This is a genomic window from Stenotrophomonas sp. YJH_SMC_43 (assembly GCF_059372535.1).
Genome location: NZ_JCAFVQ010000002.1, coordinates 1 through 113,382, shown reverse-complemented (window position 1 = coordinate 113,382; position 113,382 = coordinate 1). Strand labels below are relative to the sequence as shown.

Genomic DNA, 113,382 nt, shown 5'->3' with positions numbered 1-113,382 from the left:
CTGGCGGCTGTACAAGGTCTGGCCCAGCAGCGGCACCTCACGCGTGGTGCGCGTACGGTAGTCGCCGCGCGATACGCTGCCCCCCACCGCGAAGCCGTTGTTCCACTGGCCCTGTGCATACAGGCCGAACGTGTTGCCACGCAGGCGGGCTCGCGAACTGCGATCGTACAGGCGCGTATCCAGCCGCTCGTTGCCTGCGGCCGCACCCAGCACCACGTGCTCGCCCAGCTGCCAGTCCACGCCCGCCATCAGCGCATTGCGGTTGGAGCGGATGTCATCGCCATTGCCGTCACCGTCCTGGCGGAACACCTTGCCACTGCCGGCCAGCCACGCCGAAGCACGCTCACCACGCACGGTCGGCAGCTCACTGCCCAGGCGCTGGCGGATACCCTCTTCCAGGTAATTGTCGTACAGCAGCACCGCGCGGCTGGCCGCATGCACTTCACCGGACAGCTGGTCGAAGGCAGCGCGCGCGGTACCCGCGTCATACATCAGCAGCGTGTTGTACAGGCCCAGTGCCGAACCACTCTGCGGCAGGCTGTCCAGCGCTGCGGCGGTGTTGTACTGGTTGCGCGTCTTCGCCGCCGTGGTGAATGCCGCGGTCTGCGCCACGTCGATCTGCAGGTTGGCCGTGTTCGCGGTGTAGACCGGGGTGATGGTCAGGAAGGCCGACGGCGTGGTGGCCGAGGCGAACTGCCCGCTCACCCCACCGCCCGCGTTGACCACGGTGTACTGCTGGCCCTGCTGGTAGCTGGTGCTCGGCGAGATGGTGTTCACCTGCACGGTGCTCCCAGCCACGTTGGCACTGCCGCCCACCTGCACCGTGTCGCTGCCGGTGGCACCCAGATCGATGCCCAGCGTGCTGCCCGGCGACAGGGTCAGGTTGCCCCCCACCGTGATCGTGCCGGTGCCATTGCCCGCACCGCTGCCGTTGCCCGGACCATTGCCCGGCGACAGCACGCCGCCGCTGGACACCGTCACACCACCGCCGGCGCCACCGATAGTGCCGGTGCCGGACAGCGTGGTGCCGCTGCCGATGGTCCACTGGCCGCCGATGTTGCCGGTGACATTCAGGCCACCGCCGGTGACCTGGCCGGTACCGCTGAAGCCACCGCTGTTGCCACCCAGGTTCAGGCCCCCCGGGCCGGCCTGCACGATGCTGCCACCACCACTGATGGTGCCGCCCAGCGAGGTGGTGCCACCGGTGTTGATGATCAGGCCACCGTTGTTGGTGATGTTGCCGGTGACCGAACCGCTGGCCCCGCCGTTGCCGACCTGCACGGTGCCGCCGGCATTGATGGTGGTACCGCCGGTGTAGGTGTTGTTGCCGGTCAGGACCACGGTGCCGGTGCCGGCCTGGTTCAGGCCACCGTTGCCGCTGATGGTGCCGCCCACCGTGGTGTTGCCGCCGACGTTGAACACCAGGCTGCCGTTGTTGGCAACGTTACCGGTGATCGCACCGCTCGCGCCACCGTTGCCGACCTGCAGCGTGCCGCCGGTGTTGATGGTGGTGCCGCCGGTATAGGTGTTGTTACCGGTCAGGACCACGGTGCCGGTGCCGGCCTGGGTCAGGCCGCCGCTGCCGCTGATGGCACCGCCAACGGTGGTGTTGCCACCCACGTTGAACACCAGGCTGCCGTTGTTGACGACGCTGCCGCCGATGGCACCGGTCGCACCGCCATTGCCGACCTGCAGGGTGCCACCGGCATTGATGGTGGTCGGGCCGGTATAGGTGTTGTTGCCGCTCAGGGTCAGCGTGCCGCTGCCGGCCTGGGTCAGGCCGCCACTGCCGCTGATGGTGCCATTCAGCGTGGTATTGCCCGCCACATTGGAGAGCAGCGTGCCATTGTTGGTGACGTCGCCGACGATCGAGCCCGTCGCACCGCCGTTGCCCAGCTGCAGCGTACCGCCGGCGTTGATGGTGGTACCGCCGGTATAAGTGTTGGTACCGGTCAGCAGCAACGTCCCGCTGCCGGCCTGGGTCAGGCCGCCGCTGCCGCTGATGGTGCCGCCCAGCGCGGTGTTGCCGCCCACGTTCGAGATCAACGCTCCATCGTTGGTGATGTCGCCAGCGATGGAGCCGGTTGCCCCGCCGTTGCCGACCTGCAGCGTGCCACCGGCATTGATGGTGGTGCCGCCGGTGTAGGTGTTGTTGCCAACCAGGGTCAACACGCCAGCGCCGGCCTGGATCAGCGTGCCACTGCCACTGATCGCGCCATCGACTGTGGTGTTGCCGGCCACGTCGAACACCAGGCTGCCGTTGTTGGCAACGTTGCCGGTGATCGCGCCGGTCGCACCGCCATTGCCCACCTGCAGCGTGCCACCGGCATTGATGGTGGTGCCGCCGGTATAGGTGTTGTTGCCGGTCAGGGTCAGCGTGCCGCTGCCGGCCTGGGTCAGGCCACCGGCGCCGCTGATGGTGCCGCCCAGCGTGGTGTTGCCGGCCACGTTGGATACCAGCGCACCGTTGTTGGTGATGTCACCCACGATCGCGCCGGTTGCACCGCCGTTGCCCACCTGCAATGTGCCACCGGCATTGATGGTGGTACCGCCTGTGTAGGTGTTGTTGCCGGTCAGCACCAGCGTACCGCTGCCGGCCTGGGTCAGGCTGCCACTGCCGCTGACCACACCGCCCACGGTTGCCGTGGTGCCGAGGTTGTAGACCAGGCTGCCGTCGTTGGTGATGTCGCCCAGCACCGAGCCGGTGCTGCCGCCGTTGCCGATCTGCAGCGTGCTACCACCGTTGATGGTGGTGCCACCGGTATAGACGTTGTCGCCGCTCAGGGTCAGCGTGCCGGTACCGCTCTGCACCAGACCGCCGGTGCCACTGAGCACACCGCCGAAGGTGGTGCTGCCGTTGTTGCCGCCGGTGGTCAGGGTCGCACCGCCCAGCACCACGCCGGATCCGGCTACGCCGGCCAGGCCTCCGATGCTCTGACTGCCACCGGCACTGATGTCCAGCGTGCTGGTACCGGCCAGGTTCACCGTGCTGGCGCCAGACAGGGTGCCGCCCGCGCCCACCGCCAGCGTGCCGCTGTTGATGGTGGTGGTGCCGGTGTAGCTGCTGGCGCCGGTCAGGGTCAGCGTGGCCGGGCCATCCTTGATCAAACCGCCCGCGCCGGAAATCGCGCCGGCCAGGGTCAGGTCATTGCTGCCCAGCACGTCGAGATTCGCACCCGCGCCAAGAGCGACGTTGTTGGCCAGCGTCACCGCCGCATTGGCATCCAGCGAGCCGTTGCCCGCCACAGTGAGTGCACCGCTGCCCAGCGCTGCGTTGTTGCCGACCACCAGCCCGCCGGCGTTGAGGGTGACACCGCCAGTGAAGGTGTTCGCACCGCCCAGCGTCTGCACGCCCGCCCCGTCCTTGATCAACGCGCCGGTGCCACCGATGACACCGTTGAACGCGGTGTTGCCGACGCCGCCGAGGGTCAGCGTGTTGCCGCCCAGCGACACGTTCGAGCCCGTCACGCCCGCCAGCGAGCCGATGCTCTGGTTACCGCCTGCGGAGATATCAAACGCGGTGCCGGCATTGGCCAGGGTGACCGCACCGGTCGCCGCCAGGCTGCCGCCGGCGCCGATCGCCAGCGTGCCGGCATTGATGGTGGTACCGCCAGTGAAGGTGTTGGTGCCGGTCAGGGTCTGGGTACCGGTGCCTTCCTTGATCAGCCCGCCGGTGCCGCCCACGGAGCCGCCGAAGGTGCCGTTGGTGGCATCACCTATGGTCAGCGTGTTGGCGCCCAGATTCACCGTGCCATTGCCGATCAGCGTGCCGAACTGCTGCGTACCGGCACCGGCCGACAGATCGAAGGTCGCGCCGCTGGCCAGGTTGACGATGCCGCTGGCATGCAGGCTGGCCCCGGCCCCCAGCGCCAACGTGCCGGCATTGATGAAGGTGCCACCGGTGTAGGTGTTGGTGCCGTTCAGGGTCAGCGTCGCCAGGCCTTCCTTGGTAAGCGAGCCGGTGCCGCTGAGGTTGCCGTTGAGGGTCAGGTCATTGCTGCCCAGTACGGTCAGGCCAGCATTGAGAACGAAGTTGTTGCCCAGGGTGATCGCGCTGTTGGAATCAAGCGTGGCAGCGCCGCCCACGGTCACCGTGCCGGTACCCAACGCGGCGTTGTTGCCCACCACCAGGCCACCGGCATTAAGGCTGACGCCTCCACCGAAAGTATTGGCACCGGTCAGTGTCTGCACGCCGGCACCGTTCTTGATCAGTCCACCGCTACCGCTGATCACGCCGTTGTACGTGCTGTCGGCCACGCCGCCCAGTGTCAGCGTATTGCCACCCAGCGCCACGTTGCTGCCGGCCACACCGGCCAGCGCACCGATGCTCTGGTTGCCACCGCCGGAGATATCCAGCGTGCCGGCACCGGCAAGATTCACCGCGCCGGTGGGCGCCAGGCTGCCGCCGGCACCGATGGCCAGCGTGCCGCTGTTGATGGTGGTACCGCCGGTGTAGGTGTTGGCGCCGGTCAGGGTCACCGTAGCCGCACCATTCTTGATCAGGCCACCGTCACCACTGATGACGCCACCCAGCGTGAGCGCGTTGCTGCCGAGCAGGTTGAGGTTGGCACCGGCGGTGAGGCTGATGGCATTGCCAAGCGTCACCGCCAGGCTGCTGTCCAGCGTCGCATCGGCACCGACGTTCAACGCGCCGCTACCCAGTGCAGCGTTGTTGCCGACCACCAGCCCGCCACCGTTCAAGGCCACGCCGCCGCTGAACAGGTTGGCGCCGCCGAGCGTGAGAATGCCCGCGCCGTTCTTGACCAAACCGCCGGTACCGGCAATCGCGCCATCGAAGGCGCTGCTGCTGACGCCCCCCAGAATCAGTGAGTTGGCGCCCAGACTGACCGTCGAGCCGGCCACGCCGGACAGCGAACCGATGGTCTGGTTGGCACCGGAGGCCGAGATGTCGAAGCCCGCACCTGGCGCAGCGATGTTCACCGCACCGGTCGCCGCCAGGCTGCCGCCCGGGCCAATCGCCAGCGTGCCAGCATTGATGAAGGTGCCGCCGGTGTAGGTGTTGGCGCCGGTCAGCGTTTCGATGCCCGTACCGACCTTGTTCAGGCCACCGGTACCTGCGATCGAGCCGCTGAAGGTGCCATTGACGGCGCCTCCGACTTCGATGTTGTTGGCCCCCAGGTTGACCGTGCCGTTGCCGACCAGCGTACCGAACACCTGCGTGCCGTTGCCGGCCGACAGGTCCAGCGTGGCGCCGGTGGCGAGATTGACGGTACCGCTTGCGGCCAGGCTGGCACCGGCGCCGAGTGCCAGCGTACCGGCGTTGACGTTGGTACCCCCCGTGTAGGTGTTGATGCCGTTCAAGGTGAGCGTTGCGCCACCGTTCTTGGTCAGGCTGCCGGTGCCGGAGAGCACACCGTTGAGGGTGAGCGCGTTGGTGCCCAGCACGGTCAGCCCGGCGTTGAGCACAACGTTGTTGGCCAGCGTCGCCAGCCCGGTGGTATCCAGCGTGGCCGCGCCACCCACGGTGAGTGCGCCGGTACCCAGCGCCGCGTCATTGCCCAGCACCAGTCCACCGGCATTGAGTGAGACGCCACCACCGAAGGTGTTGGCGCCGGACAGGGTCTGCACGCCTGCACCCACCTTGACCAGACCGCCACCGCCACTGACCACGCCATCGAAGGCGGCATTGCCGGCCGTGCCGAAGGTCAACGAATTGCCGCCCAGCATCAGCGTGCTTCCGCCCGCACCGTTGAGCGCGCCGATGGTCTGGCTACCGCCGGCACCGGAGATATCGAAGCCAGCGCCTGCGCCCAGCGTGATATCACCCGCTGCGGCAAGACTGCCGCCCGTGCCCAGCGCCAGCGTACCGGCGTTGATGGTGGTACCGCCGGAGTAGGTATTGGCACCGGACAGCGTCAGCGTGGTAGCACCATTCTTGATCAGGCTGCCATTGCCGCCGATCACACCCGACAGCGTCAGCGCGTTGCTGCCAGGCAACGTCAGTGCAACGCCCGAGCCCAACGTGACTGCATTGCCCAGTGTCACCGCAGCGCCTGCATCCAGCGTGGTACTGGCATTCACCCCCAGCGTGCCGGAACCGAGTGCGCCGTTCGCGCCGACCACCAGGCCACCGCCGTTCAAGGTCAAGCCACCACCGAAGGTATTGGTGTTGTTGAGCGTCAGCAGGCCTGCACCGTTCTTGATCAGGCTGCCGTTGCCGGCCACCACGCCACCAAGGGTGAGATCGTTGCTACCGCCCAGCGTGAGCTGTGTACCGGTACCAAAGTTCACCGCGTTGGCCAGGTTCAGTGCCACGGTGCTGTCCAGCGTGGTGGTGCCGCCGATACCCAGCGCACCGGTACCGAGGGCACCTGCATCGCCCAGCACCAACCCGCCCGCGTTGAGCGCAAGACCACCACTGAACGTGTTCGCACCGGACAGCGTCTGCACGCCCGCGCCGGTCTTGACCAGGCCACCGGTACCACCGATCACACCGGCAAAGCTGCCGTCGCTGGCACCGCCGAAGGTGAGCGACTGCGCGCCCAGGGCAAGCTGGCTGCCCGCCACGCCGTTCAACGCACCGATGGTCTGTGCCGCACCGGCTGCGGAGATGTCCAGTATCGCGCCCGCGCCGGCAAGATTCACCGCACCGGCCGCGGCGAGACTGCCACCTGCCCCCAACGCCAGCACACCGGCATTGACGGTGGTGCCGCCGGCATAGAGGTTGGCACCGCTCAGGGTCAGACGTGCCGCGCCGTCCTTGATCAGCCCACCGGCACCGAATACCGGACCAGTGAGCGTCAGGTCATTGCTGCCCAGCACGGAGAGGTTGGCACCGGCAGCGAGGCCGATGTTGTTGCTTACGGTCAGCGCCGTTGTGGCGTCCAGCGAAGCGTTGCCGCCCACGTCCAGCTGACCGGTACCCAATGCCAGTGCATTGCCCAGCTGCAGCACACCCGCGTTGAGGCCAACACCCCCACTGAAGGTATTGGGCCCGTTCAACGCCAGTGTCGCCGCACCGTTCTTGACCAGACCGCCGGTGCCGCTGATGACACCGCCCAGCGCCACGTTCTGGCTGCCCAGCAGGTCAAGCACTGCCCCGGTTCCAAGATTGACGCCGTTGGCCAGATTCAGTGCCACCGAACTGTCCAGCGTGGTATTGGCGCCCACCGACAGCGCACCGGTGCCCAACGCACCGGCATTGCCCAGCAGCAGGCCGCCACCGTTGACGGTCAACCCACCGCCGAAGGTGTTGGCGCCATTGAGGGTCAAAGTAGTGGCACCGTTCTTCACCAGCCTGCCCGCACCGGACACCACCCCACCCAGCGTGATCGCCTGCGAGCCCGGCAGCGACAGCGCGGCACCCGCGCCCAGCGACACATTGTTGGCCAGACTCAGCGGGGCGCTGCCATCGAGAGAGACGTTGCCACCAATGCCCAGTCCGCCCGTGCCGAGTGCACCGCTGTTGCCCAGCAGCAGGGTGCCGGCGTTTGCGCTCAGTCCTCCACTGAAGGTGTTGGCGCCGTTCAAGGTCAGTGTGGACGCGCCATTCTTGACCAAGCTGCCGGTGCCGGTGATGTTGCCGCCCAGCGTCAGGTTCTGGCTGCCCGGCAGGGTCAGCGCCGCGCCGAGGTTGATCGCATTGCCCAGGTTGAGCGCAGCAGTGGTGTCCAGCGAACCGTTGCCACTGACCGTCAGCGCACCGCTTCCCAGCGCGCCGGCGTTGCCCAGCACCAGGCCGCCGGCCGCAAGATTCACCCCACCGCTGAAGGTATTGGCGCCGGTCAGCGTCTGCACGCCACTGCCCTGCTTGATCAGGCCACCGGTGCCGCCGATCACGCCGGCGAAGGTCTGGTTGGTGGCATCACCGAAGGTGAGCGTGCTGCTGCCCAGCGTCACCGTGCTGCCGGCGATGCCAGTCAGTGCACCGATGGTCTGGTTGCCGCCGAGTGAGATATCCAGTTCGGCGCCGGCCCCCGCCAGGCTCACCGCCCCGGTGGCCGCCAGACTGCCGCCACTGGCCAGCGCCACCTTGCCTGCGTTCACGTTCAGGCCGCCGGTGAACGCGTTGGCCCCACCCAGCGTCAGCGTGGAGGCGCCGTTCTTGACCAGGCTGCCGGAGCCACTAATGACACCGCCCAACGTCAGTGTGTTGCCTCCCAGAATGTCGAGCGAGCCACCTGCCCCGAGATTGATGTTGTTGCCCACACTCAACGCCGAGCTGCCATCGAGGGTCACGGCTCCGCCGACGTTCAAGGCACCGGTTCCCAGCGCACTGCCATTGCCCAGCAGCAGGCTGCCGGCATTGAACGCCAGCCCACCACCGAACGTATTGGCGCCATTGAGCGTCAGGGTTGACGCGCCATTCTTGATCAGGCCGCCAGCGCCGCTGATCACCCCGTTGAACGTGAGCGCCTGCCCGCCAAGCAGATTCAGGTTGGCGCCCGATCCGAGGCTGACAGCATTGGTCAACGCCAGCGCCGTGGTGCCGTCGAAGGTGGTGTTGCCGCCGACAGAGAACGTACCACTTCCCAGCGCGGCCGCATTGCCCAGCAACAAGCCACCTGCGTTGAGCGCAACACCGCCAGTGAGGCTGTTGACGCCGGACAGGGTCTGCACGCCGGTACCGAGCTTGATCAGGCCACCGGTGCCTGCGGCGAACGTGCCGCTGAAGCTGGTATTGCCCAGCCCACCCAGGGTCAGCGTGTGGCTGCCGAGATTGACCGAACCGCCGAGGCCGGCCAGCGAGCCGATGGTCTGGTTGGTCGCCGCTGAAAGATCCAAGCTGGTGCCAACGCCCAGCGTGATCGCACCGGTGGGCGACAGGCTGCCGCCCGCGCCCAGCGCCAACGCGCCCCCGGCCAAGGTGAAGTTGCCGGTCAGCGAATTGGCACCATTCAAGGTCAGCGTGCCCGCGCCGTTCTTGGTCACGTTGCCGGCACCGGAAATCGAGCCACTCAATGTCAGCGCATTGCTGCCCAGCAGGTTCAGCGAGCCCCCGCCGTTGATCACCAGATTGTTGCCCAGGTTGAAGCCAGCCGTCGTATCCAGCGAGGCGCTGCCACCGACGGTCAGGTTGCCGCTGCCGAGTGCACCGGCATTGCCCAGCAGCAGGCCGCCCGCATTGAGGTTGACGCCGCCGGAGAACACGTTTGCGCCGCCGAGAGTAACGATGCCGGTGTTGTTGACCGTCAGTCCACCAGCGCCTGAAAGCACGCCACTCAGGCCGAATGCATTGGTCCCTGCCAGGGACAGATTGCCACCGAGGCTGAAAGCGTTGGTCAGGTTCAGACCGGCCGTGGAGGAGGCGATGGCACCGCCGTTGGCGGTGAACAGCCCTGTGCCGAACGAACCGGCATTGTTGAAATTGATCAGGCCATCATTGAGCGTCGTCGGCCCCGCACCCGCCCACGCACCCTGCAGGTTCCAAGTGCCGCTGTTGACCGTCAGCTTCTGGAAGTTGACGTACTGGTTCCAGCCCACCGTGGTCGGCGCACCACCGGTGCCGGAGCCGGGGCCAGAGGGACTGTTCTGCAGCACCAGGCTGTTGTTGCTCGCCGAGCCGCCATCAACCTGGCCCGCGGCCGCCAGATTGACACCCACGCTACCCACGGTACCGGCGATACCCACGCCGGCGTTGTTCACGCTGGAACCAGACACCGCTGTGAACGTATTGCCTGCCGTAGAGTTGCCCAGGTGCACGCTGCCGTTGATCGTTCCGGCGTTGAGGAAGGTGTTGCCGTTGGTCGCCGAGGCGGACCCGGCAAAGCCGACACGACCGGTGATGCTGCCGGTATTGGTGAACTGGGTCTGCGCGCCGCCATAACTGAGAATGGCCGGGGCATCGGCGGCGGTGAACAGACCCGCACCGAAGATCGACATGCTCACCGAGCCATTGTTGACGACGGTGCTGGTGCCGCCCGCAGCGTTCTGCACCACCAACGCCTGTCCACCGAAACCGAGGAGCGAGGCGATATTGACCAGGCCGTTTATCGAACCACCGGCCAGATTGTTCACGTTGATGGCATTGCCACCGACCGTCGCGTTGCCCAGCACCATGCCCGACGCCGCCAGGCTCAGGCCACCGCTGATGGTGGGATCGACCGTGCCCTGGTTGTTCACGGTAATGCCGTTGCCGTTCAAGGTCACCGCACTACCACCCACGATCGGCGGCACGCTGAGCTGGGCGCCGGTCTGGATATCCAGGGTTACGCCATTGATGCTGTTGGCCAGCGAGTTGGTGCTTGAGCCTGTCGGGCAAGTGACTGTGTTGCCGACGGTGTTGCACGCTGCGAACGCCGAACCGCTGGCCAAGGTGGCTGCCAGTGCGACCGCCAGCTGATGCGCCCGCAATCGCGGTGGCCGCTTCGCGGTAATCGCACTTCCGCCGGGATTCTGGGCGACCTCCGAGGCAACCTGCATTACGCCGAGGGCACGATTGAAAACCAGACGGTAAATGCGGTTCATCGGTAAATCTCCATGAAAAGACCGGATGGCACTGCGGGCAGGTTTTTTGAAGACGATGCGGTCCATCCCGGCTCCCGATACGGGAACAAGGCCTGGCGGCATTAACTCCTGAAAATCTTCACATCTTCACGCGACGCCCCCTGGAAAAGGTGCGCCGGCGTGTCCGTCAAGGCGAAAACTCCCCGGTTTCGCATGACGAATGGCGGCACTGTGCGTCCGATGGCGCCAGCGGCATGTGAATCACGCTCGTTATTTTCATGACGTGCGTCAAATAAAACGAGCGGACAAAATGGCTTTGCCGAAAATGCATATACCTGCAGGACGCGGGGAATCCATTCCCCGCTCAACTAAATGCATTCAGCTGCTGGAGAGTTTCATCAGCACCAGCCCGGACACGATCAAGACCGCTGCACCGATCCGCATCGGGCTGACCTGCTCACCGAGGAACACGATGCCGACCACGAACGCGCCTACCGCACCGATGCCGGTCCAGATCGTATAGGCGGTACCCAATGGCAGGCTGCGCATGGCCACCGCCAGCAGCCAGAAGCTGGCGATCATGCCGATGATCGTGACCACGGTGGGGGTGAGCTTGGTGAAGCCTTCGGACTGCTTCATGGACACGGCCCAGACGATTTCCAGCAGGCCGGCGAACAACAGATAGATCCAGGCCATGACAGCCCTCCTCTTGGTAGGGCCAGGCCGTCCTGGTCATTGATTCCCGATGTGGGGGAGGTCGTTCCTCCTGGCCGGCATTCTAGCAACGCCGGTCGCGCCGGGGCGTTGCCAGCAGACGCGGGTTACAGCCGATTCAGTGCACGAAGCTGGCGTCGATGTACCTGCCTGCGCTATAGTTGCGTTCTGCCATCGGCCAGCCGATGTGCAGTCCGGCTGTGGTCTCCGGCGCATCGCGCGCTGCTTCCCCTGATCGGTGAACCGGCCGCCCACTGGGCGGCCAACGTCTCTATGGTGGCCCCGTCGGCCCCTCGCGACGCTAGGTCGAAAATCCCGCCAGGGCCGGAAGGCAGCAACGGTATCGATCGACGCGGGCGCCGAGGTCAGCCGGCGGGGCCATCGCCTTTTCCGGCGACGCCCGCCTCTGGTAGATGCCAACCTTGGTTGGCGCCCTTTGCCGGGCATGGCCCCGCGCTACTGCGCTTCCGGCGTACCCTGGTGGAACACCATGCGCCATCCGTCCCCATGCCGGCGCCACAGCGAACTGCGCAGTACCCAGCCTTGCGGCTGGCCATCCAGGTAGTAGCGGCTGCGATAACGCACCTGGGCCAGGTCTTGCGTCAGCAGCGAGACCGCGTACTGCTCCGATTCGATCCGCACCTGCGCCCGTTCCAGCGGGATCTCCGCCAGCGCAGCTGCACGGTCGTAACAGCGGCCGGAACTGCCGATCTCGCTGAAATCCTCGTCCAGCAGGGCCGCAAGGGACTCGCGATCCCCCCGCACCTGCGGCGCATGCAGCGCGCGTTCCAGCGCCTCCAGTTCGGCCGCCAGCGCCGCGTCGGCGGGCTGGCCAACACCGCTCACGGCGGATCCTGCGCCAGCACGTGCGGCGCCGTCGGGCTCGCCAACCGCACGCACTGCCCCGGCTGGGCGACGCGGTGACCGCGCGCGGCCAGCGCCGCACCGTCAGCCACGCTGGCGTAGTGGTAGAGCATCATCCGGGACTGCAGCTCGGCGCTGTACTCGCGCTCCAGGTCGTCCACACCGGTATGCGACGGGTTGCCGTGCAGGCCGCAGTCGTGCGCGATCAGTTCGTTGTCGTTGGCGAAACGGGCCAGCATCTCCGGAATCGGCCGGGTATCGCCGCTCCAGGTCAGCGCGCCCTGCAGACGCAAGCCATAGGCCGTCTCCGGCCAATGGTGGCGCACCGGGAACACCTCCAGGCGCACGCCTTCATGCCAGAACGCCTCACCCACCACGATCAGCTGGAACGCATCCCAGAAGTTGGCGCCGCCCTCGGCCAGCACGTTCGGGTAGTCCCCGATGCGCTTGTGCAGCAGCGGCACCACCGTGGCAGGCACATACAGGCGCACCTTGCCGCGCCGGTGCGCATTGAAGAAGGTATCGACGAACAGGCGCTCGAAGCCCGCCACGTGGTCCAGGTGCACATGGGTGACGAACAACGCCTGCGGCATGTGGCCGTAGTGCGCCTTGAACGCGGTCAGGCCTTCACCGCCGCAGTCGATGGTCAGCCACGGACGCCCGTCCCGCTCGATCACCGACATCGGCGACCCCAGCTCGACCGCCGACGCATTGCCGACGCCGAGGAAACGCAACGACCAGTCCATCAGGTGCCCCGGTTCCAGGCCATGTCATAGGCGCGGCGCAGCCGCGCGAAGTCCTTCTGCACGTCTTCCATGCTGCGCTCGCCGCGCAGCTTGATCAGCGAGCGCAGCAGGCGCTTGAGATTGCGTTCGCGCCAGGCGGTCGCCGGGATGCGGATCACCCCGCGGTCGAAGTCGATCAGCCAGCCATGGCCATTGCCGTCGAACAGGATGTTGTGCGCATTGAGGTCGGCATGGTCCAGGCCGGCACGGTGGAAGCGCGCGATCAGCCGCCCGGTTTCCTCCCACGGTGCGCCCCGGCCAGCGACCAGCGCACGGTCGGCCAGCGAACGGACACCCTCGATCCGCTCCATCAGGATCGCGGCCCGGTAGCGCAGGCCCTCGCGCATGTAGAACGCGGCGATCGGCCGTGGCACCGGCAGCTTCTTCTCGCGCAGCGCGCGCATCAGCCGGAATTCGGCGAAACTGCGGGTGCGGTCCGCGCCGCGCCAGAAGTACTGGTCATGGCTGATCTTCGCCGCCAGGCCACCGCGCAGGTAGTGGCGCAGCACGCTGGGGCCGAACGGCGCATCGACCAACCAAGCGCTGCCACGGCCGCCCTCACCCACCGGCCGGGCCCTGCTTCCCCAGTGCTGGGGCGAGAACAGGCCGATCTCGGCTTGCCGCAGCCGCTCGCGGTCGAACAGAATGGCCCCGATGCCGCGACCCTCGCGGCATGGCGTCAGCGCTTCATTGGCGTCGAATGCGACCATTTCATTGAGTCTAACAACACATGGCATCAGCGTCCTCCTCCTTGTGCCTCCTGCGCCTGTCCGCACTCGGCGATGTCACCCACGTGGTGCCCCTGGTGCGCACCCTGCAGGCTGCGCGTCCGGACACGCCGATCCACTGGATCATCGACAAGGCCGGCCACAAGCTGCTCGACGGCCTGCCTGGCGTCACCTTCCATGCCTACGACAAGAAGAGCGGCATGGCCGGGGTCAAGGAACTGCGCAGGCAGCTGCCACCGGGGCGCTTTGAAGCGCTGCTGCAGATGCAGGTGGCGTTCCGCGCCAACCTGCTGTCGGCCTTCATTCCAGCAGAGCGTCGCATCGGCTACGACCGCAGCCGATCGAAGGATCTGCACAGTCTCTTCATCAACGAGCGCATCCCCGACCGCCCCGGCATCCATGTGCTGGACGCCATCGGCAGCTTCTGTGAACCCCTTGGCCTGCGCCAGGCCGAGGTCAGCTGGGACCTGGCGGTGCCGCAGTCCGCGTATGAGTGGGCCGCCGCGCAATGGCAGGACGATGGCCGACCGGTGCTGATGATCTCGCCCTGTTCCAGCCACGTGCGCCGTAACTGGTATGCAGACCGCTATGCAGCCGTGGCCAACCATGCCGCACAGCGCGGTTGGCGGGTGGTGCTGTGTGGTGGCCGCAGCGAGCTGGAGCGCAGCATGGCCGATGCCATCCAGGCCCAGCTGCACACGCCGGCACTGGACCTGGTCGGCAAGGACACCTTGAAGCAGCTGCCGGCACTGCTGGCCCGCGCCAATCTGGTGATGACCCCGGACTCGGGCCCGATGCACATCGCCAACGCGATGGGCGCCAAGGTACTGGGCCTGCATGCGGCCAGCAATCCGAACCGCAGCGGTCCCTATTCCGACCGCCGCTACTGCGTGGACCGCTACGATGATGCGGCGCGCAAGTACCTGGCCAAGCAGGCCGCGGATCTGAAGTGGGGCACCAAGATCGAGTTCGACGATGTGATGGAACTGATCACTGTCGAAGACGGTATCGCTGCGTTCGAACGCTACGTCGCCGACCACCTGGGGTGAGCGGCAGGCTGCCGGGGATTACGCGCGCTGCGCGTAATCCTGGTAGGACTTCTCTTCCACGTACGCCGAACCCAGCGCCAGGTTGATCGCCTTCTTGATGCGCGCGCGTTCGTCGTTGCGCAGGTAGACACTGCGCGCCAGGTCGATGAAGCCCTGATCGAACGCCTGCGCCTTCTCCTTCAGGCGGATGTCGTCCTCGATGTCCCACAGCTGCTCGTTGACCGTCTTCAGCTCGGCACGCAGCTTGGCGATGTCCTTCACCGCCGCCGGGTGTGCCATCCAGGTCTGCTCCAGCGCCGACAGCTCCTTGCGCACATTGGCCAGCTTGCCCTCGTCGCTGATGCGCTCGGACTTGATCTGCAGGATCGAGATCTTGTCCAGCAGCTCGCCGAAAGAAACGGGGACGAGGATTTCAGCGGTCATGGGGAAAAGCTCCAGCAGGTGATGCGTGCAGTTTAACCCGCAGCTCGCGATGGGACAGGTAGATCCATCTGGAGGAACAAGCCCCTCTGTTGAGGGGCTGCCCCGACAGGGCGGGGAGAGGCCGGCAAAGGGAGGGCCCACGCGTTGCACAGCAACGCGTGGGGCGACGCGCAACGCGCGTCGCGTCCCGCGCCAGATAAAGAAAAAGGGCCGCCTTTCGGCAGCCCTTTTTCTTTATCTGGCGGAGAGGGGGGGATTCGAACCCCCGAGGCGCTATAAACGCCTGCCTGATTTCGAGTCAGGTACATTCAACCACTCTGCCACCTCTCCGGGTGGTCCCCGGCGGACCGGGGACGCGCATCATACGAGGAAGTGAGGCCGACGACAAGTCATTCCGGCCAACGAAGTGAAAATTTCCTGAGCGCATGCCTTGCCGGATGCGTGCCGTCACCCGATGATGCCTGTCTCCCCAGCAACACCCCGCCCCAGCCCCCCATGATCGAATTCGGACACCTCACCCACCCCGGCATGCGCCGCGAGCTCAACGAGGACACCTACTACGGTGACAGCGAGCTGGCCTTGTGGCTGGTGGCCGACGGCATGGGCGGACCCGCCTGCGGCGAAGTGGCAAGCGCGCTGGCACGCGAGACCATCGTGCGCGAGATCCGCCGCGGCGCGCCGCTGGCGCAGGCCATCCGCACCGCCGACGAAGAGATCATCCGCGCCTCGCGCCGACGCAACGACACGCTGCCGATGGGCACCACCGTGGTTGCCGCGCGCGTGCAGGGCAATCGCTATGAAGTGGCATGGGTCGGCGACAGCCGCGCCTACCTGTGGCGCGACGGCCAACTTGCGCAGCTCAGCCAGGACCACAGCGTGGTGCAGGAACTGGTCGCGCAGGGCAACCTGACCGCCGAACAGGCGCGCGCACATCCGCATCGCAACGTGGTCACCCAGGCGCTGGGCGTGACCGATCCGGCGCATCTGAACGTGGCCACCACCAGCGGTGAACTGCGCCCGGGCATGCAGCTGCTGCTGTGCAGTGACGGACTGACCGAGGAAGTGGACGACCGCGGCATCGCCCGCACCCTCGCCCTCGACGATGCCAGCGCGCAGGAGTGCGTGGATACGCTGGTCGCGGCCGCGCTCGACGGCGGTGGCCGCGACAACATCAGCGTCATCCTGGTGCGCTGCCACTGAACCTGGTGCATGAGCCGAGCATGGGCTCGGCTCTACAGTAGATCCACGCCACGCGTGGATGTTTATGCGCTGGCGGGCTCTTCCACCTTCGGGCCATCCCACAGCGCGTGGCCAGCCTTCTTGCGCAGCCGCTCCAGCCGCGCGGCATGCGCTTCCAGTTCCGACGGCGTGGCCACCACGCGCGGGCGCGGCAGCAGCTTGCTGGTGTCGAAGGCCTGCAGCGCCGCACCGGCACCACCGCCATCGTCATCGCCCAGGCCGAAGCCGATTTCCTCCTGGCCCGAGGTCAGCGCGATGTAGACGTCGCCCAGGATCTGCGCATCGAGCAGGCCGCCGTGCAGTGCACGGTGCGAGTTGTCCACGCCCAGCCGCTTGCACAGCGCATCCAGCGAATTGCGCTGGCCCGGGAAGCGCTCGCGCGCCATCACCAGGGTATCGATCACGGTGCAGCGGTCGGTGATCTTCCCGTACTGCGGCCCCAGCAGCGACAGCTCGTTGTCGAGGAAGCCGAGGTCGAACGCCGCGTTATGGATGATCAGTTCGGCGCCATCGATGAAGGCCAGGAACTCGTCGGCGATCTGCGCGAAGTCCGGCTTGTCATCGAGGAACTCCAGGGTCAGGCCGGTGACTTCCTGCGCGCCCTGTTCGAACTCACAGTCCGGCTTGATGTACTGGTGGTAGTTGTTGCCGGTCGGGCGGCGCTTGAACAGCTCCACGCAGCCGATTTCGACAATGCGGTTGCCCTTCTTCCACTCCAGGCCGGTAGTTTCGGTATCGAGGATGATCTGACGCATGGGCTCAGTTTACCGGGCTGGCGTCGCGGATCTGGATCGCCGCGTTGCGGGCCAGGGTATCCACCCGCTCATTGTCGGGGTCGCCGGAGTGCCCCTTCACCCACCGCCAGTCGATCTGATGCCGCAGCGTGGCCGCCTGCAGGCGCTCCCACAGCTCGCGGTTTTTCACCGGATCGCCACCGGCGGTCTTCCAGTTCTTGCGGATCCAGCCCGGCATCCACTGGGTCAGGCCCTGCCTCACGTACTGCGAATCGGTATAGAGCACGATGCTGCACGGCTCGGTCAGCGACTCCAGCCCGGAAATGGCCGCCATCAGCTCCATCCGGTTGTTGGTGGTGTGCGCCTCGCCACCGCTCAGCTCACGCTCGTGGCCCTTGTAGCGCAGCAGCGCAGCCCAGCCGCCGGGGCCGGGATTGCCAAGGCAGGAACCGTCGGTGTGGATTTCGATGGTTTTCAATACAACTCCAGAATCAGGTAGCTACGGTGCCGTGCCAGCGCACCGGCAGCGGTTTCGGCCCGGGCAGGGCCAGCGTGCGTTTTTCCGCATGGAACAGGCAGGCCGCACGCAGCGGTGCCCAACCTCCGGGACGACGGCTGCCCGCACCGCGCCAGAGCGGGCCCAGGTAACGCATATCGTCGCACTCCAGCCCATGACGGCCGAGCAGCAGGCGGATCCGCTGCGGCGTGCGCACCACCAGCCCATGCTGGCGCCAGCGCGTGCGGTACGGGCTGAACGGATTGAGGCTGCTCAGCCACAGGTGGCCGCCCGGCATCAGCACGCGCTCGCACTCGTCGAGCAGCCGATCAGCGTCGGCCGCGGTGACATGCTGCAGCACGATCGCATTGACGCTTTCATTGGCCAGCGGCAACGGCAGCGCGCAGCGGGTGTCGCCGGCATAGCCCGGCCCCTGTCGATACAAGCGCAGGCCGCGCCCACCCAGCTGCGCATCCTCCAGCCAGGCCGCACTCGGCGCGATCCACAGCCAGGGCTGCGCCGGCAGCACCGACAGCTGCGGCAGCAGCAACTGTCGCTCCAGCACGCGCAAGGCCTCCGCCGGTTCACTGTCGAACCACGGGGTCTGGCTCGCTTGACGGGTACTCTGCAGCGCGGGCATGGTCCAATTCTATGCGACTGACTGCCCTGCCCGCATTTGCGGATAACTACATCTGGACGCTGATCGACGACGAGGGTGCTGCCGTGGTCGTCGACCCCGGTGATGCCGCGCCCGTGCTCGCGCTGGCCGATCAGGGCCTGCGCGTGGACACGATCCTGCTCACCCATCACCACGACGATCACATCGGTGGCGTGCCGCCATTGCAGGCGCGATTCCCCGGCGTGCGGGTCGTCGCGTCGGCCGAGGAGCGCATTCCCACGGCGACCGAGCGGGTCGGTGAAGGTGAACGCGTTCAGGCATTGGGCCAGACGTTCCACGTACTATCCGTGCCCGGGCATACCCGCAGCCACATCGCGTTTCACACTGCTGAACATCTTTTCAGCGGAGATTCGTTGTTCAGCCTGGGCTGTGGACGCCTGTTCGAAGGTACGCCGTCCCAGCTGCTGGCGTCGATGCGCAAGCTGGGTGCCCTGCCCGCGCAACTGCTGCTTTGTTGCGCTCATGAGTACACCGTGTCAAATGCCGTCTTCGCGCGGCATGTCGACCCCGCCAACGCTGCCTTGTGGCAGCGCCAAGAGGAGGCTTTGGCCATGCGCCGCGATGACCGTTCCACCCTGCCGGTAACCCTGGCCAACGAATTCGACTGCAATCCCTTCCTGCGTGTGCACGCTGCACCGATCCGTGCGTCGGTATCGGCACACCTGGGCCGTGACGTCGTGGACGACGTCGACGTGATGGCCGGTCTCCGGCACTGGAAAGACGGCTTCCGCGCATGATGCGCCGAAGTCTGCCGCTGGCCCTGGGCCTTGCCCTGGGGCTGGCCGGAACCGCGGGCGCACAGTCGCTGGGTGCCGGCATCAGCCAGAACCTGACCGCTGCTGCGGCCCTGCCGCTGGACGCTTCAGCGCTGCCCGCCGCTTCGGTGCGCAACGGCCAGGAGATCTTCACCAGCTTCCGCGACGGCCTGGCCGAGCCCAGCTGCGATGCCGAGGCCACCAGCCCGCGCTGGCAGAAGCAGTTCGCCCACGCCCCCTCGCGCCTGGCCAACCAGGATGACGATGCGCTGGTGCTGTTCGGCTATGTGGTCGAAGAGCTGCGCAAGGCCAACCTGCCCACCGAATTCGCGCTGATTCCGTTCGTGGAAAGCGGCTATCGGCCCAATGCCCGCAACGGCAGCGGCCCGACCGGCCTGTGGCAGTTCATCGCCACCACCGCGCGCAACCACCGTGTGCCGATGGCCAACGGCTATGACGGCCGCCTGTCGGCGGTTGATTCCACCCAGGCCGCGGTGCGCTACCTGAAGACCCTGCATGGCATGTTCGGCGGCGACTGGCGCCTGGCCACCATGGCCTACAACGCCGGCGAGTACCGGGTACTGCAGTCCATGCGCAAGGCTGGCATGAACGCGCAGAACGCCAAGCCGGCAGCCCTGCCGGGCCTGTCGCCGGTCACCCATGCCTATGTCGAGAAGCTGCATGCCCTGGCCTGCGTGCTGGAAGACGTGGAAGACCAGCCGGGCGTGATGGCCTCGCTGGACCGCACCGTGCCGGTGCTGAAGGACCACACCCTGCCGGCCGGCACCAGCGTCCAGCAGTGGGCCGCACAGCGCGCGCTGGACCCTGCCAGGATCGCCCGCCTCAACCCGGCCCTGGCCGCCGGCAACCGCGCCTCTGGAACCACCCGGGTGCTGGCCCCGGTCTCGGCTGCCAATGCGACTGTGACGGAAACCGCGACCACACTGGTGGCCAGCACCGCACCGGTTGCCACGACCACGCCGACGCCGCAGGTGGCCAAGACCGTCGCCGCGATCGCCGACCGCCCGCGCAGCCGCCGCCACACCGTGCGTGATGGCGAGTCGGCATGGACCATCGCCCGTCGCTACGGTATGCCGGTGAAGGCGCTGCTGTCACTGAACGGCCTGAGCGGCAGCAGCGTGCTGAAGCCGGGCGCGGTACTGCGCGTCGAGGATTGAAGCAGGCGCGGTTCCGGCCGCGCCCTGCCCTGCTTCCTGTAGAGCCGAGCCCATGCTCGGCTTTTTCATGTTCGCGCCCTGCCGGGGTTCATGACAGGCCGAGCATGGGCTCGGCTCTACAGTTCAATTTCCAGCATCGCTCCCAATAAAAAAGGCCCGGCATTGCCGGGCCTTTCTCGTCCTGCCCGCCGCGAGGCTTACAGGTTCTCTTCGGTGGTCTGGATCACGAACTTCTTGCGCATCGCCTCGACGTAGGCCTTGGCTGCGGCCATGCCATCGATCTGGCTGAGCTGGTCCTTGAGCTGCTTCTGCTGCTCGGCAGTCACTTCCTTGATGTCGCCCGGGTTGACCTTGTTCACCGCGAACAGCAGCGCGTGGCCGTTGACATCCACCTTGCCGTAGCTCGGCTTGCCCTCGGCCGGCACCGGCGCGCTGAAGATCGCGCGGTTGATTTCCGGAGTCGGCACCGGCTGGCTACGCGGCAGGCCTGGCATCGGGCTCAGCTGCAGCTTCTCGCTGGCAGCCAGCGACTGCAGGGTGGCACCGGCCTTCAGCTTGGCCAGCACGGCGTCGGCGGCCTTGTCGCTGGCCTGGCGCTGGCGGTCGGCGCGGATCGCGGCGATCACCTGTTCGCGCGCCTTGTCCAGCGGCATGGCCTGTTCCGGAGTGTGCGCGGCCACGCGGATGACCACACTGTGGTTGGTCGCGCCGCCCAGGGCGATCGGGTCGCTGGCGGTCCCGTCCTGCACCAGCACGTCGGAGAACGCGGCACGCAGCACGGCCGGGTCAGCGGCGATGCCACTGGCAGTGGCACGGGTGATCGGGCCCAGGGTCTGCAGCGGCAGGTTCACTTCCTTGGCCGCAGCAGCCAGATCGCTCGGGCTCTTGTTGATGGCGTCGACCAGCTTGCCGGCCAGTTCGTTGAAGCCGCGCTCGCCGTCGGCCTTCAGCTGCTCGGCAGCCAGCGTGTCACGCACTTCCTCGAAGGACTTGCCTTCGCCACCGCGCACCGCGGCGACCTTGATGATGTGGTAGCCGAACTCGGTCTTGACCGGGCCAATCACGTCACCGGCCTTGGCGGCGAACAGCGCATCTTCGAACGGCTTGACCATCGCGCCGCGTTCGACCCAACCCAGGTCACCGCCCTGCCCCTTCGAGCCCGGGTCTTCCGAGTTGGCCTTGGCCAGTGCAGCGAAGTCGGCACCGGCCGCCTTGGCTTCGGCAGCGATCTTGTTCGCCTTGGCTTCGGCGCCGTCACCGGTGATCAGGATATGGGCAGCCTGGCGCTGTTCCGGCGAGGTGAACTTCGCCTTCTCGTCTTCATAGCGCTTGCGCAGGGTCGCTTCGTCGGCCGCGGTCGGTGCCGGCAGGTTCGCGCCGTTGATCTCGACATACTCCAGCGAGACGCTCTCGGCCTGGCGGAAATCCTTGCCGTGGCTGTCGTACCACTGCTTGATCTGGGCGTCGGTGACCGGCGCGGTATCGGCCGGCACTTCCGGCAGCGCGGCCAACTCGACGTCGCGGGTTTCACCCAGCAGCTTCAGCAGGCGCTCGGTCTCGGCCTGGGTGACGAAGCCCGAGTTCTGCAGGCCCGACGGAATCACCGACTGCTGCAGGCTCTCGCGCACCAGCTCCTGGAACTGCGTGGGCGTACGCGGCGGATTGCCACCGGCCAGGGCCAGGCGATAGTTGTTCTCGTTGAACTTGCCGTTCGAATCGAGGAAGGCCGGGATGGTGGCGATGTACTCGCGCACCGCACCGTCGCCCACCACGACACCGGCCTGCTCGCCCACCAGGCGCACGACCTGCTCGTCGATCAGCTGATCGAGCACGGCCATCTTGTTTTCAGTGCTTTCGAACGCGCGCGGGTCGAAGTTCTCACCCTGCTGCTGGCGCTCGCGCATGCGCTCCTGCTCGAAGCGGGTGCGGAAATCCTGCGCACTGATCTCGTGGTGCTGCCACAGCATGCGTACCGGCCACCACGACGGCGCCGAACGCCACCAGGTCGGCGGCGCGGAAACCTTGGCCACGTTCTGTGCGCCAACGCCACCGAGGTAGCTGTTGTCGATCACGAACAGGAACGGAATCATCAGCAGCCCCAGGATCACGGTGACGATCCAGCCTGAGGTCTTGTCGCGGAGTTTCTGCAGCATGGTGAGAATCACAAGGCCTGATTGGCGAGCCCGGCAGTGTAACCCGCTTCGCCGCAGGGACCAAAAGCAGCGCCGGCGCGGCCTGCGCCGATCTTCGTGGACCTGCACCATCAGCACATCGGCAGGCCTGCGGCACGGCCCAAAGAAAAAGCCCCCGGCTTGCGCCGAGGGCTTTTAAAGTTGGCGGAGCGGACGGGACTCGAACCCGCGACCTCCGGCGTGACAGGCCAGCATTCTAACCAGCTGAACTACCGCTCCGCGCTGAAACTTTGCAGGCGCCCAGTATATCCGAAGACTCCCTGGAAACCCAGCCCGATGAACACTTTTTTCAAAGTTTTTTCACAGGGACTTAAGAATTCTGCAATGGCGGAGCGGACGGGACTCGAACCCGCGACCTCCGGCGTGACAGGCCAGCATTCTAACCAGCTGAACTACCGCTCCGTTCTTGCAAAAACCTTTTCGCCTTCTTCCCGAACCTGTCGGTGAGAAGACAAGGCCCCCGGCTTCGGGCCGGGGGCCTTGATGTAGTGGCGGAGCGGACGGGACTCGAACCCGCGACCTCCGGCGTGACAGGCCAGCATTCTAACCAGCTGAACTACCGCTCCGCATTGTTGCTTTTTTGTTTTCCCACTGGCCTGGACCGGGGAGAAAACAAAGCCTCCAGCTTTTGGCCGGAGGCCTCGTTGAATGGCGGAGCGGACGGGACTCGAACCCGCGACCTCCGGCGTGACAGGCCAGCATTCTAACCAGCTGAACTACCGCTCCACACTCAAACTTTTACCGCGGTGCTGTGGTGGGTGCTGAGGGTTTCGAACCCCCGACCCTCTCCGTGTAAAGGAGACGCTCTACCGCTGAGCTAAGCACCCCAGCGAGCCGCTTAGTTTACAGCATCCTTCAGGGCCTTACCAGCCTTGAACGACGGATTCTTCGAAGCAGCGATCTTGATGGTGTCGCCGGTCTTCGGGTTGCGGCCGGTGCGGGCAGCACGGTCGCGGACCTGGAAGGTACCGAAGCCAACCAGGGTGACCGCATCGCCGTCCTTCAGCGCCTTGGTGACGGCAGCAACGACGGCATCGACAGCGCGGCTGGACTCGGCCTTGGTCAGGTCGGCAGCTTCAGCAACGGCATCGATCAATTCGGTCTTGTTCATTCTCTACAACTCCTTTGGCGGTGGGTTCCGCTTATTCGACAGGGAAGCAACCGCACGCCTTCTGCATGCGGCCGCCATGTGGAAACGGTTCGCCGATTCAGTCATCGCTGACAGCGATCACTCATTCGCGAGTGCTGCTTTTATACCAGTGGCCCTACCCCCACGCAAGCTGGAAAGCCAGCAACGACGCGGGTTTCGGGCCATCGGACAGCGCGCGTCAATGCTTGACGCGCGCGCTTCCACTCGGTTTGGCCTTGCTGCGCACCGTGACACGCTGCGCACTCTTGCGCGCCTTCTTCGGTGCCAGCGGACGCTCCAGCGCCAGGTCCAGGACTTCTTCGATGTACTTCACCGGCACGATCTCCAGATCGCGGGTGACGTTGGCCGGAATGTCTGCAAGGTCCTTGCGGTTCTCTTCCGGGATGATGACCGTGCGGATGCCGCCCCGCAGTGCGGCCAGCAGCTTCTCCTTCAAGCCACCGATGGCGGTGACACGACCACGCAGGGTGATCTCGCCGGTCATCGCCACGTCGGCACGCACCGGCACCTTGGTCAGCATCGACACCAGCGAGGTGACCATTGCCGCACCGGCACTCGGGCCGTCCTTCGGCGTGGCGCCATCGGGCACGTGCAGATGCACGTCGTGCTTCTGCAGGAAGTCGCTGTCGATGCCAAAGCCCACGGCGCGCGAACGCACCACCGACAGTGCCGCCGACGCTGATTCCTTCATCACGTTGCCGAGCTGGCCGGTCAGGATCAACTGGCCCTTGCCCGGCACCAGCGTCGATTCGATCTGCAGCAGATCGCCACCGACTTCGGTCCACGCCAGGCCGGTGACCAGGCCGATCTCGTTTTCTTCCTCGGCACGGCCGAAGTCGAAGCGACGCACGCCCAGGTACTTGTCCAGGTTCTTGCTGGACACGCTCACCAGCGCCTTGGACTTCTTCGCACCCTTCTTCGCCTTCGCCGCCGGCTGCGGGCCGGCCAGTGCTATCTCCTTCACTACCTTGCGGCAGATCTTGGCGATCTCGCGTTCCAGGTTGCGCACGCCCGATTCGCGCGTGTAGTAGCGCACGATGTCCTGGATGGCATCACTGCCGATCTCCAGCTCTTCCGGCTGCAGGCCGTTGGCCTTGATCTGCTTGGGCACCAGGTAGCGGGTGGCGATGTTGAGCTTCTCATCCTCGGTGTAGCCGGGGATGCGGATCACTTCCATGCGGTCCAGCAACGGGCCCGGAATATTGAGCGAGTTCGAGGTGGCCACGAACATCACTTCGGACAGGTCCAGGTCCACTTCCAGATAGTGGTCGTTGAACGCGTTGTTCTGCTCCGGGTCGAGCACTTCCAGCAGCGCCGAAGACGGATCGCCACGGAAGTCCATCGACATCTTGTCGATCTCGTCGAGCACGAACAGCGGGTTCTTGCTGCCGACCTTGTTGAGGTTCTGCACGATGCGGCCCGGCATCGAACCGACGTAGGTACGACGGTGGCCACGGATCTCGGCCTCGTCACGCACGCCGCCCAGCGACATGCGCACGAACTTGCGGTTGGTGGCCTTGGCGATGGACTGGCCCAGCGAGGTCTTGCCCACGCCCGGCGGCCCGACCAGGCACAGGATCGGGCCCTTCATCTGCTTCACGCGCGACTGCACCGCCAGGTACTCAAGGATGCGCTCCTTGACCTTCTCCAGGCCGTAGTGATCGGCATCGAGGGTGTCCTGCGCCACCTTCAGGTCCTTGCGCACCTTGCTGCGCTTCTTCCACGGCACGCCCAGCAGCCACTCCAGGTAGTTGCGCACGACCGCGGCTTCGGCCGACATCGGCGACATCTGCTTGAGCTTGTTCAGTTCGTTGCGTGCCTTGGCTTCAACGGCCTTCGGCATGCCGGCTTCGGCGATCTTGCGGGCCAGCTCTTCCAGCTCGCCCGGCGCGTCGTCCAGGTCACCCAGTTCCTTCTGGATGGCCTTCATCTGTTCGTTGAGGTAGTACTCGCGCTGGCTCTTCTCCATCTGCGACTTCACGCGGCCGCGGATGCGCTTTTCCATCTGCTGCACGTCGATCTCGCCATCGACCAGGCCGACCAGCATCTCCAGGCGATCGCCGACGGCCAGCGTTTCCAGCAGGCGCTGCTTGTCGGCCAGGCGCACGCTGATGTGCGCGGCGATGGTGTCGGCCAGGCGCGCCGGCTCATCGATGCCCGACAGCGTCTGCAGCAGTTCCGGCGGCAGCTTGCGGTTGGTCTTGACGTACTGCTCGAACAGCGACATCAGCGAGCGGGCGATCGCCTCGACCTCGCGCGCTTCGCGCTCGTCGGTGGCGTCAATTTCCACCGCCTGCCCATGCAGCGAGCCGTTGCGCTCGTCGACGTGGGTGACCTGCACGCGCGACAGGCCTTCGACCAGCACCTTGATGGTGCCGTCGGGCAGCTTCAGCAGTTGCAGCACCTGCGCCAGCGTACCGACCTGGTAGAGGTCGGCCGCATGCGGGTCATCGGTCTCGGCCGACTTCTGCGCCAGCAGCAGGATGCGCTTGTCCGCCTCCATTGCCTGTTCGAGCGCGTGCATGGACTTGTCACGGCCGACGAACAGCGGGATGACCATGTGCGGGAACACCACTACGTCGCGCAGCGGCAGGACCGGCAGGTCGAGGGTTTCACTTGGGGAACGGGCCATGGGGGCTCCAGGGAAGGGGAAAACCGCCTCCGGGAGGGCATCTTCCGGAGACAAAAAAAGCCGATGGCCCCGTTATGGGGCCATCGGCTTTCAGATGCAAGGCATTCCTTGAAAATCCTTTCCAATCAACAACCTGGAAGGATCACTCAGCGCCTGCGGCCTTCTGTTCAGGGGCCGCCGGGGTCTGGTAGATCAGGTACGGCTCGGACTTGTGCTCGATCACCGATTCGTCCACCACCACCTTGCTGACGTTTTCCTGCGACGGCAGGTCGTACATGGTGTCCAGCAGGACCGATTCGACGATGGTGCGCAGGCCACGGGCGCCGGTCTTGCGCTTGAGCGCCTTGCGGGCGATGGCCGACAACGCGTCCGGACGGAACTCCAGTTCGACGCTCTCCATCTCGAACAGCTTCTTGAACTGCTTGGTGATGGCGTTCTTCGGCTCGGTCAGGATCCTGATCAGGGCCGGCTCGTCCAGCTCCTCCAGGGTCGCCACCACCGGCAGGCGGCCGACGAACTCGGGGATCAGGCCGAACTTGATCAGGTCTTCCGGCTCGACTTCGGCCAGCACCTTGCCCACTTCCTGCTTGCGCTCGCTGCTCTTCACCTTGGCGCCGAAGCCGATGCTGCCGACGTCGGTGGAACGGGCCTGGATCACCTTGTCCAGCCCGGCGAACGCGCCGCCGCAGATGAACAGGATGTTCTTGGTGTCCACCTGCAGGAATTCCTGCTGCGGATGCTTGCGGCCGCCCTGCGGCGGAACGCTGGCCACGGTACCTTCGATCAGCTTCAGCAGGGCCTGCTGCACGCCTTCGCCGGACACATCGCGGGTGATCGACGGGTTCTCGCTCTTGCGCGAGATCTTGTCGATTTCATCGATGTAGACGATGCCCTGCTGCGCCTTCTCGACGTCGTAGTCGCACTTCTGCAGCAGCTTCTGGATGATGTTCTCCACGTCCTCGCCCACGTAACCGGCTTCGGTCAGCGTGGTGGCGTCGGCCATGGTGAACGGCACGTTGAGCAGGCGGGCCAGGGTCTCGGCCAGCAGCGTCTTGCCCGAACCGGTCGGGCCGACCAGCAGGATGTTCGACTTCGCCAGTTCGACGTCGTCGTTCTTCTGCCGGCTCTCGATGCGCTTGTAGTGGTTGTACACGGCCACGGCCAGGGTGCGCTTGGCGCGGTTCTGGCCGATCACGTACTGGTCGAGCACCTCGAGGATCTCGCGCGGCTTCGGCAGCGAACTGCGCGCCGACTGCGCCTTTTCCTCAAGTTCCTCGCGGATGATGTCGTTGCACAGCTCCACGCATTCATCACAGATGAACACGCTCGGACCCGCAATCAGCTTGCGCACTTCATGCTGGCTCTTGCCGCAGAAAGAGCAGTAGAGGATCTTGCCGGTGTCCGTGGAACGACCTTGGCGGTCTTCGCTCATGCTTCGCTTACCCAGTTACCCCACCCGCTGAACGGGGGTTCGATTCGAGAATAGCACAGGGCCGAGGGGACACCAGTCCCGCTCGACCCTGCAGGAACGGGGCCTCCATGGCCCCGTGAAGGCCGGTCAGCCGGCCTGGATCGACTCATCCGGACGACGCTCCAGGACCTGGTCGACCAGACCGTAGGCCTGCGCCTCGAAGGCGCTCTTGAAGTTGTCGCGCTCGGTGTCACGCGCGATCGTCTCCAGCGACTGGCCGGTGTGCTTGGCCAGCACCTCGTTCAGGCGCGAACGCAGGGTCAGGATCTCACGTGCGTGGATGTCGATGTCGGTGGCCTGGCCCTGGTAGCCGCCCAACGGCTGGTGGATCATCACACGCGAGTTCGGCAGCGCATAGCGCTTGCCGGCTTCGCCTGCGGCCAGCAGCAGGGCGCCCATCGAGGCCGCCTGGCCGATGCAGGTGGTGCTCACATTCGGCTTGATGTACTGCATGGTGTCGTAGATCGCCATGCCGGCGGTGACCACGCCACCCGGCGAGTTGATGTAGATGTTGATGTCCTTTTCCGGGTTCTCCGATTCCAGGAACAGCAACTGCGCCACCACCACGTTGGCCATGTGATCGTCGATCGGGCCCACGAGGAAGATCAGGCGCTCCTTCAACAGGCGCGAATAGATGTCGTAGGCACGCTCGCCGCGGCTGGTCTGCTCGACCACCATCGGAACCAGGTTCAGGGCTTTGGTTCGGTTGTCCATTACGTGAGGTACCTATCTTGGGGGGCAACAACCCCGCGCCGGCAAAGGCGCGGGGCATCCGGTGATCCGCCCGGGCTTACTGGCGGATCGCGTCCTGGAACGACAGCTTCTCTTCGGTGTGCTGGGCACGCTCGGCGATCCAGTCGATCACCTGCTCTTCCATCACACGGTTCTGCAGGCCAGACATCAGCTGGGGGTCATTGCGGTACATCTCAATGACCTGCTCCGGCTCTTCGTAGGTCGAAGCGATCAGACGCATCGTTTCGTTCAGGCGCTTGGCTTCCAGGCGCAGGTCGTTGATGCGGGCCACTTCACCGACCAGCAGGCCGACCAGCACGCGCTTGGCGGCCGCTTCCTTGAAGCCTTCGTGGGCATCGGCCGGGATCTCGCCAACGTTCTGGCCGTTGCGGCGGATCTGCTCGACCTGCTGGGCCAGCATGGCGCGGGCTTCGTTCTCGACCAGGCGCGGCGGCATTTCCACCGAGGAATAGGCGGCGATCAGCTGCTCGCCGACCTCGCGGCGCAGGCGGTTCATCAGGGCACCCTTCAGCTCGCGCTCCAGGTTGGCGCGGATGTCGCTGCGGAACTGCTCCACGTCGCCGCCCTTCACGCCGAAGCTCTTGATGAAGGCTTCGTCGACCGCCGGCACGACCGGCTCGGAGACTTCGGCAACCTTGACGGTGACCTGCACGGTCTTGCCGGCCAGCACCGGCACGCGCCAGTCAGCCGGGAACTCGACGTCCAGGGTCTTCTCTTCACCCTTGGCCAGGCCGACCAGGCCCTTTTCGATGGTCTCGAACATCATGCCCTGGCCGAGCACGATCGAACCCTTCTCGGTGCCTTCGGCCGGCAGGCGCTCTTCGCCGGCCTGCGACCAGGTTTCCACCGCGACCAGGTCACCGTCCTGCGCGCCACGGCTGACCGGGGCCCAGGTGCGACGCTGGTTCTGCAGGTTCTCGATCATCTGGTCGATGTCGGCGTCGGTGATCTCGGCGGTATGGCGCACGACGGTCAGCTTGCTGACGTCGATGTCGCCGAAGTCCGGCACCACTTCCACGGTGGCCACGAAGGAGAACTCACCCTCGTCGCCCTTGTCGATGCGCGGGCTGCCGACGATGCGCAGGTCGTGCTCGCGCACGGCCGCGTCGAAGGTTTCGCGCAGCAGGCCGTCCAGCGCCTCACCACGGACCTGCGCGCCGAAGCGCTGCTCGATCACCTTGGCCGGCACCTTGCCCGGACGGAAACCCTTGATGCGGGTGGTACGGGCGATTTCGCCCAGGCGGCCGACGATGTGGCTCTGCAGACGCTCTTCCGGCAGCGAGAAGCTCAGGCGGCGTTCCAGGTTGCCGGTGGATTCGATCGAAGCTTGCATGTTGACTCCTGCCACCGGTGGCCCACGCCCCCGGCTCGATGATTGGGATGAAACGGTTGTAAGGACACGACGTCTGGGACGCGCCTGCTTGCCGCAGCCCTTTAGTTTCGCCCAATTCGGCCTGCACTGCCAGCGCGTGCCGGTCAAGTGGGCGTCGATGGCCCGATCAGGGCGGGGACAGGCCGGCACTGGTGCGAAAGGGGGGACTCGAACCCCCACGCCTTGCGGCACTGGAACCTAAATCCAGGGCGTCTACCAATTCCGCCACTTTCGCGTGGCCGGCTCAGGCATTCATTGTCGCAGGCGACGGCGGGAATCGGAAGGCCTGCACAAAACTGAACATGACAGCCCTGTGCTCATTGCCCGCGCCAAAGGCCGCCCCGAAGGTCGTGCGACCGTTCGGGACGGCGGCGACTCAGTGCTTCGCCTCGGCAGGGGACGCAGGTGCGTCAGCGCCCTGCCCGGCCGCCACATCCACCTTGCGGATGTCCACGCCACCCTTGTCGGTGCGACGCAGCCCCATCGCCTCCGGCGCAGCCTCACCCTCCACCGGCTGCGCCGGCTGCATCTGCATGGTGTCACCGACCGGGCGCGCCGGAACCGCCCCTGTACCTGCATCGCGCTCCACGGTCTGCGCCGGATCACGTTCCGGCGCGCAGGCCACCAACACCAGCAACGCAAATGAAACCCACAGACCCCGGTGCAGTCGTTTCATATCGGCCATCTGGATCTTCCTTCATACATGCATGCGCCCTCGGCGCGGAAGATCCATTGGGTGCGATGAAGGGCGCAGCGTGGTGAGAAGCAGCGCACAGCATTGAAAACACTGATGACGCGTATGCCCCTGATTTCAGCATCGCTTCAGTAGATCCACGCCATGCGCGGATGAAACGCCACCCGGCGAACAGGCAAGAAAAAAGCCACTTGGCGAACCAAGGGGAAGCTGCTGCGCATTCGCGCCGCAGCCCCACGCTTTGCATGGCAAAGTGCGGGCCCCACTTCACCAGCCCCCACATCCCCGCGGCTTCGCCGCGCCCCCTTGACTCAAGGGGGCTCCACTCCAGCCAGCACCGCTGGTATCTGCAGACGCCACCCGGCGAACAGGCAAGAAAAAAGCCACTTGGCGAACCAAGTGGCTTTCGTCTGGTGGGCTGTCAAGGATTCGAACCTTGGACCTATTGATTAAGAGTCAACTGCTCTACCAACTGAGCTAACAGCCCGAAATCGGGGCGCGAATTATGACCCGATCCGCTCGGTGGGTGCAAGCACTTTTTTCAACGTGGTTGAAACCAGCACTGCGGTCCCGCTGCTGCTGCAGATCCGCGCCGAGCGGGTTCTGCAACGCGTGACCCATCGAAACGATGGGAGTCACACCTATAAGAAAAAAGCCACCTGGGGTACCAGGTGGCTTCTGTCTTGGTGGGCCGTCAAGGATTCGAACCTTGGACCTATTGATTAAGAGTCAACTGCTCTACCAACTGAGCTAACGGCCCGTGAAACTCAGACGCACATTGTAGCGTGCTTTCTGTTTATTGCAATACCGTTTCGGCTGCGCCGATGCGGTTGAATCAGTGGGGTGGCTGAGGGGATTCGAACCCCCGACCACCGGAATCACAATCCGGTACTCTAACCAACTGAGCTACAGCCACCACTGAAACTTTCGCTCCACCGCCGATGAGGCTGACGTTGGAACTTGATGCTTTGCTACAGGGCCGAACCAGAAGTCCGTCCCCCGAAGCGAGTCCGGCATTTTCCGGGAGTCGCGAAGGAATTGCAAGCACTTCTTCACATTGATGTGCAGGGGCCGGAACAGGAGATCAGAGCTGCTCGGCCGAGATCACACGCACGGCGTCCCCGTGCTCGTCCAGGAATGACAGCGTGGCCTCCCCCTTCGGCGTGACCTGCAACTGCTGGCGCGGCTGGCCCGCTCCGTCGAGCAGCTGAAACATCGCATTGTGCGACTGCGTCCTGCCAGGAAACACACGACGGGTAATGGCTTGCACACCTGCGCGTGCAAGCGCTCATCTTCGGCCGAGAACATCGGCCGCCGCTGTCCATCGGCAACATCGTTTCGATCACGTCGATCGACGCACTGCGTTGGTCCGTCGCCCCGTCAGAAGGCCAGTCAACGCCAGCGAGGTGACACCGCCGCAGTACAGGGCAAGCCGCCGTTGGCAACTGCGCAGACGATGCACTTCGGCCAGCACCTGCTCTACCTCTCCCGCGCCTTTCCAAACTGCATCTCATGCCGAGCGCCAGAAGGTGCGTGCCGCCTGCGCCGAAGGTCAGGCGCAGGCAAACAGCTCGCCATGGTCGGACGCACTCCCGACGGCGTGAACGATTGGTGAACGAATCGTGAATGAATCTCAAACGGGAATGGGGGAGATCCATTCATACAACGTTAGCTGCAGGACATGGAACGCGAGGCGCGCGTTTGCAACCATGCCGGTTCCTGCAATGAAGGTGAGATCAATAGATGAGCAAGCGGCTAATCGGATTCGTCACGCTGGCAGCGGTGCTGGCAGTGGCAGCCGTTGCAATGTACGGCTACCGGCAGCAGCCAGCTGCCGATGCCACGGCAGAGGAATCCGGGAACAGTGGCAGCCTTGATGAAAGGCCCGACCAGGGAAGGCAGCTTCCGGCGTCAGGTGCGGCGGCCGCGCAGAGGCTGGAGCGGGACAACAAGATCCCGCCGGGCTCGTACAAGGCGGTGGGCCCCAAAGCCTACGAGATCGTAAGAGGCAATGAGTTCCGGCCTCCCGGTGACGCGCTCGCCCACGTCAAGCAACTGATGCTGCGCTCCGAATCCGGAGATGCCACGGCAACCTACGAAATCTATCGAACCATCGAGCAGTGCCAGACCTTCATCTCGGATCGCGCTGACAAGCTGGCGGATTCAGCCACCACGGTCGGGTCCGGCAACTGGTTCCTGGAGCGATCGGAACGAATCCTCAAAGAGTGCGAGTCGCTGGCTCTGGATCAGGACATCTATCACGCCGATTGGCTTTCGAAGGCCGCCGCCATGGGCTCGCAGGAAGCGATGCGCGCTTACTCGCGATCGCCGGAGAAAGTCATCGGTTCGCTTGATGACGCAATCCGTGATCCCGCGGCGCTCGAGGCGTGGAAGGACACCGCCACCGGATATCTGCGCGAACTGGAATCACAAGGGAACGTCAATGTCATCAGCGACATGGCGATGGCCTACACGTATGGCGGCATCGTTCCTGCGGATCCCGTTGCCGCCCTGGCGTACACCCGCGTCCTCAACCGGCTGGACCCACGTTTTGCCACCACCACTGACATTGCCAACCATGAGAAAAACCTGAGCAGCCAAGAGAAAGAGAAAGCCCGCATTTCATCGAACGAAATCTTCAAGAACTGTTGCATCCCACGATAAGGACCTATTGTGAAAGCTAGACTGATTGGGATTATCCCTTCGCTTGGTAGAAACTCCATTCCCGCCATTGCAGGCGTGCTGCTGTTCATGGCAGCCGGGAGTCTTCAAGCGAAAAAGCTTCCTGGCGTCATCAACTGCACCGCCGGATGCACGCTGACAACCCCGTATCCCGATCCGGTGACCAACCAGCAGCTTTCCCAAGAGGTCCAGAAGCTCAATGACGGCCGGACCACCGTCTGGACAGCCCAGACGCGAGTCCAGACCGGCGATGTCCTGACCGTCTGCAACGGTATTTCCTGCGTCAACTACACGTGGCGAGGTGCAGGTTTCGACTCCGGCGAAGTGATTTCGACCGTCCTCCCGCCCAACTCCCGGGGCGGTGGTGGTGGCGGCGGTGGTGGTGGTGGTGGTGGTGGCAGCGGCCCGATCAGCGGCGGCTGCCACGGCAACTGCGGTGGCGGCAAGGTCCGGGTGGGCGAACTGGAACAGATGTGATCCATCCAGGGCGCACTCGACCAGAGTGCGTCCATCGCGACTTGGGAAAGGCCAGCGCATAGCGCTGGCTTTTTTTCGTTGCCGGGCACATTGCCCCAACCCAGGCGGCGCTGCTCAAGCACCTGCGGAGTGAGCCGATCATCGCCAGACGCAGGTTCACCGCAACCCGCCTGGCATCACGCCGTGCGACTGCCCCCCCAGGCAAAGGGCATCTTTCATCGGAAAAGAGGAAGGTGGAATGCTCGCCACCCAGGATTGCCCAGCCATCGAATGGGAACCGATGTTCGCGGGCGTGAGTTCATAAACCATTGATTCCAATGGCGCGCCCGACAGGAATCGAACCTGTAACCGCCGGCTTAGAAGGCCGGTGCTCTATCCAGTTGAGCTACGGGCGCCCGAACCGGAACGGTGTCCAATCCGACGTGATGTGGGATTGGTCGGGGTAGAGGGATTCGAACCCCCGACATCCTGCTCCCAAAGCAGGCGCGCTACCAGACTGCGCTATACCCCGGTCTTGCAATCCCCTCGGGCCATGCCCGGGGAGTTGGTCATTGTCGCCAAGCGCATTGGGAACTGTCAACGCAGGATGTGCAGATCCGGCGCCTGCCACAACGCCGAAAGCAGTCATCGGCTATGCTCACGCCCATCGGCCGGATGGCCGTCCAGACCCTCATTCGCACGGAGAACGCGCATGCGCAGCGGCAACCCGGCTCTTTCCGAGTCCACCTTCCTCGACCTCGCCAGCGGCTCGGTGGTGACCAGCCCCGACCAGGCAATGACCCTCAACGGCACCGTCAACAAGACCGGTTTCCTGCTGCTGTTGACCGTGCTGACGGCCGCTTTCGCCTGGAACCAGACCATCGACGACTACGGTCAGGTTTTGCCCGGTGCCAGGCTGTATGCCATGGGCGGCGCCATCGGCGGCCTGGTGCTGGCGCTGATCACCGTTTTCAAGAAGGAATGGTCGCCGGTCACCGCGCCGATGTACGCGCTGGTGGAAGGCCTGTTCCTCGGCGCCATCTCGGCCGTGTTCAACGCCAAATTCCCGGGCATCGTGTTCCAGGCCGTGCTGCTGACCTTCGGCACTCTGTTCGCGCTGCTGTTCGCGTACCGCAGCGGCCTGATCAAGGCCACCGAGAACTTCAAGATGGGCGTGGTCGCGGCCACTGGCGGCATCGCCCTGCTCTACCTGGCATCGTTCGTGCTCGGCTTCTTCAACATCAACGTGCCGGTGATCCATGACTCCAGCTGGCTGGGCATCGCCTTCAGCCTGTTCGTGGTGGTCGTGGCCGCGCTGAATCTGGTGCTGGACTTCGACTTCATCGAGACCGGTGTCGCCCAGCGTGCGCCGAAGTACATGGAGTGGTATGGCGCATTCGGCCTGATGGTGACCCTGGTCTGGCTGTACGTTGAATTCCTGCGCCTGCTGTCGAAAATCCAGCAGCGCTGAGCCGCAACATGCAATAGACGACAAAGGGCGCCCTTCGTGGCGCCCTTTGTCGTTCCTCCCTCAGCGCGCCAGCAGCACCGGAAGCGACGATGCCAGCAACGCGATGCCTGACGCGGTCAGCAGGCCCAGCACGAGCTGCCGGAAGCGCGCCTCGCTGATGCCGATGTAGACCCGCGCGCCCAGCAGGGTCGGCACGAGCATGGCCGGTGCCACAATGGCGAAATACGGCAGCATCTGCCGGCTGACCAGGCCGCTGCCGACATAGGTGGCCATGGTCACCGCCAGCATCGCCAGGTTGAAGTTCTGGATGACCGCGCGCTGTTCGTCCTTGCCGAAGCCTCGCAGGGTGCTCCACAACGTCGGCACCGGCCCGGCAAAGCCGCCAATGCCACTGAGCACGCCACCGGCCATGCCAGCGATCGCATCACCGATACGGCCGCCGACGCGGACCGGAGGCAACGAGCGCGCCATCAGCATGACCGGGCACCACAGCGCCAGGAAGCCGCCCAGCAGCGCCTTGAACCAGTCCATGTCCAGCTGTGGCAGCACCATCACGCCCAGCGGAATGCCGGCCAGCCCGCCCAGCACGAAGGGCAGCAACAGGCGCAGGTTGAATCCACGGCGCACGGTGAACACAGCCACCAGCTGACCGACCAGCGCACCAAACACCGACAGCGTCGCCGCCAGCCGCGGCTCCAGCCCCCATGCCCAGAACGACATCGCCACCATGCCAAAGGCGAAGCCGGACAGGCCCTGCACGAATCCGGCGACGATCGCGCCCAGCGCGACCAGCAGATACACCGACTCCATCACCACCTCGGTTGCAGCCGCGCGACTATCCTGCCGCGCCCACCTGTGCAGCGTAGTGCGCCGCGAGGTGCTCGACCAGCGCACGCACTTTCGGCGCCAGCGCACGTGCATGCGGATACAGCGCGAAGTAGCGGCGCTGCCCGGCATGCCAGGCCGGCAACACGCGGATCAGACGACCGGCGCGCAGGTCCTCCTGTACGGTCAGTGCGGTGAACAGGCTGATGCCCATTCCGGCCAACGCCGCGGCATACAGCGCGGGCGTGGCATCCACGCGCAGGCGCTGGCCGGCCTCGATGCTCACGCTGGCACCGCGCGGCCCCTGCAGCTGCCAGGGCGGCATTGACGGCGTGGGACTGAATCCCAGCAGCGTATGTTGTTCGAGATCTGCAGCCTGTCGCGGCAGACCACGACGTGCCAGATAGGCCGGCGCAGCAACCAGGATGCGCGGGCAGCTGGCCAGTTCGCGCGCGACCAGCTGGCTGTCCGGCAACGAGGGCGCGATGCGAAGAGCCAGGTCGAAACCGCCCCCCACCACGTCGACCAGTTGATCATCGGCCGACAGGTCCAGCGAGACCTGCGGGTAGCGCTGCAGGAACGACGGCAGCCACTGGGGCAGCTCCTGGCTGGCGACCACCTGCGGCACGCTGATGCGTACGGCGCCACTGGGCTGCGCCTGCCCGGCGCGCGCGCGGTCGTCCGCTTCCTGCAGGCGATCGAGCAGCACGCCGGCCTCCCGGTGATAGTCGCGCCCGGCTTCGGTCAACGACAGCCGCCGACTGTTGCGATCGAGCAGTCGCACCTGCAGATGCTCTTCCAGCTGCCGCAGTTGCCGTGACATCGCCGAGTGGGTGGTCCCCAGGCGCTCGGCAGCAGCAGTGAAGCTGCCTGCGTCGACGATGGCGCGCAGCGCACGCAGGGCGGCGAAGTGATCCATCGGCGAGCGACTCCAGGTGACGGGGCCCACGGCATGCGGGCCCCACCAGCTTATCAAGCGCCGTCGCCGGCCTTGCGCACCGGCAGCGCCAGGATCGCGTCGGTGTTCATGACATCACCGAAGGCGTCTTCGATCTGCGCCAGCGAGGCGTCATGCAGCGCGCGATGATCGATGCGCTGGCCACTGGCCAGGTCCAGGTCGCGGCTGGCGCTGGCATCGGACGATACGATCACCCGGTAGCCGCGCGGTGCCGCCGCCGCGTCGCGCGCAGCACCGGCCACACAGGCATGGGTCTGCAGGCCGGTGACGATCAGGGTGTCGATGCCGGCATCCTTCAGCACCGTGTCGAGCATCGCGGCCGAGTTGCCAGCGAACACGCTGACATTGTCCTTCTGCACCACGGTCTCACCCTTGCGCGGCTGCAGGTCGCGATGGAAGGCGGCATTGACGCTGCCCTGCGCGAACAGCGGTGCACCGGCCGGCAACACATGCTGCACGTGGATCACGCGGATGCCGTGAGTATCGGCGAACTCGACCACCCGCCTGGCCTGGCGCAGTGCGGCCACGCCATCGGGAATGACCATGCGGCCACCAGCAAAGCCGGGCGCGGCGCTGGCATCGAAGTATTCGTTCTGGAAGTCGATCACCAGCACGGCGGTCTTCGCTGCATCCAGCGAGGCCGCGACCGGCGCGCCGGCCATGTGGCGGATGGTGGGATGGGACGGTTCGGCGGCAGCGACCGGGGCGGTGGCGGCCATGCCGATCAGGCTGGCCAGGCCGAAGGCGGTGAGGTTCATGGGAGGGTTCCTGTGCGGTGGGTGTGGGGCACAGGATGCGGAGCGATTGGCGCACGAACCAGCCGTGCGGGGGCACATGACCTGTGCGAAAACCGCACAACCGATCATTCCGTCATCCACGCATGGCGTGGATCTACCGGAAAACGCAACGGGGCGCCCGAAGGCGCCCCGCTGGGATCCAACCGAGGCCGACCGGCCGCTTACAGGCGGCTGGCAATGGCCTTGGCGAAGCTCATGGTGGTGCCGGTGCCGCCCAGGTCGCCGGTCAGCGAGTCCTTGGCTTCCATGGTCGCCACGATGGCCTTGCGCAGGCGCTCGGCGTTTTCCGGCTGGCCGACGTGGTCCAGCATCTGCGCGGCTGCCAGCAGCAGCGCACACGGATTGGCCTTGCCCTGGCCGGCGATGTCCGGCGCGGTGCCGTGCACGGCTTCGAAGATCGCCGCATCCTTGCCGATGTTGGCACCCGGGGCCAGGCCCAGGCCGCCGACGAGGCCGGCGCACAGGTCGGAGATGATGTCGCCGAACAGGTTGGTGGTGACGATCACGTCGAACTGTTCCGGACGCATCACCAGCTGCATGCAGCAGTTGTCGACGATCATTTCCTGGAATTCGATGTCCGGGTACTGCGCGGCCACTTCACGGGCGACATTCAGGAACAGGCCCGAGGTCGACTTGATGATGTTGGCCTTGTGCACGGCGGTGACCTTCTTGCGGCCGGTGCTCTTGGCCAGCTCGAAGGCGTAGCGCACGATGCGCTCGGAGCCCTTGCGGGTGATGCGGGTGCCGGAGAAGGCGGTCTCGCCGTCGGCCGACACTTCCTGGCCTTCGGCCAGGTACGCACCTTCGGTGTTCTCACGAACGGTGATCAGGTCGACGTTGTCGAAACGCGACTTGGTGTTCGGGAAGGTGTGGGCCGGACGCACGTTGGCGTACAGGTCGAAGTGACGGCGCAGGCTGACGTTGATCGAGGTGAAGCCACCACCGACCGGGGTGGTCAGCGGGCTCTTCAGCGCGACCTTGTTGCGCGCGATCGATTCCAGGGTCACCGCCGGCATCAGGTCGCCGTGCTTTTCCAGGGCCACCAAGCCGGCGTCGGCGTCTTCGTACTCCAGGCCAGTCTTGAGCTGGTCGAGCACGAACAGGGTGGCGTCCATGATTTCCGGGCCAATGCCGTCGCCGCGGATGACCGTAATTTTCTGCGTCATTGATCGATGTTCCGAACAGGGGGAAAAACGCCGTCCGGACGTGCCCGGAAACGCCGGCGCAAAGGAAGTTTCACCGGCAATTATGCCTTACCCGGCTCGGAGACCCCAAATAGGCAATTAGTCCGAGCCGGGTAAGGCAGAATTGCCCGCGCATTTCTCCTCTACCCCCGCCTGTCGGCGCGCCCCTTCAACAAGAAGGGGCTCTTGGGCGGTTGGATCGCGGGAAATGCCCCGGCGCGCGGCCGTGATCCGGTAGCGCCGGGCCATGCCCGGCGGCTTTTCGTTCAGGTCTCCGCCGGGCATGGCCCGGCGCTACCTCAGTGCTCGTGCGCTGCCGGGGCGGCGGCGCCGCCTTCCAGCTGGTCGAGGAAGTCGACCGCGCGGCGCAGGTGCGGGATCACGATCGAGCCGCCCACCACCAGGCCGACCGAGAAGGTCTCGAAGAATTCTTCACGGGTCACCCCGGCGTCCTTGCACTGGGCCACGTGGTAGCTGATGCAGTCGTCGCAGCGCAGCACCATCGAGGCCACCAGGCCCAGCAGTTCCTTGGTCTTCACGTCCAGCGCACCGGCCTGGTAGGTCTGCGTGTCCAGCGCGAAGAAGCGCCGCACCACCTGGTTCGGCTCGCCCAGGATGCGCTCGTTCATGCGCTTGCGGAACTCGGTGAACTCGGCGATGCGGTCCTTGCTGCCGTCGTCGGCCGCGCTCATGCCTGGCCCTGCCCGGCCAGCAGCGGCTCGAGCTTGCCTTCACGGTGCAGGGCCATCATGTCGTCGTAGCCGCCCACATGGACGTCGCCGACGAAGATCTGCGGCACGCTGGTACGGCGGGTCTTGGCCATCATCTTCTCGCGCTCGACCGGGTCCAGGTCGATGCGGACCTCGGTCCATTGCTGGCCCTTGCTCTTCAGGAAGTTCTTGGCGGCCACGCAGTACGGGCAGACGGCGGTGGAATAGATGGTGATGGCGGGGGCACCGCCGGCGGTCTGGGCTGTCACGGGAAACTCCACGATGGATCGACGGTCTACATATGGTACCGGTGCGCTGGAAATTCCACGCCACGGCCGCAACACTGTGGATTAACGAATGGTTGCCCCCTGCCCTGCCACGCTTGGCGCGCCCCGCCCGAGGACCTCCTGCTTGCGAGCCCTGCTGCTGACTACCGCCGTCACCCTGGCCCTGGCCACGCCGCTGGCCCAGGCCCAGGAGAAACTGCCCGACATCGGCTCGTCGGCCGGCGAGCTGCTGACCCCGGCCCGTCAGGCCGAGTACGGCGCGATGATGCTGCGCGAGCTGCGCAACTACGGCTACCTGCTGGACGACCCGCTGGTCAACGACTGGCTGCAGACCATGGGCACCCGCCTCGGCTCCAACAGCGACCAGCCGCGCCAGCCGTACACGTTCTTCGTGATGAAGGACCGCCAGATCAACGCCTTCGCCACGCTGGGCGGCTACATCGGGGTCAATGCCGGCCTGGTGCTGACCGCCGAGCGCGAGGACGAGGTGGCCGCGGTGCTGTCGCACGAAATCGCCCACGTCACCCAGCAGCACGTGCTGCGCGGAGTCGAGCGCGCCCAGCGCGACCAGATCCCGATCCTGCTCGGCATGCTGGCGGCGGTGGTGGCCGCGCAGGCCAGCAACAGCACCTCCTCCGGCAACGCGACGATGGCCGCGATCAGTTCCGGCATGGGCCTGATGCAGCAGCGGCAGATCAACTACACCCGCTCCAACGAGTCCGAGGCCGACCGCCTCGGCATCCGCACCCTGTCGCGCAGTGGCTACGACGTGGATGCCATGGCCGGCTTCTTCGAGCGGATGGCATCGGCGATGCGCGGCAACGAGGGCGGCTACAGCGTGCCCGAGTTCCTGCGCACCCACCCGGTCAACATCACCCGCATCAGCGAGGCCAAGGCCCGCGCCGAGCAGATGAAGAAGGACACGGTGCTGCTGACCACCACCACCCCCAGTGGCGAGCGCAGGGAGCGCGTGGACCCGACCGATCCCAGCCTGGCCGAACCCCTGTTGCGCGGAAACAACCCGCTGCTGCCCAGCAGCGTGCTGCGCATCCCGATGGGCCAGCTCAGCCGCGGCGCCAGTGGCGACTTCGACTGGGCGCGCGAGCGCCTGCGCGTGCTCAGCGCGGACTCCCCCCCCGAGCTGGAACGCGAGTACGCCGATCTGGCCAAGCGCCAGAAGGACGGCCTCAACGATGCCCAGCGCTATGGCCAGGCGCTGGCGGTGATGCGCAGCGGTCGCGCCGGCGCCGCCCAGGCCCGGCAGACCCTGGCAGGCCTGCTGCAGACCCGCCCGGACAATCTGTGGCTGGCACTGGGGCTGGGCGAGGCCGAATCGCGTGCGGGCCAGACCGCCCAGGCCAACAGCCGCTTCGAGCAGCTGCTGCGCCAGCACCCCAACAGCCGTCCGGTGGCGCTGACCTATGCCGAGATCCTGAACGAACAGGGCAGCCGCGAGGCCGGCCAGCGCGCGCAGGCCATGCTGCGGCCCCTGCTGTCGCAAAGCGGTAACGATCCGGTCTTCCAGCAGCGGTACGCCCGCGCCAGCGAACTGGCCGGCGACAGCGTGCGTGCCAGCGAGGCCTACGCCGAGGCGGCCTTCCTCAGCGGCCGGCCGGAACAGTCGCTGATGCAGCTACAGGCGCTCAAGCGCAATCCGGCGCTGGACTATGTCGGCCGGGCACGGGTGGATGCGCGCATCGAGGCGATCACCCCCACCGTGCTGGAGCTGCGCCGCCAGGGCGTGCAGGACCCGGATCTGGACCGCCGCTGAGCGCTGCATGACCGGCCGATGGCAATCCAGGCCGGTTCCGGCCAGGCAGTCACAAACATGTCATCAAACCGTAGTCTACTGGCACCACTCCAGTAACCGAGCCCTACGGTGTCCTCGTGCAGAAACGCATCCTGATCGTCGATGACGAGCCCGCGATCCGTGAAATGGTCGCCTTCGCCCTGCGCAAGGGCGATTACGAACCGGTCCACGCCGGCGACGCCCGTGAGGCCCAGACCGCCATCGCCGACCGCGTCCCCGACCTGATCCTGCTGGACTGGATGCTGCCCGGCACCAGCGGCCTGGACCTGGCCCGCCGCTGGCGCAAGGAAACCCTGACCCGCGAAGTGCCGATCATCATGCTGACCGCCCGCGGCGAAGAGAACGATCGCGTCGGTGGCCTTGAAGCTGGCGTCGACGACTATGTGGTCAAGCCGTTCTCGGCGCGCGAACTGCTGGCCCGCATCCGTGCGGTGATGCGCCGCGCCCGCGAAGATGACGAGGACGGCAGCGTGGCCGTCGGCCCGATCCGCATCGACGGCGCCGCCCATCGCGTGTTCGCCAACGACCAGCCGGTGCCGATCGGCCCCACCGAATACCGCCTGCTGCACTTCTTCATGACCCACCCCGAGCGCGTCTACACCCGCGCCCAGCTGCTGGACCATGTCTGGGGCGGCAGCGTGTACGTGGAGGAGCGCACCATCGACGTGCACATCCGCCGCCTGCGCAAGACGCTGGAACCGTTCAACGCCGAAAACATGGTGCAGACCGTGCGCGGCGCCGGCTACCGCTTCTCCACTGCTACCTGAGTCTCGTCGTGCCGGCGCCACGCACCTGCGGGTGCCGGCGCCGGCAACTCTGCTATAACCCTCGGTTCACCCCAGTGAACCGCCGCACCTCAACGACGAGATCGCAATGCCCCGCCACATCCGCTCTGCCTGGTTGAAGACCCTGGCCACCGTTGCCGCGGTACTGCTGTTCGCCGGATTGGTGGGGTGGTTCACGGGCCATCTGTGGTTGTGCATCGCACTGGGCGCACTGGCCACGCTGGCATGGCATTACTGGCGCCTGCGCAGCGTGCTGCGCCGGCTGACCGCGCGCCAGCGCTGGGACACCGCCGAAGAAGGCACCGGCGTCTGGAACGAGCTGGACCGCCTGCTGTACCGCAACCAGGTGGAAATGCGCGTGCGCAAGCGCCGCCTGCTGGACATGCTGCGCAGCTACCGCGCCGCCGCCGCCGCGCTGCCCGATGCCGTGGTGGTGCTGGACCGCAACAGCCAGCGTGTGCAGTGGTTCAACGAAGCGGCCACCGCCCTGCTGGGCCTGCATCATCCGGGTGACCTCGGCGAGGCCCTGGTCGAACGCCTGCAACCGATGCCGCTGGCGCACTGGCTGGCTGGTGGCCGCAATGCCGAGCCGATCCTCGACGTGCCCTCGCCGGTCGACCCGGCGATCCGCCTGAACCTGCGCCTGATTCCCTATTCCTCCGATTACTGGCTGCTGATCGCCCGCGATGTCAGCAAGCTGCTGCGCCTGGAGCAGGTGCGCCGCGACTTCGTCGCCAACGTTTCACACGAGCTGCGCACGCCGCTCACCGTGGTCCACGGCTATCTGGACATGATGGACCCGGAGGATTTCCCGGGAACCGGTCCGATGCTGGAAGAAATGCGCAAGCAGAGCCAGCGCATGGCCCAGCTGGTGGAAGACCTGCTGACGCTGTCGCGCCTCGAGTCGCAGGAACACAGCGAGGAAGAGACCGTGGCCATGCAGCCGATGCTGGCCACCCTGCGCCGCGAAGCCGAAGCGCACAGCCAGGGCCGCCACCAGATCAGCATCGACGATCTTGCCGGCGTTGACCTGCAGGGCTCGACCAAGGAACTGCACAGCGCCTTCTCCAACCTGGTCACCAACGCGGTGCGCTATACGCCGGCCGGTGGCCGCATCGCCGTGGAATTCCGCCGCGAAGGCGACGGCGCCGTGCTGGCAGTGCGCGATTCCGGCTACGGCATCCCGGCCACCCACCTGCCGCGCCTGACCGAACGTTTCTACCGTGTCTCCAGCAGCCGCTCCCGCGAAAGCGGCGGTACCGGCCTGGGCCTGTCCATCGTCAAGCACATCCTCGGCCTGCACCATGCGCGGCTGGAGATTGAAAGCGAGGTTGGCAAGGGCTCGGTGTTTTCCTGCCATTTCGATGCCGACCACGTGCGCCCGCGCGAGTCCGCCCCCCTGACTTCCATCGAAGAATGACGCCATGAGCAGCCTCGGATCCCTCCCCCTCCCCGTGAGCCCGGACAACGATCCGCTGCGTGACCCGGCGCTCTACATCAACCGCGAACTGTCGCAGCTGGATTTCAATTTCCGCGTGCTGGCCCAGGCGATGGACCCGCAGGTGCCGCTGCTGGAGCGGCTGCGCTTCATGTGCATCTCCTGCACCAACCTGGACGAGTTCTTCGAGATCCGCGCCGCCGCCGTGCGCCACGCGCAGGAATTCGGCCTGCCGCCGGCGCCGGACGGGATGAGCCCGCAGGCCATCCTCAATGCCATCCACGACCGCGCCGCGGAACTGGTGGACCAGCAGTACCGCTGCTGGAACGAGACGCTGCGCCCGGCGCTGATGGAGGCCGGCATCGGCGTGCTCGGCCGCCATTCCTGGACCGACCGCCAGAAGCGCTGGCTGCGCGCCTACTTCCGCAACGAGATCATGCCGGTGCTGTCGCCGCTGGGCCTGGACCCGGTGCATCCGTTCCCGAAGATCCTCAACAAGTCGCTGAACATCGTGGTGGTGCTGAAGGGCACCGACGCGTTCGGCCGCGCCGGCCATCTGGCCATCGTGCGTGCGCCGCGCTCGCTGCCGCGCATCATCCAGCTGCCGGAGAAGCTCGGCGGATCGCAGAACTTCGTGTTCCTGTCGTCGGTGCTGTCCACCTTCGTCGATGAGCTGTTCCCCGGCATGGAAGTGCAGGGGGCCTACCAGTTCCGCGTTACCCGCAACTCCGAGCTGGTGGTGGACGAGGAGGAAGTGGAGAACCTGGCGCTGGCACTGCGCGACGAACTGGTCGACCGCGGCTACCGGCCGGCGGTGCGCCTGGAAATCGCGCAGGACATGCCACGCGACATCGTGCGCACCCTGCTGCAGAATTTCGGCCTGACCGAGAACGCGGTGTACCGCATCGACGGCCCGGTCAACCTCAACCGCATCATCCAGCTGTACGACCTGATCGCGCAGCCGGACCTGAAGTACCCGCCGATGACCCCGCGCACGCTGCGCGACAGCGACGGCATCTTCGAGACGGCGGCGCGCCAGGACCTGCTGCTGCACCACCCGTTCGATGCCTTCACCGCAGTGCTGGACCTGATCCGGCAGGCGGCGATCGACCCCAACGTACTGGCGATCAAGCAGACCCTGTACCGCACCGGCAAGGATTCGCTGATCGTCGACGCGCTGATCCAGGCCGCGCGCAACGGCAAGGACGTGACCGTGGTGGTTGAACTGCGCGCACGTTTCGACGAAGAGGCCAACCTGGGCCTGGCCGATCGCCTGCAGGAAGCCGGCGTGCAGGTGGTGTACGGCGTGGTCGGCTACAAGACCCACGCAAAGATGCTGCTGATCGTGCGCCGCGAGGGCCGCAAACTGCGCCGCTACGTGCACCTGGGCACCGGCAACTACCACAGCGGCACCGCCCGCGCGTACACCGACATCAGCCTGATCACTGCCGATGCGGACATCGGCAACGACGTGCACCTGCTGTTCCAGCAGCTGTCCGGGCTGGCCTCGAAGATGAAGCTCAAGCGCCTGCTGCAGTCGCCCTTCACCCTGCACTCCGGCATCCTCGGCCGCATCGAGCGCGAAACGCGCATCGCCGCCGCCGGCCGCCCGGCGCGGATCATCGCCAAGATGAACGCACTGAACGAACCGCAGGTGGTGCGCGCGCTGTACGCCGCCTCGCAGGCAGGCGTGCAGATCGACCTGATCATCCGCGGCGCCTGCACCCTGCGCCCGGGCGTACCGGGCATCTCGGACAACATCCGCGTGCGCTCGATCGTCGGCCGCTTCCTGGAGCACAGCCGCGTCTACTGGTTCGGCAACGACGGCGCACCGGAGATGTACTGCGCCAGCGCCGACTGGCTGGAACGCAACCTGCTGCGCCGTGTCGAGACGTGCTTCCCGATCCTCGACCCGGAGCTGGCCAAGCGCGTGTACCGCGAAGTCCTGCAGAACTACCTGGACGACAACCTCAACGCCTGGGAACTGGATGCCGACGGCATCTACCACAAGCGTGCCCCGGCACACGACGAAGCCCCGCATTCTGCGCAGATGGCATTGATGCAGGGGCTGTGAGCCGGTGTGTCGACCAAGGTCGACACCTACCAGGAGCGGCAGGCACCGATTCTGGTCGGGATTGGATCAGTGTCGACCAAGGTCGACACCTACCAACAGCAGCGGAATTCTGTCGAAGGCGGGGTGGGTCCGGTGGCAGGGGTGTGAGCCGCATGGATGCGGCGACCAAGCCCCCATGGACGGGTTAACGGCGTCCCCTGCCATCGGACCCACCCCGCCATCCTACGGATAGCCCGCTTTTGCTTTTGCTTTAGCCGTTGCCGTTGATTCGGCGGGTGCAGGGCGCAGCCCTGCCGCACTCCCCTCTTCCAAAATGTGAAGGCCGCGCGGTGACGAGCACACCGCCCCTTCGGCTAACATTCGTCCATGCCGCATACCACCACGACTCCGCCCGCATTGCAGGATGGCGACCTGCTGGCCGCCATCGACCTTGGCTCCAATAGTTTCCACATGGTCATCGCGCGCTACACGCTCGGCCAGCTGCGGGTGATCGACCGCCTGCGCGAGACCGTGCGCATGGCCGATGGCCTGGATGGCAAAGGTGGGCTCTCCTCCGCTGCGCGGCAGCGCGCGCTGGAATGCCTGGCCCGCTTCGGCCAGCGCATCCGCAACGTGCCGCCGCACCGGGTACGTGCACTGGCCACCAACACCGTGCGCCAGCTGCGCTCGCCGCAGTCGTTCCTGGTTCCCGCCGAAACCGCGCTCGGGCATGCCATCGAAGTGGTCAGCGGCCGCGAAGAAGCGCGCCTGATCTACCTGGGCGTGGCCCACGCGCAACCGCCCAAGCCCGGCCAGCGCCGGCTGGTGATCGACATCGGCGGCGGCTCCACCGAATTCATCATCGGCATGGGCATGCAGACCCTGGAGCGCGAAAGCCTGCAGGCCGGCTGCATCGCCAGCACCCGGCGCTTCTTCCCCGGCGGCAAGCTGAGCAAGAAGCGCTGGAAGGACGCACTGGCCGAGATCGGCCGCGAGTTCCAGCCCTTCGCCAGCAAGTACCGCGCGCTGGGCTGGCAGGAAGCACTGGGTTCTTCGGGCACGCACAAGGCGATCAGCGAGATCTGCGCCACGATGAAGCTGAGCAAGGGCGCGATCACCGCCGAGGCCCTGCCCCAGCTGCGCGACGAACTGCTGAAGGCCAAGAAGATCGACGACATCCAGTTGCCGGGCCTGTCCAGCGACCGCCGCCCGATCATCGCCGGCGGCATCCTGGTGCTGGAGGCCGCCTTCCAGGCACTGGGCCTGCAGAAGCTGCTGGTCAGCAAGGCGGCGATGCGCGAAGGCATCCTGTACGACATCGTCGGCCGCGCCGGCGAAAACGACCTGCGCGATGAATCGGTGTCCGCACTCAGCCAGCGCTACGGCATCGATACCGTGCAGGCCGATCGCGTGCAGGACACCGCGCTGTCACTGCTGGAACAGGTGCAGGAACGCTGGCGGCTCGATGCCGACGACGCGCGGATGCTCGGCTGGGCCGCACGCCTGCACGAGCTGGGCCTGATGATCGCGCACAGCGGCTATCACGTGCATGGCAGTTACGTACTGGAACACTCGGATATCGCCGGCTTCTCGCGGCAGGAACAGCAGATGCTGGCCGCGCTGGTGCGCAGCCATCGCCGCAGCGTAACCAAGACCGCCTTCGACGCCCTGCCCGAGCGCCTGTTGCTGACCGCTCGCCGGCTGGCCGCCCTGCTGCGCCTGGCGGTGCTGCTCAATCGTGCCCATGAGGACGATCCACTGCCCGCGCTGGAACTGACCGCCGACGACAACCGCCTGTCGCTGATCGTGCCGCAGGCCTTCATCGATGCCCGGCCGCTGCTGCGCGCCGATCTGATCGGCGAGACCGACGGCATCGCCGGGCTGGGCATCCAGTTCCGGCCGTTCGTGGCCTGAGGCTCACGCTTTCCCACGAGGGGAAGAAGGTCACACACCGTTACGATTCGCGCATGCGTCCCCCGTTGACCTGCTGCGATGCAGCAGATCATGTCGGGGGAGCGCATTCAGGGCTACAGCTAAGCGACTGCTTTTGTTGAGCTTTCGTGAAATCTGACGATGAAGCCTGGTACAAATCGACACGCCCTCTTTACATGGCATTAACCAACGAGACTACTATCGGGTCATCGGTCCGCTTATCGGCGGCCGATTCCTTCGACGCCCCTTTTGGCGTCCCTGCACGACCTGAGAGAGAGAGAGCTCGTCATGACTTCACGCACCACCCCCCTGGGGCAGGCCATCCGCTACGCCCTGGCAACCACTGCGACGCTGGCCGCGCTGCCTGCGTTCGCCCAGAGTGGCAGCACTGCCGCGCCGACCACCCTGGATCGCATCGAGATCACTGGCTCGCGCATCCGCCAGGTGGACGTGGAGACCGCACAGCCGGTCCTGGCACTGAGCCGGCTGGACATCGAGCGCCAGGGCTTCAGCTCGGTGGCCGACATCCTGCAGAACGTCACCGCGATGGGCAGCCCGGCGATCAGCCGCGCCAACGCACTGAGTTCGGGCGAAAACACCGGCGGCACCTACATCGACATGCGCAACCTGGGCGCGCAGCGCACCCTGGTGCTGGTCAACGGCAAGCGCCTGGGCATCAGCACCTCGGGCCTGCAGGACGTGTCCTCGCTGCCGGTGTCGGCGGTGGAACGCATTGAAGTACTGAAGGATGGCGCTTCGGCCATCTACGGTTCCGATGCGATGGCCGGCGTGATCAACATCATCACCCGTTCCAACGTCAACGGCGTGACCGCCAACGTCTACCACGGCCAGTACAGCGAAGGCGACGGCGCCCGTGACCGCTTCGACGTGGTCGGCGGCTGGAGCAATGACCGCGTGTCGCTGACCCTGGCACTGGAGCACTCCGAAGAAAAGAGCGTCTGGGCCAAGGACCGCTGGTTCAGCAAGTACGGCGTGAGCGACCGCCACCCGAACGATGCCTCCAACTGGACCACGCTGAGCCAGTGGGGCCAGGTCACCGGCCTGAAGGGTGGCCCGGGCTGCACCAACACCAGCCAGGGTTGCGGCTACTCGCTCAACCGCGGCGCTGATCCGACCAACCCGGCCAACTACCACCTGACCGACGCGACCCCGTTCACCGGCGATGTCAGCAACGCCAACGAGCAGATGCACGTCATGTATCCGCTCAAGCGTGACTCGGTGTACTTCGACGGTCGCTTCAAGATCACCGACCAGGTCAACCTGCGCACCGAATTCGGCTACAACAAGCGTTCGGCCGAGCGCCAGATTGCAGGCTACCCCCTGCAGTCCAGCTCGGTGTCCATCTCGGGCGACCCGACCGCTACCGGCCTGATGTCCAAGGACAGCTACTTCAATCCGTTCGGCAACCAGCACGGCTATGCCAAGCCAACCGACGTGGCCTGGAACCGCCGCACCTGGGAAATCCCGCGTGTGAGCACCAGCGAACTGAAGACCTACCGTGCGGTAGTGTCGCTGGATGGCAGCTTCGAGATCGGCCAGCGCTACTTCGACTGGGACGTGGGCTACCAGTACAACCGCAACGAGCTGACCGCTACCGCCACCGGCAACCTGCACAAGAAGCGCGTGCGTGACGCCGTGGGTCCGTCGTTCCTGGATCCGGCCACCGGCAAGGTGATGTGTGGCCGTCCGGGCGCGGTGATCAGCGGCTGCACGCCGTGGAACCCGCTGGTGCCCTACGGCAAGAACGATCCGAACGGACTGACCGGCAATGAAGAACTGATGGCCTGGCTGTTCCCGGCGGAGCACACCACCGGCCGGACCACCACCAAGAACGCGTTCGCCAACCTGTCCGGCAGCATCATGACCCTGCCGGCCGGCGACCTCGGCTTCGCTTTCGGCGTGGAAAGCCGCAAGGAAGATGGCCGCTACACCCCCGATGCCCTGGCCCAGACCGGCGCTACCACCAACCTGGCCGCAGGCCCGACCGGTGGCAGCTACAACGTGAAGGAAGCCTACCTGGAGCTCAGCGTGCCGGTGCTGGCCGACCTGCCCGGTGCGCGTGAGCTGAGCTTCAGTGCCGCCACCCGCTACTCCAAGTACAACACCTTCGGCAACACGCTCAACAGCAAGTTCGGCTTCAAGTGGAAGCCGATCGACCAGCTGCTGGTCCGTGGTACCTGGGCCGAGGGCTTCCGCGCACCGACCATCAACGATCTGTACGGTGGCGGTTCGGAAACCTTCGCGCAGTTCAGCGACCCGTGCGACACCGTGTTCGGCTCGGCCAAGGGCAGTGCTGAAGTCCGCGCGCGCTGCGCACGTGACATCGCCGATGCCGCCAACTTCCGCCAGCTGAAGCAGGGCAACACGCCGGTAACCACGGCACAGGATGCGACCCCGACGCCGTTCGTGTCCGGTTCCAACCCACTGCTGGTTCCGGAAACCTCGACCAGCAAGACGCTGGGCCTGGTGTGGAGCCCGACCTTCGTCAGCAACCTCAACGTGGCGCTGGACTGGTGGAAGATCCGCATCGACAACACCATCGTCGGTGACAGCCCGAACCAGATCCTGAAGGACTGCTATGAGCAGGGCATCGAATCGCGCTGCAGCCGCTTCACCCGCGACCCGTCCAACGGCATCGTCACCGGCCTGAAGTTCGGCAACCGCAACGCCGGCTTCGCCGAGACCGAAGGTTACGACCTGGATGTCAGCTACCGCGTCGACACCGGCTACGGCAAGCTGAGCGCAGGCTGGACCAGCACCTATGTGAGCAAGAACGTCTACCGCTCCACCAATGATGTCCGTGATGCGATCACGCCGATCAACGGCGTGGCCAACACCATCGGCACCGCCACCAGCCTTGCCTTCCGCGTGCGCTCGAACCTGGTGCTGGGCTGGGATGTGGGTGACTTCGGCGTCAGCTGGACGGCACGCTACTACTCCGGTGTGAAGGAGCGCTGCCTCAACGCCTCGCGGTATCCGGACGAATGCTCCGATCCGACCTTCCTGGCTCCGTGGCTGAAGTCGCCGACCGCTTACAACGAGCGCGGCGCGGTGACCTTCCACGACGTGCAGTTCCGCTACAACCTGCCGTGGGATGCCACCGTTTCGGTGGGCGCGAACAATGTGTTCGGCAAGGAAGCTCCGGTGATGTACAGCAAGCCGAACTCGTCGTTCTCCTACTACGGTGGCTACGACATCGGTCGTTTCATGTACATGAAGTACCAGCAGCGCTTCTGATCCATCCACGCTGTTGAAGCTCGACGACCACGGCCCTTCGGGGCCGTGGTTTTTTTCTGCCCCGCGCAGACTGTCGCTTTCCACATTGACCCTGATGCGTTCAATCAGGGGCACGGTCCTCTGCGCTGCGTCCGCCGCAATGCCACAGGTTGGAGCAATCGGTTGATTTGCTTCTGCTTTGTGCAGAAGCGTCACGGCCGTCTGCGGTGCTTTCGTCGCTTGCCCATACGTCTCCGCGCCCGCTTTCACTAGGTTCGAACATCCACCGCCGCGGTGGAATTGACGCAGCCCCGCTTGGCTGTGTTCCGAAGACTTCGAAGACTGAGAGAGAGACCCATGACCATCCGTATTCCCGAACTCGGGTTGGCGATCCGTCGTGCACTGGCGTTGGCGGCCACCACCACACTGGCCGCCCCCGCATTCGCCCAGCACGCACCGGAAGCCACCACGCTGGACCGTATCGAGATCACCGGTTCGCGCATCCGCCAGGTCGACCTGGAAACCGCACAGCCGGTGCTGACCATCAGCCGCGCCGACATCGAGCGGCAGGGCTTCAATTCCGTCGCGGACATCCTGCAGAACCTGACCGCGACCGGCAGCCCCGCGCTCAGCCGCGCCAGCCCACTCAGCAGCGGCGAAGCCTCCGGCGGCAGCTACGTGGACATGCGCGGGCTGGGGGCGCAGCGCACGCTGGTGCTGGTCAACGGCAAGCGCCTGGGCATGACCACTTCGGGTTACCAGGACATTTCCAGCATTCCCGCCGCTGCCGTGGAGCGCATGGAAGTACTGAAGGACGGCGCTTCGGCCATCTACGGTTCCGACGCGATGGCCGGCGTGGTCAACATCATCACCCGGCGCAACGTCCAGGGTGTGACTGCCAACGTCTACCATGGGCAGTTCAGCGAAGGCGACGGTGCCCGCACCCAGTACGATGTGGTTGCCGGCTGGTCGAATGACCGCGCCTCGATCAGCGTCGCCGCCGAGCATGTCGAAGAGAAGGGCGTGTGGGCGAAGGACCGCGGCTTCAGCGCCTACACCTATACCGATCGTCATCCGGACGATGGCTGGACCACGGTCGGCCAGTGGGGGCGCATCGTCGGCTTCAAGGGCCCGGGCTGCAGCAGCGCCCGTGGCTGCAGCTATTCACTCGATCGCGGCAGCCAGCCGGGCGGGCCGGACAGTTTCCACCCCAGTGACAACACACCGTTCACCGGTGACGTCAGCAACAGCAACGAACAGATGCACGTGCAGACGCCGATCAAGCGCGATTCGCTCTTCGTCGACGCACGCATGGACCTGAACGACCAGATCCGCTTCAACACCCAGTTGGCCTACAACCGACGCACCACCACGCGCCAGGTTGCCGGCTATCCGTTCCAGTCCGGTGCAGCCGGCATCACGCCGATGTCCGCCGACAGCTGGTTCAACCCGTTCGGCAGCCACCACGGCTATGAACGCCCAAGCGATGTGCACTGGAACCGCCGCAGCTGGGAGATTCCGCGCGTCAGCATCAGCGAACTGACCACCTGGCAGGGTGTCGCAGCGTTTGAAGGCAGCTTCCAGTTCGTCGGTCGCGAGTTCGATTGGGAAGCCGGCTACCAGTACAACCGCAGCGAGCTGGAGCAGCGAGCCACCGGCAACCTGCACAAGCAGCGCGTCGCCGATTCCACCGGTCCTTCGTTCTACAACCCGGCCACCGGCAAGGTGGAATGCGGCACACCGGACGCGCCGATTGCCGGCTGCAAGCCCTGGAATCCGCTGGTGCCGTATGGCCAGGATGACCCGTACGGCCTGACCGGCAACGGCGAACTGCAGGACTGGCTGTTCCCCGAGGAACTCACCCGTGGCCGAAACACCACCCGCAACCTGTTCGCCAGCCTCAGTGGCGGCCTTGCCACGCTGCCCGCCGGGGAACTGGGCTTCGCCCTGGGCGTGGAGAGCCGCCGCGAGGAGGGTCGCTTCATTCCCGACGCGCTGGCCCAGACCGGTGCCACTACCAACCTGGCGGCGGGCCCCACCGGCGGTGGCTACCGTGTCGACGAGGCCTATCTGGAGCTGAGCGTGCCGTTGCTGCACGACCTGCCCGGTGCACGCCAGCTGACCCTCGACACGGCGACGCGCTACTCCGACTACACCACCTTCGGCGGAACCCTCAACAGCAAGTTCGGCGTCTCCTGGAAGCCGATCGACCAGTTGCTGGTCCGTGGCACCTGGGCCCAGGGCTTCCGTGCGCCGACCATCTCGAATCTGTACGGTGGCGGCTCGCAGACCTTCACCACCGGCTTCCGTGATCCCTGCGATACCGTCCATGGCGCGGCCGCCAGCAGCCCGGAGGTACGTGCACGCTGCGCCGCCGACATCGCCAACGCAGACAGCTACCGCCAGCTAGGCCAGGGCAACGAGCCGATCACCGGCAGCAGCGGGCAGACGCCCCTGCCCTTCACCAACGGCTCCAATCCCGACCTGAAGCCGGAAACCTCGACCAGCCGCACGCTGGGCCTGGTCTGGAGCCCGACGTTTGCTGAAGGACTGAACATCGCGCTGGACTGGTGGAAGGTCCGCATCGACAACACCATCGTTGCCGACCATCCCAATGACATCCTCCGCGACTGCTACGAACTGGGCATCGCCGAGCGCTGCGGCAGCTTCACCCGCGACCCGGAACTGGGCATCGTCAACACGCTCAGCTATGGCAGCCGCAACAGCGGTTTCCGCCAGGCCGAAGGCTATGACCTGGAGATCGGTCACAAGTTCGAAACGTCCTGGGGCACGCTGAGCGCCGACTGGAAGACGACCTATGTGGTGGCTGCGGAAGAACGGACCACCAACGAGGCGGATGCCCCCCCCATTCCCAGCAATGGCATTGCCACCAACGGCGGCATCGGCTTCCGTGTGCGCTCCAACGCATCATTGGGCTGGGAACGTGGCAACCTCGGCCTGGGTTGGGGCCTGCGCTATTTCTCCGCGGTCAAGGAACGTTGCCTGGATGCGGCCACGTACCCGGGTGAGTGTTCGCACCCGGGGCAGCGCGCACCGTGGTTCAGTGGCAGCCGTGACTACAACCGTCGCGGATCGGTCACCTTCCACGACGTGCAGGCACGCTACAACCTGCCATGGGATGCGACCGTCTCGATCGGTGCCAACAATGTATTCGGCCGCCAGGGGCCGATCATGTACAGCCAGCCGAGCGCCAACTTCTCCTACTACGGTGGCTTCGACATCGGTCGTTTCATCTACATGAAATACCAGCAGCGCTTCTGATCCACCGCGCTCCCTGTACCACCGCCACGGCCCTTCGGGGCCGTGGCTCCATGGGAACCGGACCGCCGTCATCCCGTGGTCGCAAAGCGGTCATATCCGCTACATCGCCAGGCCCGAGCATGCCGGAAACCCGGAGGCCCGCCATGCGCTATGCCATCGTCACCGAGACCTACCCGCCGGAAGTGAACGGCGTTGCCCTGACCGTGCAGGGCCTGGAGCAGGGACTGCGCACTTCCGGCCATGACATCGACCTGATCCGGCCACGCCAGACCAGCGAAGCGCTGGACTCGGCGCCAGGCACGCTGCTGGTTCCGGGTGCCGCATTGCCACGCTACCCCGGCCTGCGCTTCGGCCTGCCTGCACCGATCCGGCTCAACCGCCACTGGCAGCAGCAGCGCCCCGATGCGGTCTACATCGCCACCGAAGGCCCGCTGGGCTGGTCGGCGCTGCGCACCGCGCGCCGCCTTGGCATTCCAGTCGCCAGTGGTTTCCACACCCGCTTCGACGAGTACCTGCCCGACTACGGCGTCGCCTGGCTGCAGGCCGCTGCGATGCGCTGGATGCGCCGGTTCCACAACCAGGCCGACGCAACGCTGGTACCCACCCGCGAACTGCAGCAGTTCCTCGGCGAACAGGGTTTCGAACGTGTACGCCTGCTGGCACGTGCGGTCGACAGTCAGCAGTTCGATCCGGGCCGGCGCGACCCGGGGCTGCGCGAGGAATGGGGCGTGGACGGCAATGGCCTGGTCGCGATCCATGTCGGCCGCATCGCTGCGGAAAAGAACCTTGGCCTGGCGGTGAAAGCCTTCCGGCGCCTGCAGCAGATCCGGCCCAAGGCCCGCTTCGTCTGGGTGGGTGATGGCCCGGCTCGCGAAAAACTGGCACATGAAAACCCGGATTTCATCTTCTGCGGCATCCAGCGCGGCGAGGCCCTGGCGCGGCATTTCGCCAGCGGTGACCTGTTCCTGTTTCCCAGCCGCAGCGAGACCTTCGGCAACGTGACCCTGGAAAGCATGGCCAGCGGCCTGGCCACCGTCGCTTTCGACTACGGTGCGGCCCGCGAATACGTGCGTGATGGCGAGAACGGCGCGGCCGTGGAAAACGATGAGCAGTTCATCGAGGCAGCCGTGCAGTTGGCCGCCGATGATGCACGGCGCCGCGAATTCGGCAGCAGCGCCGCGCGTGCGATGAAGCGCCTGCATCCACAGCAGGTGGTTGCCGAGTTCGATGCGCTGCTGTCCGAGCTGGCCCAGTCGCGGAGGAGCGGCCATGCGCACCACGCCGCTTGAGCTGTTGGCCGGCCGCGAGGCGCGGCTCTGCCGCCGGGCCAACCACTACTGCCGGCGTCGCCGCGTGCGTCGCCTGTTCTCGGTCATCAGCCGTCTCGGCGATGGCGTGTTCTGGTACGTGCTGATGGGCGCGCTGGTGCTGCTCGACGGCTTCGACGGACTGCGCGCCTCCGTGCACATGGCCGCCACCGGTCTGGCCGCGCTGCTGCTCTACAAAGGCCTCAAGCGCTGGACCCGGCGTCCCCGCCCGTATGCGGCCGATCTGCGCATCCGTGCCTGGGTGGCACCGCTGGATGAGTTCAGCTTCCCCTCCGGGCACACCCTGCACGCGGTGTCGTTCACCATCGTCGCGTTGGCCTACTACCCGTGGCTGGCACCGCTGCTGGTCCCGTTCACCTTCGGCGTCGCGCTGTCGCGGGTGGTGCTGGGCCTGCACTACCCGTCCGATGTACTGGCCGCCACCGGCATTGCCATCCTGCTGGCATCGGCCAGCCTGGCCTGGTTGCCGCTGCCGGTGTGATGGCCGCCGCGCCGGCCACGCATGGCCCGGCGCTACCGTCATCGTTGATGGCCTAGAATGCAGGCATGACCACGCTGTTCATTTCCGACCTGCACCTGGACCCCAGCCGTCCAGAGATCACCGACCTGTTCCTGCGCTTCCTGCGCGAACAGGCGCCCGGCGCCGATGCGCTGTACATCCTCGGCGACCTGTTCGAAGCCTGGATCGGCGACGACACGCCCTCGCCTGCCGCCGATGCAGTGGCCGACGCGCTGAAGGTGCTCTCCGACAGCGGCGTGCCGGTGTACTTCATCCGCGGCAACCGCGACTTCCTGCTCGGCGAAGACTATGCGCGCCGTGCCGGCCTGCGCATCCTGCCCGACCCGTGCGTGATCGAGCTGTACGGTCGCCCGGTGCTGCTGCAGCACGGTGACCTGCTGTGCACGGACGACATCCCCTACCAGCAGTTCCGTGCACAGACGCGCGACCCGGCATTCCAGGCGCAGTTCCTGTCACAGCCGCTGGCCGCACGCGTCGCCTTCGCGCAGAAGGCACGCGACGCCAGCCAGGCCCGCCAGTCGGAAATGAAGCAGGGCGATCGTGCGCAGTTCGAGACCGTGACCGATGTGGCTCCGGCCGAAGTCGATGCCACCTTCGTGCGCCATGGCGTGGACACCATGATCCACGGCCACACCCATCGCCCGGCGGTGCACACGCTGCAGGCCGGTGGGCGCACCTGCAACCGCATCGTGCTGGGTGACTGGTACGAACAGGGATCGGTACTGCGCGTGGATGCCGGCGGCTGGTCGCTGGATACGCTCGCGCGCGAATGATGGATCGCAGGGTGCCAACCAAGGTTGGCATCTACCAGGGCAGGTGCACCCACCCGGGTAGACGCCGACCCCGGTCGGCGACTGGCTTCAGCGGAAGGCCGCGATGGTGGCCTTGGTATTGACCAGCACGCGCTGGTTGTCGGCGGTACTGGCATTGCCCATCGGGATGCCGTTGTAGCTGATGTTCGGGTTGGACCAGTAGTTCAGGCGCGGGCAACCGGCCGAGCAGTCATAGGCCATGATCGTGCGCCAGCGCGAACCGGAGGACGGCTCGTAGCGATAGCCGTGCCCATAGGCATAGGGCGACGTGCTGGGATCACTGGCGATATCGTGCCGCGCACTCTGCAGATGGCCGATCTCATGCGCGAAGGAGTAGTAGCCGGTCGCGCAATCCCAGTACACCGCCGCGAAGGCCGTCGATGCCGTCGAGCCGATGCCCGAGGCCAACCCGCAGTAGCTCGTGTTGTTGATCAGCAGGACGCCGACATCGGCCGCGGTGTTGTTGCGGCTGGTGTGAATGCTGTCCATGTAGCCGTCGCTGGTGTTGCGGAAGCGGGTCAGGTCGGTGGTGAAGTTGCCGGACTCGGTGTAGTTGGTGGTTTCATAGCCGGCCAGCTGCAGGGTGATGCCAACGTTGCTGTTGACGTAACCCTGGTTGGATTCGGCCACCGCCAGCTGCACCAGCGACTGCATGTTGCCGCCATAGGCCGTTACCGCTGCATTGGTCGCCACCACCAGCACGCGGATGGTGGCCGGGGTGCCGGACGAGGCCTGCGCGATGCCGATGCGGTCATTGTTGCCCATCGGGATTTTCGGCAGCTGGTTGTAGTCGGCCGGATGATCGGCCGGCATCCGCGATTCATCCACTTCCACCAGTACATGGCGGTTGCCCAGCGGACGCAGCCGGTAAAGCTTGCCGTCCTTGCGGATCGAGCCGGTGAGGGTGTTGCCCGAACGCACCAGGATCACTGAATTGCCAGGATCATCCTGACCGTTCGAAGTGGCGGCAGTCAGCCGATCGGACGGCGAACGCAACTGGCCGTACCAGATGCTGCCGCCATCGGGCAGGGCTTCCACCTTGCTGCGCACCGCCTGCACGCGCTGGCCAAGCAGTTCGAACTCCAGTTGCGGCTGCGCGGTGGCAGCAGCGTCGACACGCACTTCCTGTACCGTCGCGGTGGACGGGGTGGCCAGCAGCTTGCCCAGCGCGGGCTCACTGTTTGCCGATGCCCGGCTGATGACCGTCACCGGCTCGAACAACGGTGCCGCATGCGCGGCCGCTGCCACCGACAAACCCAACACCAGGCCACCTGCCGCTTTGCCAATCGATCTGGACAACATTGCGTCGCTCCTTGAATGATGTGAACAGCGTTGATGCAGCACGCCCGGGTTTGCCGGGTCTGGCCATATGGCCTGCGCGGGTCGTGTGAATTCAATAGAAGATGGGAATGAAAATCAGGAACTGTGATCGACCGCATCTGCGTTAAGTAAGGTCAAAAGCGTCACTACACTTCGCCAATACACCGCTTTCGCGCTACCGTGACGCAGTCACGACGGGACATGCACATGGCACCATCGCAGGACACGGATGAAGATGTCGGCATGCTGCGGATTGGCCTGTTCTTCGATGGCACCCGCAACAACGCGCACAACCTGGCACGCGGTCGCCCACAGGTTCCGCAGCCACGTCCGGCGCAGCTGCGCGCGGATGATGATTCGACCTACCAGAGCCGGCTGACCAGCAGCTACGACAACGGCCTGACCAACATCGCGCGCCTGCAGCAGCTGTATCCGGACAGCCGCCGCAATGCGATGGGCGCACCTTCGTTGTCGATCTATGTGGAGGGCGTGGGCACCCGCGATGATGCCGATGATGATCTGATCGGACTGGCCTTCGGCATCGGTGCCAGTGGCGTTCGTGCAAAAGTGCAGCGCACGCTGCAGGTGCTGCTGCCGGCGGCACTGGCCGAGCTGTCCGCGCGCTGGCAGCGACCGTTGCGTGGCGTGCAGCTGGATCTGTTCGGCTATTCGCGCGGCGCTGCCGCGGCACGTGACATCGCCAACCAGCTGCAGGGCTGGGACAGCGCGCGCTGGCGCCAGCTGCTGCAGGGCGCCGGCCTGTCCTGCACTGCGAACTTCGCCCCCGCCACACCGGTGCTGCGCTTCATCGGACTGTTCGACACCGTGGTCGCAGTCAATGGCGGCCGCGCCGATGAGCAGCCGCAGCTGGCCCTGCACAGCGGCATCGCCGGTCGCGTCGTGCAGCTCACTGCACGCGATGAACACCGCCAGCACTATCCGCTGACCAGCGTGGCGCCGCCGTTCACCGAGATCGCCCTGCCCGGTGTGCATGCCAACATCGGTGGTGGCTACAACCAGCTGGAGGAAGGCCCCAAGCTGCTCAGCCGACCGCGCCGGCAACAGTTGCGCCGCCCAGCGGTTGCCGACTACCAGGTCCCACCATTGGCGTTGCTGCAGGCCACCACGGCCTACGCTGAAACACAGGCCGATGCCGAACGCTGGCGGCAGCAGCTGGGCGTTGGGGAAAAAGAGATCTGGGTGGATGTCTGGCACCAGTGGCAGCAGCAGCGTCGCGCCGGCAGCCGCAGCGTGCTGCTGTCACCGGTGCTGTATGTGACTGCTGCGGTGGTGCTGCGTCGGCGCATCGACTGGCGTTATCAACTGATCGCACTGCAGGTGATGCAGCAGCAGGCCATCGATGCCGGCGTGCAATGGACCGCCAATGCGGCCGGAGTTCCCGGCTGGGAGCTGCCGTCGGCCCTGCAGCCGATCGCACGCCGCCTGGTGGCCGGACAGCCGCTGACGCAGACACAGGAGGCGCTGCTGCGGCGGCGTTACCTGATGCAGTCGGCACACTGGAATTTCGACGCCCTGGGCGACACCGCACTGACCTACGCCGCCGATGCCGGCGTCAGCGAACTACCGTACCGGCCGGGCCCAGGCCTGTTCTACATCAACCGGCCGACCGTGGACGGCAAGCGCGTGGTGTTGCCGAATGCATAAGAAAAAGGGGACGGAGGGGATCAAGTCGTTTGTGGCATTCACGACTTGATCCCCTCCGTCCCCTTTTTCTCAACCCGCCTGCTCGACCAGGTTGGCGAGCTCATCCGCATCAAAACCAGCCAGCAGGCGCGCTTCGATGTTGAACGGCCCGTGCAGGTAGCCGCCGGCGTACTCCACCAGCAGTTCCTTGAAGCGTGCGCGCGGCTCGACACCGGCGCGGTCGCAGTACCAGCGGTACCAGCGCGAACCGGCGGCAACATGCGCCACTTCCTCGCGCAGGATCACTTCCAGCACGTCGGCGGTTTCGCCATCACCGACGTTGCGCAGCTTCTCGATCATGCCCGGGGTGACGTCCAGGCCGCGCGCTTCCAGCACGCGCGGCACCAGCGCCATGCGTGCCAAGCCGTCATGCGCGGTCTTTTCGCACATTTCCCACAGGCCGTTGTGCGCGGGGAAATCGGCATAGTCGTGGCCATGCACCTGCAGGCGTTCGCGCAGCAACATGAAGTGCCGCGATTCGTCGTCGGCACAGCTGACCCAGTCGGCATGGAACGCCGGCGGCAGGCCGCGGAAGCGGTACACCGCATCCCAGGCCAGGTCGATCGCGTTGAGTTCGATATGGGCGATGGCGTGGATGAAGGCGGCCCGCCCTTCCACGCCGCCCAGTCCGCGCCGCGGTACCTCGCGCGGATGCACCAGCACCAGTTGCGCGGGCCGGCCAGGCATGCGGATCGGTTCCGGCGGCGGCGCATCGGCGGCCACTCTCAGGCGACCGGCACGGAACGCGGCGGCGTACGCCTGAGTCAGCGCGACCTTGCGCAGCGGGTCGGCTTCGGCCAGGCACTGCTGCGCCGCACGCAGCAGGTCACCACCAACGTCGGGCACGTCAACCACGCCTGGACCTCAGGCGCGGCGCTTGTGCTTGGCATCGTCCGAACGCAGCTGCTGGATGCGCTCGAAGTAGCCCGGCTCGATACCGGTCGGGTAGTGGCCGTTGAAGCAGGACGAATCGAAGTTGCGCAGCGCCGGATTACCCTCGCTTACCGCCGCTTCCATGTCTTCCAGATCCTGGTAGATCAGCCAGTCGCAGCCCAGGTGCGCTTCGATCTCTTCCACGCTGCGGTTGTGCGCGACCAGCTCTTCGGCGGCCGGCATGTCGATGCCGTAGATGTTCGGGTAGCGCACCGGCGGCGCAGCACTGGCCAGGTAGACCTTGCGTGCGCCTGCATCACGGGCCATCTGCACGATCTGCTGGCTGGTGGTGCCACGCACGATCGAGTCGTCCACCAGCAGCACTACGCGGTTGCGGAATTCCAGGTGGATCGGATTGAGCTTGCGGCGCACCGACTTCACGCGCTCGCCCTGCCCCGGCATGATGAAGGTGCGGCCGATGTAGCGGTTCTTGATGAAGCCTTCGCGGTACTTCACCCCGAGTACGTTGGAGATCTCCAGCGCGGCGTCGCGCGAGGTGTCCGGGATCGGGATGATGGTGTCGATGTCGTGGTCCGGGCGCAGGCGCAGGATCTTCTCGCCCAGCTTGATGCCCATGCGCATGCGCGCCTTGTGCACCGACACGTTGTCGATCATCGAATCCGGGCGTGCGAAGTACACGTACTCGAAGATGCACGGGGTGTGCTCGGCCGGCTCGGCGCAGATCTCCGAGAACAGCTCGCCACGCGCGGTGATCACCAGCGCTTCACCCGGCTGCACGTCACGCACGCGCTGGAAGCCCAGCACGTCCAGCGCGGCCGATTCGGACGCCACGATGTACTCATCACCCTCGGCGTGGCTGCGCTTGCCCAGCACCAGCGGGCGGATACCATGCGGGTCACGGAAGGCGACCAGGCCCAGGCCCAGCACCACGCTGACCACCGCATAGCCCCCTTTGCAGCGGCGGTGCACGCCAGCCACGGCACGGATGGCCGCTTCCGGGCTGAGCTGGCGCTGCTGCTCCAGTTCGTAGGCGAACACGTTCAACAGCACTTCGCTGTCCGAATCGGTGTTGACGTTGCGCCGGTCCTGTTCGAACACCTGCTGGCGCAGCGCCTCGGTGTTGATCAGGTTGCCGTTGTGGGCCAGCGCGATGCCGTACGGCGAGTTGACGTAGAACGGCTGTGCCTCGTCCATGCCTTCCGAACCGGCGGTCGGGTAGCGCACATGAGCGATGCCGACGCTGCCTTCCAGGGTGGACATGGTGCGGGCATCGAACACATCGCGAACCAGGCCGGTGGCCTTCTGCACCCGCAGGCGGCTGCCATTGACGGTGGCGATGCCTGCTGCGTCCTGGCCGCGATGCTGGAGGACGGTCAAGCCGTCATACAACTGCCCGGCGACGTTCTGGTTGCCGACGATTCCGACGATGCCACACATGGTGCGAGGTCTCCGCTGGGCTTTGCCCAATTACAAGGAAGGTGGCCGTACCTGGCCGCGGTGGTCGCCGCGCGCGCGGTCGACATTGGCCGGATCGCCCGGCTCGATACTGTCCGGCAGTGCTGGGGCGTCCGGACGCACTTCGGCCGGATCGTAGGAATCGCCCTGTTCCGCTTTCGCAGGCCGCAGCCATCCGCTGCCTGCCACTACCTGGTTGAGGATGCCATTATCGCCTGCCGCGCCCGGCTTTCCCAACCCGGCGCCTGCGTTCTTCCCCAACTCCATCAATGCAGATGGGGACAGGGCGTCGGTGGGCAAGCCCTTGGGCAGCAGATCGGCGCCGGGAACCTCCCAGTGCGGCAGCTTGCTGTTCATCCAGGCAACGGTGGGGTTCAGCAGTGGGCGCACCGCCGAACGCTGCCAGGAAGGCTCGGCGGTCAGCGGGGTGAAACTGCCCAGCAGCAGCAGGATCGCGGCGATCAGGCCGCCCCGCACCGCGCCCAGCACCCCACCCAGCAGGCGGTCCAGGCTGGTCAGCATGCTGCGGTGGACCAGGGCCTTGATGACCATGCCGATCACCGCGACCACGATCATCACGCCGATGCCGACCCCCAGGTAGCCACCGACGAAGTGTTCGCCACCGGGGGCCGCCGGGGCGGCCCACCAATGGGCGGCATCATTGCCGAAGGCGAAGGCCGCCCACGCGGCCAGCAACCACGACAGGGTGCCGATGACGATTCCCACAAAGCCGCGCAGCATCCCCAGCAGGGTGGAGGCGGCGATCACGATCAGCAGCACCACGTCGATCATGGCGCCCCGCTCCTTCGGCGGCGCTGGCAACGGGGCTGCGCGTGGGTCATGGGTGCGGTCGCACCATGCCGGCCACGCCGACCTTGGCGGCGACCTGCGCCTTCAGCTGCTCGGCATCGGCGCGGTTGGCCACCGGCCCGACGCGGACGCGATGCAGGGTGCCCTTGTCCGTGCGCACCTGTTCAACGAACGCGCTGAAACCGGCGGCGCGGACCTTGTCGCGCAGGGCATTGGCATCGTTGGCCTGACCGAACGCGCCCAGCTGCACGGCAAAGCCGACGCCGCTGGCAGCCGGTGCCGCCGGCGTGGTCGGCGCCGTCGCCGGCTTGCTGGCGGTGGCCTCCGGCTTCGGCTCGGGCTTCGGCGCCGGCTTCGGCGGTTCCGGCCTGGCGGCCGGGGTGGTCGCTGCGGTCGGCGTACTCGGCGGCAGGCTTTCGCTGCGGACCGGGTTGCTGCTGGCCGACGGCGCAGTGGCTGCGGACGGAGTGCTGGCGCTCGGCGTAGCCGATGCCGGAGTGGCCGCGACCGGGGCACTGCTGCCGGCCGCCGCGTCCAGAGTGATCACTTCGGCCTTCACATCCGCGCGGATCTTCACCGCCTGCAGGCGGGCCGCCTCGGCCTGGGCGCGGTCGGCATACGGCCCGACCCGCACACGCCATGCCTGACGGCCGCCGATGGTGGCGGTTTCAGTGAAGCCCGGCAGCTGCGAGCGCTTCAGGTAGGCGATCACGGCATCGGCATCGGCCTTGCTGCCGTAGGCACCGAAGGTGACCGCATAGTTGCCGGCGGCAACCGTCGGCGACGTGTCCACGGTCGGCGGCGTGGCCGGCGTGGCGGCATCCTGCAGCGGCTTGGCCTGTCCGGTCTGCAGGCCGGTGGCGCCACCGGCCGGGGCGACCAGGGGCAGCTCACGGGTTTCGAACTGGCCATCGGCCGGTGCATCCGGCGCGGCGATCGGCACATTGGCCACACCGCTGTCCGGTGCCGGTCCCTTGACCAGCATCGGCAGGAAAATCACGGCCAGCGCCACCAGCACGATGGCACCAATCAGACGCTGTTTCAGAGGCGTATCCACGTGAGGCAGGCAACTGTCCGGAGGTTGCCGTCGATTATACGGGTGCCGGACCGGACGGCGTCGGCGTTGGCTGAACGCGGATCAGGCATCGCCCTGCAGCATCTGCAGGGCAGCCGCGGCGGTATGGAAGGAGCCGAACACCAGCACGCGGTCGCCGCGCTCGGCCTGGGCCAGCACCTGCGCCAGTGCCTGTTCGACGCTGTCGGCCAGCGGCGCCTTGGCCGCAGCCGTGCCAGCCAGGCGCGCCTGCAGCTGGGTGGCGCTCTGCCCACGCGGGCCATCCAGCCCGGCCAGAGTCCACTCGCCCACCACATCCTGCAGCGCCTGCACCACGCCCACCGCGTCCTTGTCCTGCAGCGCGGCGTACACCGCCAGGGTGCGCCCGGCCGAGACCTCGGCCTTCAGCGCACGCGCCAGCTGGCCCGCTGCCTGTGGGTTGTGGCCCACGTCCACACGGATCTGCACGCCATCCCGCTCGAATGCCTGCATGCGGCCGGAAATACGCGCCGCCGCGATACCGGCGGCCCACGCCGCACGCGGCACCGGCTTGTCCAGCGCGCGCAGGGCGGCGATGGCGGCACCCGCATTGGCCAGCTGGATCGGGCCGGCCAGCGCCGGGGTCGGCAGCTCCATGCGCAGGCCGACATCACGCCAGCGCCAGCGCTGTGCATCGATCGGTTCGTAGAAATAATCGCTGCCGCCGCGGATCGCGTTGGCACCCACCAGATAGGCACGTGCGAGCACGCTGGACGGCGGATCGGTCTCGCCCAGAATCACCGGCTTCCAGCCACGGATGATGCCGGCCTTCTCTGTGCCGATCGCTTCGCGGTCCTCGCCCAGCCACTCGGCATGGTCGATGTCCACGGTGGTGATCACCGCCACGTCGGCATCGACGATGTTGACCGCATCAAGGCGGCCACCCAGACCCACTTCCAGTACCGCCAGATCCAGCCCGGCGTCGGTGAACAACTGCAGCGCGGCCAGCGTGCCGTACTCGAAATAGGTCAGCGTGGTCTCGCCCCGCGCAGCCTCGATGGCGTTGAACGCAGCGACCAGCGCTGCATCGTCCACATCCTGCCCGTCGATGCGCACACGCTCGTTGTAGCGCAGCAGATGCGGTGACGTGTAGGCGCCGACCTTCCAACCAGCAGCACGGCCGATGGCCTCGATGAAGGCCACGGTGGAGCCCTTGCCGTTGGTGCCACCGACCACGATGGTGCGCCCGGCCGGCGCGCCAAGACCCATCGCCGTGGCCACGGTGCGCACGCGCTCCAGGCCCATGTCGATGGTCGCCGGGTGCTGGCGTTCAATGTAATCCAGCCAATCGGCCAGGGTGGTCGGGGTGTTCGTCACGGCAGTGCTTCCAGCAGGTACAGGTGATTCGGTGTGGCGGGTCAGAGTGCGCGGTGCTTGGCTTCGCCGAAGAACGGCGTGTGGTGGGCGCAGTCGTTCAGGCGCACCACTTCCAGGCTGTCCAGGTCGGCGCCCTCGAGCAGGTTGAGCGTGGTCGGTGCCTGGCGGAAGGTCCACAGGCGGGAGATCGGCAGGCCCAGCACCTTGCACAGAATCACGCGGTTGACCGCGTCATGCGCGACCACCAGCAGGGTGTCGTGCTCGCCGAGGCCTTCGGTGGCACGGGCCAGGCCACGCCAGCTGCGTTCCAGCACCAGGCGCAGCGATTCGCCGCCGGGCATCAGCACGGTATCCGGTTCCTCGCGCCAGGCCTGCAGGCGCGACGGATCCTTTTCGTTGATTTCGCTGGCCAGCAGGCCTTCCCATTCGCCGTGGGCGATTTCCTGCAGCTCCGGCTCGGTCAGCAGCATGTCGGCGCGGGCGGCGCCAAGCGCCAGCTGCGCGGTGCGCTGCGCGCGCGACAGCGGCGAGGCAACGGCACGGGTGATGTCCACCGAGGCCAAGCGGGCGCCAAGCGCCTGGGCCTGGGCTTCGCCGATCGGCGAAAGCGGAATATCGATCTGGCCCTGGTAGCGGCCTTCGGCGTTCCACGGCGTTTCGCCGTGGCGGGCAAGCAGGATGCGCATGCGTGCAAGGGGTCCTGGGGGGAGGAGGTTTCCGCGTTTCGTTCACATCCTGTGAAGTGCGCGGAACAGGGATGATACCTGTTCGGCGCACCGGGCCGGGCCGGGCATGAAAAAACCCCGCGACGTGGGTCGCGGGGTTTTGGAACTCCGGCTATCTGGTCGAGGTTGCCGGCCAGCGGCCGGCACTACCGCAACCGGTTTATTTCGCCAGGTTCAGTTCCTTCAGCAGCTGCGGCGCCGGCGCCACTTCCTGCATGATCCACTGCATGTAGCGGCTGTCGACGGCGATCATGCGGGTCATCACCGGATCGAACACCCAGTTGGAGCTGACCGATTCCCAGTTGCCATCGAATGCCAGACCGACCAGCTTGCCGTTGGCGTCCAGCACCGGCGAGCCCGAGTTGCCGCCGGTGATGTCCAGGTTGGACAGGAAGTTCACCGGCACCGAACCAATGCGCTTGTCTTCCAGGCCGCCGTAACGCTTGGCCTTGACCGCATCGAGCAGCGCCTTCGGCGAATCGAACGGATCTTCGCCGGTTTCCTTCGCCGCCACGCCTTCCAGGGTGGTGAACGGGGTGTACTTCACGCCGTCCTTGCCATAGCCCATGACGTTGCCGAAGGTGATGCGCAGCGACAGGTTGGCGTCCGGGTAGACGAACTCGCCCTGGCTCTTCTTGTAGTCGGCCACGGCCTGCAGGTACAGCGGACGCGCGGTCAGCGATTCGCCTTCGCGGATCTTCTTCTGCTCTTCCTGCTTCAGCAGTGCCGGCATGACGGCCACGGCGTACTGGATGGCCGGATCGCTGCTGGCTTCAAACGCGGCACGGTCGGCCTTGAACCACTTCAGGCGGGTGTCCAGGCTGCCCAGCTCGGTGCCGCCCAGCTTGGCCACCAGCGACTTCACCGCAGCCGCATCGCTGCCGGCCAGCCACTTGTTCAGCACTTCATTGTCGCGCTGCGCAGCGGGCAGGGCCACGTACTGCTCCAGCCAGTAGGCCTGCAGCTGCTGGTCCATCTTCGCCACGTAGCGGCGGTCCATCTGCTTGAGGCCACCTTCGATGGTGGTCAGGTCGCGTTCCTGGTAACCGGCTTCGCGCTCGGCATCCGGCTTGCTGCGCTCGATCGACAGGCGGTACAGGGTGATCGCTGCGCCAACGGCCGAGGTGTTGTTGAACTGGCCGACGAACAGGTCGCGTTCGCGGGTCGACTTGCTGGTATCCAGATGCTTGAGCAGCTGCGCGTGTGCGGCCAGCGCCGGCTTGCCGGCAGCGCCCTGCTTCTTCAGCCACGCCAGCACGGCGGCTTCTTCAGCCTGCTTCTGACCAGCGGCGTCGATGCGCTTGAAGCCTTCCAGCTGGCCCAGGTAGTTCTTGGCCACGTTGTTCATGCTGGCGGCGGTGGCGGCGTACTTCACCTTGACGTCGGCGTCGGCCTTGCCGGCGTCGGCGATCATCTTCAGCACCGCGTTGTAGTGCTTGGCGATGGTCGGGTAGGTGAAGCTGGCGGTTTCGTTGAACTCACCGGCCAGTGCGTAGCGGTTGGTGCGGCCCGGGTAGCCGGCCACCATCACGAAGTCGTCGGCGCCCAGCGGCTGGTCGGCGAACTTCAGGAAGTGCTTGGGCTGGTACGGCACGTTGTCGGCGGCGAAGGCGGCCGGCTTGCCGTCCTTGCCCACGTAGGCGCGGTAGAACGAGAAATCGCCGGTGTGGCGCGGCCACATCCAGTTGTCGACGTCGCCGCCGAACTTGCCGACGCTGCCCGGGGGCGCGTAGACCAGGCGCACGTCCTTGATTTCCATGTTGCGGAACAGGCGGTAGGTGTTGCCGCCGGAGAAGCTGTACAGGCGGCAGCGGAAGCCGGCATCGGCTTCACAGGCGGCGACCTGGGCCTTGTCGAAGGCGTCCAGCGCGCGGCTGCGGGCCAGCGGGTCGTTGCCGGCGGCAGCGATGGCGGCCTTGGCCTGGGTGGTGACGTCGGTGATCTGGTCGAGCACGAACACGCGGGCGTTCGGGCCGGCGCTCAGTTCGTCCTTCAGGGTCGGCGCGTTGAAGCCGTCCTTGATCAGGTTCTTCTGCGCGGTCGAATTCAGCTGGATGGCGCCATAAGCGCAGTGGTGGTTGGTGACCACCAAGCCCTGCGGCGAGACAAAGCTGGCGGTGCAGCCGCCGAGGGCGACGACCGCACCCATCGGGTCGCCGGTCAGGTTGGCCAGCTGTTCCGGGGACAGCTTCAGGCCGGCCTTCTGCAGCGGGCCGGCGATTTCCGGCAGCTGCTGCGGCACCCACATGCCTTCAGCGGCATGGGCGACCTGGGCCAGCCCGAGGCTGGCGACGATGGAGAATGCAAGCAGGTTCGAGCGCATGGAGCGGCCCCTGGGAGTGGAACCTTCGATTGTAGCCCGCCGCCCTGCCCCGGCCCGAACCCCGGAAGTCATGCAATCGGATGCTTCCATCGTTCAGCGTCTCCACTGCGATCGGACGGAGGCGGGAGGCCAGGCCGATGCAGGACACGCCGTAAACCCCGCTCCGCGGCCCGGCCCAGCCGCTGGCGGCTGTGCGTTCTGGCGCTTGCGAAGCAGTGCTTCGCGAGCAAAGCGCCCTCACCCATGGGGCTCGATCGCGCCATCCATGGCGCTCACGGTCCTGCATCGGCCTGGCCTCCCGTCTCCCGACAATTGCCTGGCCTCGGACGGTAGCGCCGGGCCATGCCCGGCGAGTGCAGCGGCCACGTTCGAAACGCCCGTCGGCGCACGCCTTTCGTTCCGCCACTGCACCCGCAGCGCAACATGGGAAATCCGCGCGGCACCCTATAATCCGCGCTTTCCCCCTGATGAGTTCCACCCCGATGGCGCAGCAAACGATGAAGGCCCTGGTCAAGCGCGAAGCGGCCAAGGGCATCTGGCTGGAAGAAGTTCCGGTTCCGACCCCGGGCCCGAACGAGGTCCTGATCAAGCTGGAGAAGACCGCGATCTGCGGCACCGACCTGCACATCTACCTGTGGGACGAGTGGAGCCAGCGCACCATCAAGCCGGGCCTGACCATCGGCCACGAATTCGTCGGTCGCGTCGCCGCACTCGGCTCGGCCGTGACCGGCTATGAAATCGGCCAGCGCGTCTCGGCCGAAGGCCACATCGTCTGCGGCCACTGCCGCAACTGCCGTGGCGGCCGCCCGCACCTGTGCCCGAACACCGTCGGCATCGGCGTCAACGTCAACGGTGCCTTCGCCGAATACATGGTGATGCCGGCCAGCAACCTGTGGCCGATCCCGGACCAGATCCCGTCGGAGCTGGCTGCGTTCTTCGACCCGTACGGCAACGCCGCGCACTGTGCGCTGGAGTTCAACGTGATCGGCGAGGACGTGCTGATCACCGGTGCCGGCCCGATCGGCATCATCGCCGCCGGCATCTGCAAGCACATCGGTGCGCGCAACGTGGTGGTGACCGACGTCAACGACTTCCGCCTGAAGCTGGCCGCCGACATGGGCGCCACCCGCGTGGTCAACGTCGCCAACCAGTCGCTGAAGGACGTGATGAAGGAACTGCACATGGAGGGCTTCGACGTGGGCCTGGAAATGAGCGGCAACCCGCGTGCGTTCAACGACATGCTCGACTGCATGTACCACGGCGGCAAGATCGCCATGCTCGGCATCATGCCCAAGGGCGCCGGCTGCGACTGGGACAAGATCATCTTCAAGGGCCTGACCGTGCAGGGCATCTACGGCCGCAAGATGTACGAGACCTGGTACAAGATGACCCAGCTGGTGCTGTCCGGCTTCCCGCTCGGCAAGGTGATGACCCACCAGCTGCCGATCGACGATTTCCAGAAGGGCTTCGACCTGATGGAAGAAGGCAAGGCCGGCAAGGTCGTGTTGAGCTGGAATTGACCCTTCGGGTCAATTCCCCCGCATGTCTCCTGATCCCCGCGCCTTTGGCGCGCCCCCTTGAACAACAAGGGGGCTCTTGCCCAGATGAGATCAAGAACACCGCGGAACTGAAAAAGGCGCCCGATGGGCGCCTTTTTCGCAATGCGTGCCAGGCAAGCCTGGCACCTACCGTAACGCCTGCGGCGTTACTTGCCGACGGCCACGCTCAGCATCACCCGGCTGTGGGCCAGCTTGCCGGAGTTGTCGCGGCCGTTGCCGTCGGTGCCGTAGTAGCCCAGGCCGACGTTGAACAGGCCGAACTGGCGCGCGACGCCGACGTTCCAGTCGGTGTAGTCCTTGGCGATGCCGTCCTCGAAGGTGCTGCGACCGACGTTGGCATTCAGGGTGAAGTCCTTCGGCAGGCCCCAGCTGCCGCCCAGGCCGAAGTACCAGCCATCGGTACTGCTGTTCCAGACATCGTTGGTGTAGGCCACCGTCAGCTTGTAGGTGTCATCCAGCGTGGTGGTGGTGATCAGCTCGTTGTAGTTCTGGTGGCTGGACTTCAGGTAGGTGTAGCGGTTCAACAGCACATCGACGTTCACGCGCTCGGTGACATCCACGCCGTAGCCGATCAGGTAATCGACCTCGGTCTTCGGGTCACCCGCACCAAAGTCCACACCCGAGCCCCACACGCCGGCATACAGGCCAACCGGGCTGGTGTAGGTGAAACCGGCCTGCAGGGTCGGATCCTCGTCGGTCTGCGACACACCACGGAACAGGTAATCGGAAACGGCGGTGACGTTCCAGCTGTACGGCGATTCGTTTTCCTGGGCGCTGGCGGCGAACGGGGCGGCCAGGGTCAGGGCAGCGGCAATGGCGAGGCAGGCACGGGCGTGCTTCATGAGCGTCTCCGGTGGGGGCGGTGGCGTGGAAGGCGGGGAGCAGGCGTAGCGGCCGGAGCGGGACAGCTCCGGTTCACGAATTTTTAACCAGTTTGCTATTGCGATGCAACATGTGCCGGCCGTGGCGATGCCCCAGCCGGGCCGGTCGGCACGCGGCGATGCCCGGTAGAATCAGCGGTTTCCCCGTTCAGAGCCGTGCCCACGCCATGACCGACGCTTCCTCCGCCCTGACCCGCCACTACGCCGAGGAACTGGACGCCATCCGCGCCCAGGGCCTGTTCAAGTCCGAACGGATCATCACCAGCCCGCAGTCGGCCGAGATCACCCTCGAGGACGGCCGCAAGGTGCTGAACTTCTGTGCCAACAACTACCTCGGCCTGGCCGACCATCCGGACCTGATCCAGGCCGCCAAGGATGCGCTGGATACCCACGGCTTCGGCATGGCCTCGGTGCGCTTCATCTGCGGTACCCAGGACCTGCACAAGCAGCTGGAGAAGCAGATCGCCGACTTCTTCGGCAAGCAGGACACCATCCTGTATGCGGCCTGCTTCGACGCCAACGGCGGCCTGTTCGAACCGCTGCTCGGCGAGAACGACGCGATCATTTCCGATGCGCTGAACCATGCTTCGATCATCGACGGCGTGCGCCTGTGCAAGGCCAAGCGCTTCCGCTACGCCAACTGCGACATGGCCGACCTGGAAGCGCAGCTGCAGGCCGCCGATGCCGCCGGCTGCAAGACCAAGCTGATCACCACCGACGGCGTGTTCTCGATGGACGGCTTCATCGCGCCGCTGGACGAAATCACCGCACTGGCGAAGAAGTACAACGCGCTGGTGCACATCGATGAGTGCCACGCCACCGGCTTCCTCGGTGCCACCGGCCGCGGTTCGGCCGAGGTCAAGGGCGTGCTGGAGAAGATCGACATCATCACCGGCACCCTGGGCAAGGCCATGGGCGGCGCACTGGGCGGCTTCACCTGCGCCAGCGCCGAGGTGATCGAGCTGCTGCGCCAGCGTTCGCGGCCCTACCTGTTCTCCAACTCGCTGCCGCCGCATGTGGTTGCTGCCGGCATCAAGGCGTTCGAGATGCTGGCCGCCGCTGACGACCTGCGCGACACCCTGGTGGAGAACACCCGCTACTTCCGCGAAAAGATGGTCGCCGCCGGTTTCGACGTGAAGCCGGGCGTGCACCCGATCAGCCCGGTGATGCTGTACGACGCGCCGCTGGCGCAGAAGTTCGCCGAGCGCCTGCTCGAAGAAGGCATCTACGCGATCGGTTTCTTCTTCCCGGTGGTGCCCAAGGGCCAGGCGCGCATCCGCACCCAGATCAGCGCCGCGCACAGCCGTGAGCATCTGGACCGCGCGATCGATGCGTTCACCCGCATCGGTGTAGAGCTGGGCGTGATCAAGGGCTGATCGCCCCGGGGTCGGATCCCCACGGGTAGCGCCGGGCCATGCCCGGCGGTTTCCCGATAGCCGCGCTATGCGCTCGCCGGGCACGGCCCGGCGCTACCGAAATGACGCGCGACGCGCGTCATTTCTTTTTCTTCTTGCCCTTCGGCTCGTCCTTGCTGGCCACCACCACCGGCTTGGCGGCAGCGTCCTGGCCGTTGCCCTTGGCAACGCGGATGCCGTTGGCCTTCATCCAGGCATCGAACTCATCGGCGGTCATCTTCTTGTCGCCGTTGCTCATCAGGAAGCGGTAGCTGCCGCGGCCATCCAGCTCCGGGGTCTTCACTTCCACCACCGGTGTTTCAGCCGGCGTTTCCGCCTTGACCACCTTCTTGTGGCCACCACAGGCGGTCAGCAGCACCATCGGCAGCAGCAGGCCTGCGCAGCGCAGGGTTTGGTTGAGGGTCGGGTGGTACATAGGCAGGCTCCGTTCGGGAAATTCAGCAACCAAGCGCCCCCTACGCCTGGAACGGTGGCCGGCAACCGCCGGCCGCGGGCGATGATCAGCCCGGTGCAGCGGCCCCCAGCCGCTGCTGGTCACTGACCTCAAGTAGCCGCCATTGCCCCTTGCCGAGATCGCCGAGCAGCAGCCCGCCGATCGCAACCCGGACCAGGCGCAGTACCTGCAGGTCGAAGGCCGCCAACAGGCGGCGGATGTGGCGGTTGCGGCCCTCGTCGAGGACCACCTCCAGCCACGCGGTCTTGTCGCCGCTGCGCAGCACGCGCACGGCCTGGGCGAGGAGGAACTCGCCTTCGTCCTCGACACCGGCGCGCAGCGCAGCCAGGGTGTCCTCGTCGGGCAGGCGGTCCACCTGCACGTGGTAGGTCTTCTGCGGGCCGGTTTCCGGATCGGTCAGACGCGCGGCCCACTGCGGATCGTTGCTGAACAGCAACAGCCCCTCGCTGGCCTTGTCCAACCGCCCGACCGGTGCGATCCACGGCAGCCCGGCGCCATCGAAACAGCGGTAGACGGTGTCGCGGCCACGCTCGTCCTGCGCGGTAGTCACCACCCCGCGCGGCTTGTTGAGCATCAGGTACAGGCGCTGCGGCGCACCCATCGGCTGGCCATCGACCTCGATCGGCGGCGCCGGCTGGCCAATCGGGAACTCGGGATCCCGCACGATGCGGCCGGACACGCGTACGCGGCCCTCGGCGATCCAGCGCGCGGCCTCGCTGCGCGAGCAGACGCCGGCCTTGGACAGCACGCGCGCCAGGCCATGACGGACACCGGCGGCTGTGGCAGCGGGAATCGCACGCCCACGCGGTGCGTGGGAGCGGGCGGCGGGGGCGGCAGGTGGGCGGCGCGTGCGCAAGCCTCTGCTCCCCGCGGCGCTTACTTCTTGTCGACCGGCTTGGTCTCAGCCGGTGCTTCGGCTGGAGCCGGGGTGGCGGCCGGAGCCGGACGTGCCTTGACCACACGCACGCCACGCGCCTTCATCCAAGCATCGAACTCTTCAGCGGTCATGCGCTTGCCGTTCTGGCTCATGTCGAAGCGCCAGGGCGTGTTGTCGAATTCGGTCTGCGGCTTGTAGGCCGCCGGATCGTTCGGCTTCACCGCCGGTGCGCTCGGAATGGCCTTGGCGATGTTCTGGCAGCCGTCGATGCGCAGGCGCTGAAGCACCTGGTCCAGCGACTGCGACGGATCGTAGTTGCTGCTCAGCACACCGGCCGGCATGCCCAGCTGGTTGCCACGGATGTAGAGCTCGTCGGCCACCGGCGCAATGGTCGTGGCCGGCAACGGCAGCGGCGAGGCGCTGGTGTTGACCGAGCAATCGACCGCAGCGTGGGCGGCGGGAACCAGGGCCAGCGCCAGGAAGGCGGCCGATGCAGAGCGCAGCATGAAGGGCATCCAGGAAAGGAAGTGACGCGGCGAGTTTAGCAATGCCGCGACAGCTTTCAAGCGCCACTTTCAATGAATACGGCAACTCATTGGTTTTACGAACAAAAACCCGACGAACGGTTGCCTGCGTAGCAGTAGATACCCGGATTCCGGGCCGCAGAAACAACAAGACCCGGCCGAAGCCGGGTCCTGCTGTGTCCTACAGGCAGAGCGTCAGAACTTAGTTCTGGACGTTCAGCTCGGTACGACGGTTCTTGGCGCGACCTTCCGGGTTGTCCGAACCATCCGGGTTGGTGTTCGGAGCAATCGGACGGCTCTCGCCGTAGCCGATCGGGCCGACCAGGCGACCGGCGTCAACGCCGTTCTTGGTCAGGTAGTTGTACACGGCGGTAGCACGACGCTCCGACAGCTTCTGGTTGTAAGCGTCGGTACCCTTCGAGTCGGTGTGACCGGCAACTTCAACGCGCAGATCCGGGTAACGCTTCAGGATCTCGGTGGCTTCGCTCAGGATCGCCACGGCGTCCGGACGCAGGTTCGACTTGTCGAAGTCGAAGTTGACGCCCTTCAGGTCGATGGAGACCGGCACCGGGCAACCGTCCGGACCGATGGTCTGACCCGGCTGCGAGTTCGGGCACTTGTCGTCGCAGTTGTTGACGCCGTCACCGTCGTCGTCCAGGTCGGCGCAGCTCGGGGCAACCGGAGCCGGAGCCGGAGCAGCCGCGACCGGAGCCGGGCCCAGCGGGATCACGACGCCGACCGAAGCCAGCACGTCGCCGAACCAGTCTTCCTTCGGAGCGGCAACGCTCTGGTCGTCGAAGTCAGCGCGGTAGGCCACTTCGGCGCGGACAGCAACGCGCTTTTCGAAGGTGGTCTGCAGGCCGACGCCCAGCTTGGCGGCAACGTTGCCGTCCTTACGCTGGCGCGGACCATTGGCATTCAGCGCCGGGTACTCTTCTTCCGACTTCTGGTAGCCCAGGCCACCGACGATGTACGGGTTCCAGCCGCGGCCTTCCTTGATGAAGTGGCGACGCAGGTCCAGCGAGACGCCGTACTGCGACCAGTTCAGGTCCTTGTTCGAATCGAAGTTCGGGTTCTGATAGTTCAGCTCACCGTCCAGCGACCAGTTCGGGCTGATGAACTTGCCCAGGCCCAGGGTCACGAACGGAGCGTCATTGGTCAGACGGTCGCTGTCCTGGAAGTTGAAGCCGGCCGAACCGGTCAGGTACCAGCGGTCATCGAACTCCTGCGCCGAAGCTGCCTGGGCAAAAGCCAGGCCGCCCAGCAGCGCGGCAGTAAGGATCTTCTTGTTCATTGAGTACAGCTCCTATTTCGGGGGTATGAAACCGGTAGAGGCATGGGCCAGCACAAGTGCGTCGATGTACGACAGCCGATTCAGCACGCCACCGCCGCGAACATTATGCTCAGGCGGGTGAAGGCCATGTTAACAGTCCCGTAACATGTGAAGTGTTGCGCCCGACCGTCCACCGGTCCGACGTTGAAACCCTATACAGGATGATGAAAATCCGCAAGACCCTCACGCTGCAAGGGTTTGACGGGGTTTAGGCGGGGAAAACGACATATTGCGCAACGTACTGCATCACACGGTTCAGCGTGTTTGCGGAAAGGTGAGGAACCTTATGATGGAGCCACGAACCCAGCCGGAGCCGTGATGAAAGCCGTCGCCCTGAGTCGTGAATCCGCCCCTGCCCTGTGCGATATCCACCTGCCCCCGCCGCTGCCTCCCCGGGGGCGTGACCTGCTGGTCCGGGTCGAGGCGGTTTCGGTCAACCCCGTCGATGGCAAGCAGCGTGCCAGCACGGATCCGGCCACGCTCCAGGCGCCCCGCGTGCTGGGTTGGGACGCCGCCGGCGTGGTCGAGGCGATCGGCGACGAGGCCAGCCTGTTCGCCTCTGGTGACGAGGTCTATTACGCCGGTGATGTCACCCGCCCCGGCTGCAATGCGCAGTACCAGTGGGTGGACGAACGCCTGGTCGCGCGCAAACCCACCACGCTGGATTTCGCTGAGGCCGCAGCGCTGCCGCTGACCACGCTCACCGCCTGGGAGCTGCTGTTCGAGCGCATGCCCCTGCGCCTGGACGATCGCCGCCACGCCGGCCAGCACCTGCTGGTGATCGGCGGTGCGGGCGGGGTCGGCTCGATGGCGATCCAGCTGGCCCGCCATGCGGGTTTCGAGGTGATCGCCACGGCGTCGCGCGAGGCCTCGGCCGACTGGTGCCGGCAGATGGGTGCCCGGCACGTGATCGACCACCGGCAACCGCTTCAGGCCCAGCTGCAGGCGCTGGGCATCGACGCGGTGCAGGTCGCACTCAACCTGGCCGACACCGATCACTACTGGGACGAACTGGGCCTGTTGCTGGCGCCGCAGGGACACGTCGGCCTGATCGTCGAGCCACGTGGGCCGCTGCGGATCGGCGATCCCTACAAGGCCAAGTGCATCGGCATCCACTGGGAGTTCATGTTCGCGCGCTCGCGCTTTGCCACTGCCGACTGCATCGAGCAGCACCGCATCCTCAGCCGCACGGCCAGCATGATCGATGCCGGCCAGCTGCGCGGCACCCTCAGCGAGACGCTGGGCCCGATCAATGCGACAAATCTGGACATCGCGCATCAGCGCCTGGCCGGCGGACGCACGGTGGGCAAGCTGGCGCTGGCAGGCTGGGGCGACTGACGCGTCATGTAGCGCCGAGCCCATGCTCGGCTGGTGGTGCCAGGCAAAGCAGCCGAGCATGGGCTCGGCTCTACAGATTCCGCCTGTAGCGGCGGATTGGTCGGCATCTGTATCTATTGAAGTGACTGGATCGGGATTACGGTGGGAACAGATCCCCCTCCCCCGAGACCGCCATGCCCACCGCCCTGCCCCTGCGCATGCTGCAACTGATCGCCGGCCTGTTCCTGTACGGCTTCGGCGCATCGCTGATGATCCGTGCCGCCATCGGCGTGGCGCCCTGGGACGTGCTGTCGCAGGGCATCGCCGCGCAGACGCCGCTCTCGTTCGGGCTGGCCACCAATGTGATCGGTGCGCTGGTGCTGCTGCTGTGGTGGCCGCTGCGGCAGAAGCCGGGCGTTGGCACCGTGCTCAACGTGATGCTGATCGGCCCGTCCGCGCAGTTCGGGCTGTGGCTGCTGCCGCCGGCGGTCGGCCTGGGCTGGCAGCTGGCGATGTTCTGCGCCGGCATGCTGCTGGTCGCGCTGGCCACCGGCCTGTATATCGGCGCCAAGCTGGGCCCTGGCCCGCGCGACGGCCTGATGACCGGCCTGCACGCCCGTACCGGCTGGCCGATCTGGAAAGTGCGCAGCCTGATCGAGGGCAGCGTGCTGCTGCTGGGCTGGTGGCTGGGCGGCAATGTCGGCCTCGGCACGCTGGCCTTCGCCCTGCTGATCGGGCCGCTGTGCGGAATGACGCTGGGCTGGTTCGGGATTGGCCGGCCGATGCCCGGACCGCGCCCGGCGAGCGCACAGCGCGGCCACGGGTAGCCGCGTCCCCGGGCATGGCCCGGCGCTACCGATTCGCCAGCCCTTGCTCCGGCCGCCGTTTCGCGGCACGCTTCGCGCTTCCGTACGCAAGCGTATCGACCATGTCGCCAGCCAACGAAAGCGCCTATCCCCACCTGTTCGCCCCGCTGGACCTGGGCTTCACCCAGCTGCGCAACCGCGTATTGATGGGCTCGATGCACACCGGCCTGGAGGATCGCGCCCGCGACTTCCCGCGGCTGGCGGCCTATTTCGCCGAACGCGCCGAGGGCGGCGTCGGCCTGATCGTCACCGGTGGCTTCGCGCCGAATGTAGTGGGCTGGTTGAAGCCGTTCGGCGGCAAGCTGTCCTGGCCGTGGGAAGTACGCCCGCACCGCCAGCTCACCGCCGCCGCGCACCAGCACGGCGCGAAGATCTGCCTGCAGCTGCTGCATGCCGGCCGCTATGCCTACCACCCTTTGTCGGTGGCGCCGTCGAAGCTGAAGGCACCGATCAACCCGTTCACCCCGCGCGCGCTCTCGGCCAGCGGCGTCGAGCGCCATATCGCCGACTACGCACGCAGCGCGAAGCTGGCCCGCGAGGCCGGCTACGACGGCGTGGAAGTGATGGGCTCGGAGGGCTACCTCATCAACGAGTTCATCGCCCCGCGCACCAACAAGCGCACCGATGCCTGGGGTGGCGACGCGCGCCAGCGCATGCGCTTCGCGGTGGAGATCGTGCGCCGTATCCGCGAGGCCTGCGGCCCGGACTTCATCATCATCTACCGCCTGTCGCTGGTGGATCTGGTGGACGACGGCAGCAACTGGGAAGAGATCGTGCAGCAGGCGCAGGCGATCGAGGCGGCCGGCGCAACGATCATCAATTCCGGCATCGGCTGGCACGAAGCGCGCATCCCGACCATCGCCACCTCGGTGCCGCGCGCTGCCTTCGCCGGGGTCACCGCCAAGCTCAAGCCACATGTGAAAGTGCCGCTGGTGGCGACCAACCGCATCAACATGCCCGACGTCGCCGAGCGCATCCTCGCCGATGGCGGCGCCGACATGGTGTCGCTGGCGCGGCCGCTGCTGGCCGACCCGCAGTGGCCGAACAAGGCCCGTGCCGGCCGCGCCGAGGCGATCAACACCTGCATCGCCTGCAACCAGGCCTGCCTGGACCACGTGTTCGAGAACAAGCTGGCCAGTTGCCTGGTCAATCCGCGCGCCGCCCACGAGACCGAGCTGGTCTACCGCCCCACCACTACGCCGAAGAAGGTTGCCGTGGTCGGTGCAGGCCCCGCCGGCCTGGCCTGTGCCACCGTCGCTGCCCAGCGCGGCCACCAGGTCACCCTGTTCGATGCCGGCGACGAGATCGGCGGGCAGTTCAACGTGGCCAAGCGCATCCCCGGCAAGGAAGAGTTCTACGAGACCCTGCGCTACTTCCGCCACACGCTGCAGGAGACCGGCGTGCAGCTGCGCCTCGGCACCCGTGCTGATGCCGCCAACCTGGCCGGCTTCGACAAGGTGGTGCTGGCCACCGGCATCACCCCGCGCAAGGTCGATTTCCCCGGCGCCGACCACGCCAAGGTGGTCAGCTATCTGGACGTGCTGCTGGGGCGGGTCGAAGTGGGCGCCAATGCGGCGATCATCGGCGCCGGCGGCATCGGCTTCGATGTCGGCGAATTCCTCAGCCACGCCGGTGAGTCGCCCTCGCTGGACCCGCAGCGCTGGATGGCCGAATGGGGCGTGGACAGCACGTTCGAGGCCCGCGGCTCGCTGGCCAGGCCGCAGGCAGAAGCCTCGCCGCGCCGGCTGTGGCTGCTGCAGCGCAGCCCGGGCAAGCCCGGCGCGCGACTGGGTAAGACCACCGGCTGGATCCATCGCGCCACGCTGAAGGCCAAGGGCGTGCGCATGCTCGGCGGCGTCGAGTACCTGGGCGTGGACGACGAGGGCCTGCGCATCCGCGTGGAAGGCAGCGAACAGCTGCTGCCGGTCGACCATGTGGTGATCTGCGCCGGGCAGGAACCGAACCGCGCATTGCAGGCCGAACTGCAGGCCGCCGGCATCAACGCGCAGCTGATCGGCGGCGCCGATGTGGCCGCCGAACTGGATGCGAAGCGGGCGATCGACCAGGGCAGCCGGGTCGCCGCTGCGCTCTGATGAGGGCCTGAATGGGGGGCGGAATGTGATTTCCGTCACCCCTGCCGAACCTGAATGTCAAGTCGCACGGTTCACGATGCGTTCGGCTATCCCCCCCTACCTTGCGCCATCTTTCCGCTCACCAGCCAGTTTCCGGTGAGCCGGCGCAGCCCCCTCGATCGGTACTGATCGTTTCTTTTCGGGCTGCCCACGGGGCGGCCCCGATGGCCGCCTCCCCATGACGCCAAGTCGTACCCCGCCTCCTGTCGCCCCCGCGGCCGGAACCGGAGGGTGCGGCCCACACGGAGCAAGGAGTTATATGAAACTGGCCTGGATTCTCTGGCTGTCGCAGTTGTTGCCGCAGCCGGCCGCTGATTCATTGTGTTTGAGCACCACCGTTTACCTGGAAGCCCGCGACCAGACCCTGCGGGGCCAGCAGGCCGTCGCCGAGGTCGCCCTGCGCCGTCTCGACAGTGGCCTGTGGGGCGACTCGATGTGCCAGGTGGTCACCGCGCGCAAGCAGTTCGCACCGACCATCGTCTCCCCCGGTACCCAGCTGGGCAACGACGCGGCCTGGAGCGAGGCGATGAACGTGGCCTTCGACGCCGAGCGCAACTGGGCGCTGCCGGCCGGCGAGCGCCGCGAGATCGTGCCCGGTGCCAGCCACTTCGCCGCGCTGTCCATCGCCAGCCCGAACTGGCGCAATGCGTACCAGGTGGCCACCATCGGCGATCACACCTTCTATAAGGTGCAGAACCTCAAGCCGCGGCAGTCGTAACGATCCGTGCTGGCGGCAGCGTTGCCGCCCGCGGGCAGGCTCTGGGATAGTGGGTGTTTCCCGCCCGCATCACCTGGAGTTCCCATGAAGCTGTACAGCAAGCCCGGTGCCTGTTCCACCGCCGACCACATCGCCCTGCAGTGGACCGGCCAGCCGTTCGAGGTTGAACTGCTGAACAAGGACACCCTGAAGGGGCCGGAATTCCTCAAGATCAATCCGGCCGGTGCCGTCCCCGCACTGGTCGACGGCGACTTCGTGCTGCTGCAGAACGCCGCGATCATGGGCTATATCGCCGACACCTACCCGCAGGCCGGCCTCGGCGGCGATGGCAGCCCGCGCCAGCGCGCCGAAGCCACCCGCTGGCTGGCCTTCGTCAATTCCGATGTGCATCCGGCCTTCTCGCCGCTGTTCGCGCCGGGCAAGTTCATCGCCGACGAGAGCCAGTTCGATGCGATCCGCGCCGCCGCGCACAAGCGCCTGCGTGGCCTGTTCGAGACCGCCGACAAGCAGCTGGCCGACAAGCCGTGGCTGGCCGGCTTCCGCAGCTTCGCCGATCCGTACTTCTACATCACCCTGCGCTGGGCCGCCGGCGCCAAGGTCGACCTGTCCGGCCTGGACAACCTGGCCGCCTACAAGGCGCGCATGGATGCCGACGCCGGCGTGCAGGCCGCGCTGAAGGCTGAAGGCCTGGCCTGATCTTGACCTGGGGTCGGATCCGTCTGCGCAGCAGGCGGCTCTGACCCCCTCGGTTCCAGCAGCGTGATCAGCCGATCTGGCGGATCACTTCGCCCTTGGCATCGCGCAGGTAGGTCGGCACCACTTCGATGCGCAGCGCCTCCACCACCGGGTAGATACCGCGCTCGGCACGCACGCCCGCCAGAGCCCGCAATCCCGCCTCGTCCAGTGCCCAGCGCGCGTTGTCGGCGGAGACGTCGCCCACTTCACCGCCCCTGGCCGGAACGAACTCCCACTGCCGCTCGCGGCTGACCAGTTCCAGCGATCTGCCGTGGCGCAGGCGCAGCGGCAGCAGCTCGCACACGCTGGCGACCTGGCCCGCGCCGAGCACCAGGGTGGCGACGCCGGCCTCCTGCCTCCAGTCCAACGTCTCGATGAACAGCATGCCGGTGCTGGAGCCCTCGCGCTCGCTGCCGGCCTGCACCTGGGCTGCCAGTGCCGGATCCTCCAGCAGGTTGCGACGGTGCAGATCACTGATCCACAGCGGCATCGCCGGCTGCAGCGCCTGCAGCACACCGCGCGTCGACCAGCGCTTGACCGCCTCCATCTCTTCGTTGGTCAGGCCGACCAGTTGCAGAAACTGCAGGTGGCCATTGGCGGTGTCGCGCGCAGGCAACTGCGGATCGGCAATGAAGGCCAGGTGGCACAGGCGCGTGTCGGTCTCCAGCGCGATCGGGCCGTTGGCATTCAGATGGTGACCATCCTCGAACACGTTGCCGCTGCCAAACACGTAGCGCGCCAGGTTCTGCAGCAGGTTCATCGGCCACGCCGGCGGCGTGCTGCCGGCGTGTTCACCGGCTTCGGCAGCGAGGCGGAAGGTCAGCTCGAAACCATAGCCGCTGGCGGCGGCATCACTGCTCTCCTTGGTGTACAGCTCGGAGAAGCCGTAGGTGATGTAGTGCCAGTGCGGTACCGGCGCATCCACCCAGTACACGCTGATGCCATCCAGCGGATCCTGGCCACCGAGCGTGTAAGGCAGCGCGGTGCCGAAATGACGCGGCTCCTGCCCGGCATACAGGGGCGCCAGCGCCGCATTGATCGCGTCCCAGCCGGGGGTATCGGTGTCGTCGTGGTCGTCCTGCACGCGGGACTCCTTGTGGGGAAGTGAACCGATAACTTTACGCGGTGAGTCAGGCCTGCACGACCTCATTGCCAGCGTTCACCACCGCCGCCTGGGTTTCCTGCCACCAGCGCTGCGCCAGCGCCGGGCTGCGCGCCTTTCCCACCGCGGCCAGCAGCTCCGGGCACAGGCGTTCCAACGCCAGTGCATCGGTGCAGCGTTCAATCTTCAACTGCATGAAGTAGCCCTTCAGGCCGAGGTGGCGCCGCACCGCCTCGCTCATCGCGTCGTACAACTGCTGGTACAACGCCGGATCCTGTTCGCGGCCGGTGCTGATGCCACGTGCCGGTGCCACCTCGGCATTGCCACCGATCACTTCGATCAGGCCCTGCGCTTCCAGCTGCTCCAGTGCATCGGCCGGTGCGCGCAGGCCGTCGAACAGGCCGCGCAGTTCGGTGTCGTCACGATGGCCATCGACCATCAGCAGGATCGAGCGCAGTGCTGCCGGCAGGCGCCGGCCACGGTCTTCGATTTCCTGACGGCCAGCAGCCGTCTTGGCGTGCAGCAATGCCATTGCATCCCCCCGATCCTTGATGCGCTTCACCTGCGCGCCCTGGCGGGCGCGCTCCCCTGGGGCCGAGCTTAGCGCACCGGTTGCAGGGGGGAAGCTGCGGTGCAGCAACGCCCTCCCCTGAAGAGCCGAGCCCATGCTCGGCTGCTTTGGCAAGGCATGCGGAGCCGAGGATTGGCTCGGCTCTACAGAAGCAGGTCAGCGGCCCAGCGCGCGGCGGATTTCCTCCAGCGCGCTGGGATCATCCAGCGTCGACAGGTCACCCGGGTCGCGCTGTTCGGCCAACGCCTGCAACGAGCGCCGCAGCAGCTTGCCCGAACGGGTCTTGGGCAGTGCATTGACCACGTGCACATGCGCCGGGCGCGCTACCGCACCAAGCGAAGTCGTCACCGTCGCCATCATCTCGGCCACCACCGGCGCCGGATCCTCGCCATCGAGCCCCTGCTTGAGGGTGACGAACACCAGCGGCACCTGCCCCTTCAGTTCGTCCTTGACCCCGATCACGGCAGCCTCGGCCACGCGCGGATGGCTGGAAATGGCCTCCTCGATCTCGCGCGTGCCCAGGCGGTGCCCGGCCACGTTGATCACATCGTCAGTGCGGCCGAGGATGAAGGTGTAACCATCATCATCGCGGATCGCCCAGTCCAGCGAGCTGTACAGCAGTTCCTTGAAGTGGCTGAAGTAGCTCTGCAGGAAGCGGCTGTCATCATTCCACACCGTGCTCATGCAGCCCGGCGGCAACGGCGGCGACACCACCAGCACGCCCTTCTGCCCCGGTGCGACTTCCTCACCGGTGTTCTCGTCGATCACCTTCATCCGATAGCCGAGATTGGGGAAACCCGGCGAACCGAAGCGCACCGGCTTCATCTCCAGGCCCGGCAGCAGGGTCAGTGCCGGCCAGCCGGTTTCGGTCTGCCAGTAGTTGTCGATGATCGGCTTGCCGAGCGCTTCGCTGATCCAGTGCGCGGTCGGTTCATCCAGCGGCTCACCGGCCAGGAACAGGTACTTCAGCGCGCGCAGGTCGTGGCGATGGATGAAGTCTGCGTCGTGCTTCTTCAGCACGCGGATGGCGGTGGGCGAAGAGAACATCGTTCGCACGTTGTACTGCTCGCACAGTGCCCACCAGATGCCGGGGTCCGGATTGGTCGGCAGCCCTTCGTACAACAATGAAGTGCAGCCGCCGATCAGCGGGCCGTACACGTTGTAGGAATGACCCACTGCCCAGCCGACATCGGAGGTGGAGAACATCACCTGCCCCGGCCTGCAGTCGAACACGGTCTCCATCGACTGCGCCATCGCCACCGCGTAACCTCCCACGTCGCGCTGCACGCCCTTCGGCTTGCCAGTGGTGCCGGAGGTGTACAGCAGGTAGCTCGGTTCGCTTGCTTCCAGCCATTGCACCGGCACATCGACTTCCCCGATCTGCGCACGCAGCGTGGCGTACTCCACATCACGGCCCGGCACGCGTGGTTCGGCTGCATCCAGTCCACGCGACACGATCAGCACATGCGGTGGCGGCGAAGCCGCTTCGGCGCAGGCGGCGTCGACCATCGGTTTGTACGGAATCAGCTTGCCACCGCGCATGCCGGCATCGGCGGCGATGAGCAGCCTGGGCTTCGCATCGTCGATGCGCAGCGCCAGGTTGTGCGCGGCGAAGCCACCAAACACCACCGAGTGCACCGCACCGATGCGCGCGCAGGCCAGCATCGCGAACACGGCTTCGGCCATGTTCGGCATGTAGATCACCACGCGGTCACCGTGACCGACGCCGAGGTGCTTGAGCACGGCGGCGAAGTCGTTCACTTCGCGATACAGCTGGCGATAGGTGATCTCACGCGTGCTGTTGGTTTCGGTGGAGATGGCGACCAGCGCGAGCTGGTCGGCGCGCTCGGCCAGGTGGCGATCCACGGCGTTGTAGCAGAGATTGGTTTCACCACCGACGAACCAGCGCCGGAACGGCGGGTTGCTGTAGTCGAGCACCTGCTGCGGCGGTTTGTGCCAATGGATGCGCTTGGCTTCCTGGCCCCAGAAGGCCTCCGGCTCGTCGATCGAGCGACGGTAGGTTTCCTCGTAGTTCATGACGCAGCCCTCCCAGACAAAGTCATGGGTTCGAGGATAGTCCGGCGCTGGCGAGCGGGCCGCCCTACCTTGGTAGGGGGTGGGTTTGTTCTGCAGGGCTTGCAGCCCTGCACCTGTAGAAGCCGAAGCAACAGCAGAAGCTGGCTTACCGGGGATGGCGGGGCGGGTCCGGTTGCGGGGGACGCCGTGAATCCGTCCATGGAGGCTCGGTCGCCGCATCCATGCGGCTCACGCCCCCGCAACCGGACCCACCCCGCCTTCGACAGTTCCCCGCAATCTTTCGGGCTGGCATTGCCTGCTCTTGGTGGGTGTCGACCTTGGTCGACACGCTCGATCCACGCCATGCGCGGATGAATTCCATTCGATTCGATTTCTGACAGATGTGTCGACCAAGGTCGACACCTACCAACGACCACGGAAATCTGTCGAAGGCGGGGCACTGTGGGTGTGCGGGGTGTGAGCGGCATGGATGCCGCGACCAAGCCCCCATGGATGGGTTCACGGCGTCCCCGCACACCCACAGTGCCCCGCCATCCCGCGGAATGCCGCTTTAGTTTTTGACGTTGCTGTTGCTGTTGCCTGAAAGCTTCGGCAGGTGCAGGGCTGCAAGCCCTGCCGGCCCCTAGAACGGAGCCGCGGACTCGAACGCGAGCGCCTCGCCCGTCAGCGGATGCGTAAACCGCAGGCTGCGCGCATGCAGATGCACGCGTTGCGCCGGTGCCGCGTCATACAGCACATCGCCGACCATCGGATGACCAAGGCTGGCCATGTGCAGGCGCAGCTGATGGCTGCGGCCGGTGATCGGTTCCAGTTCCACGCGCGTGCGCTGCGCTTCAACATCACGAGCCAACACGCGCCAACGCGTCAGCGCCGGCTTGCCGCGCTCATGGTCGACCATCTGCTTCGGCCGGTTCGGCCAGTCCACGATCAATGGCAGGTCCACTTCGCCGGCATCACCCTCGAGCAGCCCCTGCACCACCGCTTCATACCGCTTGCCGACCTGGCGCCGCTCGAACTGCATCGACAGCGCCGCCTGCATGTCCTTGCCACGCGCATGCAGCAGCAGCCCGGAGGTCACCTGATCCAAGCGGTGCACGGTCAACGAATCCGGGTACAGCGCCTGCAGGCGCCCGACCACGCAGTCCTGGTTCTCGGCGCTGCGGCCAGGCACGGACAGCAGGCCGGCCGGCTTCTCGGCCACCAACAGCGCGTCATCGATGTAATGCAGGTGGATCATGCGGTTCCAGGAATTCCAAACGAAAACGGGGAAGCCGAAGCCTCCCCGCTTTCTGCGTACCGACCAACGGTCGATACCCGCCTTGATGGAAGAGGTACCGGCCGGAGCCGGTACCGCCTGCATCAGCCCAGCAGGTGGGCGACGCCGGCGCGCTCTTCTTCCAGCTCGGCCAGGGTCTTGTCGATGTACTTCTGGCTGAAGTCGTCGATCGGCAGATCCTTGACCAGGGTGTACTTGCCGTTCTCGGTGGTCACTGCAAAGCCGAAGATCACGCCTTCCGGAATGCCGTAGGAACCGTCGGACGGCACGCCCATGGTGACCCACTTGCCGTTGCTGCCCAGCACCCAGTCACGCACATGGTCGATGGCAGCGTTGGCGGCCGAAGCAGCCGAGGACGAGCCACGGGCTTCGATGATCGCCGCGCCGCGCTTGCCCACGGTCGGGATGAAGGTGTTGGCGTTCCACTCCTGGTCGTTGATCGCATCGGCGATCGATGCGCCATCGGCGGTGGCGAAACGGTAATCCGGGTACATGGTCGGGCTGTGGTTGCCCCACACGACCAGCTTCTCCATGCCACCGACCGGCTTGCCCAGCTTGGTCGACAGCTGGCTCAGCGCGCGGTTGTGGTCCAGGCGCAGCATGGCGGTGAAGTTTTCCGGCTTCAGGTCCGGCGCCGACTTCATGGCGATGTAGGCGTTGGTGTTGGCCGGGTTGCCGACCACCAGCACCTTCACGTCACGGCTGGCGACCTTGTTCAGCGCTGCGCCCTGGGCGGTGAAGATCTTGGCGTTTTCCAGCAGCAGGTCCTTGCGCTCCATGCCCGGGCCACGCGGACGTGCGCCGACCAGCAGGGCGATGTCGGCGTCCTTGAACGCGACTTCGGCGTCATCGGTGCCGACCATGCCGGCCAGCAGCGGGAAGGCGCAGTCTTCCAGCTCCATCATCACGCCCTTCAGGGCGGCCTGGGCCTTGTCGACCGGCAGTTCCAGCAGCTGCAGGATGACCGGCTGGTCCTTGCCCAGCATTTCGCCGGAGGCGATGCGGAACAGCAGGGCATAACCGATCTGGCCGGCGGCGCCGGTCACGGCAACACGAACGGGTGCTTTCATGGGGGTTTCCTCTTGCTTGCAAGCGTTTGATGGGACGCCGCGGGCGTGGCCACGCTGGCCTGGCGGGCGGCGGGGAACAGGGAAACGGCCACCCGTGGGTGGCCGTCTCGAAGGGGGATCAGGCGGCGAGGTGCTTGTTCCACTCCGCGACGCGCTCGGCCTGGGCGGCCAGCACGGCGTCGACGTCGCCTTCCAGGGTGATCGAATGGATCACGTCGCCCTGCTTGACCGAATCGACGATGGCCTGGCCTTCCAGGACCTTGCCGAAGACGGTGTGGCGGCCGTCCAGCCAGTCGGTCTTGATGTGGGTGATGAAGAACTGGCTGCCGTTGGTGTTCGGGCCGGCGTTGGCCATCGACAGCGAGCCGACCTCGTGCTTCACGCCATTCTTCTCGTCTTCGAACTTGTAGCCCGGGCCGCCGGTGCCACGACCCTGCGGGCAGCCGCCCTGGATCATGAAGTCGGCGATCACGCGGTGGAAGATCAGGCCGTCATAGAAACCGTGCTTGACCAGGTTCACGAAGTTGGCCACGGTCAGCGGCGCCTTGTCGGCGAACAGCTCGACCTTGATCGGGCCCTGGGTGGTGTCGAAAGTGGCGATGAGGGACATGAAGATCCTTGATGCAGAGGGGAACGCGTCTAGCCACCTAGTTTACACCTGCCTCGTGGCGGCGGCGGCTTCGACCATGGGCGCAGATCCGGGCTTCAGCCGCCGGCGGGGGAGCGCCACACGACGGTCCTGGCGGCCTCGGCCGCCGCTGCGGACAGCCAGCTGAATGGGCCCCATGACCGGCGTGAAATCCACCTTTTCGCGAATCGTCAAGTTCGACGTATAATGTTGGACTTCTTTTTCCAAATCCGGCGCCGACTGGCCCCCTTTCGTATGTCCATCGAAAATCTTCGCAACATCGCCATCGTCGCCCACGTCGACCATGGCAAGACCACCCTGGTCGACCAGCTGCTGAAGCAGTCCGGCACCCTGTCCGAGCGCACCGTCCTCGCCGAGCGCGTGATGGACAGCAACGACCAGGAAAAGGAACGCGGCATCACCATCCTGGCCAAGAACACCGCCATCACCTGGGAAGACAAGAAGACCGGCATCAAGAACCGGATCAACATCGTCGACACCCCCGGCCACGCCGACTTCGGTGGTGAGGTCGAGCGCGTGCTGTCGATGGTCGACACCGTGCTGATCCTGGTCGATGCGATGGACGGCCCGATGCCGCAGACCCGCTTCGTGACCCAGAAGGCCTTCGCGATGGGCTTCAAGCCGATCGTCGTGGTCAACAAGGTCGACCGTCCGGGCGCCCGTCCGGAATGGGTGATCGACCAGGTCTTCGACCTGTTCGACAAGCTCGGCGCGACCAACGAGCAGCTGGACTTCCCGATCGTCTACGCCTCGGGCCTGAACGGCTACGCCGGCCTGGAAGACACCGTGCGCGACGGCGACATGACCCCGCTGTACGAAGCGATCATGCAGCACGCGCCGCGTCCGGAAGTGGACCCGGAAGGCCCGTTCCAGATGCGCATCAGCCAGCTGGACTACAACAACTTCGTGGGCGTGATCGGCATCGGCCGCATCCAGCGCGGCACCCTGAAGAAGAACATGCAGGTCGCGGTCATCGACCGTGAAGGCAAGAAGCGCAACGGCAAGGTGCTGCAGGTGCTGGGCTTCATGGGCCTGGAGCGCATCGAGCAGGATTCGGCCGAGGCCGGCGACATCGTGGCCATCTCCGGCATCCAGGAGTTGACCATCTCCGACACCATCTGCGCGCCGGACTTCCCGGAAGCCCTGCCGGCGCTGACCGTCGACGAGCCGACCATCTCGATGACCTTCCAGGTCAACAACTCGCCGTTCGCCGGCAACAAGGACCTGTCCGGTGGCAAGTTCCTGACCAGCCGCCAGATCAAGGACCGCCTGGACCGTGAAAAGGTCCACAACGTGGCCCTGAAGGTCGAGCAGCTGGAAGACGCTGACAAGTTCCTGGTCTCCGGCCGTGGCGAACTGCACCTGTCGGTGCTGATCGAGAACATGCGTCGCGAAGGCTACGAGCTGGCCGTGTCGCGCCCGGAAGTGATCATCAAGGAAATCGACGGCCAGATGATGGAGCCGATCGAGCAGCTGGTGGTGGACATCGAAGAAATCCACCAGGGCGGCGTGATGGAAAAGCTGGGCACCCGCAAGGGCCAGCTGAAGAACATGGAATCGGACGGCAAGGGCCGCGTGCGCCTGGAATACTCGATCCCGGCCCGTGGCCTGATCGGCTTCCAGAACGAGTTCAAGACCCTGACCCAGGGTTCGGGCCTGCTGTTCCACGTGTTCGACCACTACGGTCCGAAGGAACAGGGCGCGATTGCCAAGCGCATCAACGGCGTGATGATCGCCAATGCGCCGGGCACCACGCCGGCCTACTCGCTGGGCCCGCTGCAGGAACGCGGCAAGCTGTTCGCAGCTGAAGGCGACAACGTGTATGAAGGTCAGCTGGTCGGCATCCACTCCAAGGACAACGACCTGACCGTCAACGCGATCAAGACCAAGCCGCTGACCAACATGCGCGCTTCGGGCAAGGACGATGCGATCCAGCTGACCCCGGCGATCAAGTACTCGCTGGAACAGGCCCTGGACTTCATCGAAGACGACGAGCTGGTCGAGATCACCCCGAAGGAGATCCGTCTGCGCAAGAAGTTCCTGACCGAAAGCGACCGCAAGAAGGCTTCGCGCGGCGGCTGAGCCAGCACCCCGTGAACCAGAGCGGCTACAACCCGGATCCACACCGGCATCCGGGTCTCCATGTCATCGCCCTGCTCGAAGCGAGCAAGGCGATGCTGGCGCTGTTGGCCGCCACCGGGCTGGAAGTGCTCGGACCGCAGCCGCTACGGCACGGCATCATGGCCCTGATCCGGCGTTTCAGCCTGGATCCGGACCATGGCACCCTGCCCTCGCTGCTGCACATGATCAGCCCCGACGCGGTCCACCTGGCCGCGGCGGGGATGATCGGCTACGGCCTGCTGCACCTGGTTGAGGCCTGGGGCCTGTGGCGGGCCAAGGCCTGGGCTTCCTGGCTGGGCTGCCTGACCGCCGCCCTGTACCTGCCGTTCGACATCTTCGCGATCATCCGCCATCCCGGCTGGCCGTCGTGGACGATCCTGGCGATCAACCTGATCGTGGTCTACGTCCTCGCCCGCGACCTGCGCAAGCGTCACCGCTGAGCACCCGCTACACTGGGGATTGGAGCCGACCAAGCCGCCCCATGCGCCCGTCCTTGCCGCCTCTGCTGACCTGCCTGCTCGCCGCGCTGCCGGCGCTGCTTTCGGCTGGCTGCAGCCCGGCCACGCCCAGCGCGCATGCGGCCGAACCTGCGAGCCGCAACGTGCCGTTCCCGTACGCCGAAACCGATGTTGCCGACCTGCAGGCGCGAATGTCCGCCGGTGAACTGGACAGCACCACCCTGACCCAGGCCTACCTGCAGCGCATCGCGGCCCTGGACCGCACCGGGCCGCGCCTGCGCGCAGTGATCGAGCTCAACCCCGATGCCCCGAAGGAAGCCGCCGCGCGCGACCGCGAGCGCCGCGAAGGACGCCTGCGCGGCCCGCTGCATGGCATCCCGCTGCTGCTGAAGGACAACATCAACGCCGCGCCGATGGCCACCAGCGCCGGCTCACTGGCCCTGCAGGGCTTCCGTCCGGACGATGCCTACCTGGTGCGCCGGCTGCGCGAAGCCGGTGCGGTGGTGCTGGGCAAGACCAATCTGAGCGAATGGGCCAATTTCCGCGGCAATGACTCCATCTCCGGCTGGAGCGCGCGCGGTGGCCAGACCCGCAATCCCTATCGGCTGAGTCATTCGCCCTGTGGCTCCAGCAGCGGCAGCGCGGTGGCCGTGGCCGCCAACCTCGCCAGCGTGGCGATCGGTACCGAGACCGATGGCAGCATCGTCTGCCCGGCGGCGATCAACGGCGTGGTCGGCCTGAAGCCAACCGTCGGCCTGGTCAGCCGCGACGGCATCATCCCGATCTCCTTCAGCCAGGACACTGCCGGGCCGATGGCACGCAGCGTCGCCGACGCTGCCGCCGTGCTGACCGCGATCGCCGGCCGCGATGATGCCGACCCGGCCACCGCGACCATGCCCGGCCGCGCGGTCTACGACTACACCGCACGCCTGGACCCGCAGGGCCTGCGCGGCAAACGCATCGGCCTGCTGCAGACGCCGCTGCTGAAGTACCGCGGCATGCCGCCGCTGATCGATCAGGCAGCGACCGAGCTGCGTCGCGCTGGTGCCGTCGTGGTCCCCGTCGAGTTGCCCAACCAGGGCGCCTGGGCCGAAGCCGAGCGCACGCTGCTGCTGTACGAATTCAAGGCCGGGCTGGAGCGCTACTTCAGCACCCACCGCGCGCCGTTGCGCAGCCTGGCCGAACTGATTGCCTTCAACCAGGCGCACAGCAAGCAGGAACTGGGCCTGTTCGGCCAGGAGCTGCTGGTAGAGGCCGATGCCACTGCTGGCCTGGCCGACCCCGCCTACATCCGCGCGCGCAGCGATGCGCGCCGCCTGGCCGGCCCGGAAGGCATCGACGCCGCCCTCGCCGCCCACCAGCTCGACGCGCTGGTCGCACCCACCACCGGTGTGGCATGGCCGATCCGCAGCGAAGGCGACGACTTCCCCGGCGAGAGCTACAGCGCGGCCGCCGTGGCCGGCTATCCCAGCCTCAGCGTACCGATGGGCCAGATCGATGGCCTGCCGGTCGGCCTGCTGTTCATGGGCACCGCCTGGAGCGAGCCGAAGCTGATCGAAATGGCCTACGCCTACGAGCAGCGCACGCGCGCACGGCGCCCGCCGCACTTCGATACCGATGCATTGATCGACGCCGGCGAGCCGTGATCGTGTTTCTGTAGAGCCGAGCCCACGCTCGGCTTCACCGGAAAATCGAAAGCGGCCGAGCATGGCCCGGCTCTACAGAGGCTGGTCAGGCTCCGCCGGCACGATCGCCGCTTCACCATCCTCCGCGCCAGGCGAACGCACATCCGCGGTGCGCGCACGTGGGCCGCGCGGCATATCCAGCTCGTCTTCGTGTTGCAGCCGCGCACGCACCTGCGGCAGCGACTGCGGATGCTCACGCGCGAGGAAGTCGAGCATGCGCTCGCGTACCAGGCAACGCAGGTCGAATGCATCACCGGAGCTGCGCGCGCTGACCAGCAGTCGCACCTGGATCGCACGCTCGCTGGTCTCGGTCACCTGGGTCACGCAGACCCGGCCATCCCACAGCGCTTCGCCACGACAGATGCGCTCCAGTTCGGCGCGGATCGCCGCGATCGGCGCCCGGTAGTCCAGCCACAGAAACGCAGTGCCGAGCAGATCGGCACTGCGCCGCGTCCAGTTCTGGAACGGGTTCTCGATGAACCAGGTCAACGGCACCACCATCCGCCGCTCATCCCAGATGCGCACCACCACGTAACTGCTGCCGATCTCCTCGATGCGGCCCCATTCGCCTTCGACGATCACCACGTCATCCAGGCGGATCGGCTGCGTCACTGCAATCTGCAGGCCAGCGATCAGGTTGCCGAACACCGGCTTGGCCGCGATACCGGCCACCAGACCGATCAGGCCCGCCGAGGCCAGCAGCGCGGTACCGATCTTCTGCACCATCGGGAAGGTCAGCAGCACCAACGACGCGCCCAGGACGACGATGCCGCCCATCAGCACACGACTGAGCACCCGCGTCTGCGTCTGGATGCGGCGCGCCTCCAGGTTATCGGAGACATCGATGGGATGGCTGCGCAGGATCGCGCGCTCACCGGCCGCCACCGCACGTACCAGCAACCAGATGAAGCAGGCAGTCAACGCGATGTGCAGCACATGCTGCAGATGGCCCAGCAACGGATCCTGCAGCGGCGTGGCCTGCAGGGCGGGAATCAACAGCAGCAGCGGCCATGCAGTGGCCATCGGCAGCCCCAGCACACGACCGATGCGCGCACGCCGGCGATCACGCCCTTTCAGCCGATGGTAGATCCACAGGATCAGCCACGCACCGATGCCACCCACTACTGCTGCCAATCCCAACGGCCATGCGTAGGCCTGTGCGCTTTGCCAGTGCACTGTTGCCACCTCCACTCGAACAGCCAAGCAGACAGCCTCGCGCATGGGGCATGAGTGTCACGTCAGTCGTTCGTAAGAAGGGTGTTGGTCGGCAGGGCTTGCAGCCCTGCACCTGCTGTAGTGCCGGCCGCTGGCCGGCAACCTCAACAGCAACAGCAGAAGCGTGTTTCCTGTGGGATGGCGGGGAGGGTCCGGTTGCGGGAGACGCCGTAAACCCTTCCATGGGGGCTTGGCCGCGGCATCCATGCCGCGGACACTCCCGCAACCGGACCCACCCCGCCTTCGAAAGTTTCCTGCGATCTGTCTGCACTTTTGTAGAGCCGAGTCATGCTCGGCTCAAATCTCACAGATATCGAAATATCCGATTTCATTGGAAACTCATCCACGCATGGCGTGGATCCACCGTGTCGACCAAGGTCGACACCTACCAACAGCCGCAGGAATCTGTCAGAGACGGGGCGGTGTCGGAGTGCGGGGTGTCAGCCGCATGGATGCGGCTGCCAAGCCTACATGGACGTACTTGCGGCGTCCCCGCACTCCGACACCGCCCCGCCATCCCACGGAATGCCCGCTTCTGCCGTTGCTGTTGCTTCGGCTTCTGGCAGGTGCAGGGCTGCAAGCCCTGCCGAAAAACCCTTACCGCACTTGCTCCTGCTTGCGGACGATCGCCATCGCGATCTCCAGCGACTGCTCGTAATTCAACCGCGGGTCCACCGTTGAACGATACGCGCGCTCCAGGTCACGCTCGGTCAGTTCGCGCGCGCCACCGGTGCACTCGGTCACGTCTTCGCCGGTCAGCTCCAGGTGCACACCCCCCAGGCGCGTGCCTGCGGCCGCATGCAGATCGAACGACATCTCCACTTCGCCACGCACATTGTCGAAGCGACGTGTCTTGAAACCGTTGGCGGTGCTTTCGGTGTTGCCATGCATCGCATCGCACACCCACAGCACGCGACGGCCATCGCGCTTGACCGCATCCAGCAGCGGCGGCAGCTTCTCGGCGATCTGCGCCGCACCCATGCGGTGGATGAAACTCAGGCGGCCCGGTTCGTCATGCGGGTTGAGCACGTCGATCAGGCGCAGCAGCTGGTCCGGCGTCACCGATGGGCCGACCTTGATCGCGATCGGATTGCGCACGCCACGCAGGTATTCCACGTGTGCGCCATCGAGCGCAGCGGTGCGCATGCCAATCCACGGGTAATGCGTGCTCAGGTTCAACCAGCCCTGCTGGCGCGGCACCTGCCGGGTCAGCGCCTGCTCGTAGGGCAGCAGCAACGCCTCGTGCGAGGTGTAGAAATCGATGCGGTTGAGGTTGTGCACGCGGGCCCCAGCCAGAGTCTCCATGAAGTGCACCGCATCACCGATCGAGGCCACCATCTTCTGGTACTCGGCGGCCAGCGGCGAGTGGCTTACCCACTCCAGGTTCCAGTACTCGGGGTGGTGCAGGTCGGCGAAGCCACCATCGATCAGCGCCCGCACGAAGTTCATCGTCATCGCGGAGTGCGCGTGGGCCTGCAGCATCCGCTTCGGGTCCGGCAGGCGCGCCGCCTCGGTGAAGGCCGGCGCGTTGATCACATCGCCGCGGTAGCTCGGCAGCGTCACACCGTCGCGGGTCTCGGTATCGGCCGAACGCGGCTTGGCGTACTGGCCGGCGAAACGACCGACGCGGATCACCGGCTGGCGCAGGCCGTGAACCAGCACCAGGCTCATCTGCAGCAGCACCTTCAGGCGGTTGGAGATGGTGCCCGATTCGCAGTCGCTGAAATTCTCGGCGCAGTCGCCACCCTGCAGCAGGAAGCGCTTGCCCTCCTGGGCCTCGGCCAGCTGCTGCTTCAGCGCCAGGATCTCCCACGAGGTGACCAGCGGCGGCAGCCGCTTCAGCTCGTGCAGGGCAGCGTCCAGCGCCACAGGGTCCGGGTAGGTCGGCATCTGCAGCGCGGTCTTGCCACGCCAGCTCTCCGGCGACCAGGCAGCGCCGGTGGCCGCTGCGACGGGATCGGGGACAGGCGAAACGGCGGACAGGCTCATTGCAGGCTTCCGGAGGTGAGAGACGTTCATGGTCGCAGAGCCGACCGCTGTCGCAAAGGGTCGAACGGCGTCTGCACATGACTGAACGCCGGGGAAAGGGCATCGCGATCGGCCAAAAGCGGCATGCCCACGGCCAGCCGGACAGGCGCATGATTCGCCACGCACTGTTACGAAGTAACACTCAATTCCCATTGGCCCCTTCCACAGCGTATCCGCCATGAAGCCCTCCCTGCTCGCTACCGGCATCACCTTCGCCCTGACCCTGGCCAGCCTGCCCTCCCTCGCTGTGGCCGCCGATGCCGCCGCTCCCGTGAAGGACCTCGACACGGTCACCGTCAGCGCCCAGCTCGACCAGGCCCGCAACGCACTGTCGCCGGACATCGGCAGCAGCCAGTACCAGATCACCGCCGAGGACATCCAGAAGCAGCCGCTGGGCGCCTCCGCGCCGCTCAGCCAGGTGCTGCTGCAGGCGCCGGGCGTGGTCCAGGATTCCTATGGTGGCGTGCACGTGCGCGGCGACCACGCCAATCTGCAGTACCGCATCAACGGCGTGCTGTTGCCCGAATCGATCTCCGGCTTCGGCCAGACCCTGGATGCGCGCACGATCAAGAGCATCCGGCTGATGGACGGGGCATTGCCAGCACAGTTCGGCGAGCGCACCGCCGCGGTGGTCGACATCACCACCCGCAGTGGCGCCGAGCTCGGCAATGGCGGCAGCGTCGGCATCACCACCGGCTCGTTCGGCAAGGTCAATCCGAATGCCTCATGGTGGGGCTCGCAGGGGCGCTGGAGCTGGTTCCTGACCGGCAACTACGACCAGAACGAAATCGGCCTGGAGAACCCGACCCGTTCGCGCAAGCCGGAGCATGACGATACCCACCAAGGCAAGGCGTTCGCCGACCTGACCTATCTGGTCAACGACACCACCCGCCTGAGCGTGTTCGCCGGCTTCGCCAACAACCGCTTCCAGATTCCGGTCAACCCCGGCCAGACGCCGCAGTTCGGCTACCTGGACACCACCACCTTCGATTCCAGCCAGCTGGATGAGACCCAGCGCGAGACCACGCGCTTCGGCATGCTGGTGCTGCAGGGCACACTGGGCGACACCGCCTACCAGGTCTCGGCCGGGCAGCGATACAGCGATGTCGGCTTCAATCCCGATGTGGTCGGCGATCTGGTGTTCAGCGGCGTCGCCTCGCAGGTCCAGCGCAGCAACCGCGCCAACACCCTGCAGGCCGACTTCTCCACCCCACTGGGCAACGACCACACATTGCGCTACGGCCTGTACGGCAACTACGAGAACGCGCGGGCCAGCAACAACAGCTGGGTATTCCCGGTTGATGATGCCGGCCAGCAGTCCAGCACCACACCGCTGCTGATACCTGACCGCAGCGCGTTCCATGCCAGCACGCTGGCGTTGTACGTGCAGGACGAATGGAAGCTCGGCGACGACTGGACCGTGAACTACGGCCTGCGTGGCGACCGCTACAAAGCCTTCGGCCACACCGAGGGCCAGCTCAGCCCGCGCGTGGGCGTGGTCTGGAATGCCAGCGACAGCACCACCGTGCACGCCGGCTATTCACGCTACTTCACGCCGCCGGCCAGCGAACTGATCGCCAGCAGCGACATCGCGCTATACGACGGCACCACCAACCAGCAGCCCAGCGGCGGCAACAACACGCCGCTGGCCGAGCGCAGCGACTACTACGACATCGGCGTCTCGCAGCAACTGGGCGAGCACCTGACCCTGGGCCTGGATGCGTATGACCGACGCGTCGCCCGCCTGCAGGACGAAGGGCAGTTCGGCGCCGCCTACATCTATTCGACCTTCAACTATCGCCGTGGCCATATCCGCGGCCTGGAGTTCAGTGCCGACTACAGCAACGGTCCGTTCAGCGCCTACTTCAACGCCGCGCTGAACAAGGCCATCGGTACCGACGTCATCACCGGCCAGTACAACCTCGATCCGGACGCGCTGGCCTATGTGGCCAACCACTGGATCCACCTCGACCACGACCAGAAGCTGACGTCGTCCGGTGGCCTCAGCTACGCCTTCGCCGGGCACAACCGGATCGGGGCCAACTACGTGTTCGGCAGCGGCCTGCGTTCGGACATCGAGGGCGTGCCCAATGGTGGCGAGCTGCCGTCCTACCTGCAGGTGAATCTCAGCGCCGGACACGATTTCAACGCCGACAGCGGTCATCCGCTGCACGTGCAGCTGGCCGTGATCAACGCACTGGATCGCAGCTACCAGCTGCGTGATGGCGGCGGTGTCGGCGTGTTCGCCCCGCAGTGGGGGCCGCGCCGTGGCGCTTACCTGAGCCTGCAGCAGGACTTCTGAGGTAGCGCCGGCCGCTGGCCGGCATTGCCACGGAGTGCCGGCCAGCGCCCGGCACTGCCCTGCTTCAGCGCTTGACCTTGCGCAGCGACACCACCAGCGCCCACAACGCCAGCAGCACGAACCACACGCCCGACCACATCGGCATGGTCAGGCCCAGGAACGTCCAGTCGATGTTGCCGCAGTTGCCGGTACCGGTCAGCACGGTGCGGAACACTTCCAGCGGCCCCATGGTCTCGCTCAGGAAGGCCAGCGGCGGGCCACAGGTGGAACCCATTTCCGGCGGCAGCATCTGCACGTAGACGTGGCGCGCGGCGATGCCGACGCCCACTGCGGCGGCTATGAAGGCCAGCACGCCATAGGTCGCGCGGCCGGGACGGTTGGAAGGCCCGTGCAGTGCACCGATCAGGAACAGCAGCCCCAGCGCGGCAAATGCCAGGCGCTGGAAGATGCACAACGGACACGGCTCCAGGCCCATCTTCAGCTGCAGGAAGATCGCGTAGCCGAGCAGGCCCGCGCAGATCAGGAAGCCCAGGAAGAACTGGGCGCGGAAGGGCCAGCGCAGTGGATTCATCGTCAACGCTCGAATGGATCAGGCGCCAAGCGTAACCGAGAGTGCGCGCCGTCTGAACCGCCACAGGTGACGCCTGTCGGAACGGTGTGGGTCGCATTGTGCCGCAGGTAGCGCCGGGCCATGCCCGGCGAGCGTAGCGGATACGGAAACGCCGGGCATGGCCCGGCGCTACCAGAACGCAAAAGCCCGGCAGAGGCCGGGCTTTCGCTGTGTCGCGTTGGAGCAGTCCGATTACTCGGCCACTTCCTCGGCCACGACCGGACGGTCGACCAGCTCGACGTAGGCCATCGGCGCGTTGTCGCCGGCGCGGAAACCGCACTTCAGTAGACGCAGGTAGCCGCCCGGACGGTTCGCGTAGCGCGGGCCCAGGATGGTGAACAGGTTGCCCACGGCTTCGTTGTCGCGCAGGCGGGCGAAGGCCAGACGGCGGTTGGCGACGGAGTCGACCTTGGCCAGGGTGATCAGCGGCTCGGCAACGCGGCGCAGTTCCTTGGCCTTCGGCAGGGTGGTCTTGATCAGCTCGTGCTTGAACAGCGAGGCAGCCATGTTCTTGAACATCGCTTCGCGGTGGGCGCTGGTGCGGCTGAACTTACGGCCAGACTTCTGGTGACGCATGGTGATATTCCTTGGTTAATGATGAGGCTGTGCGGATCGTTGTCGCCTTCCTGGCGTTGCTGCGCGGACTGCGGTTGGTCCTGGCCGCCCGTCCTGGACGACCTGCCCCGCGAACCTGCGGTTCGTCGTGGCATGTTGTGTTGCGTTGAAGGCCCCACCGCGAACGGTGGAGCCTTCAGGCATTACCGATATCAGCCCAGCATGCCGTGGCTGGCGACACCGGCCGGCGGCCAGTTCTCCAGCTTCATGCCGAGCGACAGGCCGCGCTGAGCCAGCACTTCCTTGATCTCGGTGAGCGACTTCTTGCCCAGGTTCGGGGTCTTCAGCAGCTCCACTTCGGTCTTCTGGATCAGATCGCCGATGTAGTAGATGCTTTCAGCCTTCAGGCAGTTGGCCGAACGCACGGTCAGCTCCAGATCGTCGATCGGGCGCAGCAGCACCGGATCCACGCCGTTGTTGGCCGGCTTCGCCGCACCGCGGTCGCGGTGGGTGAAGTCACCGAACACCGACAGCTGGTCGCTGAGGATGTCGGCGGCGGTGCGCACGGCTTCCTCGGCGTCGATGGTGCCGTTGGTCTCGATATCGATGACCAGCTTGTCCAGGTCGGTACGCTGTTCGACGCGGGCCGCTTCAACGGCATAGGCGACGCGGCGGACCGGCGAGAACGAGGCATCCAGGACCAGGCGGCCGATGGCACGGGTTTCTTCATCCGGACGACGACGCGCGGCAGCCGGCTGGTAGCCGAAACCACGTTCGATCTTCAGACGCATGTTGATCGCCGTATCCTTGGTCAGGTGGCAGATCACGTGTTCGCCGTTCAGGATCTCCACATTGTGGTCGACCTTGATATCGGCAGCGGTGACAACGCCCGGGCCCTGCTTGGACAGGGACAGGGTGGCGCTGTCGCCGGAGTGCATACGGATGGCCACGTCCTTCAGGTTCAGCAGGACTTCGAGCACGTCCTCCTGCAGACCTTCGACCGTGGTGTACTCATGCAACACGCCGTCGATTTCGACTTCCGTGATGGCGAAGCCCGGGATGGACGACAGCAGCACGCGACGCAGGGCATTACCCAGCGTATGCCCGTAACCCCGCTCCAAAGGTTCGATAACGACCTTTGCACGGGTGTCGGTAAGGCGTTCGATCTGCGGACCGCGAGGACGCAGAACCTGGTTGGCGGTAACCGTCATGTTGCGGGTTCTCCTAGTGAACCCCCGGCCGTCGCCGGGGGCTCTCCAATGTGAATTACTTCGAATACAGCTCGACGATCAGCGCTTCGTTGATGTCCGCAGGCAGATCCGAACGATCCGGAACAGCCTTGAAGATGCCGGTGAACTTGCCGGAATCCACTTCAACCCACGACGGGCTCAGGTCATGCTGGGCGGCGACGGTCAGGGCTTCCTGGACGCGCAGCTGCTTGGCAGCCTTTTCAGACAGGGCGATGGCGTCGCCAGCCTTGACCTGGTACGAAGCCAGGTTGACCGACTTGCCATTCACGGTGACGCCGCGGTGCGACACCAGCTGACGGGCAGCCGGACGGGTCACGGCGAAGCCCATGCGGTAGACGACGTTGTCCAGGCGGGTTTCCAGCAGCTGCAGCAGGTTCTCGCCGGTGTTGCCCTTCTTGGTCGAGGCCTTCTTGTAGTAGTTGCGGAACTGACGCTCCAGCAGGCCGTAGATACGCTTGACCTTCTGCTTTTCACGCAGCTGGGTGGCGTAGTCGGACAGCTTGCCCTTGCGGGCAGTGGCGCCGTGCTGGCCGGGCTTCTGCTCCAGCTTGCACTTCGAGTCCAGCGCACGCGCCGGGCTCTTCAGGGACAGGTCGGCGCCTTCGCGACGGGCGAGCTTACAGGTAGGACCGATATAACGAGCCATTTCTTATCGCTCCCTTTAGACGCGACGCTTCTTCGGCGGACGGCACCCGTTGTGCGGGATAGGCGTCACGTCGATGATGTTGGTGATCTTGTAGCCGACGTTGTTCAACGAACGCACGGCCGACTCACGGCCCGGACCCGGGCCCTTGATGCGGACTTCCAGCGACTTCACGCCGTAGTCCAGCGCAGCACGACCGGCCTTTTCAGCAGCCACCTGGGCAGCGAACGGGGTCGACTTGCGCGAACCGCGGAAGCCAGCGCCACCGGAGGTCGCCCACGACAGAGCGTTGCCCTGGCGGTCGGTGATGGTGACGATGGTGTTGTTGAACGAAGCGTGGACGTGGGCAACGCCGTCGGTGACGACGCGCTTGATCTTCTTCTTGGTCTTAGCAGCGGGCTTAGCCATTTCTCAGTCCCTTACTTCTTGATCGCCTTGCGCGGACCCTTGCGGGTGCGGGCGTTGGTACGGGTGCGCTGGCCACGCAGCGGGAGGCCACGACGGTGACGCAGGCCGCGGTAGCAGCCCAGGTCCATCAGGCGCTTGATCGCGATGCCGATCTCACGGCGCAGATCGCCTTCCACGATGTACTTGCCGACTTCGGCGCGCAGGCGCTCGATTTCCGGCTCCGACAGATCGCGGATCTTGGTGGTCGAAGCAACGCCTGCGACTTCGCAGACCTTCTTCGAACGGGTACGGCCGATGCCGTAAATGCTTTGCAACCCGACCCAGACGTGCTTCTGGGCTGGCAGGTTGACGCCTGCAATACGCGCCATGACGCGGTTCTCCAGCTGAGTGATGGCCGACAGCGCGCCTCGGGCACGCCAATCCGGCAGGATGGATCAAAAAAGTGAACTAGCGATACTAACAAGGTTCCGGTTTACATGGAAGCCCGTGAAACCATTGGTTTCATGAACCCGGCCTGGGGAGTGTGCCCAGGCTCCGGCGCCGGATGGGGTTGGACCTGGGGTTTCCCCCGGAGCCGCCCGCGCTACTCCAGCGCGGGACCACCTCATCACACCCCCACCCGGAACCGCTGCGGGGGCCGCCCTTCGTTTGTGTGGCCGGAGTCCGCGAAGCGGAGGGACCATCACGTCAGGAAGACGAAAGTATAACAGGCCAATCAGCCGCGGGCAAAACCGCCGCGGTTGCCGCCCTTCAGGTTGGCCTTCTTCAGCAGGCTCTCGTACTGGTGGGACATCAGGTGCGCCTGCACCTGGGCGATGAAGTCCATCACCACCACCACCACGATCAGCAGCGAAGTACCGCCGAAGTAGAACGAGGCGTTCAGCTGCGTGCGCATCAGTTCCGGCAGCAGGCAGACGATCACCAGGTAGGCCGAGCCGGCCGCGGTCAGGCGGGTCAGCACGCCGTCGATGTAGTCGGCAGTGGCCTTGCCCGGACGGATGCCCGGAATCAGCGCGCCCGACTTCTTCAGGTTGTCGGCGGTTTCCTGCGAGTTGAACACCAGCGCGGTGTAGAAGAACGCGAAACCGGTGATCAGCGCGGCGAAGACGATCATGTGCAGCGGCTCGCCCGGGCCCAGCGCGTTGGCGACCTTCTGCAGGACCTGGCCGAAGCTGCTCTGGTTGGCGGCCTGGCCGGACCACATGGCCAGGGTGGCCGGGAAGGCCAGCAGGCTCGAGGCGAAGATCGCCGGGATGACGCCGGCCATGTTGAGCTTCAGCGGCAGGAACGAGGTCTGGTTCATGTACGCATTGCGACCGCCCTGGCGGCGCGCGTAGTTGACCGTGATCCGGCGCTGGCCACGCTCGACGAACACCACGAAGAAGGTGAAGGCGAGCACGACGATGGCGATCAGCAGCAGCTGGATGAACTGGATGTTGCCGTCGCGGTAGGCGTCGAAGGTGTGGATGATCGCACCCGGCAGGCCAGCGACGATACCGGCGAAGATGATCAGCGACACACCGTTGCCGATGCCGCGCTCGGTGACCTGCTCACCGACCCACATCAGGAACATGGTGCCGGCGGTCAGCGCGACCACGGCGGTGAGCACAAAGCCCATGCCCGGTGCGTACACGACCGGAGCGCCCGACGGCGAGACCTGGCCCTGCAGGGCCAGCGCGATCGAACCGCCCTGCACCACTGCCAGCAGCACGGCGCCGATGCGCGAATACTGGGTGATCTTGCGGCGGCCGGACTCACCTTCCTTCTGCATCGCCTTCAGGGCGGGGAAGATGTGCACGGCCAGCTGCATCACGATCGATGCCGAGATGTACGGCATCACGTTCAGCGCGAAGATGCTGAAACGGTGCAGGGCGCCGCCCGAGAACATGTTGAACATGTCCACGATGCCGCCGCCCTGCTGTTGCATCATGGCAAGCATGGCATCGGGATTGACGCCCGGCACCGGCACGTAGCAGCCGATGCGATAGACGATCAAAGCCCCGACGACGAACAGCAAACGTTGGCGAAGTTCAGTGAACTTGCCCATTCCGCCCGCGAGGTTACCGATGCCAGCTTGCGCCATGATTTTCTTACTCCGTTACGCTGCCGCCGGCAGCTTCGATCGCGGCCTTGGCACCCGCCGTGGCAGCGATACCCTTCAGGGTGAACGCCTTGGTCACTTCGCCCTTGACGACGACCTTGGCCTTCTTCGCAGTGCTCGGGACCAGCTTGGCAGCACGCAGGGCGGCGAAGTCGATCTCACCGGCCGGCAGCTTGTCCAGCGCGTACAGCAGCACTTCAGCGGTGTCCTTGGCGATCGGCGAACGGAAGCCGATCTTCGGCAGACGACGCTGCATGGGGGTCTGGCCGCCTTCGAAGCCAGCCTTGATCTTGCCGCCACCCTTACGGGCGAACGAACCCTTGTGGCCGCGGCCGGCAGTCTTGCCCAGGCCCGAGCCGATACCGCGACCGACGCGGGTGCGCTCGGTGCGGGCGCCCGGTGCCGGGCTCAGTTCATTGAGACGCAGAGTCATGATCGATTACTCCTCAACCTTGACGAGGTAGTGAACGGTGTTGATCAGACCGCGAACCTGCGGGCTGTCCTTCAGTTCACGCACATCGTTGAGCTTGTTCAGACCCAGAGCACGCACCGACAGGCGGTGACGCGACTGGGTACCACGCAGGCCGCGCACCAGGCGCACCTTCACAGTCTTGTTGGACTCATTAGCCATGGTTGAGTTCCTCCACCTTCTTGCCGCGCTTGGCCGCGATGCGGGCCGGCGACTGCGCAGCAGACAGGCCCTTCACGGTGGCACGGACCAGGTTGATCGGGTTGCGCGAACCGGTGGCCTTGGCCAGCACGTTCTTCACGCCAACGGCTTCCAGCACGGCGCGCATGGCACCGCCGGCGATGACGCCGGTACCTTCCGAAGCCGGCTGCATGAACACGCGGGCTGCGCCGTGACCATCCTTGATGGTGTGCCACAGGGTGCCGTTGTTCAGGTCAACGCTGACCAGGTTCTTGCGGGCCTGTTCCATCGACTTCTGGATGGCGACCGGCACTTCGCGGGCCTTGCCATAACCGAAACCGACCTTGCCTTCGCCGTCGCCGACCACGGTCAGGGCGGTGAAGGTGAACTGGCGGCCACCCTTGACGGTCTTGCTGACGCGGTTGACCGCGACCAGCTTTTCGATCATGCCGTCGTCGATCTTCTCTTCGCGGTTACGGTCGCGATCGCGACCCCGCTGCTGACGCTCTTCTGCCATGTTGATTCCTTGGTTGTTTGGGTATGTACGGCTCGAGGCCGCTTATGGTTGTGGAATGTCGCGTTGTTCCGGTGGACCACTGCAGAAGAGTGGCGCCGTCCCGCCTCACTCAGGCGGGCGAGCAGGCGGGCAGGAGACCACAGGTCCCCTGCCCTTATCCCTTAGAACTGCAGGCCGGCTTCGCGGGCGGCTTCTGCCAGGGCCTTGATGCGGCCGTGGTAGCGGTAGCCCGAACGATCGAAGGCAACCTTCTCGATGCCGGCGGCCTTGGCGCGCTCGGCAACGATGCGGCCGACCTTGGCGGCGGCGTCGGCGTTCTTGCCGTTCTTCAGGCCTTCCATGACGTCGGTCTGGGTGGTGTTGGCGGCAGCCAGCACCTTGGAACCGTCGGCGGTGAAGACCTGGGCGTACAGGTGCTGGCCGGTGCGCAGCACCGACAGGCGGGCGACGCCGAGCTCACGGATGTGGGCGCGGGTCGACTTGGCGCGACGCAGGCGGGCGATGTTCTTGTTCATGATGTTTTTCCTTTGAAAGCGGAAGTGCCTAATTAGGCCTTCTTGGCTTCCTTACGGATGATGACTTCGTCGGAGTACTTCACGCCCTTGCCCTTGTACGGCTCCGGCTTGCGGAACGCACGGATCTTGGCGGCAACTTCACCGACGACCTGCTTGTCAGCGCCCTGGACCAGGATCTCGGTCTGGGTCGGGGTGGTGATGGTGATGCCTTCCGGCGCCACGAACACGACCGGGTGCGAGAAACCGAGCGACAGGCTCAGGTCCTTGCCCTGCATGGCAGCACGGTAACCCACGCCGACCAGCTCCAGCTTGCGCTCGAAGCCTTCGGACACGCCCTTGACCATGTTGGCCAGGATCGCACGCACGGTACCGGTCAGTGCGACCAGCTCGGCGTTCTCGGTGCTCAGGGTGGCAACGCCGTTGTCGACGTTGATGGCAATACCGGCCGGCTTGGCCAGCGACAGGGAGCCCTTCGGGCCCTTGGCGGTGACGCTGTCCGACTGGACGTTCAGTTCAACCTTACCCAGGTCGATCGGCTTCTTGGCTACGCGGGACATAGTTCTACTCCTTTCGCCTTAGGCCACGAAGCACAGGACTTCGCCGCCGACGCCCAGCTGGCGCGCCTGCGCATCAGTCATGATGCCCTTGGAGGTGGAAATGATGGAGATACCCAGGCCGTTCATGACCTTCGGCAGCTCGCTCTTGCCGCGGTACTGGCGCAGGCCCGAACGCGAGAAGCGCTTCAGGGTCGCGATGACCGGCTTGCCTTCGAAATACTTCAGCACGATTTCCAGCTCGGACTTGTTGTTCTCCAGCTGGGTCACGCGCAGGTCGGTGATGTAACCCTCGTCCTTCAGGACCTGGGCGATCGCAACCTTGATCTTGGACGACGGGGCTTTCACCGTCTGCTTGCCAACCGCGGCCGCATTCTTGATGCGGACCAGCAGGTCGGCGATGGGATCAGTCATGCTCATATGAGTACCTTTGAGTGCACCGATATCCGCTTTCGCGAAAATCTGTTGTCTCCTGGAAACGGGCCAGGTCCCTTGATGCAGCGGGCCGAAAGCCCACTCCTACAACCCCGTTTGCACAGGGCAAGACGCGGGAGTATACGCCAAAAGAGCCCGGCTTGCGCCGGGCTCTTCGGTTTTTTTACGTCGGGAAGGCTGAACGCCTCCCCTGCCCGGTTCAGGAACCCCCGGAGGGGCTCCTGATCGCAGGGCCGGCTGGGATTACCAGCTGGCCTTGCGCAGACCCGGGACGTCGCCACGCATGGTGGCTTCACGCAGCTTGTTACGGCCCAGGCCGAACTTGCTGTAGACGCCACGCGGACGACCCGACAGCTCGCAACGGTTGCGCTGACGGCTCGGCGACGAATCGCGCGGCAGCTTGGCCAGCTTGGTTGCGGCGTCGATCTTCTCTTCGTAGGTCGCGTCCACGGAGGACACGATCTTCTTCAGAGCTGCACGCTTTTCAGCGTACTTCTTTGCCAGCTTTTCCCGCTTGATGTCGCGGTTGACCATGGAGGTCTTTGCCATTTCGGTTTCCTCGACGGATCAGTTACGGAACGGGAACTTGAACGCTGCCAGCAGCGCCTTCGCTTCCGCATCGGTCTTCGCAGTGGTGGTGATGGCGATATCCATACCGCGGATCGCGTCGACGGCGTCGAAGTCGATTTCCGGGAAGATGATCTGCTCCTTCACACCCATGTTGAAGTTGCCGCGGCCGTCGAAGGAACGACCGGAAACACCACGGAAGTCGCGCACGCGCGGCAGCGAGATGTTGATCAGGCGATCCAGGAACTCGTACATCTTGTGGCGACGCAGCGTGGTCTTGCAGCCGATCGGCCAACCATCACGGATCTTGAACGACGCAACCGACACACGCGACTTGGTGACAACCGGCTTCTGGCCGGAAATCTTGGTCATGTCGCCGACGGCGTTTTCCAGGATCTTCTTGTTGGTGGCCGCTTCGCCGACACCCATGTTCAGGGTGACCTTGACCAGCTTCGGCACTTCCATCGGATTGGTGTAGCCGAACTGCTTCATCAGCGCCGGCACCACTTCGTCCTTGTAGAACTTTTCGAGACGGGAACTCATCTTCTCATTCCTCAGGCGTCGAGCGCCTCACCGCTGGAGCGGAACACACGCAGTTTGCGTCCATCCTCCAGCACCTTGAAGCCAACGCGTTCGCCCTTGCCCGAAGCCGGGTTCAGAACATTCACGTTGGAGATATGGATCGAAGCTTCGCGCTCGACCACGCCGCCGGCAACACCTGCCTGCGGGTTCGGCTTGGTGTGGCGCTTGACGATGTTCACGTTGGCGACGACCACACGGTCGCCGTCGACGCGGACGACTTCGCCCTGCTTGCCCTTGTCCTTGCCAGCGTTGACGACAACCTGGTCGCCCTTCTTGATACGGTTAGCCATGATTATCTCCTGTCGCTCACAGCACTTCGGGAGCGAGCGAGACGATCTTCATGAACTTCTCCGAACGAAGTTCACGGGTCACCGGCCCGAAGATACGGGTACCGATCGGCTCCTGCTTGCTGTTCAGCAGAACGGCAGCGTTGCCGTCGAAGCGGATCAGCGAGCCGTCGGCGCGACGCACACCCTTGCGGGTACGCACCACGACGGCGTCATACACTTCACCCTTCTTGACCTTGCCGCGCGGAATCGCATCCTTCACGGTGACCTTGATGATGTCGCCGATGCCGGCGTAACGGCGCTTGGAACCACCCAGCACCTTGAAGCACATCACCTGCTTGGCACCCGAATTGTCCGCGACGTCAAGGTAGCTCTGCATCTGGATCATGATTCAGACTCCTTATTCAGCCGCACGCGTGATGACTTCCACCACGCGCCAGTTCTTGGTCTTGGACATCGGAGCAATCTCGGTCACGCGGACGACATCGCCTTCCTTGCAGGCGTTGTCGGCATCGTGGGCGTGCAGCTTCGTCGAGCGCTTGATGTACTTGCCGTACAACGCGTGCTTGACCTGACGCTCAACCAGGACGGTAACCGTCTTGTCCATCTTGTTGCTGACGACACGGCCTTCGACCGTGCGCAGCGTCTTCTTTTCAGTATTGTCGCTCATAGCGGCCATCCTTACTTCGTGCTGCCGAGCAGGGTCTTGACGCGAGCAATCTCGCGACGGACCCGGCGAATGTCGTGGGTCTTCGGCAGCTGGCCGGTGACCTGCTGCATACGGACAGAGAACTGTTCCTTACGCAGGTCGATCAGGTGGGCCTTGAGTTCGTCAGCCGACTTTTCACGGAGAGTTTTGATATCCATCAGCGCACCGTACGGGTCACGAAAGTGGTGGTGACCGAGAGCTTGGCGGCGGCCAGGCGGAACGCCTCGCGAGCCACTTCCTCGGAAACACCCTCGATTTCATAGATCATGCGGCCGGGCTGGATCTGGGCCACCCAGTATTCCACGTTACCCTTACCAGAACCCATTCGGACTTCGATGGGCTTCTTGGTGATGGGCTTGTCGGGGAACACGCGGATCCACATCTTGCCGCCGCGCTTGACGTAGCGGCTGATCGAGCGGCGGGCCGCTTCGATCTGACGCGCGGTCAGCTGACCGTGTGCGGTTGCCTTCAGGCCGTATTCGCCGAAGCTGACAGCGTTGGCGCTCCAGCTCAGGCCATCGTTACGGCCCTTGTGTACCTTGCGGTACTTGGTTCGCTTGGGTTGCAACATTGTCGTTACCTCGCTTCACGGGCCGGGCGCTGACGGTCACCACGGTCGCCGCGATCGTGACGATCGTTGCGCGACGGGGTGTCGTCCTGCTTTTCCTGGCCAACCTGGGAGAAATCGAAGACCTCGCCCTTGTAGATCCAGACCTTGATGCCGATGATGCCGTAGGTCGTCTTGGCTTCAGCGAAGCCATAGTCGATGTCGGCACGCAGGGTGTGCAGCGGCACGCGGCCTTCGCGGTACCACTCCGAACGGGCGATTTCTGCACCGTTGAGGCGGCCACCGACGTTGACCTTGATGCCCAGGGCACCCAGGCGCATCGCGTTGCCGACCGAGCGCTTCATTGCACGGCGGAACATGATGCGACGCTCCAGCTGCTGGGCGATCGACTCGGCAACGAGCTGCGCGTCCAGTTCCGGCTTACGCACTTCGGTGACGTTGATGTGCGCCGGGACGCCCATCATCTCGCTCACTTCCTTGCGCAGCTTCTCGATGTCCTCACCGCGCTTGCCGATCACCACGCCCGGACGGGCGGTGTGGATCGTCACGCGAGCGGTCTTGGCCGGACGCTCGATCAGGATCTTGCTGATGCCGGCCTGAGCCAGCTTCTTGCGCAGCATGTCGCGCACTTTCAGGTCGGCTGCCAGGTAACCAGCGAACTCGGCCTTGTTGGCGTACCACTTGGAGTTCCAGTCCTTGGAAATGCCGAGGCGGATACCAATCGGATGAACTTTATGACCCATGGTCTTTTCCTTATCCGCTTACTTGGCGGCGCCCACAACCACAGTGATGTGGCTGGTGCGCTTGAGGATGCGGGTACCGCGGCCTTTCGCCCGCGCCATGAAACGCTTCAGGGTCGGACCTTCATCAACCATGATGGTCTGAACCTTCAGCTCGTCGACGTCGGCGCCCTGGTTGTTTTCGGCATTTGCAATAGCCGACTCCACCACCTTCTTGATCAGGTGGGCAGCCTTCTTGTCCGAGAACTTCAGCAGGTTGACCGCACGCTCGGCCGGCAGACCGCGCACCTGGTCAGCGACCAGACGAGCCTTCTGCGGGGAGATGCGCGCAGTGCGCAGGATGGCTTTCGCTTCCATTGTCATCTCTCCTTACTTGCCCGACTTCTTGTCACCACCGTGACCCTTGAAGGTCCGGGTGATGGCAAATTCGCCGAGTTTGTGGCCGACCATGTTCTCGTTGACGAGAACCGGGATGTGGTTCTTGCCGTTATGCACGGCAATGGTGACGCCTACCATGTCAGGCAGGATCATCGAACGGCGCGACCAGGTCTTGATCGGCTTCTTGCTGCCCGCAGCGGCCTCCACCTTCTTGACGAGGTGGTGATCGACGAACGGGCCCTTCTTGAGTGAACGTGCCATGGTCGATTAGCCCCTACGATCGCGGACGATGAACTGCTGAGTGCGCTTGTTATGGCGCGTCTTGTAACCCTTGGTCGGGACACCCCACGGGGTGACCGGGTGCGGATTACCCTGGCCGGCCTTCGCCTCACCACCACCGTGCGGGTGGTCAACCGGGTTCATGGCAGCACCACGAACGGTCGGGCGGACGCCGCGCCAACGCTTGGCACCGGCCTTGCCCAGCTTCTCCAGGCTGTGCTCGTCGTTGCCGACTTCGCCGATGGTGGCGCAGCACTCGACCGGAACCTTACGCATTTCACCCGAGCGCAGGCGCAGGGTGGCGTAGATGCCTTCACGAGCCACCAGCTGCACGGCCGCACCCGCGGCGCGAGCGATCTGAGCGCCCTTGCCCGGCTTCAGTTCGATGCAGTGGATGGTGGTGCCGACCGGGATGTTGCGCAGCGGCAGGGTGTTGCCGGCCTTGATCGGGGCATCCGAACCAGCGATCACCTGATCACCAGCCTTCAGGCCCTTCGGGGCGATGATGTAGCGACGCTCACCGTCGACGTAGCACAGCAGAGCGATGTGCGCGGTGCGGTTCGGATCGTATTCGATGCGTTCCACGCGCGCCGGGATGCCCAGCTTGTTGCGCTTGAAGTCGATGATGCGGTAGTGCTGCTTGGCACCACCACCGACGTGACGCACGGTGATGCGGCCATGGTGGTTACGACCACCCGAGCGGCTCTGCGACTCGACCAGCGCAGCGTGCGGAGCACCCTTGTGCAGGTCGGGAGTGACCACGCGCACGGCCGAACGGCGGCCGGGGGAAGTGGGCTTGAATTTCATCAATGGCATGGGATGTACCTCAGGCCTTGGCCGTTACATCGATCGACTGGCCATCGGCCAGGCGAACGTACGCCTTGCGCCAATCGCCGCGGCGGCCAGCACGGTTACGGAAGGACTTGTTCTTGCCCTTGACGTTGACCACGTTGACGGCTTCGACCTTGACGTCGAACAGCTGCTCAACCGCGGCCTTTACATCGGCCTTGGTGGCTTCGTTCGAAACTTCGAAGACATACTGGTTGGAGAGTTCCTGCAGGCGCGCGGTCTTTTCGGAGACACGCGGGGCACGCAGCACGCTGAAGATTTTTTCGTTGCTGTTCATGCCAGCCACTCCTCGACCTTCTTGACCGCGTCAGCGGTGATGACGACCGTGTCGGCACCCACCAGCGAGACCGGATCCAGACCCTGGACGTCACGCACCTGCACGTACGGCAGATTGCGGGCGGACAGGTACAGGTGCTCGGACGCTTCTTCGGTGACGATCAGCGGGCGCTTGCCCACTTCCAGGCCGGCCAGCTTGGCGATCAGACCCTTCGTGTTGGTCACTTCGACGTCGAAGGACTCCACGATGGTCAGACGGCCCTGACGGTTCAGCTCGGACAGGATCGCGCACATGGCGGCACGGTACTGCTTACGATTGACCTTCTGCTCGAAGCTGCGCGGCTTGGCCGCGAAGGTGACACCGCCGCCGACGAAGATCGGAGCCGTCAGTGCGCCATGACGCGCGCCGCCACCCTTCTGCTTCTTCGACTTCTTGGTGGTACCAGCCACTTCGGAGCGAGTCTTCTGTGCCTTGGTGCCGGCGCGACCGGCGTTGCGGTAGGCAACGACGACCTGGTGGACCAGATCTTCGCTGAAATCGCGACCGAACACGGCGTCGGAGACCGAGACCTTGTTGTTGCTACCCGTGATAACGAGTTCCATCGTCATCTCTCCTTATGCCTTGCTCGCCGGACGGACGATCACGTCGCCACCCGCCGCGCCCGGAACGGCGCCGCGAACGGCGATCAGACCGCGCTCGACGTCGACCTTGACCACTTCCAGGTTCTGGGTGCTCTGCTGCACCGCGCCCATGTGGCCCGACATCTTCTTGCCCGGGAAAACGCGACCCGGGGTCTGGCGCTGACCCAGCGAACCCGGCGCGCGATGCGACAGCGAGTTACCGTGGGTTGCATCGCCCATACGGAAGTTGTGGCGCTTGATGGTGCCCTGGAAGCCCTTACCCTTGGTGACACCCTGGACGTCGACGATCTGGCCGACTTCGAAGATGTCCGCCTTGACTTCGCCGCCAACGGCGAAATCGCCGAGCTGCGCGTCTTCAACGCGGAATTCCCACAGGCCACGACCCGCTTCCACCTTCGCCTTGGCGAAGTGGCCGGCTTCCGGCTTGTTGACCAGGGCAGCGCGACGCGCGCCGACGGTCACCTGCACGGCGCTGTAGCCGTCGGTTTCGACGGTCTTGATCTGCGCGATGCGGTTCGGGGTTGCTTCGATCAGGGTCACCGGGATGGAGCGGCCATCTTCAGTGAACACGCGGCTCATGCCGGCCTTGCGGCCCACGAAGCCCAACGAATACTTCTTCGTCATGGTCGTAGTCCTCAGGTCAGCTTGATCTGAACGTCGACGCCGGCAGCCAGTTCGAGCTTCATCAGCGCGTCCACGGTCTTGTCATTCGGGTCAACGATATCGAGCACGCGCTTGTGCGTGCGGGTCTCGTACTGGTCACGCGCGTCCTTGTCGACGTGCGGGGAAACGAGAACGGTGTAACGCTCGATCTTGGTCGGCAGCGGGATCGGGCCACGCACTTGCGCGCCGGTCCGCTTTGCCGTTTCAACGATCTCGCTGGCCGAACGGTCGATCAGACGATGATCGAACGCTTTCAGCCGGATCCGGATCTTTTGGTCCGCCATGGCGGTAGGTTCCTTCGTTAAAAGAGCGACAGACAAAGCCTCTGGGTTGCTTTGTCCCATGAAATTCCTGAATACGGACGGCCCACACTCCTGCAGGCCGACAAGGTCACTCCATAGACCTCAAAAACGTAGGCAGACCCGTTCCCAGGCCTGCCCAGACGTAGAAGCATAATGGCACGCAAGGCAGCTGTCAACAGTCGCCTGTTGACGCCGCCTGAATGGCATTGACCCTTCCTGGTCCGGGGAACACAAGGCACATCCTGTGCCTGCTTTCCCATTTGATACGCCCCGATGCCCTACCCAGGCAACATCGGGGCGCAGATACTACCAGATTACTCGATGATCTTCGAGACCACGCCGGCGCCGACGGTACGGCCGCCTTCGCGGATGGCGAAGCGCAGGCCTTCGTCCATTGCCACCGGGTTGATCAGGGTGACGACCATCTTGACGTTGTCACCCGGCATCACCATTTC

102 protein-coding genes, 12 tRNA genes and 1 other RNA gene (1 of these 115 only partly in view) are annotated in these 113,382 nt (G+C 65.8%); 30 read left to right on the top strand and 85 right to left on the bottom strand.

Annotation, left to right across the window (positions count from 1 at the left end):
• Together AC5QAH_RS06805 and AC5QAH_RS06800 are read right to left on the bottom strand one after the other, a co-directional pair.
• Positions 1-10,428, bottom strand: the 5' portion of a protein-coding gene (locus tag AC5QAH_RS06805; RefSeq protein ID WP_495232204.1) for an autotransporter-associated beta strand repeat-containing protein. 483 nt of this gene lie to the left of the window's left edge; only the first 10,428 of its 10,911 coding nucleotides appear in the window; the start codon lies at positions 10,426-10,428; its stop codon lies off the left edge, out of view.
• Between the two features lie 357 nt (positions 10,429-10,785).
• On the bottom strand, positions 10,786-11,103 hold the full coding sequence (locus AC5QAH_RS06800) for a DMT family transporter (RefSeq protein ID WP_010483859.1): 318 nt from the start codon (positions 11,101-11,103) through the stop codon (positions 10,786-10,788).
• A gap of 300 nt (positions 11,104-11,403) precedes the next feature.
• Here AC5QAH_RS06800 and ffs point away from each other — a divergent pair.
• Positions 11,404-11,500: signal recognition particle sRNA small type (gene ffs / locus AC5QAH_RS06795), an RNA gene on the top strand.
• A gap of 77 nt (positions 11,501-11,577) precedes the next feature.
• Here ffs and AC5QAH_RS06790 read toward each other — a convergent pair.
• From AC5QAH_RS06790 to AC5QAH_RS06780, 3 genes are read right to left on the bottom strand one after another with little or no spacing between them, the layout of a single operon-like run.
• Positions 11,578-11,967 carry a nuclear transport factor 2 family protein gene (locus tag AC5QAH_RS06790; RefSeq protein WP_010483861.1) on the bottom strand — a complete coding sequence of 130 codons (390 nt, stop codon included), beginning with the start codon at positions 11,965-11,967 and terminating at the stop codon, positions 11,578-11,580.
• Entirely contained in the window at positions 11,964-12,731 is a 768-nt protein-coding gene (locus tag AC5QAH_RS06785; protein WP_010483863.1) for an MBL fold metallo-hydrolase, read from the bottom strand. Before AC5QAH_RS06785 ends, AC5QAH_RS06790 begins: the two co-directional genes overlap by 4 nt.
• Positions 12,731-13,480, bottom strand: coding sequence for a 3-deoxy-D-manno-octulosonic acid kinase (locus AC5QAH_RS06780; RefSeq protein ID WP_010483865.1), 750 nt, complete (start codon positions 13,478-13,480; stop codon positions 12,731-12,733). Before AC5QAH_RS06780 ends, AC5QAH_RS06785 begins: the two co-directional genes overlap by 1 nt.
• Positions 13,481-13,500: 20 nt before the next feature.
• Here AC5QAH_RS06780 and AC5QAH_RS06775 point away from each other — a divergent pair, with 20 nt between their 5' ends.
• Positions 13,501-14,547 (top strand): glycosyltransferase family 9 protein, encoded by a 1,047-nt coding sequence (locus AC5QAH_RS06775; protein ID WP_495232203.1) that lies wholly within the window; start codon positions 13,501-13,503, stop codon positions 14,545-14,547.
• 18 nt (positions 14,548-14,565) lie between these two features.
• On the opposite strand, the gene AC5QAH_RS06770 is transcribed toward AC5QAH_RS06775, so the two are convergent.
• Together AC5QAH_RS06770 and AC5QAH_RS06765 are read right to left on the bottom strand one after the other, a co-directional pair.
• Entirely contained in the window at positions 14,566-14,970 is a 405-nt protein-coding gene (locus tag AC5QAH_RS06770; protein ID WP_010483869.1) for a DUF6165 family protein, read from the bottom strand.
• 239 nt (positions 14,971-15,209) lie between these two features.
• A tRNA-Ser gene (locus tag AC5QAH_RS06765) sits at positions 15,210-15,300 on the bottom strand.
• A gap of 165 nt (positions 15,301-15,465) precedes the next feature.
• Between AC5QAH_RS06765 and AC5QAH_RS06760 the strand changes: the two genes are divergently transcribed.
• Complete coding sequence (locus tag AC5QAH_RS06760) at positions 15,466-16,170, top strand: protein phosphatase 2C domain-containing protein (protein WP_049453595.1); 705 nt, start codon at positions 15,466-15,468, stop codon at positions 16,168-16,170.
• Between the two features lie 62 nt (positions 16,171-16,232).
• Here AC5QAH_RS06760 and dnaQ read toward each other — a convergent pair whose 3' ends face one another.
• The 3 genes from dnaQ to AC5QAH_RS06745 are packed head-to-tail and all read right to left on the bottom strand — an operon-like array spanning position 16,233 to position 18,079.
• Positions 16,233-16,964 (bottom strand): DNA polymerase III subunit epsilon, encoded by a 732-nt coding sequence (gene dnaQ / locus AC5QAH_RS06755; RefSeq protein WP_010483873.1) that lies wholly within the window; start codon positions 16,962-16,964, stop codon positions 16,233-16,235.
• A gap of 4 nt (positions 16,965-16,968) precedes the next feature.
• On the bottom strand, positions 16,969-17,421 hold the full coding sequence (rnhA, locus tag AC5QAH_RS06750; RefSeq protein ID WP_010483875.1) for a ribonuclease HI: 453 nt from the start codon (positions 17,419-17,421) through the stop codon (positions 16,969-16,971).
• Positions 17,422-17,434: 13 nt separating this feature from the next.
• Complete coding sequence (locus AC5QAH_RS06745; RefSeq protein WP_010483877.1) at positions 17,435-18,079, bottom strand: methyltransferase domain-containing protein; 645 nt, start codon at positions 18,077-18,079, stop codon at positions 17,435-17,437.
• Between the two features lie 11 nt (positions 18,080-18,090).
• Here AC5QAH_RS06745 and gloB point away from each other — a divergent pair, with 11 nt between their 5' ends.
• Both gloB and AC5QAH_RS06735 read left to right on the top strand, forming a co-directional pair.
• Positions 18,091-18,855 (top strand): hydroxyacylglutathione hydrolase, encoded by a 765-nt coding sequence (gloB, locus tag AC5QAH_RS06740; RefSeq protein WP_495232202.1) that lies wholly within the window; start codon positions 18,091-18,093, stop codon positions 18,853-18,855.
• Positions 18,852-20,051: a lytic transglycosylase domain-containing protein gene (locus AC5QAH_RS06735; protein ID WP_010483881.1), complete on the top strand. Its 1,200-nt coding sequence runs from the start codon at positions 18,852-18,854 to the stop codon at positions 20,049-20,051. Before gloB ends, AC5QAH_RS06735 begins: the two co-directional genes overlap by 4 nt.
• A 197-nt stretch (positions 20,052-20,248) precedes the next feature.
• Here AC5QAH_RS06735 and AC5QAH_RS06730 read toward each other — a convergent pair whose 3' ends face one another.
• The 17 genes from AC5QAH_RS06730 to AC5QAH_RS06650 all read right to left on the bottom strand — a co-directional run bounded on the left by AC5QAH_RS06730 (position 20,249) and on the right by AC5QAH_RS06650 (position 31,531).
• Positions 20,249-22,204, bottom strand: a complete 1,956-nt coding sequence (locus AC5QAH_RS06730; RefSeq protein WP_010483883.1) for a peptidyl-prolyl cis-trans isomerase — start codon at positions 22,202-22,204, stop codon at positions 20,249-20,251.
• A gap of 181 nt (positions 22,205-22,385) precedes the next feature.
• Positions 22,386-22,462: transfer RNA gene (locus tag AC5QAH_RS06725), tRNA-Asp, on the bottom strand.
• 106 nt (positions 22,463-22,568) lie between these two features.
• A tRNA-Asp gene (locus AC5QAH_RS06720) sits at positions 22,569-22,645 on the bottom strand.
• 87 nt (positions 22,646-22,732) lie between these two features.
• A tRNA-Asp gene (locus AC5QAH_RS06715) sits at positions 22,733-22,809 on the bottom strand.
• Positions 22,810-22,892: 83 nt separating this feature from the next.
• Positions 22,893-22,969, bottom strand: a tRNA-Asp gene (locus tag AC5QAH_RS06710).
• A gap of 26 nt (positions 22,970-22,995) precedes the next feature.
• Positions 22,996-23,070 (bottom strand) — tRNA-Val (locus AC5QAH_RS06705).
• A gap of 11 nt (positions 23,071-23,081) precedes the next feature.
• Positions 23,082-23,354, bottom strand: a complete 273-nt coding sequence (locus tag AC5QAH_RS06700; RefSeq protein WP_004146343.1) for an HU family DNA-binding protein — start codon at positions 23,352-23,354, stop codon at positions 23,082-23,084.
• A 217-nt stretch (positions 23,355-23,571) separates the two neighbouring features.
• Positions 23,572-26,025: an endopeptidase La gene (gene lon / locus AC5QAH_RS06695; RefSeq protein ID WP_010483888.1), complete on the bottom strand. Its 2,454-nt coding sequence runs from the start codon at positions 26,023-26,025 to the stop codon at positions 23,572-23,574.
• A 142-nt stretch (positions 26,026-26,167) separates the two neighbouring features.
• Positions 26,168-27,457, bottom strand: a complete 1,290-nt coding sequence (gene clpX, locus AC5QAH_RS06690; protein WP_019336555.1) for an ATP-dependent Clp protease ATP-binding subunit ClpX — start codon at positions 27,455-27,457, stop codon at positions 26,168-26,170.
• A gap of 126 nt (positions 27,458-27,583) precedes the next feature.
• Complete coding sequence (clpP, locus tag AC5QAH_RS06685) at positions 27,584-28,210, bottom strand: ATP-dependent Clp endopeptidase proteolytic subunit ClpP (protein ID WP_004146318.1); 627 nt, start codon at positions 28,208-28,210, stop codon at positions 27,584-27,586.
• A 76-nt stretch (positions 28,211-28,286) separates the two neighbouring features.
• Positions 28,287-29,582, bottom strand: coding sequence for a trigger factor (gene tig, locus AC5QAH_RS06680; RefSeq protein ID WP_010483893.1), 1,296 nt, complete (start codon positions 29,580-29,582; stop codon positions 28,287-28,289).
• Between the two features lie 189 nt (positions 29,583-29,771).
• Positions 29,772-29,856 (bottom strand) — tRNA-Leu (locus tag AC5QAH_RS06675).
• Positions 29,857-29,997: 141 nt separating this feature from the next.
• Positions 29,998-30,306: a hypothetical protein gene (locus AC5QAH_RS06670; protein WP_049454896.1), complete on the bottom strand. Its 309-nt coding sequence runs from the start codon at positions 30,304-30,306 to the stop codon at positions 29,998-30,000.
• A 420-nt stretch (positions 30,307-30,726) separates the two neighbouring features.
• Positions 30,727-30,802: transfer RNA gene (locus AC5QAH_RS06665), tRNA-Lys, on the bottom strand.
• Positions 30,803-30,999: 197 nt separating this feature from the next.
• A tRNA-Lys gene (locus tag AC5QAH_RS06660) sits at positions 31,000-31,075 on the bottom strand.
• A gap of 79 nt (positions 31,076-31,154) precedes the next feature.
• A tRNA-His gene (locus AC5QAH_RS06655) sits at positions 31,155-31,231 on the bottom strand.
• 168 nt (positions 31,232-31,399) lie between these two features.
• Positions 31,400-31,531: a hypothetical protein gene (locus tag AC5QAH_RS06650; protein WP_019336556.1), complete on the bottom strand. Its 132-nt coding sequence runs from the start codon at positions 31,529-31,531 to the stop codon at positions 31,400-31,402.
• A 527-nt stretch (positions 31,532-32,058) separates the two neighbouring features.
• On the opposite strand from AC5QAH_RS06650, the gene AC5QAH_RS06645 reads away from it, so the two are divergent.
• A complete protein-coding gene (locus tag AC5QAH_RS06645; RefSeq protein ID WP_049454898.1) occupies positions 32,059-32,979 on the top strand; it encodes a hypothetical protein in 921 nt (306 codons plus the stop codon).
• A gap of 9 nt (positions 32,980-32,988) precedes the next feature.
• Positions 32,989-33,474 carry a hypothetical protein gene (locus AC5QAH_RS06640; RefSeq protein WP_239684567.1) on the top strand — a complete coding sequence of 162 codons (486 nt, stop codon included), beginning with the start codon at positions 32,989-32,991 and terminating at the stop codon, positions 33,472-33,474.
• A 318-nt stretch (positions 33,475-33,792) separates the two neighbouring features.
• Here the strand turns inward: AC5QAH_RS06640 and AC5QAH_RS06635 are convergent.
• Positions 33,793-33,869 (bottom strand) — tRNA-Arg (locus tag AC5QAH_RS06635).
• Between the two features lie 39 nt (positions 33,870-33,908).
• Positions 33,909-33,985: transfer RNA gene (locus tag AC5QAH_RS06630), tRNA-Pro, on the bottom strand.
• 180 nt (positions 33,986-34,165) lie between these two features.
• On the opposite strand from AC5QAH_RS06630, the gene AC5QAH_RS06625 reads away from it, so the two are divergent.
• The gene (locus AC5QAH_RS06625; RefSeq protein ID WP_019336559.1) at positions 34,166-34,924 is read left to right on the top strand and encodes a Bax inhibitor-1/YccA family protein; all 759 of its coding nucleotides are present in this window, start codon (positions 34,166-34,168) and stop codon (positions 34,922-34,924) included.
• A gap of 60 nt (positions 34,925-34,984) precedes the next feature.
• On the opposite strand, the gene AC5QAH_RS06620 is transcribed toward AC5QAH_RS06625, so the two are convergent.
• The 6 genes from AC5QAH_RS06620 to grxC all read right to left on the bottom strand — a co-directional run bounded on the left by AC5QAH_RS06620 (position 34,985) and on the right by grxC (position 39,667).
• The gene (locus AC5QAH_RS06620) at positions 34,985-35,734 is read right to left on the bottom strand and encodes a sulfite exporter TauE/SafE family protein (RefSeq protein WP_049412689.1); all 750 of its coding nucleotides are present in this window, start codon (positions 35,732-35,734) and stop codon (positions 34,985-34,987) included.
• A 25-nt stretch (positions 35,735-35,759) separates the two neighbouring features.
• On the bottom strand, positions 35,760-36,668 hold the full coding sequence (locus tag AC5QAH_RS06615) for a LysR family transcriptional regulator (protein WP_241876895.1): 909 nt from the start codon (positions 36,666-36,668) through the stop codon (positions 35,760-35,762).
• 53 nt (positions 36,669-36,721) lie between these two features.
• Entirely contained in the window at positions 36,722-37,465 is a 744-nt protein-coding gene (locus AC5QAH_RS06610) for a cysteine hydrolase family protein (protein WP_125437321.1), read from the bottom strand.
• A 200-nt stretch (positions 37,466-37,665) separates the two neighbouring features.
• Entirely contained in the window at positions 37,666-38,670 is a 1,005-nt protein-coding gene (locus AC5QAH_RS06605; RefSeq protein WP_019659534.1) for an isocitrate dehydrogenase, read from the bottom strand.
• Between the two features lie 317 nt (positions 38,671-38,987).
• Entirely contained in the window at positions 38,988-39,380 is a 393-nt protein-coding gene (locus AC5QAH_RS06600) for a carboxymuconolactone decarboxylase family protein (RefSeq protein ID WP_004154542.1), read from the bottom strand.
• On the bottom strand, positions 39,377-39,667 hold the full coding sequence (grxC, locus tag AC5QAH_RS06595) for a glutaredoxin 3 (protein WP_010483913.1): 291 nt from the start codon (positions 39,665-39,667) through the stop codon (positions 39,377-39,379). Before grxC ends, AC5QAH_RS06600 begins: the two co-directional genes overlap by 4 nt.
• Positions 39,668-39,809: 142 nt before the next feature.
• Between grxC and AC5QAH_RS06590 the strand changes: the two genes are divergently transcribed.
• From AC5QAH_RS06590 to lpxH, 10 genes are all read left to right on the top strand, one after another.
• A complete protein-coding gene (locus AC5QAH_RS06590; RefSeq protein WP_495232201.1) occupies positions 39,810-41,456 on the top strand; it encodes a M48 family metalloprotease in 1,647 nt (548 codons plus the stop codon).
• Positions 41,457-41,572: 116 nt separating this feature from the next.
• On the top strand, positions 41,573-42,262 hold the full coding sequence (gene phoB / locus AC5QAH_RS06585) for a phosphate regulon transcriptional regulator PhoB (protein WP_005408258.1): 690 nt from the start codon (positions 41,573-41,575) through the stop codon (positions 42,260-42,262).
• Positions 42,263-42,368: 106 nt separating this feature from the next.
• The gene (gene phoR / locus AC5QAH_RS06580; protein ID WP_005415460.1) at positions 42,369-43,700 is read left to right on the top strand and encodes a phosphate regulon sensor histidine kinase PhoR; all 1,332 of its coding nucleotides are present in this window, start codon (positions 42,369-42,371) and stop codon (positions 43,698-43,700) included.
• A 4-nt stretch (positions 43,701-43,704) separates the two neighbouring features.
• Positions 43,705-45,792 carry a polyphosphate kinase 1 gene (gene ppk1 / locus AC5QAH_RS06575; protein WP_313411923.1) on the top strand — a complete coding sequence of 696 codons (2,088 nt, stop codon included), beginning with the start codon at positions 43,705-43,707 and terminating at the stop codon, positions 45,790-45,792.
• A 366-nt stretch (positions 45,793-46,158) separates the two neighbouring features.
• Positions 46,159-47,685, top strand: a complete 1,527-nt coding sequence (ppx, locus tag AC5QAH_RS06570; protein ID WP_010483920.1) for an exopolyphosphatase — start codon at positions 46,159-46,161, stop codon at positions 47,683-47,685.
• Positions 47,686-47,991: 306 nt separating this feature from the next.
• Positions 47,992-50,961, top strand: a complete 2,970-nt coding sequence (locus AC5QAH_RS06565; RefSeq protein ID WP_010483922.1) for a TonB-dependent receptor domain-containing protein — start codon at positions 47,992-47,994, stop codon at positions 50,959-50,961.
• A gap of 336 nt (positions 50,962-51,297) precedes the next feature.
• The gene (locus tag AC5QAH_RS06560) at positions 51,298-54,222 is read left to right on the top strand and encodes a TonB-dependent receptor domain-containing protein (RefSeq protein ID WP_262088549.1); all 2,925 of its coding nucleotides are present in this window, start codon (positions 51,298-51,300) and stop codon (positions 54,220-54,222) included.
• Positions 54,223-54,365: 143 nt separating this feature from the next.
• Complete coding sequence (locus tag AC5QAH_RS06555) at positions 54,366-55,511, top strand: glycosyltransferase (RefSeq protein WP_049454892.1); 1,146 nt, start codon at positions 54,366-54,368, stop codon at positions 55,509-55,511.
• Positions 55,492-56,031, top strand: coding sequence for a phosphatase PAP2 family protein (locus AC5QAH_RS06550; RefSeq protein ID WP_010483928.1), 540 nt, complete (start codon positions 55,492-55,494; stop codon positions 56,029-56,031). Before AC5QAH_RS06555 ends, AC5QAH_RS06550 begins: the two co-directional genes overlap by 20 nt.
• A gap of 65 nt (positions 56,032-56,096) precedes the next feature.
• Positions 56,097-56,843: a UDP-2,3-diacylglucosamine diphosphatase gene (gene lpxH, locus AC5QAH_RS06545; protein WP_049454889.1), complete on the top strand. Its 747-nt coding sequence runs from the start codon at positions 56,097-56,099 to the stop codon at positions 56,841-56,843.
• Between the two features lie 87 nt (positions 56,844-56,930).
• On the opposite strand, the gene AC5QAH_RS06540 is transcribed toward lpxH, so the two are convergent.
• Entirely contained in the window at positions 56,931-58,184 is a 1,254-nt protein-coding gene (locus tag AC5QAH_RS06540) for a zinc-dependent metalloprotease (protein ID WP_010483932.1), read from the bottom strand.
• A gap of 225 nt (positions 58,185-58,409) precedes the next feature.
• On the opposite strand from AC5QAH_RS06540, the gene AC5QAH_RS06535 reads away from it, so the two are divergent.
• Positions 58,410-59,867, top strand: a complete 1,458-nt coding sequence (locus tag AC5QAH_RS06535; RefSeq protein ID WP_071306628.1) for a T6SS phospholipase effector Tle1-like catalytic domain-containing protein — start codon at positions 58,410-58,412, stop codon at positions 59,865-59,867.
• Between the two features lie 69 nt (positions 59,868-59,936).
• Here AC5QAH_RS06535 and AC5QAH_RS06530 read toward each other — a convergent pair whose 3' ends face one another.
• The 7 genes from AC5QAH_RS06530 to AC5QAH_RS06500 all read right to left on the bottom strand — a co-directional run bounded on the left by AC5QAH_RS06530 (position 59,937) and on the right by AC5QAH_RS06500 (position 68,523).
• Positions 59,937-60,761, bottom strand: coding sequence for a ferritin-like domain-containing protein (locus tag AC5QAH_RS06530; protein ID WP_043401359.1), 825 nt, complete (start codon positions 60,759-60,761; stop codon positions 59,937-59,939).
• A 9-nt stretch (positions 60,762-60,770) separates the two neighbouring features.
• Positions 60,771-62,237: an amidophosphoribosyltransferase gene (gene purF / locus AC5QAH_RS06525; RefSeq protein WP_010483938.1), complete on the bottom strand. Its 1,467-nt coding sequence runs from the start codon at positions 62,235-62,237 to the stop codon at positions 60,771-60,773.
• A 30-nt stretch (positions 62,238-62,267) separates the two neighbouring features.
• A complete protein-coding gene (locus AC5QAH_RS06520; protein ID WP_019336370.1) occupies positions 62,268-63,047 on the bottom strand; it encodes a CvpA family protein in 780 nt (259 codons plus the stop codon).
• A 46-nt stretch (positions 63,048-63,093) separates the two neighbouring features.
• Entirely contained in the window at positions 63,094-64,122 is a 1,029-nt protein-coding gene (locus tag AC5QAH_RS06515) for an SPOR domain-containing protein (RefSeq protein ID WP_191850693.1), read from the bottom strand.
• 81 nt (positions 64,123-64,203) lie between these two features.
• Complete coding sequence (gene folC, locus AC5QAH_RS06510) at positions 64,204-65,475, bottom strand: bifunctional tetrahydrofolate synthase/dihydrofolate synthase (protein WP_049454882.1); 1,272 nt, start codon at positions 65,473-65,475, stop codon at positions 64,204-64,206.
• A gap of 41 nt (positions 65,476-65,516) precedes the next feature.
• A complete protein-coding gene (locus AC5QAH_RS06505; RefSeq protein WP_010483945.1) occupies positions 65,517-66,161 on the bottom strand; it encodes a histidine phosphatase family protein in 645 nt (214 codons plus the stop codon).
• A gap of 199 nt (positions 66,162-66,360) precedes the next feature.
• Positions 66,361-68,523, bottom strand: a complete 2,163-nt coding sequence (locus AC5QAH_RS06500) for a S46 family peptidase (RefSeq protein ID WP_053442564.1) — start codon at positions 68,521-68,523, stop codon at positions 66,361-66,363.
• 497 nt (positions 68,524-69,020) lie between these two features.
• Between AC5QAH_RS06500 and tdh the strand changes: the two genes are divergently transcribed.
• Complete coding sequence (tdh, locus tag AC5QAH_RS06495) at positions 69,021-70,043, top strand: L-threonine 3-dehydrogenase (protein WP_010483949.1); 1,023 nt, start codon at positions 69,021-69,023, stop codon at positions 70,041-70,043.
• Between the two features lie 185 nt (positions 70,044-70,228).
• Here the strand turns inward: tdh and AC5QAH_RS06490 are convergent, their stop codons facing one another.
• The gene (locus AC5QAH_RS06490; RefSeq protein WP_010483951.1) at positions 70,229-70,924 is read right to left on the bottom strand and encodes a TorF family putative porin; all 696 of its coding nucleotides are present in this window, start codon (positions 70,922-70,924) and stop codon (positions 70,229-70,231) included.
• A 206-nt stretch (positions 70,925-71,130) separates the two neighbouring features.
• On the opposite strand from AC5QAH_RS06490, the gene kbl reads away from it, so the two are divergent.
• Positions 71,131-72,339, top strand: coding sequence for a glycine C-acetyltransferase (gene kbl / locus AC5QAH_RS06485; protein ID WP_005408238.1), 1,209 nt, complete (start codon positions 71,131-71,133; stop codon positions 72,337-72,339).
• A 118-nt stretch (positions 72,340-72,457) separates the two neighbouring features.
• On the opposite strand, the gene AC5QAH_RS06480 is transcribed toward kbl, so the two are convergent.
• From AC5QAH_RS06480 to AC5QAH_RS06465, 4 genes are all read right to left on the bottom strand, one after another.
• Positions 72,458-72,793: a hypothetical protein gene (locus AC5QAH_RS06480; RefSeq protein ID WP_109814126.1), complete on the bottom strand. Its 336-nt coding sequence runs from the start codon at positions 72,791-72,793 to the stop codon at positions 72,458-72,460.
• A gap of 85 nt (positions 72,794-72,878) precedes the next feature.
• Complete coding sequence (locus AC5QAH_RS06475) at positions 72,879-73,688, bottom strand: pseudouridine synthase (RefSeq protein ID WP_197656951.1); 810 nt, start codon at positions 73,686-73,688, stop codon at positions 72,879-72,881.
• Between the two features lie 20 nt (positions 73,689-73,708).
• Positions 73,709-74,215, bottom strand: a complete 507-nt coding sequence (locus tag AC5QAH_RS06470) for a hypothetical protein (RefSeq protein WP_010483956.1) — start codon at positions 74,213-74,215, stop codon at positions 73,709-73,711.
• A gap of 220 nt (positions 74,216-74,435) precedes the next feature.
• Positions 74,436-75,527, bottom strand: coding sequence for an OmpA family protein (locus tag AC5QAH_RS06465; RefSeq protein WP_010483958.1), 1,092 nt, complete (start codon positions 75,525-75,527; stop codon positions 74,436-74,438).
• Positions 75,528-75,884: 357 nt separating this feature from the next.
• Here AC5QAH_RS06465 and AC5QAH_RS06460 point away from each other — a divergent pair, with 357 nt between their 5' ends.
• The 5 genes from AC5QAH_RS06460 (at position 75,885) to AC5QAH_RS06440 (ending at position 81,295) form a co-directional block, all read left to right on the top strand.
• Complete coding sequence (locus AC5QAH_RS06460; protein WP_043401399.1) at positions 75,885-76,904, top strand: zinc-binding alcohol dehydrogenase family protein; 1,020 nt, start codon at positions 75,885-75,887, stop codon at positions 76,902-76,904.
• Between the two features lie 173 nt (positions 76,905-77,077).
• Positions 77,078-77,710: a membrane protein YczE gene (gene yczE / locus AC5QAH_RS06455; RefSeq protein WP_019337047.1), complete on the top strand. Its 633-nt coding sequence runs from the start codon at positions 77,078-77,080 to the stop codon at positions 77,708-77,710.
• Between the two features lie 101 nt (positions 77,711-77,811).
• The gene (locus AC5QAH_RS06450; RefSeq protein ID WP_312720106.1) at positions 77,812-79,842 is read left to right on the top strand and encodes an FAD-dependent oxidoreductase; all 2,031 of its coding nucleotides are present in this window, start codon (positions 77,812-77,814) and stop codon (positions 79,840-79,842) included.
• A 298-nt stretch (positions 79,843-80,140) separates the two neighbouring features.
• A complete protein-coding gene (locus AC5QAH_RS06445) occupies positions 80,141-80,599 on the top strand; it encodes a cell wall hydrolase (RefSeq protein ID WP_004154513.1) in 459 nt (152 codons plus the stop codon).
• An 84-nt stretch (positions 80,600-80,683) separates the two neighbouring features.
• Entirely contained in the window at positions 80,684-81,295 is a 612-nt protein-coding gene (locus tag AC5QAH_RS06440) for a glutathione S-transferase N-terminal domain-containing protein (RefSeq protein WP_043401403.1), read from the top strand.
• 67 nt (positions 81,296-81,362) lie between these two features.
• Here the strand turns inward: AC5QAH_RS06440 and AC5QAH_RS06435 are convergent, their stop codons facing one another.
• From AC5QAH_RS06435 to AC5QAH_RS06410, 6 genes are all read right to left on the bottom strand, one after another.
• Positions 81,363-82,418, bottom strand: a complete 1,056-nt coding sequence (locus AC5QAH_RS06435; protein WP_495232200.1) for a suppressor of fused domain protein — start codon at positions 82,416-82,418, stop codon at positions 81,363-81,365.
• A gap of 46 nt (positions 82,419-82,464) precedes the next feature.
• The gene (locus AC5QAH_RS06430) at positions 82,465-82,968 is read right to left on the bottom strand and encodes a hypothetical protein (protein WP_191863884.1); all 504 of its coding nucleotides are present in this window, start codon (positions 82,966-82,968) and stop codon (positions 82,465-82,467) included.
• Positions 82,969-83,163: 195 nt separating this feature from the next.
• A complete protein-coding gene (gene prpE, locus AC5QAH_RS06425) occupies positions 83,164-85,044 on the bottom strand; it encodes a propionate--CoA ligase (RefSeq protein WP_495232199.1) in 1,881 nt (626 codons plus the stop codon).
• A gap of 622 nt (positions 85,045-85,666) precedes the next feature.
• A complete protein-coding gene (locus AC5QAH_RS06420; RefSeq protein ID WP_125438573.1) occupies positions 85,667-86,281 on the bottom strand; it encodes an RluA family pseudouridine synthase in 615 nt (204 codons plus the stop codon).
• 122 nt (positions 86,282-86,403) lie between these two features.
• Positions 86,404-87,390: a malate dehydrogenase gene (locus tag AC5QAH_RS06415; protein ID WP_004153634.1), complete on the bottom strand. Its 987-nt coding sequence runs from the start codon at positions 87,388-87,390 to the stop codon at positions 86,404-86,406.
• A 118-nt stretch (positions 87,391-87,508) separates the two neighbouring features.
• Positions 87,509-88,000, bottom strand: a complete 492-nt coding sequence (locus AC5QAH_RS06410; protein WP_004153629.1) for a peptidylprolyl isomerase — start codon at positions 87,998-88,000, stop codon at positions 87,509-87,511.
• A gap of 273 nt (positions 88,001-88,273) precedes the next feature.
• Between AC5QAH_RS06410 and typA the strand changes: the two genes are divergently transcribed.
• The 3 genes from typA to AC5QAH_RS06395 are packed head-to-tail and all read left to right on the top strand — an operon-like array spanning position 88,274 to position 92,264.
• Positions 88,274-90,121 carry a translational GTPase TypA gene (typA, locus tag AC5QAH_RS06405; RefSeq protein WP_010483969.1) on the top strand — a complete coding sequence of 616 codons (1,848 nt, stop codon included), beginning with the start codon at positions 88,274-88,276 and terminating at the stop codon, positions 90,119-90,121.
• 11 nt (positions 90,122-90,132) lie between these two features.
• Entirely contained in the window at positions 90,133-90,600 is a 468-nt protein-coding gene (locus AC5QAH_RS06400; protein ID WP_005408223.1) for a DUF2127 domain-containing protein, read from the top strand.
• Between the two features lie 41 nt (positions 90,601-90,641).
• Positions 90,642-92,264: an amidase gene (locus tag AC5QAH_RS06395; RefSeq protein ID WP_495232198.1), complete on the top strand. Its 1,623-nt coding sequence runs from the start codon at positions 90,642-90,644 to the stop codon at positions 92,262-92,264.
• Between the two features lie 72 nt (positions 92,265-92,336).
• On the opposite strand, the gene AC5QAH_RS06390 is transcribed toward AC5QAH_RS06395, so the two are convergent.
• Both AC5QAH_RS06390 and AC5QAH_RS06385 read right to left on the bottom strand, forming a co-directional pair.
• Positions 92,337-93,524 carry a mechanosensitive ion channel family protein gene (locus AC5QAH_RS06390; RefSeq protein ID WP_343236870.1) on the bottom strand — a complete coding sequence of 396 codons (1,188 nt, stop codon included), beginning with the start codon at positions 93,522-93,524 and terminating at the stop codon, positions 92,337-92,339.
• A 591-nt stretch (positions 93,525-94,115) separates the two neighbouring features.
• Positions 94,116-95,507: a class II 3-deoxy-7-phosphoheptulonate synthase gene (locus tag AC5QAH_RS06385; protein WP_010483972.1), complete on the bottom strand. Its 1,392-nt coding sequence runs from the start codon at positions 95,505-95,507 to the stop codon at positions 94,116-94,118.
• A 217-nt stretch (positions 95,508-95,724) separates the two neighbouring features.
• Between AC5QAH_RS06385 and AC5QAH_RS06380 the strand changes: the two genes are divergently transcribed.
• Positions 95,725-97,848, top strand: a complete 2,124-nt coding sequence (locus tag AC5QAH_RS06380) for a TonB-dependent receptor domain-containing protein (RefSeq protein ID WP_019338160.1) — start codon at positions 95,725-95,727, stop codon at positions 97,846-97,848.
• Between the two features lie 64 nt (positions 97,849-97,912).
• On the opposite strand, the gene AC5QAH_RS06375 is transcribed toward AC5QAH_RS06380, so the two are convergent.
• From AC5QAH_RS06375 to AC5QAH_RS06235, 29 genes are all read right to left on the bottom strand, one after another.
• Positions 97,913-98,419 carry a disulfide bond formation protein B gene (locus tag AC5QAH_RS06375; RefSeq protein ID WP_010483974.1) on the bottom strand — a complete coding sequence of 169 codons (507 nt, stop codon included), beginning with the start codon at positions 98,417-98,419 and terminating at the stop codon, positions 97,913-97,915.
• Between the two features lie 231 nt (positions 98,420-98,650).
• The gene (gene rplQ, locus AC5QAH_RS06370; RefSeq protein ID WP_005408217.1) at positions 98,651-99,034 is read right to left on the bottom strand and encodes a 50S ribosomal protein L17; all 384 of its coding nucleotides are present in this window, start codon (positions 99,032-99,034) and stop codon (positions 98,651-98,653) included.
• 191 nt (positions 99,035-99,225) lie between these two features.
• Positions 99,226-100,224 carry a DNA-directed RNA polymerase subunit alpha gene (locus tag AC5QAH_RS06365; protein ID WP_010483975.1) on the bottom strand — a complete coding sequence of 333 codons (999 nt, stop codon included), beginning with the start codon at positions 100,222-100,224 and terminating at the stop codon, positions 99,226-99,228.
• A gap of 55 nt (positions 100,225-100,279) precedes the next feature.
• Complete coding sequence (rpsD, locus tag AC5QAH_RS06360) at positions 100,280-100,909, bottom strand: 30S ribosomal protein S4 (protein WP_004145446.1); 630 nt, start codon at positions 100,907-100,909, stop codon at positions 100,280-100,282.
• A gap of 15 nt (positions 100,910-100,924) precedes the next feature.
• Positions 100,925-101,314: a 30S ribosomal protein S11 gene (rpsK, locus tag AC5QAH_RS06355; protein WP_004145443.1), complete on the bottom strand. Its 390-nt coding sequence runs from the start codon at positions 101,312-101,314 to the stop codon at positions 100,925-100,927.
• A gap of 11 nt (positions 101,315-101,325) precedes the next feature.
• Positions 101,326-101,682, bottom strand: coding sequence for a 30S ribosomal protein S13 (rpsM, locus tag AC5QAH_RS06350; protein ID WP_004154500.1), 357 nt, complete (start codon positions 101,680-101,682; stop codon positions 101,326-101,328).
• Between the two features lie 347 nt (positions 101,683-102,029).
• Positions 102,030-103,397 (bottom strand): preprotein translocase subunit SecY, encoded by a 1,368-nt coding sequence (gene secY, locus AC5QAH_RS06345; RefSeq protein WP_005408215.1) that lies wholly within the window; start codon positions 103,395-103,397, stop codon positions 102,030-102,032.
• Positions 103,398-103,404: 7 nt separating this feature from the next.
• The gene (gene rplO / locus AC5QAH_RS06340; protein ID WP_004154498.1) at positions 103,405-103,848 is read right to left on the bottom strand and encodes a 50S ribosomal protein L15; all 444 of its coding nucleotides are present in this window, start codon (positions 103,846-103,848) and stop codon (positions 103,405-103,407) included.
• A 6-nt stretch (positions 103,849-103,854) separates the two neighbouring features.
• Positions 103,855-104,046, bottom strand: coding sequence for a 50S ribosomal protein L30 (rpmD, locus tag AC5QAH_RS06335; RefSeq protein WP_004154497.1), 192 nt, complete (start codon positions 104,044-104,046; stop codon positions 103,855-103,857).
• Positions 104,039-104,581, bottom strand: a complete 543-nt coding sequence (gene rpsE, locus AC5QAH_RS06330; protein ID WP_005408213.1) for a 30S ribosomal protein S5 — start codon at positions 104,579-104,581, stop codon at positions 104,039-104,041. Before rpsE ends, rpmD begins: the two co-directional genes overlap by 8 nt.
• Before the next feature lie 161 nt (positions 104,582-104,742).
• Entirely contained in the window at positions 104,743-105,096 is a 354-nt protein-coding gene (rplR, locus tag AC5QAH_RS06325) for a 50S ribosomal protein L18 (protein WP_010483976.1), read from the bottom strand.
• Positions 105,097-105,128: 32 nt separating this feature from the next.
• Positions 105,129-105,653, bottom strand: coding sequence for a 50S ribosomal protein L6 (gene rplF, locus AC5QAH_RS06320; protein WP_010483977.1), 525 nt, complete (start codon positions 105,651-105,653; stop codon positions 105,129-105,131).
• Positions 105,654-105,671: 18 nt separating this feature from the next.
• Positions 105,672-106,070, bottom strand: a complete 399-nt coding sequence (rpsH, locus tag AC5QAH_RS06315) for a 30S ribosomal protein S8 (protein WP_005408210.1) — start codon at positions 106,068-106,070, stop codon at positions 105,672-105,674.
• Between the two features lie 258 nt (positions 106,071-106,328).
• The gene (gene rpsN, locus AC5QAH_RS06310; protein ID WP_005408209.1) at positions 106,329-106,634 is read right to left on the bottom strand and encodes a 30S ribosomal protein S14; all 306 of its coding nucleotides are present in this window, start codon (positions 106,632-106,634) and stop codon (positions 106,329-106,331) included.
• An 18-nt stretch (positions 106,635-106,652) separates the two neighbouring features.
• Positions 106,653-107,195, bottom strand: a complete 543-nt coding sequence (rplE, locus tag AC5QAH_RS06305; RefSeq protein ID WP_004154491.1) for a 50S ribosomal protein L5 — start codon at positions 107,193-107,195, stop codon at positions 106,653-106,655.
• Positions 107,196-107,206: 11 nt separating this feature from the next.
• The gene (gene rplX / locus AC5QAH_RS06300; protein WP_004154490.1) at positions 107,207-107,524 is read right to left on the bottom strand and encodes a 50S ribosomal protein L24; all 318 of its coding nucleotides are present in this window, start codon (positions 107,522-107,524) and stop codon (positions 107,207-107,209) included.
• A 16-nt stretch (positions 107,525-107,540) separates the two neighbouring features.
• On the bottom strand, positions 107,541-107,909 hold the full coding sequence (gene rplN / locus AC5QAH_RS06295; protein WP_004145357.1) for a 50S ribosomal protein L14: 369 nt from the start codon (positions 107,907-107,909) through the stop codon (positions 107,541-107,543).
• A gap of 12 nt (positions 107,910-107,921) precedes the next feature.
• Positions 107,922-108,191, bottom strand: a complete 270-nt coding sequence (gene rpsQ, locus AC5QAH_RS06290) for a 30S ribosomal protein S17 (protein WP_004154489.1) — start codon at positions 108,189-108,191, stop codon at positions 107,922-107,924.
• Positions 108,192-108,202: 11 nt separating this feature from the next.
• Positions 108,203-108,388: a 50S ribosomal protein L29 gene (gene rpmC, locus AC5QAH_RS06285; protein WP_004154487.1), complete on the bottom strand. Its 186-nt coding sequence runs from the start codon at positions 108,386-108,388 to the stop codon at positions 108,203-108,205.
• On the bottom strand, positions 108,388-108,801 hold the full coding sequence (rplP, locus tag AC5QAH_RS06280) for a 50S ribosomal protein L16 (protein WP_004154486.1): 414 nt from the start codon (positions 108,799-108,801) through the stop codon (positions 108,388-108,390). Before rplP ends, rpmC begins: the two co-directional genes overlap by 1 nt.
• A 5-nt stretch (positions 108,802-108,806) precedes the next feature.
• Positions 108,807-109,541, bottom strand: a complete 735-nt coding sequence (rpsC, locus tag AC5QAH_RS06275) for a 30S ribosomal protein S3 (RefSeq protein ID WP_005415414.1) — start codon at positions 109,539-109,541, stop codon at positions 108,807-108,809.
• 18 nt (positions 109,542-109,559) lie between these two features.
• Positions 109,560-109,895, bottom strand: coding sequence for a 50S ribosomal protein L22 (gene rplV / locus AC5QAH_RS06270; RefSeq protein WP_004145348.1), 336 nt, complete (start codon positions 109,893-109,895; stop codon positions 109,560-109,562).
• Positions 109,896-109,907: 12 nt separating this feature from the next.
• On the bottom strand, positions 109,908-110,177 hold the full coding sequence (gene rpsS / locus AC5QAH_RS06265; protein ID WP_004154485.1) for a 30S ribosomal protein S19: 270 nt from the start codon (positions 110,175-110,177) through the stop codon (positions 109,908-109,910).
• A 6-nt stretch (positions 110,178-110,183) separates the two neighbouring features.
• Positions 110,184-111,011 (bottom strand): 50S ribosomal protein L2, encoded by an 828-nt coding sequence (gene rplB, locus AC5QAH_RS06260; protein ID WP_004145339.1) that lies wholly within the window; start codon positions 111,009-111,011, stop codon positions 110,184-110,186.
• A gap of 10 nt (positions 111,012-111,021) precedes the next feature.
• The gene (gene rplW, locus AC5QAH_RS06255) at positions 111,022-111,321 is read right to left on the bottom strand and encodes a 50S ribosomal protein L23 (protein WP_004145338.1); all 300 of its coding nucleotides are present in this window, start codon (positions 111,319-111,321) and stop codon (positions 111,022-111,024) included.
• On the bottom strand, positions 111,318-111,923 hold the full coding sequence (gene rplD, locus AC5QAH_RS06250; RefSeq protein WP_004145337.1) for a 50S ribosomal protein L4: 606 nt from the start codon (positions 111,921-111,923) through the stop codon (positions 111,318-111,320). The genes rplW and rplD overlap by 4 nt, the downstream gene beginning before the upstream one ends.
• A 12-nt stretch (positions 111,924-111,935) precedes the next feature.
• Complete coding sequence (gene rplC, locus AC5QAH_RS06245; RefSeq protein ID WP_004145336.1) at positions 111,936-112,586, bottom strand: 50S ribosomal protein L3; 651 nt, start codon at positions 112,584-112,586, stop codon at positions 111,936-111,938.
• A gap of 11 nt (positions 112,587-112,597) precedes the next feature.
• Positions 112,598-112,909, bottom strand: a complete 312-nt coding sequence (gene rpsJ, locus AC5QAH_RS06240) for a 30S ribosomal protein S10 (RefSeq protein WP_005408208.1) — start codon at positions 112,907-112,909, stop codon at positions 112,598-112,600.
• Positions 112,910-113,241: 332 nt separating this feature from the next.
• On the bottom strand, positions 113,242-113,382 hold a 141-nt coding region (locus AC5QAH_RS06235), incomplete at its 5' end, for an EF-Tu C-terminal domain-related protein (RefSeq protein ID WP_487247787.1).

What these genes read in the sequence shown, in the direction of transcription:
- AC5QAH_RS06800 (WP_010483859.1), bottom strand. Translation starts at nt 11,103, where the DNA reads ATGGCCTGGATCTATCTGTTGTTCGCCGGCCTGCTGGAAATCGTCTGG.
- AC5QAH_RS06785 (WP_010483863.1), bottom strand. Translation starts at nt 12,731, where the DNA reads ATGGACTGGTCGTTGCGTTTCCTCGGCGTCGGCAATGCGTCGGCGGTC.
- AC5QAH_RS06780 (WP_010483865.1), bottom strand. Translation starts at nt 13,480, where the DNA reads ATGGTCGCATTCGACGCCAATGAAGCGCTGACGCCATGCCGCGAGGGT.
- AC5QAH_RS06775 (WP_495232203.1), top strand. Translation starts at nt 13,501, where the DNA reads ATGGCATCAGCGTCCTCCTCCTTGTGCCTCCTGCGCCTGTCCGCACTC.
- AC5QAH_RS06770 (WP_010483869.1), bottom strand. Translation starts at nt 14,970, where the DNA reads ATGACCGCTGAAATCCTCGTCCCCGTTTCTTTCGGCGAGCTGCTGGAC.
- AC5QAH_RS06760 (WP_049453595.1), top strand. Translation starts at nt 15,466, where the DNA reads ATGATCGAATTCGGACACCTCACCCACCCCGGCATGCGCCGCGAGCTC.
- dnaQ (WP_010483873.1), bottom strand. Translation starts at nt 16,964, where the DNA reads ATGCGTCAGATCATCCTCGATACCGAAACTACCGGCCTGGAGTGGAAG.
- AC5QAH_RS06745 (WP_010483877.1), bottom strand. Translation starts at nt 18,079, where the DNA reads ATGCCCGCGCTGCAGAGTACCCGTCAAGCGAGCCAGACCCCGTGGTTC.
- gloB (WP_495232202.1), top strand. Translation starts at nt 18,091, where the DNA reads ATGCGACTGACTGCCCTGCCCGCATTTGCGGATAACTACATCTGGACG.
- AC5QAH_RS06735 (WP_010483881.1), top strand. Translation starts at nt 18,852, where the DNA reads ATGATGCGCCGAAGTCTGCCGCTGGCCCTGGGCCTTGCCCTGGGGCTG.
- AC5QAH_RS06730 (WP_010483883.1), bottom strand. Translation starts at nt 22,204, where the DNA reads ATGCTGCAGAAACTCCGCGACAAGACCTCAGGCTGGATCGTCACCGTG.
- AC5QAH_RS06700 (WP_004146343.1), bottom strand. Translation starts at nt 23,354, where the DNA reads ATGAACAAGACCGAATTGATCGATGCCGTTGCTGAAGCTGCCGACCTG.
- lon (WP_010483888.1), bottom strand. Translation starts at nt 26,025, where the DNA reads ATGGCCCGTTCCCCAAGTGAAACCCTCGACCTGCCGGTCCTGCCGCTG.
- clpX (WP_019336555.1), bottom strand. Translation starts at nt 27,457, where the DNA reads ATGAGCGAAGACCGCCAAGGTCGTTCCACGGACACCGGCAAGATCCTC.
- clpP (WP_004146318.1), bottom strand. Translation starts at nt 28,210, where the DNA reads ATGGACAACCGAACCAAAGCCCTGAACCTGGTTCCGATGGTGGTCGAG.
- tig (WP_010483893.1), bottom strand. Translation starts at nt 29,582, where the DNA reads ATGCAAGCTTCGATCGAATCCACCGGCAACCTGGAACGCCGCCTGAGC.
- AC5QAH_RS06670 (WP_049454896.1), bottom strand. Translation starts at nt 30,306, where the DNA reads ATGGCCGATATGAAACGACTGCACCGGGGTCTGTGGGTTTCATTTGCG.
- AC5QAH_RS06650 (WP_019336556.1), bottom strand. Translation starts at nt 31,531, where the DNA reads ATGTTTCAGCTGCTCGACGGAGCGGGCCAGCCGCGCCAGCAGTTGCAG.
- AC5QAH_RS06645 (WP_049454898.1), top strand. Translation starts at nt 32,059, where the DNA reads ATGAGCAAGCGGCTAATCGGATTCGTCACGCTGGCAGCGGTGCTGGCA.
- AC5QAH_RS06625 (WP_019336559.1), top strand. Translation starts at nt 34,166, where the DNA reads ATGCGCAGCGGCAACCCGGCTCTTTCCGAGTCCACCTTCCTCGACCTC.
- AC5QAH_RS06620 (WP_049412689.1), bottom strand. Translation starts at nt 35,734, where the DNA reads ATGGAGTCGGTGTATCTGCTGGTCGCGCTGGGCGCGATCGTCGCCGGA.
- AC5QAH_RS06615 (WP_241876895.1), bottom strand. Translation starts at nt 36,668, where the DNA reads ATGGATCACTTCGCCGCCCTGCGTGCGCTGCGCGCCATCGTCGACGCA.
- AC5QAH_RS06610 (WP_125437321.1), bottom strand. Translation starts at nt 37,465, where the DNA reads ATGAACCTCACCGCCTTCGGCCTGGCCAGCCTGATCGGCATGGCCGCC.
- AC5QAH_RS06605 (WP_019659534.1), bottom strand. Translation starts at nt 38,670, where the DNA reads ATGACGCAGAAAATTACGGTCATCCGCGGCGACGGCATTGGCCCGGAA.
- AC5QAH_RS06600 (WP_004154542.1), bottom strand. Translation starts at nt 39,380, where the DNA reads ATGAGCGCGGCCGACGACGGCAGCAAGGACCGCATCGCCGAGTTCACC.
- phoR (WP_005415460.1), top strand. Translation starts at nt 42,369, where the DNA reads ATGCCCCGCCACATCCGCTCTGCCTGGTTGAAGACCCTGGCCACCGTT.
- ppk1 (WP_313411923.1), top strand. Translation starts at nt 43,705, where the DNA reads ATGAGCAGCCTCGGATCCCTCCCCCTCCCCGTGAGCCCGGACAACGAT.
- ppx (WP_010483920.1), top strand. Translation starts at nt 46,159, where the DNA reads ATGCCGCATACCACCACGACTCCGCCCGCATTGCAGGATGGCGACCTG.
- AC5QAH_RS06565 (WP_010483922.1), top strand. Translation starts at nt 47,992, where the DNA reads ATGACTTCACGCACCACCCCCCTGGGGCAGGCCATCCGCTACGCCCTG.
- AC5QAH_RS06560 (WP_262088549.1), top strand. Translation starts at nt 51,298, where the DNA reads ATGACCATCCGTATTCCCGAACTCGGGTTGGCGATCCGTCGTGCACTG.
- AC5QAH_RS06555 (WP_049454892.1), top strand. Translation starts at nt 54,366, where the DNA reads ATGCGCTATGCCATCGTCACCGAGACCTACCCGCCGGAAGTGAACGGC.
- AC5QAH_RS06550 (WP_010483928.1), top strand. Translation starts at nt 55,492, where the DNA reads ATGCGCACCACGCCGCTTGAGCTGTTGGCCGGCCGCGAGGCGCGGCTC.
- lpxH (WP_049454889.1), top strand. Translation starts at nt 56,097, where the DNA reads ATGACCACGCTGTTCATTTCCGACCTGCACCTGGACCCCAGCCGTCCA.
- AC5QAH_RS06540 (WP_010483932.1), bottom strand. Translation starts at nt 58,184, where the DNA reads ATGTTGTCCAGATCGATTGGCAAAGCGGCAGGTGGCCTGGTGTTGGGT.
- AC5QAH_RS06535 (WP_071306628.1), top strand. Translation starts at nt 58,410, where the DNA reads ATGGCACCATCGCAGGACACGGATGAAGATGTCGGCATGCTGCGGATT.
- purF (WP_010483938.1), bottom strand. Translation starts at nt 62,237, where the DNA reads ATGTGTGGCATCGTCGGAATCGTCGGCAACCAGAACGTCGCCGGGCAG.
- AC5QAH_RS06520 (WP_019336370.1), bottom strand. Translation starts at nt 63,047, where the DNA reads ATGATCGACGTGGTGCTGCTGATCGTGATCGCCGCCTCCACCCTGCTG.
- AC5QAH_RS06505 (WP_010483945.1), bottom strand. Translation starts at nt 66,161, where the DNA reads ATGCGCATCCTGCTTGCCCGCCACGGCGAAACGCCGTGGAACGCCGAA.
- AC5QAH_RS06500 (WP_053442564.1), bottom strand. Translation starts at nt 68,523, where the DNA reads ATGCGCTCGAACCTGCTTGCATTCTCCATCGTCGCCAGCCTCGGGCTG.
- tdh (WP_010483949.1), top strand. Translation starts at nt 69,021, where the DNA reads ATGAAGGCCCTGGTCAAGCGCGAAGCGGCCAAGGGCATCTGGCTGGAA.
- AC5QAH_RS06490 (WP_010483951.1), bottom strand. Translation starts at nt 70,924, where the DNA reads ATGAAGCACGCCCGTGCCTGCCTCGCCATTGCCGCTGCCCTGACCCTG.
- kbl (WP_005408238.1), top strand. Translation starts at nt 71,131, where the DNA reads ATGACCGACGCTTCCTCCGCCCTGACCCGCCACTACGCCGAGGAACTG.
- AC5QAH_RS06480 (WP_109814126.1), bottom strand. Translation starts at nt 72,793, where the DNA reads ATGTACCACCCGACCCTCAACCAAACCCTGCGCTGCGCAGGCCTGCTG.
- AC5QAH_RS06470 (WP_010483956.1), bottom strand. Translation starts at nt 74,215, where the DNA reads ATGCTGCGCTCTGCATCGGCCGCCTTCCTGGCGCTGGCCCTGGTTCCC.
- AC5QAH_RS06465 (WP_010483958.1), bottom strand. Translation starts at nt 75,527, where the DNA reads ATGAACAAGAAGATCCTTACTGCCGCGCTGCTGGGCGGCCTGGCTTTT.
- AC5QAH_RS06460 (WP_043401399.1), top strand. Translation starts at nt 75,885, where the DNA reads ATGAAAGCCGTCGCCCTGAGTCGTGAATCCGCCCCTGCCCTGTGCGAT.
- yczE (WP_019337047.1), top strand. Translation starts at nt 77,078, where the DNA reads ATGCCCACCGCCCTGCCCCTGCGCATGCTGCAACTGATCGCCGGCCTG.
- AC5QAH_RS06450 (WP_312720106.1), top strand. Translation starts at nt 77,812, where the DNA reads ATGTCGCCAGCCAACGAAAGCGCCTATCCCCACCTGTTCGCCCCGCTG.
- AC5QAH_RS06445 (WP_004154513.1), top strand. Translation starts at nt 80,141, where the DNA reads ATGAAACTGGCCTGGATTCTCTGGCTGTCGCAGTTGTTGCCGCAGCCG.
- AC5QAH_RS06440 (WP_043401403.1), top strand. Translation starts at nt 80,684, where the DNA reads ATGAAGCTGTACAGCAAGCCCGGTGCCTGTTCCACCGCCGACCACATC.
- AC5QAH_RS06430 (WP_191863884.1), bottom strand. Translation starts at nt 82,968, where the DNA reads ATGGCATTGCTGCACGCCAAGACGGCTGCTGGCCGTCAGGAAATCGAA.
- prpE (WP_495232199.1), bottom strand. Translation starts at nt 85,044, where the DNA reads ATGAACTACGAGGAAACCTACCGTCGCTCGATCGACGAGCCGGAGGCC.
- AC5QAH_RS06420 (WP_125438573.1), bottom strand. Translation starts at nt 86,281, where the DNA reads ATGATCCACCTGCATTACATCGATGACGCGCTGTTGGTGGCCGAGAAG.
- AC5QAH_RS06415 (WP_004153634.1), bottom strand. Translation starts at nt 87,390, where the DNA reads ATGAAAGCACCCGTTCGTGTTGCCGTGACCGGCGCCGCCGGCCAGATC.
- AC5QAH_RS06410 (WP_004153629.1), bottom strand. Translation starts at nt 88,000, where the DNA reads ATGTCCCTCATCGCCACTTTCGACACCACCCAGGGCCCGATCAAGGTC.
- typA (WP_010483969.1), top strand. Translation starts at nt 88,274, where the DNA reads ATGTCCATCGAAAATCTTCGCAACATCGCCATCGTCGCCCACGTCGAC.
- AC5QAH_RS06395 (WP_495232198.1), top strand. Translation starts at nt 90,642, where the DNA reads ATGCGCCCGTCCTTGCCGCCTCTGCTGACCTGCCTGCTCGCCGCGCTG.
- AC5QAH_RS06390 (WP_343236870.1), bottom strand. Translation starts at nt 93,524, where the DNA reads ATGCGCGAGGCTGTCTGCTTGGCTGTTCGAGTGGAGGTGGCAACAGTG.
- AC5QAH_RS06385 (WP_010483972.1), bottom strand. Translation starts at nt 95,507, where the DNA reads ATGAGCCTGTCCGCCGTTTCGCCTGTCCCCGATCCCGTCGCAGCGGCC.
- AC5QAH_RS06380 (WP_019338160.1), top strand. Translation starts at nt 95,725, where the DNA reads ATGAAGCCCTCCCTGCTCGCTACCGGCATCACCTTCGCCCTGACCCTG.
- AC5QAH_RS06375 (WP_010483974.1), bottom strand. Translation starts at nt 98,419, where the DNA reads ATGAATCCACTGCGCTGGCCCTTCCGCGCCCAGTTCTTCCTGGGCTTC.
- rplQ (WP_005408217.1), bottom strand. Translation starts at nt 99,034, where the DNA reads ATGCGTCACCAGAAGTCTGGCCGTAAGTTCAGCCGCACCAGCGCCCAC.
- AC5QAH_RS06365 (WP_010483975.1), bottom strand. Translation starts at nt 100,224, where the DNA reads ATGACGGTTACCGCCAACCAGGTTCTGCGTCCTCGCGGTCCGCAGATC.
- rpsD (WP_004145446.1), bottom strand. Translation starts at nt 100,909, where the DNA reads ATGGCTCGTTATATCGGTCCTACCTGTAAGCTCGCCCGTCGCGAAGGC.
- rpsK (WP_004145443.1), bottom strand. Translation starts at nt 101,314, where the DNA reads ATGGCTAAGCCCGCTGCTAAGACCAAGAAGAAGATCAAGCGCGTCGTC.
- rpsM (WP_004154500.1), bottom strand. Translation starts at nt 101,682, where the DNA reads ATGGCGCGTATTGCAGGCGTCAACCTGCCAGCCCAGAAGCACGTCTGG.
- secY (WP_005408215.1), bottom strand. Translation starts at nt 103,397, where the DNA reads ATGGCGCAAGCTGGCATCGGTAACCTCGCGGGCGGAATGGGCAAGTTC.
- rplO (WP_004154498.1), bottom strand. Translation starts at nt 103,848, where the DNA reads ATGACTCTGCGTCTCAATGAACTGAGCCCGGCACCGGGCGCCCGCACC.
- rpmD (WP_004154497.1), bottom strand. Translation starts at nt 104,046, where the DNA reads ATGGCTAATGAGTCCAACAAGACTGTGAAGGTGCGCCTGGTGCGCGGC.
- rpsE (WP_005408213.1), bottom strand. Translation starts at nt 104,581, where the DNA reads ATGGCAGAAGAGCGTCAGCAGCGGGGTCGCGATCGCGACCGTAACCGC.
- rplR (WP_010483976.1), bottom strand. Translation starts at nt 105,096, where the DNA reads ATGAACAAGAACATCGCCCGCCTGCGTCGCGCCAAGTCGACCCGCGCC.
- rplF (WP_010483977.1), bottom strand. Translation starts at nt 105,653, where the DNA reads ATGTCCCGCGTAGCCAAGAAGCCGATCGACCTGGGTAAGGTTGAACTG.
- rpsH (WP_005408210.1), bottom strand. Translation starts at nt 106,070, where the DNA reads ATGAGCATGACTGATCCCATCGCCGACCTGCTGGTCCGCATCAAGAAT.
- rpsN (WP_005408209.1), bottom strand. Translation starts at nt 106,634, where the DNA reads ATGGCAAAGACCTCCATGGTCAACCGCGACATCAAGCGGGAAAAGCTG.
- rplE (WP_004154491.1), bottom strand. Translation starts at nt 107,195, where the DNA reads ATGAGTTCCCGTCTCGAAAAGTTCTACAAGGACGAAGTGGTGCCGGCG.
- rplX (WP_004154490.1), bottom strand. Translation starts at nt 107,524, where the DNA reads ATGGCTAACCGTATCAAGAAGGGCGACCAGGTTGTCGTCAACGCTGGC.
- rplN (WP_004145357.1), bottom strand. Translation starts at nt 107,909, where the DNA reads ATGATCCAGATGCAGAGCTACCTTGACGTCGCGGACAATTCGGGTGCC.
- rpsQ (WP_004154489.1), bottom strand. Translation starts at nt 108,191, where the DNA reads ATGAGCGACAATACTGAAAAGAAGACGCTGCGCACGGTCGAAGGCCGT.
- rpmC (WP_004154487.1), bottom strand. Translation starts at nt 108,388, where the DNA reads ATGGATATCAAAACTCTCCGTGAAAAGTCGGCTGACGAACTCAAGGCC.
- rplP (WP_004154486.1), bottom strand. Translation starts at nt 108,801, where the DNA reads ATGTTGCAACCCAAGCGAACCAAGTACCGCAAGGTACACAAGGGCCGT.
- rpsC (WP_005415414.1), bottom strand. Translation starts at nt 109,541, where the DNA reads ATGGGTCATAAAGTTCATCCGATTGGTATCCGCCTCGGCATTTCCAAG.
- rplV (WP_004145348.1), bottom strand. Translation starts at nt 109,895, where the DNA reads ATGGAAGCGAAAGCCATCCTGCGCACTGCGCGCATCTCCCCGCAGAAG.
- rpsS (WP_004154485.1), bottom strand. Translation starts at nt 110,177, where the DNA reads ATGGCACGTTCACTCAAGAAGGGCCCGTTCGTCGATCACCACCTCGTC.
- rplB (WP_004145339.1), bottom strand. Translation starts at nt 111,011, where the DNA reads ATGCCATTGATGAAATTCAAGCCCACTTCCCCCGGCCGCCGTTCGGCC.
- rplW (WP_004145338.1), bottom strand. Translation starts at nt 111,321, where the DNA reads ATGAACAGCAACGAAAAAATCTTCAGCGTGCTGCGTGCCCCGCGTGTC.
- rplD (WP_004145337.1), bottom strand. Translation starts at nt 111,923, where the DNA reads ATGGAACTCGTTATCACGGGTAGCAACAACAAGGTCTCGGTCTCCGAC.
- rplC (WP_004145336.1), bottom strand. Translation starts at nt 112,586, where the DNA reads ATGACGAAGAAGTATTCGTTGGGCTTCGTGGGCCGCAAGGCCGGCATG.
- rpsJ (WP_005408208.1), bottom strand. Translation starts at nt 112,909, where the DNA reads ATGGCGGACCAAAAGATCCGGATCCGGCTGAAAGCGTTCGATCATCGT.